Source organism: Streptococcus pseudopneumoniae IS7493 (assembly GCF_000221985.1).
Taxonomy (GTDB): domain Bacteria; phylum Bacillota; class Bacilli; order Lactobacillales; family Streptococcaceae; genus Streptococcus; species Streptococcus pseudopneumoniae.
The window spans coordinates 914,744-1,025,413 of the sequence record NC_015875.1; the positions used below are offsets into that span (position 1 = coordinate 914,744).

127 protein-coding genes, 1 tRNA gene, 12 pseudogenes, 1 riboswitch and 1 other annotated feature (2 of these 142 only partly in view) are annotated in these 110,670 nt (G+C 39.6%); of the genes and pseudogenes, 109 read left to right on the top strand and 31 right to left on the bottom strand.

The genetic code is table 11. The features are described from left to right. The 3 genes and pseudogenes from SPPN_RS11975 to SPPN_RS13880 all read right to left on the bottom strand — a co-directional run. Positions 1-111: pseudogene (locus SPPN_RS11975) on the bottom strand (IS630 family transposase) (its annotated part extends 787 nt beyond the left edge of the window); the annotation flags it as partial. A 388-nt stretch (positions 112-499) separates the two neighbouring features. Then, on the bottom strand, positions 500-655 hold the full coding sequence (locus SPPN_RS13875) for a hypothetical protein (RefSeq protein ID WP_000379812.1): 156 nt from the start codon (positions 653-655) through the stop codon (positions 500-502). 29 nt (positions 656-684) lie between these two features. Further along, a pseudogene (locus SPPN_RS13880) lies at positions 685-1,490 on the bottom strand (IS630 family transposase). Positions 1,491-1,553: 63 nt separating this feature from the next. On the opposite strand from SPPN_RS13880, the gene SPPN_RS12780 reads away from it, so the two are divergent. From SPPN_RS12780 to pdxT, 8 genes and pseudogenes are all read left to right on the top strand, one after another. Then, positions 1,554-1,802, top strand: a complete 249-nt coding sequence (locus SPPN_RS12780) for a hypothetical protein (protein WP_148255716.1) — start codon at positions 1,554-1,556, stop codon at positions 1,800-1,802. A gap of 23 nt (positions 1,803-1,825) precedes the next feature. Next, entirely contained in the window at positions 1,826-2,404 is a 579-nt protein-coding gene (gene pduL, locus SPPN_RS04745) for a phosphate propanoyltransferase (protein ID WP_000405172.1), read from the top strand. 19 nt (positions 2,405-2,423) lie between these two features. Further along, the gene (locus SPPN_RS13885) at positions 2,424-2,882 is read left to right on the top strand and encodes a hypothetical protein (RefSeq protein ID WP_212750464.1); all 459 of its coding nucleotides are present in this window, start codon (positions 2,424-2,426) and stop codon (positions 2,880-2,882) included. A gap of 461 nt (positions 2,883-3,343) precedes the next feature. Further along, a complete protein-coding gene (locus SPPN_RS04755; protein ID WP_230554368.1) occupies positions 3,344-3,673 on the top strand; it encodes an ATP-binding cassette domain-containing protein in 330 nt (109 codons plus the stop codon). A gap of 215 nt (positions 3,674-3,888) precedes the next feature. Beyond that, positions 3,889-4,054, top strand: a pseudogene (locus tag SPPN_RS13890) (IS630 family transposase); the annotation flags it as partial. A 195-nt stretch (positions 4,055-4,249) separates the two neighbouring features. Then, a pseudogene (locus SPPN_RS13895) lies at positions 4,250-4,934 on the top strand (transposase); the annotation flags it as partial. 208 nt (positions 4,935-5,142) lie between these two features. Further along, entirely contained in the window at positions 5,143-6,018 is an 876-nt protein-coding gene (gene pdxS, locus SPPN_RS04765) for a pyridoxal 5'-phosphate synthase lyase subunit PdxS (protein WP_000138526.1), read from the top strand. Further along, positions 6,019-6,600, top strand: a complete 582-nt coding sequence (gene pdxT / locus SPPN_RS04770; RefSeq protein ID WP_000689964.1) for a pyridoxal 5'-phosphate synthase glutaminase subunit PdxT — start codon at positions 6,019-6,021, stop codon at positions 6,598-6,600. It abuts the gene before it with no gap. 239 nt (positions 6,601-6,839) lie between these two features. Here the strand turns inward: pdxT and trhA are convergent, their stop codons facing one another. Together trhA and SPPN_RS04785 are read right to left on the bottom strand one after the other, a co-directional pair. Continuing rightward, positions 6,840-7,487, bottom strand: coding sequence for a PAQR family membrane homeostasis protein TrhA (gene trhA, locus SPPN_RS04780; RefSeq protein ID WP_001097999.1), 648 nt, complete (start codon positions 7,485-7,487; stop codon positions 6,840-6,842). After that, on the bottom strand, positions 7,484-7,930 hold the full coding sequence (locus SPPN_RS04785; protein ID WP_000858721.1) for a DUF1836 domain-containing protein: 447 nt from the start codon (positions 7,928-7,930) through the stop codon (positions 7,484-7,486). The genes trhA and SPPN_RS04785 overlap by 4 nt, the downstream gene beginning before the upstream one ends. A 134-nt stretch (positions 7,931-8,064) precedes the next feature. On the opposite strand from SPPN_RS04785, the gene SPPN_RS04790 reads away from it, so the two are divergent. The 7 genes from SPPN_RS04790 (at position 8,065) to trxB (ending at position 12,420) form a co-directional block, all read left to right on the top strand. After that, complete coding sequence (locus tag SPPN_RS04790) at positions 8,065-8,559, top strand: GNAT family N-acetyltransferase (protein ID WP_000405855.1); 495 nt, start codon at positions 8,065-8,067, stop codon at positions 8,557-8,559. Then, entirely contained in the window at positions 8,559-9,071 is a 513-nt protein-coding gene (locus SPPN_RS04795) for a methylated-DNA--[protein]-cysteine S-methyltransferase (RefSeq protein WP_001170342.1), read from the top strand. Before SPPN_RS04790 ends, SPPN_RS04795 begins: the two co-directional genes overlap by 1 nt. A gap of 12 nt (positions 9,072-9,083) precedes the next feature. Then, entirely contained in the window at positions 9,084-9,440 is a 357-nt protein-coding gene (locus SPPN_RS04800; protein ID WP_000889082.1) for an arsenate reductase family protein, read from the top strand. 157 nt (positions 9,441-9,597) lie between these two features. Next, positions 9,598-10,398 (top strand): amino acid ABC transporter permease, encoded by an 801-nt coding sequence (locus tag SPPN_RS04805; protein WP_001103446.1) that lies wholly within the window; start codon positions 9,598-9,600, stop codon positions 10,396-10,398. Then, positions 10,398-11,141, top strand: a complete 744-nt coding sequence (locus SPPN_RS04810) for an amino acid ABC transporter ATP-binding protein (protein ID WP_000590965.1) — start codon at positions 10,398-10,400, stop codon at positions 11,139-11,141. Before SPPN_RS04805 ends, SPPN_RS04810 begins: the two co-directional genes overlap by 1 nt. A 77-nt stretch (positions 11,142-11,218) precedes the next feature. After that, positions 11,219-11,443: a DUF4059 family protein gene (locus tag SPPN_RS04815; RefSeq protein ID WP_000926599.1), complete on the top strand. Its 225-nt coding sequence runs from the start codon at positions 11,219-11,221 to the stop codon at positions 11,441-11,443. Between the two features lie 65 nt (positions 11,444-11,508). Further along, complete coding sequence (gene trxB, locus SPPN_RS04820; RefSeq protein WP_000272313.1) at positions 11,509-12,420, top strand: thioredoxin-disulfide reductase; 912 nt, start codon at positions 11,509-11,511, stop codon at positions 12,418-12,420. A gap of 37 nt (positions 12,421-12,457) precedes the next feature. Here the strand turns inward: trxB and rlmB are convergent, their stop codons facing one another. Both rlmB and def read right to left on the bottom strand, forming a co-directional pair. After that, positions 12,458-13,186: a 23S rRNA (guanosine(2251)-2'-O)-methyltransferase RlmB gene (gene rlmB, locus SPPN_RS04825; RefSeq protein WP_000855753.1), complete on the bottom strand. Its 729-nt coding sequence runs from the start codon at positions 13,184-13,186 to the stop codon at positions 12,458-12,460. A gap of 44 nt (positions 13,187-13,230) precedes the next feature. Further along, positions 13,231-13,842: a peptide deformylase gene (def, locus tag SPPN_RS04830; protein ID WP_001272961.1), complete on the bottom strand. Its 612-nt coding sequence runs from the start codon at positions 13,840-13,842 to the stop codon at positions 13,231-13,233. A 181-nt stretch (positions 13,843-14,023) separates the two neighbouring features. Here def and SPPN_RS13900 point away from each other — a divergent pair, with 181 nt between their 5' ends. From SPPN_RS13900 to SPPN_RS13905, 15 genes and pseudogenes are all read left to right on the top strand, one after another. Then, positions 14,024-14,182 carry a hypothetical protein gene (locus SPPN_RS13900; RefSeq protein ID WP_044012115.1) on the top strand — a complete coding sequence of 53 codons (159 nt, stop codon included), beginning with the start codon at positions 14,024-14,026 and terminating at the stop codon, positions 14,180-14,182. Positions 14,183-14,285: 103 nt separating this feature from the next. Then, complete coding sequence (locus SPPN_RS11995) at positions 14,286-15,605, top strand: CapA family protein (RefSeq protein WP_000830202.1); 1,320 nt, start codon at positions 14,286-14,288, stop codon at positions 15,603-15,605. A 44-nt stretch (positions 15,606-15,649) separates the two neighbouring features. Continuing rightward, positions 15,650-16,347: pseudogene (locus SPPN_RS12000) on the top strand (IS5 family transposase); the annotation flags it as partial. A gap of 105 nt (positions 16,348-16,452) precedes the next feature. Next, a pseudogene (locus SPPN_RS12790) lies at positions 16,453-16,557 on the top strand (IS5/IS1182 family transposase); the annotation flags it as partial. A gap of 36 nt (positions 16,558-16,593) precedes the next feature. After that, complete coding sequence (rpmG, locus tag SPPN_RS04865) at positions 16,594-16,743, top strand: 50S ribosomal protein L33 (protein ID WP_001809104.1); 150 nt, start codon at positions 16,594-16,596, stop codon at positions 16,741-16,743. Positions 16,744-16,782: 39 nt separating this feature from the next. Continuing rightward, complete coding sequence (secG, locus tag SPPN_RS04870) at positions 16,783-17,016, top strand: preprotein translocase subunit SecG (protein WP_000282517.1); 234 nt, start codon at positions 16,783-16,785, stop codon at positions 17,014-17,016. A 261-nt stretch (positions 17,017-17,277) separates the two neighbouring features. After that, on the top strand, positions 17,278-19,632 hold the full coding sequence (gene rnr, locus SPPN_RS04875; protein ID WP_000654904.1) for a ribonuclease R: 2,355 nt from the start codon (positions 17,278-17,280) through the stop codon (positions 19,630-19,632). Further along, complete coding sequence (gene smpB, locus SPPN_RS04880) at positions 19,595-20,062, top strand: SsrA-binding protein SmpB (RefSeq protein ID WP_001051744.1); 468 nt, start codon at positions 19,595-19,597, stop codon at positions 20,060-20,062. Before rnr ends, smpB begins: the two co-directional genes overlap by 38 nt. Before the next feature lie 110 nt (positions 20,063-20,172). Beyond that, positions 20,173-20,898, top strand: coding sequence for an SAM-dependent methyltransferase TehB (gene tehB, locus SPPN_RS04885; RefSeq protein ID WP_044012118.1), 726 nt, complete (start codon positions 20,173-20,175; stop codon positions 20,896-20,898). 111 nt (positions 20,899-21,009) lie between these two features. Then, a complete protein-coding gene (locus SPPN_RS04890; RefSeq protein WP_000495917.1) occupies positions 21,010-21,963 on the top strand; it encodes a competence protein CoiA in 954 nt (317 codons plus the stop codon). Positions 21,964-21,981: 18 nt separating this feature from the next. Then, complete coding sequence (gene pepF / locus SPPN_RS04895) at positions 21,982-23,784, top strand: oligoendopeptidase F (protein ID WP_000244148.1); 1,803 nt, start codon at positions 21,982-21,984, stop codon at positions 23,782-23,784. 1 nt (position 23,785) lies between these two features. Next, positions 23,786-24,499: an O-methyltransferase gene (locus SPPN_RS04900; protein WP_007285038.1), complete on the top strand. Its 714-nt coding sequence runs from the start codon at positions 23,786-23,788 to the stop codon at positions 24,497-24,499. 66 nt (positions 24,500-24,565) lie between these two features. Further along, positions 24,566-25,504 carry a peptidylprolyl isomerase PrsA gene (prsA, locus tag SPPN_RS04905; RefSeq protein ID WP_000727951.1) on the top strand — a complete coding sequence of 313 codons (939 nt, stop codon included), beginning with the start codon at positions 24,566-24,568 and terminating at the stop codon, positions 25,502-25,504. A gap of 306 nt (positions 25,505-25,810) precedes the next feature. After that, positions 25,811-25,906: pseudogene (locus SPPN_RS12795) on the top strand (IS630 family transposase); the annotation flags it as partial. Positions 25,907-25,917: 11 nt separating this feature from the next. After that, positions 25,918-26,076, top strand: coding sequence for a hypothetical protein (locus SPPN_RS13905; RefSeq protein ID WP_237701464.1), 159 nt, complete (start codon positions 25,918-25,920; stop codon positions 26,074-26,076). A 279-nt stretch (positions 26,077-26,355) separates the two neighbouring features. On the opposite strand, the gene SPPN_RS04915 is transcribed toward SPPN_RS13905, so the two are convergent. From SPPN_RS04915 to SPPN_RS04930, 4 genes are all read right to left on the bottom strand, one after another. Then, entirely contained in the window at positions 26,356-26,976 is a 621-nt protein-coding gene (locus tag SPPN_RS04915) for a histidine phosphatase family protein (RefSeq protein WP_000780832.1), read from the bottom strand. Next, on the bottom strand, positions 26,976-27,458 hold the full coding sequence (locus tag SPPN_RS04920; protein WP_001085893.1) for an aminoacyl-tRNA deacylase: 483 nt from the start codon (positions 27,456-27,458) through the stop codon (positions 26,976-26,978). Before SPPN_RS04920 ends, SPPN_RS04915 begins: the two co-directional genes overlap by 1 nt. Further along, positions 27,458-28,300 carry a DUF368 domain-containing protein gene (locus SPPN_RS04925; protein ID WP_000954101.1) on the bottom strand — a complete coding sequence of 281 codons (843 nt, stop codon included), beginning with the start codon at positions 28,298-28,300 and terminating at the stop codon, positions 27,458-27,460. The genes SPPN_RS04920 and SPPN_RS04925 overlap by 1 nt, the downstream gene beginning before the upstream one ends. A 94-nt stretch (positions 28,301-28,394) precedes the next feature. Continuing rightward, on the bottom strand, positions 28,395-29,195 hold the full coding sequence (locus SPPN_RS04930) for a GH25 family lysozyme (RefSeq protein ID WP_001231217.1): 801 nt from the start codon (positions 29,193-29,195) through the stop codon (positions 28,395-28,397). A 143-nt stretch (positions 29,196-29,338) separates the two neighbouring features. Here SPPN_RS04930 and glmU point away from each other — a divergent pair, with 143 nt between their 5' ends. The 16 genes and pseudogenes from glmU to SPPN_RS05010 form a co-directional block, all read left to right on the top strand. Next, the gene (gene glmU, locus SPPN_RS04935; protein ID WP_000064416.1) at positions 29,339-30,718 is read left to right on the top strand and encodes a bifunctional UDP-N-acetylglucosamine diphosphorylase/glucosamine-1-phosphate N-acetyltransferase GlmU; all 1,380 of its coding nucleotides are present in this window, start codon (positions 29,339-29,341) and stop codon (positions 30,716-30,718) included. A gap of 9 nt (positions 30,719-30,727) precedes the next feature. Further along, complete coding sequence (locus SPPN_RS04940) at positions 30,728-31,273, top strand: NUDIX hydrolase (protein WP_000393810.1); 546 nt, start codon at positions 30,728-30,730, stop codon at positions 31,271-31,273. Positions 31,274-31,284: 11 nt separating this feature from the next. Then, positions 31,285-31,599: a cell wall synthase accessory phosphoprotein MacP gene (gene macP, locus SPPN_RS04945; protein WP_000517865.1), complete on the top strand. Its 315-nt coding sequence runs from the start codon at positions 31,285-31,287 to the stop codon at positions 31,597-31,599. A 16-nt stretch (positions 31,600-31,615) separates the two neighbouring features. Then, positions 31,616-32,308 carry a 5'-methylthioadenosine/adenosylhomocysteine nucleosidase gene (locus tag SPPN_RS04950; protein WP_000689769.1) on the top strand — a complete coding sequence of 231 codons (693 nt, stop codon included), beginning with the start codon at positions 31,616-31,618 and terminating at the stop codon, positions 32,306-32,308. 76 nt (positions 32,309-32,384) lie between these two features. After that, a complete protein-coding gene (gene rocS / locus SPPN_RS04955; protein ID WP_000021242.1) occupies positions 32,385-32,876 on the top strand; it encodes a chromosome segregation protein RocS in 492 nt (163 codons plus the stop codon). Positions 32,877-32,973: 97 nt separating this feature from the next. Continuing rightward, positions 32,974-33,564: a 3'-5' exonuclease gene (locus SPPN_RS04960; protein WP_000440254.1), complete on the top strand. Its 591-nt coding sequence runs from the start codon at positions 32,974-32,976 to the stop codon at positions 33,562-33,564. 8 nt (positions 33,565-33,572) lie between these two features. Further along, positions 33,573-35,336 (top strand): glycerophosphoryl diester phosphodiesterase membrane domain-containing protein, encoded by a 1,764-nt coding sequence (locus SPPN_RS04965; protein ID WP_000801721.1) that lies wholly within the window; start codon positions 33,573-33,575, stop codon positions 35,334-35,336. 433 nt (positions 35,337-35,769) lie between these two features. Further along, complete coding sequence (locus tag SPPN_RS04970; RefSeq protein ID WP_007284790.1) at positions 35,770-36,060, top strand: YSIRK-type signal peptide-containing protein; 291 nt, start codon at positions 35,770-35,772, stop codon at positions 36,058-36,060. A 1,714-nt stretch (positions 36,061-37,774) separates the two neighbouring features. Next, a pseudogene (locus tag SPPN_RS04975) lies at positions 37,775-37,978 on the top strand (hypothetical protein); the annotation flags it as partial. A gap of 27 nt (positions 37,979-38,005) precedes the next feature. Next, a complete protein-coding gene (locus SPPN_RS04980; RefSeq protein ID WP_025170644.1) occupies positions 38,006-38,422 on the top strand; it encodes an EGFR-like transmembrane domain-containing protein in 417 nt (138 codons plus the stop codon). 230 nt (positions 38,423-38,652) lie between these two features. Next, the gene (gene ccdA2, locus SPPN_RS04985; protein WP_014017248.1) at positions 38,653-39,360 is read left to right on the top strand and encodes a thiol-disulfide oxidoreductase-associated membrane protein CcdA2; all 708 of its coding nucleotides are present in this window, start codon (positions 38,653-38,655) and stop codon (positions 39,358-39,360) included. An 11-nt stretch (positions 39,361-39,371) separates the two neighbouring features. Further along, the gene (sdbB, locus tag SPPN_RS04990) at positions 39,372-39,929 is read left to right on the top strand and encodes a thiol-disulfide oxidoreductase-associated lipoprotein SdbB (protein WP_000757366.1); all 558 of its coding nucleotides are present in this window, start codon (positions 39,372-39,374) and stop codon (positions 39,927-39,929) included. Between the two features lie 124 nt (positions 39,930-40,053). Next, a complete protein-coding gene (locus SPPN_RS04995; protein WP_001020307.1) occupies positions 40,054-41,445 on the top strand; it encodes an APC family permease in 1,392 nt (463 codons plus the stop codon). 142 nt (positions 41,446-41,587) lie between these two features. Next, on the top strand, positions 41,588-42,505 hold the full coding sequence (adcAII, locus tag SPPN_RS05000) for a zinc-binding lipoprotein AdcAII (protein ID WP_000744536.1): 918 nt from the start codon (positions 41,588-41,590) through the stop codon (positions 42,503-42,505). Positions 42,506-42,512: 7 nt separating this feature from the next. Then, positions 42,513-45,602: a pneumococcal-type histidine triad protein gene (locus SPPN_RS05005; RefSeq protein ID WP_000700357.1), complete on the top strand. Its 3,090-nt coding sequence runs from the start codon at positions 42,513-42,515 to the stop codon at positions 45,600-45,602. A 319-nt stretch (positions 45,603-45,921) separates the two neighbouring features. After that, positions 45,922-47,337 (top strand): annotated as a pseudogene (locus SPPN_RS05010) (pneumococcal-type histidine triad protein); the annotation flags it as partial. 289 nt (positions 47,338-47,626) lie between these two features. Here SPPN_RS05010 and SPPN_RS14205 read toward each other — a convergent pair. Beyond that, positions 47,627-47,791 (bottom strand): annotated as a pseudogene (locus SPPN_RS14205) (IS110 family RNA-guided transposase); the annotation flags it as partial. Between SPPN_RS14205 and SPPN_RS05020 the strand changes: the two are divergent. Then, a pseudogene (locus tag SPPN_RS05020) lies at positions 47,789-48,441 on the top strand (pneumococcal-type histidine triad protein); the annotation flags it as partial. The pseudogenes SPPN_RS14205 and SPPN_RS05020 overlap by 3 nt on opposite strands. A 35-nt stretch (positions 48,442-48,476) precedes the next feature. Here the strand turns inward: SPPN_RS05020 and pepT are convergent. Further along, a complete protein-coding gene (gene pepT / locus SPPN_RS05025) occupies positions 48,477-49,700 on the bottom strand; it encodes a peptidase T (RefSeq protein ID WP_000222058.1) in 1,224 nt (407 codons plus the stop codon). Positions 49,701-49,853: 153 nt separating this feature from the next. Here pepT and hemH point away from each other — a divergent pair, with 153 nt between their 5' ends. Next, entirely contained in the window at positions 49,854-50,948 is a 1,095-nt protein-coding gene (gene hemH, locus SPPN_RS05030; protein WP_000709264.1) for a ferrochelatase, read from the top strand. A gap of 41 nt (positions 50,949-50,989) precedes the next feature. Here the strand turns inward: hemH and mscL are convergent, their stop codons facing one another. Both mscL and SPPN_RS05040 read right to left on the bottom strand, forming a co-directional pair. Continuing rightward, positions 50,990-51,367 (bottom strand): large conductance mechanosensitive channel protein MscL, encoded by a 378-nt coding sequence (gene mscL, locus SPPN_RS05035; protein WP_000916792.1) that lies wholly within the window; start codon positions 51,365-51,367, stop codon positions 50,990-50,992. 81 nt (positions 51,368-51,448) lie between these two features. Beyond that, positions 51,449-51,880, bottom strand: a complete 432-nt coding sequence (locus tag SPPN_RS05040) for a GtrA family protein (RefSeq protein WP_000742995.1) — start codon at positions 51,878-51,880, stop codon at positions 51,449-51,451. Between the two features lie 28 nt (positions 51,881-51,908). After that, positions 51,909-52,005: riboswitch (PreQ1 riboswitch) on the top strand. On the opposite strand from SPPN_RS05040, the gene SPPN_RS05045 reads away from it, so the two are divergent. From SPPN_RS05045 to dapA, 4 genes are all read left to right on the top strand, one after another. Then, entirely contained in the window at positions 52,003-52,512 is a 510-nt protein-coding gene (locus SPPN_RS05045; RefSeq protein ID WP_000737071.1) for a QueT transporter family protein, read from the top strand. It overlaps the preceding riboswitch by 3 nt. 99 nt (positions 52,513-52,611) lie before the next feature. Continuing rightward, positions 52,612-52,684, top strand: a tRNA-Thr gene (locus tag SPPN_RS05050). Positions 52,685-53,026: 342 nt separating this feature from the next. Then, positions 53,027-54,103 (top strand): aspartate-semialdehyde dehydrogenase, encoded by a 1,077-nt coding sequence (locus SPPN_RS05055; RefSeq protein WP_000542463.1) that lies wholly within the window; start codon positions 53,027-53,029, stop codon positions 54,101-54,103. 55 nt (positions 54,104-54,158) lie between these two features. Continuing rightward, positions 54,159-55,094: a 4-hydroxy-tetrahydrodipicolinate synthase gene (gene dapA, locus SPPN_RS05060; protein WP_000121607.1), complete on the top strand. Its 936-nt coding sequence runs from the start codon at positions 54,159-54,161 to the stop codon at positions 55,092-55,094. Positions 55,095-55,139: 45 nt separating this feature from the next. Here dapA and mnmE read toward each other — a convergent pair whose 3' ends face one another. Beyond that, entirely contained in the window at positions 55,140-56,513 is a 1,374-nt protein-coding gene (gene mnmE, locus SPPN_RS05065) for a tRNA uridine-5-carboxymethylaminomethyl(34) synthesis GTPase MnmE (protein WP_000632730.1), read from the bottom strand. Positions 56,514-56,650: 137 nt separating this feature from the next. Further along, the gene (locus tag SPPN_RS05070) at positions 56,651-56,833 is read right to left on the bottom strand and encodes a 4-oxalocrotonate tautomerase (protein WP_001117401.1); all 183 of its coding nucleotides are present in this window, start codon (positions 56,831-56,833) and stop codon (positions 56,651-56,653) included. Between the two features lie 122 nt (positions 56,834-56,955). On the opposite strand from SPPN_RS05070, the gene SPPN_RS05075 reads away from it, so the two are divergent. From SPPN_RS05075 to SPPN_RS13400, 26 genes and pseudogenes are all read left to right on the top strand, one after another. Beyond that, on the top strand, positions 56,956-57,546 hold the full coding sequence (locus SPPN_RS05075) for a thymidine kinase (protein WP_000068157.1): 591 nt from the start codon (positions 56,956-56,958) through the stop codon (positions 57,544-57,546). Beyond that, complete coding sequence (prfA, locus tag SPPN_RS05080; protein WP_001028818.1) at positions 57,543-58,622, top strand: peptide chain release factor 1; 1,080 nt, start codon at positions 57,543-57,545, stop codon at positions 58,620-58,622. The genes SPPN_RS05075 and prfA overlap by 4 nt, the downstream gene beginning before the upstream one ends. Continuing rightward, entirely contained in the window at positions 58,622-59,458 is an 837-nt protein-coding gene (gene prmC, locus SPPN_RS05085) for a peptide chain release factor N(5)-glutamine methyltransferase (RefSeq protein WP_000761859.1), read from the top strand. Before prfA ends, prmC begins: the two co-directional genes overlap by 1 nt. Further along, on the top strand, positions 59,442-60,044 hold the full coding sequence (locus SPPN_RS05090; RefSeq protein ID WP_000969306.1) for an L-threonylcarbamoyladenylate synthase: 603 nt from the start codon (positions 59,442-59,444) through the stop codon (positions 60,042-60,044). The genes prmC and SPPN_RS05090 overlap by 17 nt, the downstream gene beginning before the upstream one ends. A gap of 1 nt (position 60,045) precedes the next feature. Continuing rightward, the gene (locus SPPN_RS05095) at positions 60,046-60,477 is read left to right on the top strand and encodes a GNAT family N-acetyltransferase (protein ID WP_000942968.1); all 432 of its coding nucleotides are present in this window, start codon (positions 60,046-60,048) and stop codon (positions 60,475-60,477) included. Positions 60,478-60,537: 60 nt separating this feature from the next. Beyond that, a complete protein-coding gene (gene glyA / locus SPPN_RS05100) occupies positions 60,538-61,794 on the top strand; it encodes a serine hydroxymethyltransferase (protein ID WP_000575536.1) in 1,257 nt (418 codons plus the stop codon). A 7-nt stretch (positions 61,795-61,801) separates the two neighbouring features. After that, a complete protein-coding gene (locus SPPN_RS05105; RefSeq protein WP_014017251.1) occupies positions 61,802-62,776 on the top strand; it encodes a nucleoid-associated protein in 975 nt (324 codons plus the stop codon). Beyond that, the gene (gene pmp23, locus SPPN_RS05110; RefSeq protein ID WP_000476367.1) at positions 62,776-63,390 is read left to right on the top strand and encodes a cell wall hydrolase Pmp23; all 615 of its coding nucleotides are present in this window, start codon (positions 62,776-62,778) and stop codon (positions 63,388-63,390) included. The genes SPPN_RS05105 and pmp23 overlap by 1 nt, the downstream gene beginning before the upstream one ends. A gap of 73 nt (positions 63,391-63,463) precedes the next feature. Next, positions 63,464-64,438: a DUF1002 domain-containing protein gene (locus SPPN_RS05115; RefSeq protein WP_001227771.1), complete on the top strand. Its 975-nt coding sequence runs from the start codon at positions 63,464-63,466 to the stop codon at positions 64,436-64,438. Between the two features lie 73 nt (positions 64,439-64,511). Further along, complete coding sequence (gene rlmD, locus SPPN_RS05120; RefSeq protein ID WP_000914558.1) at positions 64,512-65,870, top strand: 23S rRNA (uracil(1939)-C(5))-methyltransferase RlmD; 1,359 nt, start codon at positions 64,512-64,514, stop codon at positions 65,868-65,870. Between the two features lie 266 nt (positions 65,871-66,136). Continuing rightward, positions 66,137-66,451 (top strand): annotated as a pseudogene (locus SPPN_RS12015) (helix-turn-helix domain-containing protein); the annotation flags it as partial. A 143-nt stretch (positions 66,452-66,594) separates the two neighbouring features. Continuing rightward, complete coding sequence (gene ftsW, locus SPPN_RS05130) at positions 66,595-67,818, top strand: cell division peptidoglycan polymerase FtsW (RefSeq protein WP_000703355.1); 1,224 nt, start codon at positions 66,595-66,597, stop codon at positions 67,816-67,818. 24 nt (positions 67,819-67,842) lie between these two features. Beyond that, positions 67,843-70,539, top strand: a complete 2,697-nt coding sequence (gene ppc / locus SPPN_RS05135; RefSeq protein WP_000058211.1) for a phosphoenolpyruvate carboxylase — start codon at positions 67,843-67,845, stop codon at positions 70,537-70,539. Between the two features lie 69 nt (positions 70,540-70,608). After that, positions 70,609-70,826 (top strand) — a binding site (T-box leader). Between the two features lie 76 nt (positions 70,827-70,902). Continuing rightward, positions 70,903-71,049, top strand: a complete 147-nt coding sequence (locus SPPN_RS13910) for a hypothetical protein (RefSeq protein ID WP_000695828.1) — start codon at positions 70,903-70,905, stop codon at positions 71,047-71,049. A 41-nt stretch (positions 71,050-71,090) separates the two neighbouring features. After that, positions 71,091-72,095 carry a tryptophan ABC transporter substrate-binding protein gene (gene trpX, locus SPPN_RS05145; protein ID WP_000792152.1) on the top strand — a complete coding sequence of 335 codons (1,005 nt, stop codon included), beginning with the start codon at positions 71,091-71,093 and terminating at the stop codon, positions 72,093-72,095. Between the two features lie 68 nt (positions 72,096-72,163). Beyond that, a complete protein-coding gene (locus SPPN_RS05150) occupies positions 72,164-73,030 on the top strand; it encodes an ABC transporter permease (protein WP_000637229.1) in 867 nt (288 codons plus the stop codon). Then, entirely contained in the window at positions 73,027-73,785 is a 759-nt protein-coding gene (locus tag SPPN_RS05155) for an ABC transporter ATP-binding protein (protein WP_000125403.1), read from the top strand. The genes SPPN_RS05150 and SPPN_RS05155 overlap by 4 nt, the downstream gene beginning before the upstream one ends. An 89-nt stretch (positions 73,786-73,874) precedes the next feature. Then, a complete protein-coding gene (gene dnaG / locus SPPN_RS05160; RefSeq protein ID WP_000227870.1) occupies positions 73,875-75,635 on the top strand; it encodes a DNA primase in 1,761 nt (586 codons plus the stop codon). A 2-nt stretch (positions 75,636-75,637) separates the two neighbouring features. After that, a complete protein-coding gene (gene rpoD, locus SPPN_RS05165; RefSeq protein WP_000201908.1) occupies positions 75,638-76,747 on the top strand; it encodes an RNA polymerase sigma factor RpoD in 1,110 nt (369 codons plus the stop codon). 13 nt (positions 76,748-76,760) lie between these two features. Beyond that, complete coding sequence (locus SPPN_RS05170; protein WP_000331921.1) at positions 76,761-77,090, top strand: metal-sulfur cluster assembly factor; 330 nt, start codon at positions 76,761-76,763, stop codon at positions 77,088-77,090. A 114-nt stretch (positions 77,091-77,204) separates the two neighbouring features. Beyond that, positions 77,205-78,248: an alpha-galactosylglucosyldiacylglycerol synthase gene (gene cpoA, locus SPPN_RS05175; protein WP_014017252.1), complete on the top strand. Its 1,044-nt coding sequence runs from the start codon at positions 77,205-77,207 to the stop codon at positions 78,246-78,248. A 15-nt stretch (positions 78,249-78,263) separates the two neighbouring features. Next, on the top strand, positions 78,264-79,589 hold the full coding sequence (locus SPPN_RS05180) for a glycosyltransferase family 4 protein (RefSeq protein WP_001219422.1): 1,326 nt from the start codon (positions 78,264-78,266) through the stop codon (positions 79,587-79,589). 14 nt (positions 79,590-79,603) lie between these two features. Next, entirely contained in the window at positions 79,604-79,795 is a 192-nt protein-coding gene (locus tag SPPN_RS05185; RefSeq protein ID WP_000744434.1) for a PspC domain-containing protein, read from the top strand. Positions 79,796-79,853: 58 nt separating this feature from the next. After that, positions 79,854-79,988: a DUF4044 domain-containing protein gene (locus SPPN_RS05190; RefSeq protein ID WP_000863852.1), complete on the top strand. Its 135-nt coding sequence runs from the start codon at positions 79,854-79,856 to the stop codon at positions 79,986-79,988. A 63-nt stretch (positions 79,989-80,051) separates the two neighbouring features. Next, on the top strand, positions 80,052-81,362 hold the full coding sequence (gene obgE / locus SPPN_RS05195) for a GTPase ObgE (RefSeq protein ID WP_000061642.1): 1,311 nt from the start codon (positions 80,052-80,054) through the stop codon (positions 81,360-81,362). 9 nt (positions 81,363-81,371) lie between these two features. After that, a complete protein-coding gene (locus SPPN_RS13400) occupies positions 81,372-81,530 on the top strand; it encodes a hypothetical protein (RefSeq protein WP_007284777.1) in 159 nt (52 codons plus the stop codon). 802 nt (positions 81,531-82,332) lie between these two features. Here SPPN_RS13400 and SPPN_RS13295 read toward each other — a convergent pair. Further along, a complete protein-coding gene (locus tag SPPN_RS13295) occupies positions 82,333-82,503 on the bottom strand; it encodes a hypothetical protein (protein WP_000849970.1) in 171 nt (56 codons plus the stop codon). Positions 82,504-82,637: 134 nt separating this feature from the next. Between SPPN_RS13295 and SPPN_RS05210 the strand changes: the two genes are divergently transcribed. From SPPN_RS05210 to radC, 6 genes are all read left to right on the top strand, one after another. Beyond that, positions 82,638-83,897, top strand: a complete 1,260-nt coding sequence (locus SPPN_RS05210; protein ID WP_001227095.1) for a UDP-N-acetylglucosamine 1-carboxyvinyltransferase — start codon at positions 82,638-82,640, stop codon at positions 83,895-83,897. Between the two features lie 15 nt (positions 83,898-83,912). After that, a complete protein-coding gene (locus SPPN_RS05215) occupies positions 83,913-84,464 on the top strand; it encodes a GNAT family N-acetyltransferase (protein ID WP_001028719.1) in 552 nt (183 codons plus the stop codon). Then, the gene (gene spxR / locus SPPN_RS05220; protein ID WP_000033818.1) at positions 84,457-85,734 is read left to right on the top strand and encodes a CBS-HotDog domain-containing transcription factor SpxR; all 1,278 of its coding nucleotides are present in this window, start codon (positions 84,457-84,459) and stop codon (positions 85,732-85,734) included. The genes SPPN_RS05215 and spxR overlap by 8 nt, the downstream gene beginning before the upstream one ends. A 15-nt stretch (positions 85,735-85,749) precedes the next feature. Further along, on the top strand, positions 85,750-86,610 hold the full coding sequence (locus tag SPPN_RS05225; RefSeq protein WP_000631540.1) for a methionyl aminopeptidase: 861 nt from the start codon (positions 85,750-85,752) through the stop codon (positions 86,608-86,610). Between the two features lie 517 nt (positions 86,611-87,127). Continuing rightward, entirely contained in the window at positions 87,128-89,419 is a 2,292-nt protein-coding gene (gene pcrA, locus SPPN_RS05235) for a DNA helicase PcrA (protein ID WP_000992846.1), read from the top strand. 42 nt (positions 89,420-89,461) lie between these two features. Next, a complete protein-coding gene (radC, locus tag SPPN_RS05240) occupies positions 89,462-90,142 on the top strand; it encodes a RadC family protein (protein WP_000286919.1) in 681 nt (226 codons plus the stop codon). On the opposite strand, the gene SPPN_RS05245 is transcribed toward radC, so the two are convergent. The 10 genes from SPPN_RS05245 to SPPN_RS05290 all read right to left on the bottom strand — a co-directional run bounded on the left by SPPN_RS05245 (position 90,139) and on the right by SPPN_RS05290 (position 98,082). Further along, positions 90,139-90,828, bottom strand: a complete 690-nt coding sequence (locus SPPN_RS05245; protein ID WP_000743342.1) for a gamma-glutamyl-gamma-aminobutyrate hydrolase family protein — start codon at positions 90,826-90,828, stop codon at positions 90,139-90,141. The genes radC and SPPN_RS05245 overlap by 4 nt on opposite strands. Before the next feature lie 17 nt (positions 90,829-90,845). Further along, the gene (locus SPPN_RS05250; RefSeq protein WP_000653401.1) at positions 90,846-91,487 is read right to left on the bottom strand and encodes a redox-sensing transcriptional repressor Rex; all 642 of its coding nucleotides are present in this window, start codon (positions 91,485-91,487) and stop codon (positions 90,846-90,848) included. 82 nt (positions 91,488-91,569) lie between these two features. Beyond that, on the bottom strand, positions 91,570-91,785 hold the full coding sequence (locus SPPN_RS05255; RefSeq protein ID WP_000462493.1) for a DUF4649 family protein: 216 nt from the start codon (positions 91,783-91,785) through the stop codon (positions 91,570-91,572). 7 nt (positions 91,786-91,792) lie between these two features. Further along, entirely contained in the window at positions 91,793-92,140 is a 348-nt protein-coding gene (locus SPPN_RS05260; RefSeq protein WP_000863540.1) for a DUF1831 domain-containing protein, read from the bottom strand. 4 nt (positions 92,141-92,144) lie between these two features. Beyond that, entirely contained in the window at positions 92,145-93,260 is a 1,116-nt protein-coding gene (locus SPPN_RS05265; RefSeq protein WP_000639687.1) for a cysteine desulfurase family protein, read from the bottom strand. 9 nt (positions 93,261-93,269) lie between these two features. Next, positions 93,270-94,229, bottom strand: coding sequence for a ribose-phosphate diphosphokinase (locus SPPN_RS05270; protein ID WP_001283809.1), 960 nt, complete (start codon positions 94,227-94,229; stop codon positions 93,270-93,272). Between the two features lie 112 nt (positions 94,230-94,341). After that, positions 94,342-94,911, bottom strand: coding sequence for a CYTH domain-containing protein (locus SPPN_RS05275; RefSeq protein ID WP_000681273.1), 570 nt, complete (start codon positions 94,909-94,911; stop codon positions 94,342-94,344). A 132-nt stretch (positions 94,912-95,043) separates the two neighbouring features. Further along, positions 95,044-96,189 (bottom strand): site-specific integrase, encoded by a 1,146-nt coding sequence (locus SPPN_RS05280; protein ID WP_000592966.1) that lies wholly within the window; start codon positions 96,187-96,189, stop codon positions 95,044-95,046. Positions 96,190-96,512: 323 nt separating this feature from the next. Further along, positions 96,513-97,277, bottom strand: a complete 765-nt coding sequence (locus SPPN_RS05285) for a hypothetical protein (protein WP_001031294.1) — start codon at positions 97,275-97,277, stop codon at positions 96,513-96,515. 1 nt (position 97,278) lies between these two features. Further along, positions 97,279-98,082, bottom strand: a complete 804-nt coding sequence (locus SPPN_RS05290) for an XRE family transcriptional regulator (protein ID WP_000427977.1) — start codon at positions 98,080-98,082, stop codon at positions 97,279-97,281. Positions 98,083-98,262: 180 nt separating this feature from the next. On the opposite strand from SPPN_RS05290, the gene SPPN_RS13180 reads away from it, so the two are divergent. The 5 genes from SPPN_RS13180 (at position 98,263) to SPPN_RS13405 (ending at position 99,504) form a co-directional block, all read left to right on the top strand. Continuing rightward, complete coding sequence (locus SPPN_RS13180) at positions 98,263-98,409, top strand: hypothetical protein (protein ID WP_014017253.1); 147 nt, start codon at positions 98,263-98,265, stop codon at positions 98,407-98,409. Positions 98,410-98,606: 197 nt separating this feature from the next. Continuing rightward, the gene (locus tag SPPN_RS05295; RefSeq protein WP_001125883.1) at positions 98,607-98,807 is read left to right on the top strand and encodes a helix-turn-helix transcriptional regulator; all 201 of its coding nucleotides are present in this window, start codon (positions 98,607-98,609) and stop codon (positions 98,805-98,807) included. Between the two features lie 150 nt (positions 98,808-98,957). Beyond that, positions 98,958-99,143, top strand: coding sequence for a helix-turn-helix domain-containing protein (locus SPPN_RS05300; protein ID WP_000274132.1), 186 nt, complete (start codon positions 98,958-98,960; stop codon positions 99,141-99,143). Positions 99,144-99,154: 11 nt separating this feature from the next. Beyond that, positions 99,155-99,352, top strand: a complete 198-nt coding sequence (locus tag SPPN_RS05305; RefSeq protein WP_001057655.1) for a hypothetical protein — start codon at positions 99,155-99,157, stop codon at positions 99,350-99,352. Between the two features lie 11 nt (positions 99,353-99,363). Continuing rightward, positions 99,364-99,504, top strand: a complete 141-nt coding sequence (locus SPPN_RS13405; protein WP_000993374.1) for a hypothetical protein — start codon at positions 99,364-99,366, stop codon at positions 99,502-99,504. Positions 99,505-99,529: 25 nt separating this feature from the next. Here the strand turns inward: SPPN_RS13405 and SPPN_RS05310 are convergent, their stop codons facing one another. Beyond that, positions 99,530-99,937 (bottom strand): hypothetical protein, encoded by a 408-nt coding sequence (locus SPPN_RS05310; RefSeq protein ID WP_001118395.1) that lies wholly within the window; start codon positions 99,935-99,937, stop codon positions 99,530-99,532. Between the two features lie 188 nt (positions 99,938-100,125). On the opposite strand from SPPN_RS05310, the gene SPPN_RS13410 reads away from it, so the two are divergent. Genes SPPN_RS13410 through SPPN_RS05320 form a run of 3 tightly spaced genes read left to right on the top strand, consistent with a single transcriptional unit; the run spans position 100,126 to position 101,335 of the window. After that, on the top strand, positions 100,126-100,278 hold the full coding sequence (locus tag SPPN_RS13410) for a hypothetical protein (RefSeq protein ID WP_001284486.1): 153 nt from the start codon (positions 100,126-100,128) through the stop codon (positions 100,276-100,278). Positions 100,279-100,317: 39 nt separating this feature from the next. After that, positions 100,318-100,578 carry a hypothetical protein gene (locus SPPN_RS05315; protein ID WP_000097024.1) on the top strand — a complete coding sequence of 87 codons (261 nt, stop codon included), beginning with the start codon at positions 100,318-100,320 and terminating at the stop codon, positions 100,576-100,578. A 46-nt stretch (positions 100,579-100,624) separates the two neighbouring features. Further along, positions 100,625-101,335 (top strand): ORF6C domain-containing protein, encoded by a 711-nt coding sequence (locus SPPN_RS05320; RefSeq protein ID WP_001002367.1) that lies wholly within the window; start codon positions 100,625-100,627, stop codon positions 101,333-101,335. Between the two features lie 131 nt (positions 101,336-101,466). On the opposite strand, the gene SPPN_RS05325 is transcribed toward SPPN_RS05320, so the two are convergent. Then, the gene (locus tag SPPN_RS05325; protein ID WP_000040990.1) at positions 101,467-101,691 is read right to left on the bottom strand and encodes a hypothetical protein; all 225 of its coding nucleotides are present in this window, start codon (positions 101,689-101,691) and stop codon (positions 101,467-101,469) included. Between the two features lie 115 nt (positions 101,692-101,806). On the opposite strand from SPPN_RS05325, the gene SPPN_RS13415 reads away from it, so the two are divergent. The 14 genes from SPPN_RS13415 to SPPN_RS05385 all read left to right on the top strand — a co-directional run bounded on the left by SPPN_RS13415 (position 101,807) and on the right by SPPN_RS05385 (position 107,724). Then, entirely contained in the window at positions 101,807-101,950 is a 144-nt protein-coding gene (locus tag SPPN_RS13415) for a hypothetical protein (protein WP_000389586.1), read from the top strand. 103 nt (positions 101,951-102,053) lie between these two features. Next, positions 102,054-102,344 (top strand): hypothetical protein, encoded by a 291-nt coding sequence (locus tag SPPN_RS05330; RefSeq protein ID WP_000398534.1) that lies wholly within the window; start codon positions 102,054-102,056, stop codon positions 102,342-102,344. 12 nt (positions 102,345-102,356) lie between these two features. Beyond that, positions 102,357-102,680, top strand: a complete 324-nt coding sequence (locus SPPN_RS05335; protein ID WP_000462821.1) for a hypothetical protein — start codon at positions 102,357-102,359, stop codon at positions 102,678-102,680. A 12-nt stretch (positions 102,681-102,692) separates the two neighbouring features. Then, complete coding sequence (locus tag SPPN_RS05340) at positions 102,693-102,989, top strand: hypothetical protein (protein ID WP_000391808.1); 297 nt, start codon at positions 102,693-102,695, stop codon at positions 102,987-102,989. After that, positions 102,982-103,797, top strand: a complete 816-nt coding sequence (locus SPPN_RS05345) for a phage replisome organizer N-terminal domain-containing protein (protein WP_001289774.1) — start codon at positions 102,982-102,984, stop codon at positions 103,795-103,797. Before SPPN_RS05340 ends, SPPN_RS05345 begins: the two co-directional genes overlap by 8 nt. Further along, positions 103,785-103,943, top strand: a complete 159-nt coding sequence (locus SPPN_RS13420; protein ID WP_000511763.1) for a hypothetical protein — start codon at positions 103,785-103,787, stop codon at positions 103,941-103,943. Before SPPN_RS05345 ends, SPPN_RS13420 begins: the two co-directional genes overlap by 13 nt. Next, positions 103,937-104,707: an ATP-binding protein gene (locus SPPN_RS05350; protein ID WP_000228207.1), complete on the top strand. Its 771-nt coding sequence runs from the start codon at positions 103,937-103,939 to the stop codon at positions 104,705-104,707. The genes SPPN_RS13420 and SPPN_RS05350 overlap by 7 nt, the downstream gene beginning before the upstream one ends. A 14-nt stretch (positions 104,708-104,721) precedes the next feature. Next, complete coding sequence (locus SPPN_RS05355; protein ID WP_000470300.1) at positions 104,722-104,916, top strand: hypothetical protein; 195 nt, start codon at positions 104,722-104,724, stop codon at positions 104,914-104,916. Further along, entirely contained in the window at positions 104,916-105,143 is a 228-nt protein-coding gene (locus tag SPPN_RS05360) for a hypothetical protein (protein ID WP_000891964.1), read from the top strand. Before SPPN_RS05355 ends, SPPN_RS05360 begins: the two co-directional genes overlap by 1 nt. Before the next feature lie 86 nt (positions 105,144-105,229). Then, positions 105,230-105,625 carry a single-stranded DNA-binding protein gene (ssb, locus tag SPPN_RS05365; protein WP_000609556.1) on the top strand — a complete coding sequence of 132 codons (396 nt, stop codon included), beginning with the start codon at positions 105,230-105,232 and terminating at the stop codon, positions 105,623-105,625. Positions 105,626-105,640: 15 nt separating this feature from the next. Beyond that, positions 105,641-105,967 (top strand): phage holin, encoded by a 327-nt coding sequence (locus SPPN_RS05370; protein ID WP_000395494.1) that lies wholly within the window; start codon positions 105,641-105,643, stop codon positions 105,965-105,967. A gap of 2 nt (positions 105,968-105,969) precedes the next feature. Then, positions 105,970-106,926, top strand: coding sequence for an N-acetylmuramoyl-L-alanine amidase family protein (locus tag SPPN_RS05375; protein WP_000350543.1), 957 nt, complete (start codon positions 105,970-105,972; stop codon positions 106,924-106,926). Between the two features lie 176 nt (positions 106,927-107,102). Continuing rightward, positions 107,103-107,309 carry a hypothetical protein gene (locus SPPN_RS05380; protein WP_000917045.1) on the top strand — a complete coding sequence of 69 codons (207 nt, stop codon included), beginning with the start codon at positions 107,103-107,105 and terminating at the stop codon, positions 107,307-107,309. Next, complete coding sequence (locus SPPN_RS05385) at positions 107,293-107,724, top strand: DUF2335 domain-containing protein (protein WP_000379281.1); 432 nt, start codon at positions 107,293-107,295, stop codon at positions 107,722-107,724. Before SPPN_RS05380 ends, SPPN_RS05385 begins: the two co-directional genes overlap by 17 nt. A gap of 186 nt (positions 107,725-107,910) precedes the next feature. On the opposite strand, the gene SPPN_RS05390 is transcribed toward SPPN_RS05385, so the two are convergent. After that, the gene (locus tag SPPN_RS05390) at positions 107,911-108,099 is read right to left on the bottom strand and encodes a hypothetical protein (RefSeq protein ID WP_000109850.1); all 189 of its coding nucleotides are present in this window, start codon (positions 108,097-108,099) and stop codon (positions 107,911-107,913) included. A gap of 698 nt (positions 108,100-108,797) precedes the next feature. Between SPPN_RS05390 and yjbM the strand changes: the two genes are divergently transcribed. The 3 genes in view from yjbM to SPPN_RS05405 are tightly spaced (each overlapping or abutting the next) and all read left to right on the top strand, a layout consistent with a single transcriptional unit that may run on beyond the window. Next, on the top strand, positions 108,798-109,469 hold the full coding sequence (gene yjbM / locus SPPN_RS05395; RefSeq protein ID WP_000171679.1) for a GTP diphosphokinase: 672 nt from the start codon (positions 108,798-108,800) through the stop codon (positions 109,467-109,469). After that, positions 109,453-110,271, top strand: a complete 819-nt coding sequence (locus SPPN_RS05400; RefSeq protein ID WP_000799049.1) for an NAD kinase — start codon at positions 109,453-109,455, stop codon at positions 110,269-110,271. Before yjbM ends, SPPN_RS05400 begins: the two co-directional genes overlap by 17 nt. Then, positions 110,268-110,670, top strand: partial view of an RluA family pseudouridine synthase gene (locus tag SPPN_RS05405; RefSeq protein WP_001209994.1) — the 5' end (the start) only. It continues 494 nt past the right edge of the window; the window shows 403 of its 897 coding nt (coding positions 1-403); it begins with the start codon at positions 110,268-110,270; the stop codon falls past the right edge of the window. The genes SPPN_RS05400 and SPPN_RS05405 overlap by 4 nt, the downstream gene beginning before the upstream one ends.

Sequence of the window (110,670 nt, forward strand, 5' to 3'; positions counted from 1 at the left end):
TTTACCCATCAGACGAAATAGAACGATTTGAAGGCGTTTATGATATTTAGCTGTACTAGAGTCTTTTAAAAGTGTTTTGATTGTTTGGATTTCTTCTTTAGTTGATTTCATATTACTATTATATAATACTTTTTGATTTTAGTTTAGTATTAACATAATCGGCTTTTTCCTCATACCATTGATTAATAGCTGTCATAAATCCGTCATAGTTCCAAGCCAAGTTTTCTGCTAGTGAGAAATTTCCTGAAGACCAGGGGCTCCAAATGTCCTTACTAGACAAGCGTGTGTGATTAATGGTGATCGAAGCTTCTGCTGCACGAATGAAGGTTGTTTTTTCTAGTGCAGTTGACCATTTGATAGGAACATAGCTAGTAACTAGACCTTCGTCTGTTGTTTCTTTTCGAATGGCATTGATACGGTCTAAGATAGCCTGTTTATATGGCGTTAAGAAAGTCCCTTCAATCCCAACTAGAGTAGTACCAGAAGAAGTACTAGTGACCTAAGAGTTTAAGATATTGTAGGATTGACCATTGATTGCTTGAGTGGAAACCAGCCTATCATTAGTGGCTACTGATTGTGATGTAACAATTCCTACCCCAAGAAGTGATAGAGCTGAAATCGTTGCAAGTGTGAACTTTTTAGCTTTGGTGTCCATTTCGTGTCCCCTTATTTTTTATTATATAGTTATTTAGTTTTAAAAAAGCGTTCCAAACATTCAAAAATAGTTGGGACTTCCCTTAATAAATCTGTTACTTTCTTTTTCAAGATAGCCCAAGCTTGCTCAATAGGATTCAAATCCGGTGAATATGGCGGTAGAGGTAAGAAAAAGTGTTTATCTTGGATGCAGAGTTCATCCAAAATGTTCTTGGGATCAAAACTAGCATTGTCCATGATAATAACATGAGGTGTTTTCAAAGCAGGTAGGAGTTGCATTTTGAACCACTCCACAAAGAAATCGCTTGTCATGCTGTTCGTGTAAATCATGGGAGCTATAAACTCTCCGTCTACTTGTCCTGCAACAATTGAAGTTCGCTCAAAACGACGTCCGCTAATCTTTTCATAGACTTTCTCCCCTCTAGGAGCCCCTGCATAAGGACGATAGAGATAGCGGTCGATTCCTGTTTCATCAATATATACGATTGGTAAATCGTTTAGGTTATCCAAAATATCAAGAAACTCAGCGACTTTCTCTGGGTCTTGTTCCTTAAAGCTCGTCATCTTTTTTTGAAGTGACCTTCATCTGCTTTAAAGCTGCCCATACTGAAGGGATAGCACAATCAAAATGTGCCGCAATTTCCCGTAAAAAAGCATCTGGATGAGCCTCTACAAAGGATTTCAATTCCTCTAAAGGAATCTTTCGGTTTTTGACGACTCGCTTTTTCCTCTCTAAGTGTCCTTGTTCACGTAAGTTCTTTTTCCATGTGAAGAGAGTTCTGACGCCGACATCAAAAACCTTGGCTGCCTCGACATGGCTGTGCCCCCTCTTTGATGTAATCTAATGCTCGCTGTTTAAAATCTGTACTACATGCATAGCTTTATTATAACATGCTTGTTTGAAACTAAGCGACTATAAAATATTAGCAATAAGCTTATTTAGAGATTTTAATATAGGAGGTGAAAAATATAGAGCAACAAACTTTTATATCTATACTTTTGTTGAGAACTTAGAAAGTATAGGAGATAAACCGTCACAATGGAACTCTGATTTGAATCATTTACTCAATGAAGAGGGTATGTATCTGAATAAAGAGGCTTTGATTCATTTTGAGTATAATGAATCAGAAAAAAATATTGTATTATAAATAGGAAAAGGAGATAAATTATCATGGAAATTAATCAAGTAATCATTAACATTTCTGCTAGACATGTTCATTTAAAGAGGGAACATTTAGATATTTTATTTGGTGAAGGATACCAACTAAACAAGTTAAAAGATTTGTATCAGCCTGGTGAATTTGCTGCTGAAGAACAGGTTACAATTCAGTCGGCATCTGGCGAGATTAATCGTGTCAGGGTATTAGGACCAATTCGTCCTTATACACAAGTTGAGGTTTCTAAAACAGATTCTAGATTATTAAAGATAACTCCACCAGTACGTACTTCGAGTGAGATTGAAAACTCTTCACCGATTACCATTATAGGACCTAATGGAAGAGTTAATTTAGATGAAGGGTGCATTATTGCTAATAGACATATTCACTTTGCCACAGAAGAAGCTGAGGAAATGGGTCTTAAAAATGGAGATATAGTTTCTGTTGAAGTAAAAAGCGAAAAAAGTGCTACTTTGCATGATGTTCATTGCAGAGTGAGTGATAAATATAGATTGGAAATGCATATTGATACTGATGATGCGAATGCACTTCTTTTATCAGGAGGTGAGATTGGCACGATTATAAAAGAGTAGAAATGGAGATTATCGAAAGTTGATTAAGGCATTAATAATTAGAAATTTTCAAATGTATACTAGATTTTTTCCAGTAGCTCTATTCCTGAATCGATTGTTAGATGCCATTTTTCAGCTTTTAGGGTATTGGTTAATTGCTCATTATCTTTTTAATAACAAATTAGTAGTTAGTCAAGTAGAAGTGATTGATTATTTTACTTTCGCTGCTGCTGGGATGCTTTACTACAATGTTGCTGTTGCTATTTTGATGAATGTAGGGCGTTCATTGATGGTTGAGGTTCGAGAGGGAACCTTGGAAAGTTTATTTATAACTCCATATAGTATTTTCAGCTATTATATAGGCGTGTTCATTGAACAGCTTGGAAGAACTTTTATGGAGTTTTGTTCACTTTTTATTATTTCTATTTTGCTCGGTGCAAAGTTCATGGCAACTCCAATATCCTATTGGCTGTTGAGAGTTATGTTGTTATTGTTTTAATATCATTTTCTATGAGTGTTTTTGTTGCTAACATAATGCTCTGGTTAAGAGATACATTTATAAGTCAGAATACGTTATTTATTTTGATATTTTTAGTATCTGGTGTTACATTTCCTAGGACAGTGCTTCTTGATTTTCTAAAATGTGTTGGTGATTTATTACCAATTACTTATGGCTTAGAGATAGTTAGACTAATATCTTCTGGAGATTTGGAATCGCTTCAACTATGTCTATTGATTTTTAAAGTTTTACTTCTCTCATTAGTTTTTATTGTGATTGGCTTGCTCAGTTATAAAAAGATGGAGAAGAAAGTGATCGAATATTTAACAATTTAGGAGAATTCCGATGTTAGAAGTAAAAAATGTATCTAAAAGTTATCTTACAAAAACGAAGATTAATTTACTAAAAAGAAAAAGTAAGCTATTAATAATGTTTCATTAAAAATTCCAAGAGGAAAAATAATTGGAGTTTTAGGAGAAAATGGGGCAGGCAAAACAACCTTAATAAAAATGATGACAACGCTTCTAAAACAAGATTCAGGAGAAATTACAATTAATGGAATTGATATTAATGATAATTTAAAGGATACTCGAAGTAAAATCAATGTTATAAGTGATGGAGAGAGAAATCTTTTTATATGGTCTAAAATTGATACTTCAATTTCATATGACCACTTATTGAGAAAATTAACATCTGAATATGATGTATCAGAGAAAAAAGCAGATAAAGACTTGAAAAGAATTATTAACCAATTTAGTGAACTTGAGTTTGTTTCAGTTAAGGGAGGTTAATGTTGCTTTTTCTGAAATATATTTAATGCTTATATCGAAAATACTTAGAAAAGTCTTGAAGTTTTGTGGCTCTTTATCAACTTGTAGTGGGGTGATGAAAAGAGTGGTTAATACTAGACATACTTCAAAAAGCATTGTACGATAGTAACATGAAATTAGCTAAACAAGAAATCACCTTTCTCTTTAAAGACCTTACTAAGCCTCTAACACAAAGTCTTCCAATCGTTCTGCTTTGTTTGATGGGAAAATCCTATCAAGAGATGATAGAGCGTCTAGACTGTAGTTTGGTGAAATTTAAAGAAGGATGAGGAGTTAGGTTCGGACTCTCTCCTTCAAGAAAGACGTGGTGGTTGTAACCACGTTTATATGACAGTCAAGGAATAGATAGTTTTCCGGTCATTTGAAAACTTCAGAGGAAGAGGAAGTTGTTACAGTAGATTTCCTGCAAAATCTAGATTGAATTGTAATAAAAATGAATTCATTGCTTATAACGTACCGGACTAGGATATACAGGCCGTTGTAGGACAAGTGTTCTAGAGATTGTTTCTCAGGAGGTTTAGTGATACTCCATTTCTTCAGTCCTATCAAAAGGAGATTAGTCGTTCCTACACAGGTGATGCTTTCTGTCAACTGTTGAAGCGACATAGCTGGCGCACTGTTGCCCTAGATCCTAAGAAAGCAGGCGCTCAAACCATTGCCGCGTCTAAACATCCCATCTCTATTCAAGAAGGTAAGAAAACGCTTTAAAGATAGTAGATGCTTTCGTAAGCTTGGGTTCATGCATCAAAGATGAGGCTGGTTTCGGATAGGCAGTAAACTAGGATCTTGTTAGCCACCTAAAGGAATAGGTCCTCCTGTCCATAGTCATTCCGTGCATGAATTCTCTTACTGTTAGAGAGCTGTTGATGCTTATAGAGGAGCATCCTTTTTCCTGCTTGCCGGAGGATGCCATACTGAATGGAGGAAAGCTTGTTTACAAGAACTGTCACAGGCCTATCCAACTGATTTTATTTTACTAGTCATGGATCATGCCCTAGGGCATCCATCAAGTAGCTTAACTATTCCAAATCATATTGGCTTTCCCTTTATTCCCCCATACAGGCCAGAGATGAATCCTATTGAACAGATGCAGAAAGAGCTTGGTGAAGGTGGCTTCCAGAATAAAGCATTTCAAACCTTGGAAGCTGGCATTGATACATTTCAAGAGATCATACAAGGATTAGAGAGGAGTGTTGTAAAGTCCATCGTTAAAAGAGAATGAACCAGAATGCTTTTTGAAAATAGATATGAGTATTAGTTGAACTGCCCTATGCCGAACGGCACCTACGGTGGTGTGAGAGGGACTAGTCTTAGCCCCTACTCGATTCAATCTGTACCCACACAATTCTTCTTTTTTTATCTTGTGATTCACTCTGTTCTATTTTAAAATGAAATGGTAGCTACCAATATAAATGATGAGGATAAAACAAATGACTGAAAATCGTTATGAATTAAATAAAAATTTGGCACAGATGCTCAAAGGTGGGGTTATCATGGACGTTCAAAATCCTGAACAGGCTCGTATTGCAGAGGCTGCTGGTGCGGCTGCTGTTATGGCTTTGGAGCGGATTCCAGCTGATATTCGTGCAGCTGGTGGTGTTTCCCGTATGAGTGATCCAAAGATGATTAAGGAAATCCAAGAAGCGGTTAGCATTCCAGTGATGGCTAAGGTTAGAATCGGGCATTTTGTTGAAGCTCAGATTTTAGAGGCTATTGAGATTGACTATATCGATGAGAGTGAAGTTTTATCTCCAGCTGACGATCGTTTCCATGTGGACAAGAAAGAATTTCAAGTACCTTTTGTCTGTGGAGCTAAGGACTTGGGGGAAGCCTTGCGTCGTATCGCTGAAGGTGCTTCCATGATTCGTACTAAAGGAGAACCGGGTACAGGAGATATTGTCCAAGCTGTTCGCCATATGCGTATGATGAATCAGGAAATTCGCCGTATTCAAAACCTACGCGAGGACGAACTTTATGTTGCTGCCAAGGAATTGCAAGTCCCTGTAGAATTGGTTCAATACGTCCATGAACATGGGAAATTGCCAGTTGTAAACTTCGCAGCTGGAGGCGTTGCAACGCCAGCAGATGCTGCACTTATGATGCAATTAGGGGCAGAGGGTGTATTTGTCGGTTCAGGTATTTTCAAGTCAGGAGATCCTGTTAAACGAGCGAGTGCCATTGTTAAGGCTGTGACTAACTTCCGTAATCCTCAAATCCTAGCTCAAATCTCTGAAGATTTAGGAGAAGCCATGGTTGGTATCAATGAAAATGAAATCCAAATTCTCATGGCAGAGAGAGGAAAATAGATGAAAATCGGAATATTGGCCTTGCAAGGTGCCTTTGCAGAACATGTAAAAGTGCTAGAAAAATTAGGAGTCGAGAGTGTTGAAATCAGAAATTTAGAGGATTTTCAGAAATCTCAGAGTGACTTGTCGGGTTTGATTTTGCCTGGTGGTGAGTCTACAACCATGGGCAAGCTCTTACGAGATCAACATATGATGACTCCTATAAGAGAAGCTATTTTATCTGGTTTACCAGTCTTTGGAACTTGTGCGGGCTTGATCCTGCTGGCTAAGGAAATCACTTCTCAGGACGAGAGTCATCTTGGAACAATGGATATGGTGGTCGAGCGCAATGCCTATGGACGCCAACTAGGAAGTTTCTATACGGAAGCAGAATGTAAGGGAGTTGGTCAGATTCCAATGACCTTTATCCGTGGTCCAATTATCAGCAGTGTTGGAGAAGATGTAGAAATTCTAGCAACAGTTGATAATCAAATCGTTGCAGCCCAAGAAAAAAATATGTTGGTAACTTCTTTTCATCCAGAATTGACTGATGATGTGCGCTTGCACCAGTACTTTATAAATATATGTGAAGAAAAAAGATAGTAAAAAAGCGCAAAAAATCACTTCCTGTGCTATACTATAATTGAAATTTTTTTAGTTTTTGCGTTAGAAATGTTTCCTCAGTCCTAGCGCCTTTTCTTTTTGATAAGTATGCTTGGTGGAGAGTAGTTTGTAAATGATTCTGAAGATCTTATGAGCACAAGCAATGACGGCTTTCATATTGCTTCCTCTTTAGGAAATTCGATTATAAAACTCTAAGCAGGCTCTGCCTGCTTAGAGTTTTACATGTAATAAACAATGGCGATGTATTGGAGTGCGGACGCAGCTAGGATAAAGAGATGCCAAATCATGTGGAAATAAGGTTTTTTCTTGGCGTAAAATCCAGCCCCAACTGTATAAGAGAGTCCGCCAGTTACCATGAGACTCCAGAAAATTGGTGTCGTTTGACTGATAATGGCAGGAATGATAGCCAGAACCAACCAGCCCATAATCAGGTAAAGAGCAAGGCTAAATTTTTCATTGACTTTTTTAGCAAGGATTTTATAGAGAATACCAAAGATGGTCGTTCCCCATTGGATAGCAATAATCAGATAGCCAAACCAGTTATTCATCAAGGTTAAGACGACTGGCGTATAAGAGCCTGCGATAGCCACATAAATCATAGAATGGTCAATAATTCTCAAGACGTATTTGTGGGTCGAACCATAGGCCATAGAGTGGTAAATGGTGGATGAGAGGAACATGAGAAAGAGACTGATAACGAAAATGGAAACGCCGATAGAGGATAAAAAGCCATGTGCTTCGTAACTATAGGTGGATGAAATAGGGAGTAAGATGAGCATGATGACTGCACCCACAGCATGGGTCACACTATTAGCAATCTCTTCTCCGAAACTGAGTTGTTTGCTGAGTTTAAGACTAGTGTTCATTGGATTACCTCCTCTTGAGTATGATGGATTAAGGCTAGGGTTTGATGATAGAGTTTAACGGTTTGGCAGCTGGTTTGGATGATAGGGTTAGCTGGGTCAATTCCTTGGTTCATGTAGTTCACAAAAGCATCGTAGAGTTGCTCTGAACTTGCTTGACTTTGTAGAGTATTCAGTGTCTGAGCGATTTCTTGAATCGAAAATACAGACTTGAGGGTTGTGATAGCAATCAGACGGGCAATCTGTTGACGTTGGTATTTTTTCTTGTCAGGTTTTGTCAGGTAACCATGTTTGACATAATTGTTAACCATAGATGCTGTCAGGCCTTTGTCTTTATCAGGAGAGATAGGGGCACAGACCTGATTGACATAGAGTAAAACCTGGTCCAGATAGAGGTCAATATTTGGAATTTCTGCCCATTTTGGGTAGGAAAAGGTAGTTTTCATTTTCAACTCCTTTTTATCTAGTTTTAATAACTAGATTATAAAATAACAAAAACAGAAAGTCAAGTTTTAACTGCTTGTAGAAAGACTTAAATTATGCTAGGATGGGAGAAACTAGTCAGAAATGAGGAGAAAAGATGGAGATTCGTTTAGCTTTTCCAAATGAAGTAGATGACATCATGCAAGTGATGGAGGATGCTAAAAAATGTTTAGCGGATGCTGGTAGTGACCAGTGGCAAAATGGTTATCCAAATGCTGATATTATTATTGAAGATATTATCTCAGGTCAAGCCTATGTAGCCTTGGAAGAGGGAGAACTACTAGCCTATGCTGCTGTGACCAAGAGTCCAGAGGCAGCCTATGAAGCCATTTATGAAGGCAACTGGCAAGTTGGGGAGTCAGAGTACCTAGTCTTTCACCGTATTGCTGTGGCAGCAGATGTGCAGGGACAGGGAGTTGCTCAAACCTTTTTAGAGGGCTTGATTGAAGGTTTTGATTATCTAGATTTTCGCTCAGATACGCATGCTGAAAACAAAGCTATGCAGCATATTTTTGAAAAACTCGGTTTTAAACAGGTTGGTAAGGTTCCAGTTGATGGCGAACGCTTGGCCTATCAAAAATTAAAGAAATAATGCAAAAGAAGTATGTAAAAATCCTCTACTCCTCACCAATTGGTATTCTATCACTTGTAGCTGATGACCATTATTTGTATGGAATTTGGGTTCAGGAGCAGAAGCATTTTGAGAGGGGACTAGGAGATGAAACGATAGAAGAAGTTGTTAGTCATCCTATTTTAGACCCAGTTATTGCTTGCTTAGATGATTACTTTAAAGGCGAGCCTCAGGATTTATCCAACTTGCTCTTGGCGCCAATTGGAACAAATTTTGAAAAGAGAGTTTGGTCCTATTTACAGGGAATTCCTTATGGTCAGACAGTGACCTATGGACAAATTGCTCAAGACCTGCAAGTGGCTTCTGCTCAAGCAATTGGTGGAGCAGTGGGACGCAATCCTTGGTCTATCCTAGTACCTTGTCATCGTGTGTTGGGAGCAGGCAAGCGTCTGACAGGCTATGCTGCAGGAGTGGAAAAGAAAGCTTGGCTCTTGGAGCATGAAGGAGTAGATTTTAAAGATAGAAACAAATAGAAGGAGAAGCACATGTTAGAATTTATCGAATACCCCAAATGTTCAACTTGTAAAAAAGCAAAACAAGAATTAAATAAATTAGGTGTGGACTATAAAGCCGTCCATATCGTGGAAGAAACACCTAGCCAAGAAGTCATTTTGAATTGGCTGGAAACCTCAGGGTTTGAATTGAAGCAATTTTTTAACACCAGTGGAATCAAATACCGTGAATTAGGGTTAAAAGATAAGGTAGGAAGTCTGTCAAACCAAGAAGCAGCTGAGTTGCTAGCAAGCGACGGCATGTTGTTAAAACGGCCAATTTTAGTAGAAAATGGAACTGTTAAACAAATCGGTTATCGAAAACCTTATGAAGAATTGGGATTGAAATAGTTTTTACTTATCTCTCTGATAGATAAAATATATAACCTCCCTGTTTTAAAGTATGATAAACTAGTAGGTAGACAAAGACTGTATCTGACCGTAGCAAATAATTTCATTGACGGCAGAAGTATGGTAGAATGAATCATTATCAGGAGAGGATGTTTTTATGAATGTTACAACGATTTTAGCATCAGATTGGTATCAAAACTTGATGCAATTGATTCCGGATGGCAAGCTTTTTAGCTTGCGTTCGGTCTTTGATGGAATTCCGAGAATTGTTCAACAACTTCCAACAACGATTATGTTGACAATTGGTGGTGCCTTTTTTGGCTTGGTTTTGGCGCTTCTTTTTGCCATTGTGAAGATCAATCGTGTCAAGATTTTATATCCCTTGCAGGCCTTCTTTGTTAGTTTCTTAAAAGGGACACCGATTTTAGTGCAGCTCATGTTGACCTACTACGGAATTCCTTTGGCTTTGAAAGCTCTCAATCAGCAATGGGGAACTGGTCTCAATATCAATGCGATTCCAGCCGCTGCTTTTGCGATTGTCGCCTTTGCCTTTAATGAGGCAGCTTATGCTAGTGAAACCATTCGTGCAGCCATTCTCTCAGTTAACCCTGGTGAGATTGAGGCGGCACGCAGTCTGGGTATGACCCGAGCGCAAGTTTATCGACGAGTGATTATTCCAAATGCAGCAGTTGTGGCAACTCCAACCTTGATTAACTCCCTCATCGGCTTGACCAAGGGAACTTCCCTAGCCTTTAGTGCGGGTGTTGTGGAAGTCTTTGCCCAAGCTCAGATTTTGGGTGGTGCCGATTATCGTTATTTTGAGCGCTTCATCTCCGTTGCTCTTGTTTATTGGGTAGTCAATATCGGAATTGAGAGCCTTGGTCGTTTCATCGAGAGAAAAATGGCTATTTCTGCACCAGATACAGTGCAAACAGATGTGAAAGGAGACCTTCGTTAATGATTAAGATTTCGAATTTAAGCAAATCCTTTTCAGGACAGACTGTCTTGGATCATCTGGACTTGGATATTCAAAAAGGGGAAGTTGTAGCCTTGATTGGTTCTTCAGGAGCTGGAAAATCAACCTTTCTTCGCAGTCTCAATTATCTTGAAACACCTGATAGTGGCTCGATTCAGATTGATGATTTCTCGGTTGATTTTTCTAAAATCACTCAAGAAGAAATCCTTGCCCTACGTCGCAAGTTATCTATGGTATTTCAGCAGTTTAATTTGTTTGAGCGCCGTACAGCACTTGATAATGTGAAAGAAGGCTTGGTTGTTGTCAAGAAATTATCTGACCAAGAAGCGACTAAGATTGCCAAGGAAGAGTTGGCTAAGGTTGGGCTTTCTGATCGTGAAAACCATTACCCTCGCCATTTATCAGGTGGACAAAAGCAACGGGTTGCCTTGGCGCGTGCGCTTGCTATGAAACCAGATGTCTTGCTCTTAGATGAACCAACTTCAGCCCTTGACCCAGAATTGGTCGGTGAAGTAGAGAAGTCTATTGCAGATGCTGCTAAGTCAGGTCAGACCATGATTTTGGTCAGTCATGACATGTCCTTTGTAGCCCAAGTGGCTGATAAGATTCTCTTCTTAGATAAGGGGAAAATCATCGAGTCTGGAACACCAGATGAGATTATCCACCATCCTAAAGAAGAGCGGACAAAAGAATTCTTCGCTAGTTACAAACGGACTTATATTTGATATAATAGATAAAGAAAAACTCAGTTAGCTGGACTAGCTGAGTTTACTCTTTAAAAAAGATAGAAATGAGAGAAATCATGCTACTGCAACTATTTTCTTTATATTTCGAGAGTTTGATCTTAACCACCATCCTCGTCCTGATTTTTTTAGGAATTTGGATTGGACTGAGAGCCATGTCGGGAGTTGATAAGACAGCCAAGGCTCGCCAAGCCCATCTCTATGATATGATTATGATTGGGGTCTTGGTTGTTCCAGTATTATCCTTTGCGGTTATGAGTTTAATTCTTGTTTTCAAGGCATAATCCTTGCGTGATTGACAAGAAAGAGTTAGAATAAAGATAGTTACAACAAGAAAGAAGGAAACTATATGTACGATACTATTATTATCGGTGCTGGACCTGCAGGGATGACTGCAGCCTTGTATGCTGCTCGAAGCAATTTGAAAGTAGCTTTGATTGAAGGTGGTCTGCCAGGTGGTCAGATGAATAATACATCTGATATCGAAAATTACCCAGGATATGCTAATATTAGTGGACCTGAATTGGCAGAAAAGATGTTTGAACCGCTTGAAAATCTCGGTGTTGAGCACATTTATGGATATGTTGAAAATGTCGAAGACCATGGTGATTTTAAGAAAGTGATGACTGATGACCAAACATATGAAACACGTACAGTTATCGTAGCAACTGGTTCTAAACACCGTCCTTTGGGAGTGCCTGGAGAAGAAGAACTGAACAGTCGTGGTGTTTCTTACTGTGCTGTGTGTGATGGTGCTTTCTTCCGTGACCAAGATTTATTGGTAGTTGGTGGTGGAGATTCAGCTGTTGAAGAAGCCCTCTTCTTGACTCGTTTTGCTAAGACTGTTACCATTGTTCACCGTCGTGACCAACTTCGTGCCCAAAAGGTTTTACAAGATCGCGCCTTTGCCAATGAGAAAATCAGCTTTATATGGGATTCTGTAGTAAGGAAAATCAAGGGTGAAAACCGAGTAGAATCAGTCGTATTTGAAAATGTGAAAACAGGTCAAGTGACAGAACAAGCCTTCGGTGGTGTCTTTATCTATGTTGGATTGGACCCTCTTAGCGATTTTGTTAAAGAATTGAATATCCAAGATCAGGCAGGATGGATTGTGACAGATAACCACATGAAAACTGCAGTCGACGGTATCTTTGCAGTTGGAGATGTTCGCTTGAAAGACCTTCGCCAAGTAACAACAGCAGTTGGAGATGGAGCTATCGCTGGTCAAGAAGCCTACAAGTTTATCACAGAACATAGTTAATCAGTAACCGTTTCCAATCAGATGACTGGAAACTTTTTTATAGTCTATTTCGGAAAACTTCGTACATGAGAATGGCTGCAGCAACACTGGCATTGAGGCTTTGAACATGTCCATTCATCGGAATGGTAATCATTTCATCGACCTGTTTTTTGATGTTGCTAGAGATGCCTTTTCCTTCATTTCCGATGATGAGGGCGATTTTCCCTTTTGTATTCCACTTGTGGCAAGGAGTACCGTTCATATCCGTTCCAAAGGTCCAGAAGCCTTCATCCTTGAGTTTATCTAAGGTTTGACTGAGGTTTGTCACTCGGGCAATTGGAACGTGTTCAATAGCACCTGTGGCTGTTTTGGCAACGACAGGAGTTACTCCGACAGCACGGTGCTTGGGAATGATGACACCTGAAACATTGGTCGCATCGGCTGTTCGCAAGATAGAACCCAGATTATGGGGATCAGTTAGACCATCTAGAATCAATAGAAGTGGATTTTCTTCTTGGCGTGTTTTTGCAAGGATGTAATCTAGCTCGCTATAGGCAAATTCAGACACTCGTAGAACAAAACCTTGATGAACAGCACCTTCAGTCATCTCAGAGAGAGATTTTTTTGATGTCCAAGAAATGGACACCTTCTTTTCTGTAGCTAGTTCCTTGACTTTCTCAACATTCTTACCTCGGAGATCTTCTTGGAGGTAGAGTTTGTTTCCTGTATTTGCAAGGAGGGCTTCGGTAACGGCGTGGACACCATAGACAATATCATTTGTTTTCATGCCTCTATTATAACACAAAACCCCGTCTTGCAACGGGATTTTCTTTATTCAAGAATCAGTAAACCATCTTTAACTGCAAATGGGTCTTTTTCATTGATGCGATCGTAAAACATGATACCGTTAATGTGGTCAATTTCATGCTGAACAACAATGGAGTTGTAGCCTTTGAGTTTGATACGGTGTTTTTCTCCATCTTTGTCAAAGTAGTCAACAGTAACGCGGGCATGGCGAACAACATAGCCAGGCACGTTACGGTCAACAGACAGGCAACCTTCTCCTTCGCCAAGAGCAGCATCTTGAACAGAGTGAGAGACGATTTTTGGATTGTACATAATGGCTTCCAAATCGTAGGCTTCCTGTGGAGTTTCGCCTTCTTCAACAATATTAGGTACCAAAACAGCGATAATGCGTTTTGAGATATCTAACTGGGGAGCAGCCAGTCCAACACCACCGCGGAGTCCCATTTTTTCAGCCATGACAGGATCTTGGGAATGTTTAAGGAATTGCATCATCTTTTCGCCTAGGATGATTTCCTGGTCAGATAGGGGGAAAGTGACTTCCTCAGCAACCGTGCGTAGAGTAGGATTCCCTTCACGGATAATATCGTTCATATCAATTAAGTGAGCAGCTTTTGTAATACGTTCTATTGCAGACATTTTCTCTCCTTATATTATGTTTAGTGCAGTTAGCTACTGCCAAAGCCCAAGTGGTATACTTGGAATAAGCCACTGTGGATTAGTTCATTTCCTCTACATGATATCACAAAATGACAAGAATTGAAAGCATTATGGCATTTAGGATTTATAGAAAATAGATAGGAAGTTCAATTCATACTCAATGAAAATCAAAGAGCAAACTAGGAAGCTAGCCGCAGGTTGCTCAAAAAACTGTTTTGAGGTTGCAGATAGAACTGACGAAGTCAGCTCAAAACACCGTTTTGAGGTTGTGGATAGAACTGACGAAGTCAGTTACATATATACGGTAAGGCGACGCTGACGTGGTTTGAAGAGATTTTCGAAGAGTATCAATTGTGAAAGAAATCCTTATCTGTGTTATAATAAAAAGAAAAGGCTTGCATAAGAAAGTAGGGAGAATGAAGATGAAAAGAAGACAAAATCGGAATCAGGGTGGTTTAGCTTTTCGTTTTATGAAGGGCTTGGTAAACTTTTTTAGGAGTTATCGCAGGTGGAGCAATAAAGGATTTGTGGCGGTACTCTTGCTAGCAGTTGCCTTATCAATGGGCTTGGTCTTGTTGTTTGAAAGTTTCCAAGGAATCCCTTTAACCAGTCAAAAACGAGATACTATTTCTCAAGAGGGGACTAAGCAAAAGTCTCAGGAGCAGGAAGAGGAAAAATCTGCTAGAATTATGGCCAACGGAGATTTGCTCTACCACGATGGACTTTTCTTTTCAGCTAAAAAAGAAGACGGTACCTATGACTTTCATGAGAATTTTGAGTATGTGACACCTTGGCTTAAGCAAGCAGATTTAGCTATTGGTGATTTTGAAGGAACCATCAATAAGGATCATTATTTAGCGGGTTATCCTCTCTTTAATGCTCCTGCTGAAGTTATGGATGCCATTAAGGATGCAGGTTATCATGTGCTGGATTTAGCTCATAATCATATTTTGGATTCGCAAATTGAGGGAGTTATTTCAACGGCCGATATTATTGAAAAAGCTGGAATCACTCCAATCGGAGTTTATACGCATGAACCACGTGATCAGGCTCCGTTGGTCATTAAGGAAGTGAATGGCATCAAGGTTGCTCTTTTGGCCTATTCCTATGGATTCAATGGAATTGAACGGTATATTTCTCAGGAAGACTATAATCGTTATCTTTCAGATTTAAACGAAGATAAGATGAAGGCTGAAATTGAACGGGCAGAGAAGGAAGCAGATATCACCATTATCATGCCTCAGATGGGTGTGGAGTATCGATTGGAACCAACTGAGGAACAAAAAGCTCTTTATCACAAGATGATTGATTGGGGGGCGGATATTATCTTTGGAGGGCATCCTCACGTTGTGGAACCATCTGAAACGGTTGAAAAAGATGGAGACAAGAAACTCATTATCTATTCAATGGGGAACTTCATTTCCAATCAACGGATTGAATCTATGGGAGATGAAGAAAATGCTAAGTGGACTGAACGTGGCGTTCTCATGGATGTAACCATTAAGAAGAAGGATGGAAAAACAACTATCGGAACAGCTAAAGCTCATCCTACTTGGGTCAATCGAACACCAAAGGGAACCTTTTCACCAGAAGGCTATCCTTTATATCATTATCAAACCTATATCTTGGAAGATTTTATCGAGGGTGGCAGTCATCGTGACCAGTTAGATGAAGCGACTAAGGAACGAATTGATACAGCCTATAAAGAAATGAACGAACATGTGGGATTGAAGTGGGATTAGCTTGAATAGACTTCCTGCGAAACAAAATATGGTAGAATAGTTCTATGAATTATGAAGCAAGTAAACAACTAACTGATGCACGATTTAAGCTCCTGGTTGGTGTTCAGCGCACGACTTTTGAAGAGATGTTAGCTGTATTGAAAACAGCTTATCAAGGTAAACACGCAAAAGGGGGACGAAAACCTAAACTAAGCCTAGAATACCTTCTTATGGCGACTTCAATATGTGCGAGAATACCGCACTTATGAACAAATTGCGGCTGATTTTGGTATTCAGGAAAGCAACTTAATCCGTCGGAGCCAATGGGTTGAAGTAACTCTTGTTCAAAGTGGTTTTACGATTTCAAGAACTCCTCTCAGTTCTGAGGACACGGTAATGATTGATGCGACGGAAGTAAAAATCAATCGCCCTAAAAAAACAATTAGCGAATGATTCTGGTAAAAAGAAATGCCACGCTATGAAGGCTCAGGCGATTGTCACAAGCCAAGGGAGAATTGTTTCTTTGGAGATCACTGTGAACTATTGTCATGATATGAAGTTGTTCAAAATGAGTCGCAGAAATATCGGACAAGCTGGTAAAATCTTGGCTGACAGTGCTTATCAAGGGCTCATGAAGCTATATCCTCAAGCGCAAACTCCGAGGAAATCCAGCAAACTCAAGCCGCTAACAGCTGAAGAGAAAGCCTGTAACCATGCGCTATCTAAGGAGAGAATCAAGGTTGAGAATATTTTTGACAGAGTATAGTAGATTGAAACTAGAATAGTACACCTCTACTTCTAAAACATTGTTAGAAATCGATTTGACTGTCTTGATCGATTTGTCCTGTTCTTATTTCATTTCACTATAAAAACGTTTAAAATGTTTTCAACAACCTATCGAAATCATCGTAAACGCTTCGGCTTACGAATGAATTTGATTGCTGGCATTATCAATCATGAACTAGGATTCTAGTTTTGCAGGAAGTCTAATAAAAGTAAAGGAAATCTAGTGCGAGTAAAAATTAATCTCAAATGCTCCTCTTGTGGCAGTATCAATTACCTAACCAGTAAAAATTCAAAAACCCATCCAGACAAGATTGAGGTTTTAAAGTATTGTCCCAAGGAAAGAAAAGTAACCCTACATCTTGAATCTAAGTAGATTTTATGGTAAAATAATAGGGATTGTAAGGAGTTTGATATGTATAACCTATTATTAACCATTTTATTAGTATTATCTGTTGTGATTGTGATTGCGATTTTCATGCAACCAACTAAAAACCAATCCAGCAATGTATTTGATGCCAGCTCAGGTGATTTGTTTGAACGCAGTAAAGCACGCGGTTTCGAAGCTGTGATGCAGCGTTTGACAGGGATTTTAGTCTTTTTCTGGCTAGCCATTGCCTTAGCATTGACGGTATTATCAAGTAGATAAGAAAATAATGGGCAGGACTAGGTCTTTGCCTCTTTTTGTTTTTATATTCTTCAAAAATCTCTTCAAACCACGTCAGCTTTCATCTGCAATCTCAAAACAGTATTTTGAGCTGACTTCGTCAGTTCTATTCACAACCTCAAAACGGTGTTTTGAGCAACCTGCGGCTAGCTTTTTAGTTTGCTCTTTGATTTTTATTGAGTATGAAAGGATGTTTGAGAAGGTTTTACAGTAAAAGAAAATTAAAAAATCTAGAAAGAAAATATGAAAGATAGAATAAAAGAATATTTACAAGATAAGGGAAAGGTGACTGTTAATGATTTGGCTCAGGCTTTGGGAAAAGATAGTTCCAAGGATTTTCGTGAGTTGATTAAAACCTTGTCCCTAATGGAAAGAAAGCATCAGATACGCTTTGAAGAAGATGGTAGTCTGACATTAGAAATTAAGAAAAAACATGAGATTACCCTCAAGGGGATTTTTCATGCCCATAAAAATGGCTTTGGCTTTGTTAGTCTGGAAGGCGAGGAGGACGACCTTTTTGTAGGAAAAAACGATGTCAACTATGCTATTGATGGTGATACCGTTGAGGTAGTGATTAAGAAAGTCGCTGACCGCAATAAGGGAACAGCAGCAGAAGCAAAAATTATTGATATCTTAGAACACAGTTTGACAACTGTTGTAGGTCAAATCGTTCTGGATCAGGAAAAACCTAAGTATGCAGGCTATATCCGTTCGAAAAATCAGAAAATCAGCCAACCCATCTATGTTAAGAAACCAGCCCTTAAACTGGAGGGAACAGAAGTTCTCAAGGTCTTTATCGATAAATACCCAAGCAAGAAACATGATTTCTTTGTCGCGAGTGTTCTCGATGTGGTGGGACACTCAACAGATGTCGGAATTGATGTTCTTGAGGTCTTGGAATCAATGGACATTGTATCCGAGTTTCCAGAAGCTGTTGTCAAGGAAGCAGAAAGTGTGCCTGATGCTCCGTCTAAAAAGGATACGGAAGGTCGTCTGGATCTAAGAGATGAGATTATCTTTACCATCGATGGTGCTGACGCCAAGGACTTGGACGATGCGGTGCATATCAAGGCCTTGAAAAATGGAAATCTGGAGCTTGGTGTTCACATCGCAGATGTTTCCTACTATGTGACCGAGGGGTCTGCCCTTGATAAGGAAGCTCTTAACCGCGCAACTTCTGTCTATGTGACTGACCGTGTGGTTCCAATGCTTCCAGAACGACTATCAAATGGCATCTGTTCTCTCAATCCCCAAGTTGACCGTCTGACCCAGTCTGCCATTATGGAGATTGATAAACATGGTCGTGTGGTCAACTATACCATTACACAAACAGTTATCAAGACCAGTTTTCGTATGACCTATAGCGATGTCAATGATATCCTAGCAAGCGACGAGGAAAAGAGACAAGAGTATCAGAAAATTGTTCCTAGTATCGAACTTATGGCCAAACTTCACGAAAGGCTAGAAAACATGCGTGTGAAACGTGGAGCCCTCAATTTAGATACCAATGAAGCCAAGATTTTAGTGGATAAACAAGGTAAGCCTGTTGATATCGTTCTTCGTCAGCGTGGTGTTGCCGAGCGGATGATTGAGTCTTTTATGTTGATGGCCAATGAAACAGTTGCCGAGCATTTCAGCAAGCTGGACCTACCTTTTATCTATCGAATTCACGAGGAGCCTAAGGCTGAAAAGGTTCAGAAGTTTATTGATTATGCTTCGAGTTTCGGTATTCGAATCTATGGGACTGCTAGTGAAATGAGTCAAGAGGCACTTCAAGATATTATGCGAGCAGTTGAGGGGGAACCTTATGCAGATGTATTGTCCATGATGCTTCTTCGCTCCATGCAGGAGGCTCGTTATTCGGAGTATAATCACGGGCATTATGGACTTGCGGCTGACTATTATACTCACTTTACTAGTCCGATTCGTCGTTATCCAGACCTTCTTGTTCACCGTATGATTCGTGATTACGGCCGTTCTAAGGAAATAGTAGAGCATTTTGAGCAAGTGATTCCAGAGATTGCGACCCAGTCTTCCAACCGTGAACGTCGTGCCATTGAGGCTGAGCGTGAAGTCGAAGCCATGAAAAAGGCTGAGTATATGGAAGAATACGTGGGCGAAGAGTACGATGCGGTTGTGTCCAGCATTGTCAAGTTTGGTCTCTTTGTTGAATTGCCAAACACAGTTGAAGGCTTGATTCACATCACAAATCTACCTGAATTTTATCATTTCAATGAGCGTGATTTGACTCTTCGTGGGGAGAAATCAGGAACAACTTTCCGTGTAGGTCAGCAAATCCGTATCCGAGTTGAAAGAGCCGACAAGATGACGGGTGAAATTGACTTCTCTTACATCCCAAGTGAGTTTGATGTGATTGAAAAAGGCTTAAAACAGTCTAATCGTAGTGACAGAGGGCGTGGTTCAAATCGTCGTTCAGATAAGAAGGAAGATAAGAGAACATCAGGACGCTCAAATGATAAGCGCAAGCATTCACAAAAAGACAAGAAGAAAAAAGGAAAGAAACATTTTTACAAGGAAGTAGCTAAGAAAGGAGCCAAGCATGGCAAAGGGCGAGGGAAAGGTCGTCGCACAAAATAAAAAGGCGCGCCACGACTATACAATCATAGATACGCTAGAGGCAGGGATGGTTCTGACTGGAACTGAAATCAAGAGTGTACGAGCTGCTCGAATCAATCTCAAGGATGGCTTTGCCCAAGTAAAAAATGGAGAGGTCTGGTTGAGCAATGTCCATATCGCTCCTTACGAAGAGGGCAATATCTGGAACCAAGAACCAGAACGTCGTCGTAAACTCCTGCTCCATAAAAAGCAAATCCAAAAGTTGGAACAAGAGACTAAAGGGACAGGAATGACCCTGGTTCCTCTTAAAGTCTATATCAAAGACGGTTATGCCAAGCTTCTTTTAGGTTTAGCTAAAGGGAAGCATGACTACGATAAGAGAGAGTCTATCAAACGTCGTGAGCAAAACCGCGACATCGCGCGCGTGATGAAAGCTGTTAATCAGCGATAAAAAGAGGAATTGAAAATGGAAAAATTAGTTGCCTATAAACGCATGCCTTTGTAGACTAAAGAAACCATGCCTGAAGCTGTTCAGCAAAAGCACAATACAAAAGTTGGGACTTGGGGAAAATTACTGTCTTGAAGGGAGCTCTCAAGTTTATTGAATTGACAGAAGAAGGGGAAGTTCTAGCTGAACACCTCTTTGAAGCAGGGGCAGATAATCCCATGGCACAACCACAAGTCTGGCACCGAGTGGAAGCTGCCACAGATGATGTGGAATGGTACTTGGAATTTTATTGTAAACCTGAGGATTATTTCCCTAAGAAATACAATACCAATCCTTTTCATTCAGAGGTTCTAGAGGCCATGCAGACAGTAAAACCAGGGAAAGCTTTGGATTTGGGTTGTGGTCAGGGGCGCAATTCTCTTTTTCTAGCCCAGCAAGGTTTTGATGTGACGGCTGTAGATCAAAATGACCTGACCCTTGAAATCTTGCAAAGTATTGTGGAGCAAGAAGATCTGGACATGACTGTTGGTCTTTACGATATCAATTCAGCTAGCATTGGGCAAGAATATGATTTTATCGTATCAACTGTTGTTCTCATGTTTCTACAAGCAGACTGCATTCCAGCTATTATTCAAAATATGCAGGAGCAAACCAGTGTTGGTGGCTATAATCTTATCGTTTGTGCTATGGACACGGAGGATTATCCTTGCTCAGTGAACTTCCCATTCACCTTTAAAGAAGGGGAATTGGCAGACTATTACAAGGATTGGGAATTGGTTAAGTACAATGAAAATCCAGGCCATTTGCACCGTCGCGATGAAAATGGCAATCGTATTTAACTACGCTTTGCGACCATGCTAGCCAAGAAAATCAAATAAAAATGAATGAAGATTAGGAATTTTCCTGATCTTTTTTCTTTTTTACGAATAATATAGAAAAGGAGGGAAATCATGTTTGTTGCGAGAGATGCTAGGGGAAAATTGGTAAATGTGTTAGAGGATAAGCTTGAGAAGCAAGCATACACCTGCCCAGCTTGTAGAGGTCAGCTTCGTTTGCGTCAAGGACCAAGTGTACGGACCCATTTTGCCCATAAATCCTTAAAAGACTGTGATTATTCCTCTGAAAATGAAAGTTCAGAACATCTGGCCAATAAGGAATCACTTTATCACTGGTTGAAAAAAGATTCAGAGGTTCAATTAGAATACCTGCTTCCAGAACTTAAACAGATTGCGGATGTGTTTGTAAATGGCAATCTAGCTTTAGAGGTTCAATGTAGTCCCTTGCCACAAAAAGTTCTTAAAGAGCGCAGTGAGGGTTATCGTAGCCAGGGTTACCAAGTACTGTGGCTACTGGGAGAAAAACTTTGGCTCAAGGAGCGTTTGACTCGTCTGCAACAAGGTTTTCTCTATTTTAGTCAAAACATGGGCTTTTATGTTTGGGAAGTAGACAAGGGAAAGCAGATTTTAAGGCTTAAATATCTCATACACCAGGATCTTCGAGGTAAACTCCATTATCAAATCAAGGAATTTCCCTGTGGTCAAGGTAGTCTACTGGAGATATTACGTTTTCCCTATAAGAAACAAAAAATATCTCATTTTACAGTTTCTGAGGATAAGGACATCTGTTGTTATATCCGGCAACAACTGTACTATCAAAATCCCATTTGGATGAAAGAACAAGCAGAAGCCTATCAAAAGGGAGAAAATGTCCTGACTTATGGGCTGAAAGAATGGTATCCACAAATTCGACCACTAGTAGGTGATTTTTGCCAAATTGAGAAGGATTTGACCAGCTATTATCAGTATTTTCAAATCTATTACCAAGAAAATCCTCAAAATGATTGGCAAAAGCTTTATCCACCAGCCTTTTATCAGCAATATTTCTTGAAAAATATGGTAGAATAGAAAGGATGGAGGAATCTAATGGTATTACAAAGAAACGAAATAAATGAAAAAGATACATGGGATCTATCAACGATCTACCCAACTGACCAGGCTTGGGAAGAAGCCTTAAAAGATTTAACAGAACAGCTGGAGACAGTAGCCCAGTATGAAGGCCATCTCTTGGATAGTGCGGATAGCCTACTCGAAATTACTGAATTTTCTCTTGAAATGGAACGCCAGATGGAGAAGCTTTACGTTTATGCTCATATGAAGAATGATCAGGATACACGTGAAGCTAAGTATCAAGAGTACTATGCCAAAGCAATGACACTCTATAGTCAGCTAGACCAAGCCTTTTCATTCTATGATCCTGAATTTATGGAAATTAGTGAAAAGCAGTATGCTGACTTTTTAGAGTCTCAACCAAAATTGCAGGTTTATCAACACTATTTTGACAAGCTTTTGCAAGGAAAGGATCATGTTCTTTCACAACGCGAAGAAGAATTATTAGCTGGAGCTGGAGAAATCTTTGGTTCAGCAAGCGAAACCTTCGCTATTTTGGACAATGCGGATATTGTGTTCCCTTATGTCCTCGACGATGATGGTAAGGAAGTTCAGCTATCTCATGGGACCTACACACGTTTGATGGAGTCTAAAAATCGTGAGATTCGCCGTGGGGCCTATCAAGCCCTTTATGCGACTTACGAACAATTCCAACACACCTATGCTAAAACCTTGCAAACCAATGTTAAGGTGCAAAACTATCGTGCTAAAGTTCGCAACTACAAGAGCGCTCGTCATGCAGCCCTAGCGGCTAATTTTGTTCCAGAAAATGTTTATGACAATTTGGTAGCAGCAGTTCGCAAGCATTTGCCACTCTTGCATCGTTACCTTGAACTTCGTTCAAAAATCTTGGGAATTTCAGATCTCAAGATGTACGATGTCTACACACCACTTTCATCTGTTGAATATAGTTTTACCTACCAAGAAGCCTTGAGAAAAGCAGAAGATGCCTTGGCAGTCTTGGGTGAGGATTACTTGAGCCGTGTTAAACGTGCCTTCAGCGAGCGTTGGATTGATGTTTACGAAAACCAAGGAAAGCGTTCAGGTGCCTATTCTGGTGGTTCTTACGATACCAATGCCTTTATGCTTCTTAACTGGCAGGACAATCTGGACAATCTCTTTACTCTTGTTCATGAAACAGGTCACAGTATGCATTCAAGCTATACTCGTGAAACGCAACCTTATGTTTACGGAGATTATTCGATCTTCTTGGCTGAGATTGCCTCAACGACCAATGAAAATATCTTGACGGAGAAATTATTGGAAGAAGTGGAAGACGATGCAACGCGCTTTGCTATTCTCAATAACTTCCTAGACGGTTTCCGTGGGACAGTTTTCCGCCAAACTCAATTTGCTGAGTTTGAACACGCGATTCACCAAGCGGATCAAAATGGTGAAGTCTTGACAAGCGATTTCTTAAATAAACTCTATGCTGACTTGAACCAAGAGTATTATGGTTTGAGTAAGGAAGACAATCCGGAAATCCAATACGAGTGGGCTCGGATTCCACACTTCTACTATAACTACTATGTATACCAATATTCAACAGGCTTTGCGGCGGCCTCAGCCTTGGCTGAAAAAATTGTCCATGGTAGTCAAGAAGACCGTGACCGCTATATCGACTACCTCAAGGCAGGTAAATCTGACTATCCACTTAATGTCATGAGAAAAGCTGGCGTTGATATGGAGAAGGAAGACTATCTCAACGATGCCTTTGCAGTCTTTGAACGTCGTTTGAATGAGTTTGAAGCCCTTGTTGAAAAATTGGGATTGGCGTAAGATGGTTGAATCGTATAGTAAAAATGCCAACCATAACATGCGTCGCCCTGTCGTCAAGGAAGAAATTGTAGACTTGATGCGTCAGCGTCAAAAGCAAGTCACAGGTTCCTTGAAAGAATTGGAAGACTTTGCCCGCAAGGAAAATATTCCCATTATTCCCCATGAAACGGTTGTTTATTTCAGGTTTCTCATGGAAACCATGCAACCTAAAAACATTCTGGAAATTGGGACGGCTATCGGTTTTTCAGCTCTCTTGATGGCAGAGCATGCGCCAAATGCTAAGATTACAACCATTGACCGTAATCCAGAAATGATTGGTTTTGCCAAGGAAAATTTTGCCCAGTTTGACAGTCGCAAGCAAATCACTCTCCTAGAGGGAGATGCGGTAGACGTCTTATCTACACTGACAGAGTCTTATGATTTCGTCTTTATGGATTCTGCCAAGTCTAAATACATCGTCTTTCTGCCAGAAATCCTCAAACATTTGGAAGTTGGAGGTGTGGTTGTCTTGGATGATATTTTTCAAGGTGGTGATGTTGCCAAGGACATTATGGAAGTTCGTCGTGGCCAGCGAACCATTTATCGAGGACTTCAAAGACTATTTGATGCAACCTTAGACAATCCAGGACTCACCGCAACATTAGTACCTCTGGGGGACGGCATTCTCATGCTTCGTAAAAATGTAGCAGATGTTCAATTGCCTGACAGCGAATGATTTTCAGAAAAATTTAAGAAAATATAGTAAAATAGATAGAGTAACACTTATCTCAAAGGAGTAGACATGAAGAAAAAACTATTGGCAGGTGCCATTACACTATTATCAGTAGCAACTTTAGCAGCTTGTTCGAAAGGTTCAGAAGGGGCAGACCTTATCAGCATGAAAGGGGATGTCATCACAGAACATCAATTTTATGAGCAAGTGAAAAGCAACCCTTCAGCCCAACAAGTCTTGTTAAATATGACCATCCAAAAAGTTTTTGAAAAACAATATGGCTCAGAGCTTGATGATAAAGAGGTTGATGATACTATTGCCGAAGAAGAAAAACAATATGGTGAAAACTACCAACGTGTCTTGTCACAAGCAGGTATGACTCTTGAAACACGTAAAGCTCAAATTCGTACAAGTAAATTAGTTGAGTTGGCAGTTAAGAAGGCAGCAGAAGCTGAATTGACAGATGATGCTTACAAGAAGGCCTTTGACGAATACACTCCAGATGTAACGGTTCAAATCATCCGTCTTGATAATGAAGATAAGGCCAAAGAAGTTCTCGAAAAAGCCAAGGCAGAAGGTGCTGATTTTGCTCAATTAGCCAAAGATAACTCAACTGATGAGAAAACTAAAGCAAATGGTGGAGAAATTACCTTTGATTCTGCTTCAACGGAAGTACCTGAGCAAGTCAAGAAAGCCGCTTTCGCTTTAGATGTAAATGGCATTTCTGATGTGATTACAGCAACTGGAACACAAGCCTACAGTAGCCAATATTACATTGTAAAACTCATTAAGAAAACAGAAAAATCATCTAATATCGATGACTACAAAGAAAAATTAAAAACTGTTATCTTGACTCAAAAACAAAATGATTCAACATTTGTTCAAAGCATTATCGGAAAAGAATTACAAGCAGCTAATATCAAGGTTAAGGACCAAGCCTTCCAAAATATCTTTACCCAATATATTGGTGGCGGAGATTCAAGCTCAAGCAGTTCATCAAAAGAATAGTCCAAATCAATGAGTCAGGGAAAAAACTCGACTTCAGGAAAAATGAAGTAAATCTTCCCACAATAAAACGCATAGTACAAGGTTTTCAATACCTGATATTATGCGTTTTTTGATTTTCAAGACTTTTTGACCAGCCTCATTTTTTAACTTGCTACTCAGTGAAAAGCAAAGATTAAACTAGAAAGCTAGCTGTAGGTTTCTCAAAGAACAGCTTTGAGGTTGCAGATAAGTCTTATGAGGTCACCAACATATATAATGTGAAGCTGACGTGGTTTGAATAGATTTTAGAAGAGTATGAGTCTGGAAGTTTTAATGGATAATGCAAGATTCCATAGAATGGGTAAGCTAGAGTTCTTATGTGAAGAGTTTGGGCATAAACTTTTACCTCTTCCTCCCTACTCATCTTATACTCAATGAAAATCAAAGAGCAAACTAGGAAACTAGCCGCAAGTTGCTCAAAGCACTGCTTTGAGGTTGTAGATAGAACTGACGAAGTCAGCTCAAAACACTGTTTTGAGGTTGCAGATAGAACTGACGAAGTCAGTAACATATATACGGCAAGGCGACGTTGACGCGGTTTGAAGAGATTTTCGAAGAGTATTAGTATAGAAAAGTGAATCTGAACTAGTACATCATTGCTTCTAAAACATTCTTATAAATTGATTTAAATTCTCAAAATCACATTATTCAGTTCTTATTTCATTTTGCTCTACAATCCTGTTGAGAAGACACGTGTTCATATCAAAAAGGTATTGGCAAGTTGCAATACCTTTTTACGAGGCTCTTTTGTCTTATTTTTGTTTCAACTGACTATATCTCCTATGGTTCTAGTTCAGAAGGCTAGGCTATAATTATGATTGATAAGAAGTATCATTCCAAGTATCGAGAGTAAATGTTTCAAAATCATGGGTTTCTAGAATGGTTAGGCTGGCATTTGCTAGACCGCCATCTTTACGAAGAAGTGGTTCTTTATATCCTAGAAGAGTACGAAGACTGGCAGTAAGATTGGCACCGTGACCGACAATTAGAATACGCTCAGCTGGACTATCTTTTAATGATTTGATAAATTGGATAGTTCGTTGTGTTGTGCTATAGAGGGATTCAGCTCCGAACATTTGAGTGTCAAATTGAGCAAGATTAGATCGGAAAGCTTTGATTTGTTGCGGGTAAATAGCTTCCAAGGTTGCAATTTTCAAACCTTCCAACTTCCCCAGCTGCCATTCACGAATATTAGGAACACTTTCTAAAGGACAGGGCGTCTTGAGTTGACTTTGGATAATTTCAGCAGATTTGACAGCTCGAGGTAAATCACTTGAATAAATCTGATCAAAAGGAATTTCCTTGAGATATTGGCCAAGTTGTTTTAGGGTTTCAATGGATTCAGGAAGAAGGGGAGAATCTCCACTAGCACCTTGAAAACGTCCTTCTTGGTTCCAGACGGTACGACCGTGGCGGACAAAGTAGAGTTTCATTACTTGCTGTCCTCCAAAATATCTACAAAGTCGGCTTTTACAAAGTTAGCCAAGTCTTGTGGCGCGACGATAATGCTGTGACCAACTTCGCCAGCAGAGACAATCATTTGATCCAAGTCTAGGGCGATTTTATCGATAAAAATGGGATAATTGTGTTTCTGACGAATTCCGACAGGATTATTGGCTCCATGAATGTAGCCAGTTGTTTTTTCCAAGTCCTTTTGTGGAATCATACTCACTTTTTTATTGCCAGAAATTTTGGCTAGTTTCTTCTCAGCCAAGTGTTGAGTGATAGGCACAATTCCGATAATCGGCCCTGTTTTATCTCCCAAAAGAGCCAAGGTTTTGAAAATCTGATCTCGTTCATAACCTTGAGGAAGCTCTCCTTCCAGGGCATTGATTTGAATCCCTTGATGTAGGATACCTGCTTTCGATAGGATTTGTTCTACCAATGTTTTTTTGATTTTAACTTTTTTTGCCATTATTTATACTTATCCTCCAATTGGCTCATCCAAATACCAAGCCAAATTCCCAACGCAAAGAAGAAGGCGATGATGACATACCCAACAAGAGAAATACCAGTGTATTGGATGCTTTCAGCGTTTCCTGCATTTGGAATCAAGATCAAAAGGGTGCTTGAAAGGACGATACCGATGATGAAATGATAGACGCGTGAGTGGTAGTTGTTTAAGGCATAATCCATCAATTTTGAAAAAACGATGAGAGTTGCACCTGCACCAATTCCAATCGGGAAGAAGGTTCCCAAGAGGTCAAAGGTTTTAAAACCAGTCAACATGGGAGCATAGAGACCCAAAATCAAAAGTAGATTTGATGGACTGAGGCCAGGAACTAAGACGCCAAGAGCCAGCAGTGCACCTGCTAGGACCAAATTAAGAAAGCTGGCACTTAAGGTTCCAACGACAAAATTTAAGGCATAGAGTCCTAATCCAGAAATGATAAAGGTTATCCAGAACCAAGCTAAATCAATCTTGTCTCGGTCAGATTCTCGAGTTGATTCTTTGAGAAGGCTAGGAACTGTACCAATGATGGCACCCGCAAAGCTCCATAAGACAAAGACCTGGTAATTTTCAAGCAGGTATTCAATCGGGTAAGAAAATAGGCCAATTCCCAGAAGCATACCGATGGCAACTGGAATAAAGTATAAAACATTTTCTTTAAAGTCTTTAAAAGGATGAGCCAGAAAGCCAATCATTCGTTCGTAAATGCCTAAGATTGCTGCTAGAACCCCTCCGGAAATTCCCGGTAGAATAAATCCAAGAGCAATCACAATCCCTTTAATAATACGTGCTAACCATGAGAGCATATAGTTCCTCCAACTATTTCTATTTCAAAAAATCCTTACTATATTGTATCACAATCAAACACAAAAAGAAAAAGCAAATGCTAAACAAATGCTTTTAAGGTTTTAAAAAGATTTTTCTAAAGGTTTCTTCTTTGTTTTTTAAGGGAGAGATGACGTTGATATCCAAATCGTGGTCAAAGCCGGCAATTTTTCCTTTAGATGTGTATTGGTGAATATCATAATCTAAGTCAGTTTTAGGACTGCTCTCCAAAAATCCTGAGTTAGAGCCGTAGGACGGAATCCAAACAGAGGTAAACTTGCCTGTATCAATACTATGTTCTTCCATGAAATAGACCCCAACGTAGATGCCGATGTTTTTAGCACCTAGTGATGCTAGTTTTGCTCGAAAGGCTTCAACACCCTCGTTCATATTGGACATGGTTTTGTCTTCTACGTCTAGCCAATAGTAACTAGGGCTGTAAGGAGAGGCAGCATTGTAGAAAACTTCAGCGGCTTTTTCCATTTCTTGGACACTTTTTCCAGCTACATAAGCGTAGACCCCAACGGGGACATTCCGCTTTTGAAGTTCAGTGATATGACTCTTATAGGCTTTGTCTATTCCATTGATAAAGGAAGCATCATTTTCTTTTGTCGTTTGAGCACCGCTGTGAACACGAACAATAGCGCCTGAAATATTTTGTGAGAGGGCATCGTAGTTGATTTCCTCAGGACGCTGCCAGCCAGAGAGGTCAATAATCGGTTTGTCTAAGTGTTTCAAAGCCTGTGCTTCAATCTGTGCTATATTGGATTTTGTTTTAAAGGATTGGTTGTCATTAAGTGGGCGATTGATGATTAAAACGAAAATTATGATCCCAAAAAAACCAAATAAAATAAGTGGATGAATTTGTTTTCTCATATCTTATAATTCTACCCTAAAAATCAAAAAAAATCAAAAAAATGGGTTAAGGAAAGGACTTTAGAGCATTTTTTCATTCAAGAGCGCGGAATGATTTGAAATATGGTATAATAAAAGGGAATTTCTAGAGAAAAGAGAAGATTATGTCAAATTTTGCCATTATTTTAGCAGCGGGTAAAGGGACTCGCATGAAATCTGATTTGCCAAAAGTGTTGCACAAGGTTGCGGGTATTTCTATGTTGGAACATGTTTTCCGTAGTGTGGGAGCTATCCAACCTGAAAAGACAGTAACAGTTGTCGGACACAAGGCAGAATTGGTTGAGCAGGTCTTGGCTGGACAGACAGAATTTGTGACTCAATCTGAACAGTTAGGGACTGGCCATGCAGTTATGATGACAGAGCCTATCTTAGAAGGTTTGTCAGGTCACACCTTGGTTATTGCAGGAGATACTCCTTTAATCACTGGTGAAAGCTTGAAAAACTTGATTGATTTCCACATCAATCATAAAAATGTGGCGACTATCTTGACCGCTGAAACAGATAATCCTTTCGGATATGGACGAATTGTTCGTAATGATAATGCAGAGGTTCTTCGCATTGTTGAGCAGAAGGATGCCACAGATTTTGAGAAACAAATCAAGGAAATCAACACTGGAACTTACGTCTTTGATAACGAGCGTTTGTTTGAGGCTTTGAAAAATATCAATACCAATAACGCTCAAGGAGAATACTATATTACAGATGTTATTGGCATTTTCCGTGAAGCTGGTGAAAAAGTTGGCGCTTATACTTTGAAAGATTTTGATGAAAGTCTTGGGGTAAATGACCGTGTGGCACTTGCGACAGCTGAGTCAGTTATGCGTCGTCGCATCAATCATAAACACATGGTCAATGGTGTTAGCTTTGTCAATCCAGAGGCAACTTATATTGATATTGATGTTGAGATTGCGCCTGAAGTTCAAATCGAAGCCAATGTTACCTTGAAGGGGCAAACGAAAATTGGTGCTGAGACTGTTTTGACAAACGGTACGTATGTAGTGGACAGCACTATAGGAGCAGGAGCTGTTATTACCAACTCTATGATTGAGGAAAGCAGTGTTGCAGACGGCGTGACTGTCGGACCTTATGCCCACATTCGTCCAGGTTCAAGTATCGCTAGCCAAGCACATATTGGAAATTTTGTTGAGGTGAAAGGGTCTTCTATCGGCGAGAATACCAAGGCTGGTCATTTGACTTATATCGGAAACTGTGAAGTGGGTAGTCATGTTAATTTTGGTGCAGGAACCATTACAGTCAATTATGACGGCAAAAACAAATACAAGACAGTCATTGGAAACAATGTCTTTGTTGGTTCAAATTCAACCATTATTGCCCCAGTTGAGTTGGGTGACAATTCTCTTGTTGGAGCTGGTTCAACTATTACTAAAGACGTGCCGGCGGATGCTATTGCTATTGGTCGTGGTCGTCAGATCAATAAAGACGAATATGCAACACGTCTTCCTCATCATCCTAAGAACCAGTAGGAACCTATCATGGAGTTTGAAGAAAAAACGCTTAGCCGAAAAGAAATCTATCAAGGACCAATATTTAAACTGGTCCAAGATCAGGTTGAATTACCAGAAGGCAAGGGAACTGCCCAACGGGATTTGATTTTCCACAATGGGGCTGTCTGTGTTTTAGCAGTAACGGATGAACAAAAACTTATCTTGGTCAAGCAGTACCGCAAAGCTATCGAGGCTGTCTCTTACGAAATTCCAGCCGGAAAATTGGAGGTAGGAGAAAACACAGCCCCTGTGGCAGCAGCTCTGCGTGAATTAGAGGAAGAAACAGCTTATACAGGGAAGTTAGAACTCTTGTACGATTTTTACTCAGCCATTGGCTTTTGTAATGAAAAGTTAAAACTATACATAGCCAGCGATTTGACAAGGGTAGAAAATCCGCGTCCCCAAGATGACGATGAGACCTTGGAAGTCCTTGAAGTGAACTTAGAAGAAGCCAAGGAATTGATCCAATCAGGTCATATCTGTGATGCCAAGACAATTATGGCTGTTCAATATTGGGAATTGCACAAAAAATAGAGGAGGTCAATATGGGTAAACCTTTATTAACGGATGAAATGATTGAAAGGGCTAATAGAGGCGAAAAAATTTCAGGTCCTCCTTTGCTAGATGATAATGAGGAGACAAAAATTTTACCAACCTCTTCTTCCCGTTTTGGTTATGCCAATCCTAAGGATCATGGTTTTAGCCAGGAAACCTTGAAGATTCAGGTCGAACCGTCTATTCATAAAAGCCGTCGCATTGAAAACACCAAGAGAAATGTCTTCAATTCTAAACTGAATAAAATCTTATTTGCAGTCATCTTTCTCTTGATTTTGCTTGTCTTAGCAATGAAACTGTTGTAATAGAAAAGGAATTGAAATGAAAATAGGAATTATTGCAGCTATGCCAGAAGAACTGGCTTATTTAGTCCAGCATTTAGACAATGCCCAAGAGCAAGTTGTTTTGGGGAATACCTATCATACAGGAAGCATTGCCTCGCATGAAGTCGTTCTTGTAGAAAGTGGAATTGGTAAGGTCATGTCTGCTATGAGTGTGGCGATTTTGGCTGATCATTTTCAAGTGGATGCTTTGATTAACACGGGATCTGCTGGAGCAGTAGCAGAGGGTATCGCTGTTGGGGATGTCGTGATTGCTGACAAATTAGCCTATCATGATGTGGATGTCACAGCTTTTGGCTATGCTTATGGACAAATGGCGCAACAACCGCTTTATTTCGAATCAGATAAAACCTTTGTTGCCAAAATCCAAGAGAGTTTATCTCAATTGGACCAGAACTGGTATCTTGGTTTGATTGCTACAGGAGATAGTTTTGTTGCAGGAAATGATAAGATAGAAGCGATTAAGTCTCATTTCCCAGAAGTTTTAGCAGTTGAGATGGAAGGAGCAGCTATTGCTCAGGCATCGCATGCTCTTAATCTTCCAGTCTTAGTCATCCGAGCTATGAGTGACAATGCCAACCATGAAGCAAACATCTCTTTTGATGAGTTTATTATCGAAGCTGGACGTCGCTCTGCCCAAGTCTTATTAGCCTTTTTGAAGGCCTTAAATTAAGCGAAAATTTGACAGTTTTTCTAGCTTATGATAAGATTTAAGTAAAGAAAAGCTAGAAAACGTTTCAGAGGATATTATGAGTATTGAAATGACCGTCAGTGAGATTGCAGAGGTCTTAGGATTATCTCGCCAAGCAATCAATAACCGTGTCAAAGAATTACCAGAAGAAGACACAGATAAAAATGACAAAGGGGTAACAGTCGTTACCAGAAGTGGCTTGATTAAGCTAGAAGAAATCTATAAAAAAACGATTTTTGAAGATGAGCCTGTCAGTGAAGATGTCAAGCAACGTGAACTGATGGAGATTCTGGTTGATGAGAAGAATGCAGAAATTCTTCGTCTTTATGAACAATTAAAAGCCAAGGATCGTCAGTTATCAGAAAAAGACGAGCAGATGCGTATCAAAGACCGTCAGATTGCTGAGAAAGACAAACAACTCGATCAGCAACAACAATTGACCCTTCAAGCCATGAAGGATCAAGAAAATCTTAAGCTAGAGCTGGACCAAGCAAAAGAAGAAGTCCAATCCACTAAGAAAGGCTTTTTTGCTCGTTTATTTGGAGGATAATCAAGGAGCTGTTTAGGTTACATGCTAACCTGATGGCTTCTTTTGTTTGTGAATAGTATAGTTGATTAGAATAGAGACAGTAGAGGAGAGGTAGAGAATGGAACGATTAGAAGATTACATTGCTTTTGATTTAGAATTTAATCAGCACGAAGGACAAACACACTTGATTCAAGTATCGGCAGTGCGTTTTAGAGATGGTCGGGAAATCGATGCTTATGATTCCTATGTTCATACCAGTGTCCCTCTAAAAAGCTTTATCAATGGTTTGACCGGGATTACAGCTGAGACCTTAAAAGATGCTCCTCCAGTTGAGAAAGTCTTAGAAGAATTCCAAGAGTTTGTGGGTTCTTTGCTGATGATAGGCTACAATGCTGCTAAAAGTGATTTACCTATTTTAGCAGAGCATGGTTTAGACTATAGCCAACAGTACAAGGTGGATTTGTATGATGAAGCTTTTGAACGTCGGAGTTCAGATTTACATGGTATTGCCAATCTCAAATTGCAAACTGTTGCCTCATTTCTTGGATTTCAAGGTCAGTCTCATAATAGTTTAGAGGATGCTCGGATGACGGCGCGTGTTTACGAATCCTTCTTAGAGTCGGATCAAGCTAGGGAATTGTTAGAGACAGAAAGTAGCTTATCAAACAATCCTTTTGGTGGCTTGGACTTGTCTCAATTATTTGACTAGGAGTGCCTATGAAACCTGAAAAACCTAAAAAATTGGGTCTTAAACAGATTTACCTCAATCTTGATAAAATCCTCTTTCTCTTTTTCTTGATTTTTATGATAGTGGAGTATTTGTGGGTACCATTCAATTCATGGTTGGCTAGCTTCTTATTAGATCAGACAGGTTATCTTTTTATTTCCTATAACAATGTCTTAGCCATCCTTACTCATTCTCCATTGATTAGTCTAGCTTTTTTAGCCTTGATTGTAATTAACCTTCTGGTTGCTTATTTTCAAATAGGACTCCTCTTTATTGGTGCTCGTCATCTCCTCTATAATGAAAAGCGAAGGCTAATTGAGTATATCCGCAAGGTTTTCCATGAAAGTTTTGGATTTATGAAAAAGCTAACTTGCGCTAAAGCCTTGTTTATCTTTTTCTATATAGCTATGCTTTTTCCTTTTATACGGAAAATGCTGAAGATTTATTATCTTAATAAAATCGTCATTCCAGAGTTTATCCAAGCTTATTTAGAAGATAAATATTGGATGTGGTGGCTGAGCATCCTACTTCTATCTCTTATCTTTCTCTATGTCTCTGTCAGATTGATGTTTGCCCTTCCGAAGATTGTATATGATCAGCTGACTGTTCGAGAAGCAGTGATGTTTAGCTTGGAGAAAACCAAGAAGAGAGTTACTTTTTATGCTTGGAATTTATTTTACATCTTGCTCAAAGCACATTTATTATTTTATCTTCCTTTGATTCCTTTATTATTGGCTCAAACTTTGGTAGATGATATCACTCAGAGAGAGTCTCTGATTCTTGGTATTTTGAATTTTGTCGTGATTAAAAATCTCTATTATATGGCTCTGACTTATTTTTTGGTTAAATTTGTTTCATTTTTGACAGGAAAGGAGCTGGATATGCTTCCTCGGAGAGAAAAAGATCACATCATGCGATGGGGAGTCATGACTTGTGCCAGTCTTTTCTTTGCCTTAGAAGGTTATATTTATCTGGAGGCTCCCATGGTTCATCTACCTCAGCTTATTTCTCACCGAGGGGTTTCCAATGCAAATGGGATTCAAAATACAGTAGAGTCCTTGGAAACTACAGCACAACTCAAACCAGACTTGGTGGAGACGGACGTGCAGGAAACAAAAGATGGGCAGTTTGTCATGATACATGATGCTAACTTGAAAAATCTAGCAGGTATCAATAAAAGTCCTCAAGACTTAAACTTGGAGGAGCTTAAAGGGATTGATATTTTTGAAAATGGCTACCAGACTAAAATTTCAAGCTTTGAAGATTATCTCAGTCGAGCCAACGAACTTGGTCAAAAATTACTAATTGAAATTAAAACCAGTAAAAAAGATAGTCCAGACATGATGGACCGCTTTTTAGCCCGTTATGCTGCAAAGCTCAAGATTTATGGACATCAAATCCAGTCTTTAGACTACCATGTTGTCGAAAAAGTAAGACAGTATGATGCCGAACTGCCAGTTTATTTCATCATGCCCTACAATTCTGTCTTTCCTAAAACAAGGGCGACAGGATATACTATGGAGTACTCAACCTTGGATGAATATTTTGTAAGCAAACTATGGACAACGGATCAGAAACTTTATGTTTGGACTGTCAATGATTCAGAAGCTATCAGCAAATCTCTTCACTTAGGAGTAGATGGAGTGATTACAGATGATTTGGAAAAAGTTCAGCGGGAAATAGAAGTAGCCCAAGAAGATCCAGAATATACGGATTTGCTCTTGAAAAAAGCTCTGGAATTCTTTGAATTTTAGTAATAAAAAAGAGGAACAACTATTCCTTCCGTGATAGGTAAGTATTTTTCGGAGAGCCTGTTTTTTTATTTGCTGAGTCTAGGATAGTTCTTGCTGGCGATAGATAGCAAGACGAACAGCTTCTTTTGAATGTCATATAAATTTAAAATTTCTGAAAATAACGAAAAATATACTAAATTTACAAATAAGGAGCCTCTAAATCCTTTAAAATAAGAAATATATATATATATATATATAATCATCGATTTTCTAAAACAAAGTGAGGTTGAAGGAAGGGAACTAAGTTGATATAATGAAGTATTAGTAGACAATGGGCCTTTTTGTCATTTGTTTAAGATGAAAAAAGGTCATGTTTTCCTGTTTTTATTGCGAGTTGATGCCTGCATGAACATGGCTAGAGGAGCAAAGACAGGGTAGAAAGAAAGGAAAAACTATGAAACAGTTTAAAATGAATGAGCGTCAACGCTTTTCTATACGCAAGTTTTCAATTGGAGCAGTCTCAGTCTTGCTAGGGTCTGTCTTTTTTATAGCTAATCCAGCGACAGAAGTCCAGGCGGCGGAAGTAAATACAGAAGTGGTCAGTCAGGATGGAAATGGCAACACTGGGAATCCATCTGTCTTACCGCCATCAGATACAAGCAATCAAAATCTTAACGTAGAACAAGAAGGAGCTAAACCAAACACTCAAGAGACAGAGAAAAAAAGAGCCAGGAACTTCATCTAAAGATAGTGAAGGAAAAGCTAAGTCAACAGTAGAGAATAAAGGTGATGAAAAAGTTGATGGTGTAGTTAAACCTGTATCTGGTGAATTATCTACTGTGTCCGAGGTAGAAAAAGATAAAAAAGAAGTACAACCAGAGTTGGAAGAAAAATCCTCAATTATCAAAGAAGAAGCTAATAGAGAAGATAAGATAGATCAATCTCAAGAAGAAGATGGGGATCAGTTATATGATAAATTGATAGATGCATCTAAAAGATTGAAAGAATCCAATCCTGAGTCGGCAGCAGCTTTTAAAAACTTAGCAGATACTATCAACGAAAAGTTAGGACTTTCAGACGACGGAAAGATTTCTGGAGAACTTGTCGAAAAAGCTCACAAGTTACTAGATGGTAATCAAGTGATGATGTCAAAAAATGATAGTGAGGAAAATTCTGAGGAAAGAGGAGTTCATGTAAGAAAAAGACGGAATATAGCAGGATTAACAATTGGGAGATGGAATGCAGTACGTAAACAAATAGAAGTTTCTAATATACTAGTAGTACCAGGTGGAGATAGAGTATTTGGTAATATTTTGAAAATTAGTGCTAAATCAAATCATGAGAAAATTACTAGCATATCTGTAACTGGTCATGAAAACATGGGGTTAAAGGTCGAATCTTCTGTCAATGGGAGTGAAGCATCTTTGACTTTCGACGGAATTACTCCGCGCAGGGGTCAGTATTTATTGAATGTAACAGTAACTACTTCAAGCGGTAGTCAGACGACACAATTTGGATACTATCTCCCTTTTCAGAAGCCGACTATTAATACACCAAATGATAGTACAGATGCAAGTGTCCCGAGCTTAGCAGGTAAAGCTAATGAAAAACCTAATATTGATGTGACAATTCCTTATGTTCCTAAATTACCTAATGGCGCAAAGATGAAAGTATATTTGGTAACCGGAGGTTCGGATATTTCTAATTATGGAGGGAGTACGGATGGATTAGCTTATCCGGAAGGTTATAATATACTTGCCTCTAAAGATATATCTCCTAATAATGATGGGGATGGTTCTGCACGCCAAATTACTATTACCCAGTCTGATTATAAGTCTGGAGTTAATAAGATAGGAACAGATAAATTTAGAGCACTCACTGTTATCGAAGTAAATAATAACGTAAACGATGGTAATCCACGAGAACGTGGTTCCTGGTTTAGTGATGAAAGAAGAGCGACAGCACCAGTAGCTAAAGAAGCAACACCTGAAAAACCAACAGTTGCCTCTAGCGAAGCGAATGCCAATGTAACGGTAACACCAAGTGCGAATGCAGACCATGTAGAAATTAGCATTGGAAGCGACAAAGTTGTAGCTACGAAATCAGGGTCAAGCTGGAGCCTAACACCAACAAAATCAGGTGTCAGCATTGATGGAGTAAGTGGTGTTGTTACAATTTCCCATAATGCGGCTAGTGCAGGAACTCAAGTAAGTGCGACAGCTAAACATGGTAATAGTGAAGTTAGTGCTTCTTCAACACCAGTCAGCTTGCCATCAAAACGATATTATCCAATTCCCGATTCGTATAACGTAACATCGCAACCATCTACTCCTACTCAGCCAGACCAAGGAGCTACTGAGACTCCAACAGCTCCATCTGAGCCAGCTCCACAACCGTCTCAACCAACTGCTTCGGGTCAACCTGCAAGTCCTGCTCCAGCTCCGACTCAAGCACCTAGAGCGGCAGCAAGTCCTTCAGTTAGCTCAACGAGCACGCAAGCTCCAGCTCAAGAGCAAGTTGACAAGTCTGAACTTCGTGCCTTGACTCAAGAGTTAGACCAACGCTTGAAAGCTTTGGCAACAGTATCTAATCCGAAAATCGATGCAGCCAAGGCGGTCCTCCTAGATGCTCAAAAAGCTCTGGAAGATAGTGCCTTGACAGAGCAAGGTCTACGTACTGCAGTAGAGTCTGTGAAGGCTGCCTTGGACTCTCTCAAAGATGTGAAAGCAAATGCTAGCGACAGCAAGCCTGCACAGGACAAGAAAGATGCCAAACAAGGAACGGAAGATAGTAAGGATTCAGATAAGATGACTGAAACAAACTCAGTTCCAGCAGGAGTGATTGTAGTCGGTCTACTCGCCCTTCTAGGTGTGATTGCCTTCTGGTTGGTTCGCCGTAAGAAAGAGTCAGAAATCCAGCAATTAAGCACGGAATTGACAAAAGTTCTTGGACAGCTAGATGCAGAAAAAGTAGATAAAAAAGTCCTTGCTAAAGCCCAAAACCTTCTCCAAGAAACCCTTGATTTCGTGAAAGAGGAAAATGGCTCAGCAGAGACAGAAGCTAAACTAGTAGAGGAGCTTAAAGTAATCCTTGCCAAACTCAAGTAAAACTTGATTTATGAAATGTCAGATCTAAAAGACATTTTCGTTCACAAAAGCAGCGACGAGTAACCCTTGTCGTTGCTTTTTGGCTATTTTGGGGGATAAGATCCGCCTTGACTAGCAAAAGAAAAGATTGGTCCAGTAGTGCCCGATACGATTTTGCGTAGCAGAAAGCATACAAATGAAATTGAATATAGTAAAATAGGATTAGAAATCTTAAGAAAGTTGGTTCTTTATTGGAAACGATAGTATTTTCAATTTCCGTTTTTTTAGCAGGGGTCTTGTCCTTCTTTTCTCCCTGTATTTTTCCTCTTCTGCCAGTCTATGCTGGGATTTTATTGGATGATCAGGAAAGCGCAAAAAGCTTTTCTTTATTTGGGAGAAAGGTTCTCTGGTCAGGCTTGATTCGAACACTTTGCTTTATCGCAGGTATTTCACTCATTTTCTTTATTCTAGGCTTTGGTGCTGGTTACTTTGGTCATATTCTCTATGCAAATTGGTTTCGATATGTTATGGGAACAATTATTATCATTTTGGGACTTCACCAGATGGAAATTTTTCATTTTAAGAAATTAGAGGTTCAAAAAAGCTTTACTTTTAAGAAATCAGAAGCCAATCGTTATTGGTCAGCCTTTTTACTCGGTATTACCTTTAGCTTTGGTTGGACGCCTTGTATTGGTCCAGTTTTAAGTTCTGTTTTAGCGCTTGCGGCTTCTGGAGGCAATGGAGCTTGGCAAGGTGCTATCTATACTCTTATTTACACTCTGGGGATGGCTCTTCCTTTCTTGGTCTTGGCTCTAGCTTCAGGTCTAGTCATGCCTTATTTTAGTAAAATCAAACGTCATATGATGCTAATGAAGAAAATTGGTGGTTTCCTCATTATTTTAATGGGAATTTTGTTACTATTAGGACAAGTAAATGTTCTAGCTGGAATTTTTGAATAAAGGAGAAAATGATGAAAAAAGTAATGTTTGCTGGCTTAAGTCTCTTGTCATTAGTTGTATTGATAGCCTGTGGTGAGGAAGAAACTAAAAAAACTCAAGCCCCACAACAGCCAAAACAAGAAACGCCTGTACAGCAAATTGCTGTTGGGAAAGATGCTCCAGACTTCACCTTGCAATCCATGGATGGTAAAGAAGTCAAGTTATCTGATTTTAAGGGTAAAAAGGTTTACTTGAAGTTTTGGGCTTCCTGGTGTGGTCCATGTAAGAAAAGTATGCCTGAGTTGATGGAATTAGCTGCAAAACCAGATCGCGATTTTGAAATTCTTACTGTCATTGCACCAGGAATTCAAGGTGAAAAAACTGTTAATCAATTCCCACAATGGTTCCAAGAACAAGGATATAAAGATATCCCAGTTCTTTATGATACTAAAGCAACAACCTTCCAAGCTTATCAAATTCGAAGCATTCCTACAGAATACCTAATTGATAGTCAAGGAAAGATTGGAAAGATTCAATTTGGTGCTATCAGTAATGCGGATGCAGAAGCAGCATTTAAAGAAATGAACTAGAATCGATAAAAATCTGATTACAAGATGTAGTCAGATTTTTTTTTTAGAAAAATATTTTATAAATAGTCACAAATCTCCTATATTTATGGTAAAATAGAATCATCATTTTATTTGGAGAAGAAATATGAATATATTTAGAACAAAGAATGTAAGTTTGGATAAAACGGAGATGCACAGGCATTTGAAGTTATGGGATTTGATTTTGCTGGGTATCGGAGCCATGGTAGGGACAGGCATCTTTACAATTACAGGTACTGCAGCTGCCACACTTGCTGGTCCAGCCCTAGTGATTTCAATCGTCATTTCTGCCTTGTGTGTGGGATTATCAGCCCTCTTTTTTGCAGAATTTGCTTCACGAGTACCTGCTACAGGTGGTGCCTACAGTTATCTCTATGCTATTTTAGGAGAATTCCCAGCCTGGTTGGCTGGTTGGTTAACCATGATGGAGTTCATGACAGCCATATCAGGCGTAGCTTCGGGTTGGGCAGCTTATTTTAAAGGCTTGCTCTCTCAATACGGGATAGCCCTTCCTCAGCCTTTAAATGGTACCTTTAATCCTCAAGCAGGGACATTTGTTGATTTATTGCCTATTCTTGTCTTGGTCTTGGTGACCTCGCTTGTTTTACTCAATGCTAAAGCAGCCTTACGCTTTAATTCTATTCTAGTTATTTTGAAATTCTCGGCTTTAGCTCTCTTTGTTTTAGTAGGAATTTGGCATATCAAACTTGATAATTGGAGTAATTTTGCTCCTTATGGTTTTGGACAAATCTATGGTGCTAGTACTGGTATTATGGCTGGTGCCTCCTTGATGTTCTTCGGTTTTTTGGGATTTGAATCCATCTCTATGGCTGTAGATGAGGTCAAGACTCCTCAAAAAAATATTCCTAGAGGGATTGTCTTATCGCTTTCTATCGTAACCATTCTCTATGCCTTGGTGACGCTTGTTTTGACTGGTGTGGTTCACTATAGTCATTTAAATGTCAATGATGCCGTTGCCTTTGCCCTTCGTAGCGTTGGGATCAGTTGGGCAGCCAACTATGTGTCATTAGTGGCTATCTTGACCTTGATTACAGTTTGTATCTCGATGACCTATGCCCTATCGCGTATGATTTACAGTTTAGCGCGCGATGGCTTAATGCCTGCCGCCTTTAAAGAACTAACGAAGACTAGCAAGGTACCAAAGAATGCTACTATTTTAACAGGTCTAGCTTCAGCAGTAGCAGCAGGAATCTTCCCGCTAGCTAGTATTGCAGCCTTCTTAAACATTTGTACCTTGGCCTACTTAATCATGCTGGCTTACGGCCTGATTCGCTTACGGAAAGAAAAAGGGATGCCAAAAGCTGGGGAATTTAAAACACCCTTGGTACCCCTGTTACCGATTTTATCAATCATCATTTGTTTATCCTTTATGTTACAGTATAATATGGAAACTTGGATTGCTTTCCTAGTTGCCTTGTTAGTAGGAAGTATTATTTACTTCACTTATGGCTATAAGCATTCTACCATAGAAGAATAAAGTAAAAGTCTGTTGAGTTGTTGAAACTCAGCAGATTTTTATATGTGAAAGAAATTTCAAATTTTTTCTAAAAATATCTTGACAGATTAAGTTTTTAGGAGTAGAATGTTTACTAGTTAATTAAACAGTTAAGGAGTTGTTCATGAAGAAACAAAATTTATTTTTAGTCTTGTTAAGTGTCTTTCTTTTATTGCTAGGAGCCTGTAGTCAAAAGGAAAGTCAGACAGGAAAGGGGATGAAAATTGTGACCAGTTTTTATCCTATCTATGCTATGGTTAAGGAAGTATCTGGTGACTTGAATGATGTTCGGATGATTCAGTCAAGTAGTGGGATTCACTCCTTTGAACCTTCGGCAAATGATATCGCAGCCATCTATGATGCAGATGTCTTTGTTTACCATTCACATACGCTCGAATCTTGGGCAGGAAGTTTAGATCCCAATCTAAAAAAATCCAAAGTGAAGGTTTTAGAGGCTTCAGAGGGAATGACTTTAGACCGCGTCCCAGGGCTAGAAGATGTAGAAGCAGGGGATGGAGTTGATGAAAAAACGCTCTATGACCCTCACACTTGGCTAGATCCTGAAAAAGCTGGCGAAGAAGCTCAGATTATCGCTGATAAGCTTTCGGAGGCGGATAGTGAGCATAAAGAAACTTACCAAAAAAATGCGCAAGCCTTTATCAAAAAAGCTCAAGAATTGACTAAGAAATTCCAGCCTAAATTTGAAAAAGCGACTCAGAAAACATTTGTAACACAACATACAGCCTTTTCTTATTTAGCTAAGCGATTTGGACTCAATCAACTTGGTATTGCAGGTATCTCTCCGGAACAAGAACCAAGTCCAAGACAACTAACAGAAATTCAGGAATTTGTTAAAACCTATAAGGTTAAAACGATTTTTACAGAAAGTAACGCTTCTTCAAAAGTAGCTGAAACTCTTGTCAAATCAACAGGTGTAGGTCTTAAAACTCTGAATCCTTTAGAGGCAGACCCACAAAATGACAAGACCTATTTAGAAAATCTTGAAGAAAATATAAGTGTTCTAGCAGAAGAATTAAAGTGAGGAAAAAATGAAAATCAATAAAAAATATCTAGCAGGTTCAGTGGCAGTTCTTGCCCTAAGTGTTTGTTCCTATGAACTTGGTCGTTACCAAGCTGGTCAGGCTAAGAAAGAGTCTAATCGAGTTGCTTATATAGATGGTAATCAGGCTGGTCAAAAGGCAGAGAACTTAACACCAGATGAAGTCAGTAAGAGAGAGGGAATCAATGCTGAACAAATTGTTATCAAGATTACGGATCAAGGTTATGTGACTTCTCATGGAGACCATTATCATTACTATAATGGCAAGGTTCCTTATGATGCCATCATCAGTGAAGAGCTCCTCATGAAAGATTCGAATTATCAGTTGAAGGATTCAGACATTGTCAATGAAATCAAGGGTGGTTATGTCATTAAGGTAAACGGTAAATACTATGTTTACCTTAAAGATGCGGCCCATGCGGATAATATTCGGACAAAAGAAGAGATTAAACGTCAGAAGCAGGAACATAGTAGTAATCACGGTGGCGGTTCAAACAATCAGGCGGTAGTTGCAGCCAGAGCCCAAGGACGTTATACAACGGATGATGGTTATATCTTTAATGCCTCTGATATCATTGAAGATACAGGCGATGCCTATATTGTTCCTCATGGCAATCACTTCCACTATATTCCTAAGAGTGATTTGTCTGCCAGTGAATTAGCTGCTGCCCAAGCCTTCTTATCTGGAAAAGGCGGTCAATTAAGTACGGTTGAATATCGTTCTAGCAGGGGAGAAACAAGATCTAGTGTGAGAACGAGTCCATCTGAAACTCCTCAAAATCTTACAACAACTCCTGAGAGTCAAAATGAGGATTTAGCTAGTCTCCTTCAAGAATTGTACGCTTTGGCACTTAGCCAACGTCATGTGGAGTCTGATGGATTAGTATTTGACCCAGCACAGATTACAAAACGTACTGCAAATGGTGTGGCAGTACCTCACGGAGATCATTTCCATTTCATTCCTTATTCGCAAATGTCTGCCTTGGAAGAAAAATTGGCTCGAAATCTACCAATTGGAGGTCAGCCAGTTCAAAAGCATTCTGATAATACGAAACCAAGCAGTCCTGCGAAACCAAGTTCAGCCATTAAAGCAAACTTTAATCTCAATACGCAGGCACCGAATAGAGCAACTGGAGGAGCCTATACAACGGATGATGGGTATGTCTTTAGTCCAACAGATGTGATTGAAGATACAGGTGACGCTTTTGTTGTACCGCATGGAAATCATTTTCACTATATTCCTAAGAGTGATTTGTCTGCAGGAGAATTGGCTGCAGCCCAAGCCTATTGGAATGGGAAGCAGGGGTCTCGTCCTTCTTCAAGTTCTAGTCATAATGCAAATCCAGCTCAACCAAGCTTGTCAGAGAACCACAATTTGACTGTCACTCCAACTTATCATCAAAATCAAGGGGAAGACATTCCAAGCCTTTTACGTGAATTGTATGCTAAACCCTTATCAGAACGCCATGTAGAATCGGATGGACTAGTATTTGACCCGGCACAAATAACAAATCGTACAGCTAATGGTGTTGCTGTACCGCACGGAGACCATTATCACTTTATCCCTTATTCACAAATGTCACCTTTGGAAGAAAAATTGGCTCGTATGATAGCTATTAAGGGACAAAATGGTGCAGTCTTGCCGGGAATGAATTATTTGAAACCAGCACCAAAACCGCAAGCTCAACCATCAACTGAGAAAAAACAAACTGATTTTACAGTAGAACAGGTTGTTAGAAAAGTTGGGGAAGGATATGTTGTGGAAATTGCTGGTGTCAGTCACTATGTTTTTGCTAAAGACTTGGCTAAGGATAAGATTGATGCTATTGAAAATCTCTTGTCTAAGAAAACTCAAGAGACACATGCTCTAGTTGCTAAAAAAGAAAATGTCGCTTCTCGTGACCAAGAATTTTATGATAAAGCCTACAATCTGTTAACCCAGGCTCATAAAGCCTTGTCTGAAAATAAAGGTCGCGTTTCTGATTTCCAAACTTTAGACAAATTAGCAGAGCGCTTGAATGATGAATCTTCTAATAAAGTAAAATTGGTAGATGATTTATTGGCATTCCTAGCACCAATTACCCATCCAGAGCGACTTGGCAAACCAAATGCTCAAATTGCCTATACAGACGATGAAATTAAATTAGCGAAATTAGCAGGTAAATATACAACAGAGGATGGCTATATCTTTGATGAGCATGATATTGAAAGTGATGAAGGAAATGCCTACGTCACTCCACACTTGAACCATAGCCACTGGATTAAAAAAGACAGCTTATCTGAAGCTGAAAGAGCAGCAGCTCAGGCTTATGCTAAAGAAAAAGGCTTACAAGCTCCAAATTCTACTGAAGCAACAGAAGCAAAACCAGAGGCAACAGGGACAGAAGCTATCTATAACCGCGTAAAAGCTGAGAAAAAGGTACCATTAGAAAAAATACCGAATCATTTACAGTATACTGTAGCTGTACAAAATGGTCACTTTATAATTCCTCACTTTGATCACTATCATAACCTTAAGTTTGCATGGTTTGATGAAGGACTTTACTCAGCTCCTGAAGGCTATACCTTAGAAGATTTATTTGCGACAGTGAAATACTACGTTGAACATCCTGACCAACGTCCTCATTCAGATAATGGTTGGGGTAATGCTAGCGACCATGTTCGTAAAAATAAGGCAGACCAAAACGGTAAACCTGATGAAGATAAGGAACATGATGAAGTAAGTGAGCCAACTCATTCTGAATCTGATGAAAAAGAGAATCACGCTGGTTTAAATCCTTCAGCAGATAATCTTTATAGACCAAGCACTGATGCGGAAGAGACAGAGGAAGAAGCTGAAGATACTACAGATGAGGATGAAGTTCCACAAGTAGAGCGTTCTGTTATTGACGTTAAGATAGCAGAGGCGGAGACCTTGCTAGAAAAAGTAACAGATTCTCGTACTCGCCAAAATGCTATGGAGACATTGTCTGGTCTAAACAGCAGTCTTCTTTTCGGAACGAAAGACAGTAACACTATTTCAGCAGAATTAGATAGGCTCTTGGCTTTGTTAAAAGAGAGTCAACCGACTCCTATATAGTAGTAAAAAGAATGAAGCATATTTTATGGAGAAGTAACCTTTCGTGTTGCTTCTCTTTTTTAGAAGAAAGTAACAGAAACTTGACAGAAGTATAATAAATTGAATCTAGAATAGTACACCTTGACTTCTAAAATATTGTTAGAAATTGATTTGACTGTCCTGATCAATTTGTCCTATTCTTATTTCATTTCTCTATAATTTTAAATAGTAAACTATTTACTGGTTAATTAAATGGTTAAATAAGCGGTTTAGAAAAATTGTTTAACCGAGAAAAAAGAAGTTAAGAAAAAGTTTCATCATTTATTGAAATGAGGGATTTATGAAATTCAGTAAAAAATATATAGCAGCTGGATCAGCTGTTATCGTATCCTTGAGTCTATGTGCCTATGGACAAAACCAGCATCGTTCGCAGGAAAATAAGGACAATAATCGTGTCTCTTATGTGGATGGCAGTCAGTCAAGTCAGAAAAGTGAAAACTTGACACCAGATCAGGTTAGCCAGAAAGAAGGAATTCAGGCTGAGCAAATTGTCATCAAAATTACAGATCAGGGCTATGTAACGTCACACGGTGACCACTATCATTACTATAATGGGAAAGTTCCTTATGATGCCCTCTTTAGTGAAGAACTCTTGATGAAGGATCCAAACTATCAACTTAAAGACGCTGATATTGTTAATGAGGTCAAGGGTGGCTATATCATCAAGGTCGATGGAAAATATTATGTCTACCTGAAAGATGCAGCTCATGCTGATAATGTTCGAACCAAAGATGAAATCAATCGTCAAAAACAAGAACATGTCAAAGATAATGAGAAGGTCAGCTCAGATGTCGCTGTAGCAAGGTCTCAGGGACGTTATACGACAGATGATGATTATGTCTTTAATCCAGCTGATATTATCGAAGATACGGGTGATGCTTATATCGTTCCTCACGGAGGTCACTATCACTACATTCCAAAAAGTGATTTGTCTGCTAGTGAATTAGCAGCAGCAAAAGCTCATTTAGCTGGCAAAAATACGCAACCAAGTCAGCTAAGCTATTCTTCAACAGCTAGTGATAATACTAATCAAGCTATAGAGAAAGAATCAACTAGCAAGCCAGAAAGCAAAGCTGAAAATCTCCAAAGTCTATTGAAAGAACTCTACGATTCACCTAGTGACCAACGTTACAGTGAATCAGACGGTCTGGTTTTTGACCCTGCTAAGATTATCAGTCGTACGCCAAATGGAGTTGCGATTCCGCATGGCGACCATTACCACTTTATTCCTTACAGCAAACTCTCTCCTTTAGAAGAAAAGATTGCTAGAATGGTGCCTATAGGCGGAACTGGTTCTACGGTCTCTACAAATGAAAAACCTCATGAAGCAGCGTCTAGTCTAGGAAGTCTTTCAAGTAGTCCATCTACTTTGAATCATGCCTCATTACTTACAAATAAGCCTATCTCTTCAACATCTGATGGTTATATCTTTAATCCTAAAGATATTGTCGAGGAAACAGCAACAGCTTATATTGTAAGACATGGTGATCATTTCCATTACATTCCAAAATCGACCGTAATTGGGCAACCGACTCTTCCAAACAATGGTCTAGTAGCACCTTCGCCGTCTCTTGCAGCCAATCCTAGTGTTTCACATGAGGAACATGAAGAAGGTGGACACGGCTTTGATGCCAATCGTATTATTGCTGAAGATGAATCAGGTTTTGTCATGAGTTACGGAGACCACAATCACTACATCAAGGTGCAAACTAAGGGATATGAAGTAGCCTTGAAAAACAAGATTCCAGCCCTGAAATCCAACTATCAGCCTGGGGCCTTTGATGAGAAAACAGTTTTAGCAAAAGTAGATCAACTTCTTGCTGAAAGTCGAAACGTCTATAAAGAGGATCCAATCAAACAAAGACAGATTGAGTTAGCCTTAGGACAGTTTACTGAAAGTTTGAAAAAAATAAAAGTTAGTTGATTGATTACTTCTCTAAATTTTGGGCACACTAAAAAGAGGTCTTGACACCTAAACTTTAAAATTAAAGCATATTGAATCCGTGCTGCTGTGCGAAGCGAATAGCGTCTTGGACGAACATTGTCTTATCTGGATTTCTTATTTCTGTAAGGCCTTGTAATCTTGGATTATAACTCTCCTGTTTTAGGAGTACATGGTAGATAGCAACCAATAATCTGCGACAGATAGCAAGGAAGAAGTAGAAAGTCTTTTGAACAAGGCAAATCAACTCTTGGAGCAAATCCAAGAAGAAGGAATCAGACAATCCTTGGCAGAAGAAGTAGAAAATCTCAAAGCTGCTACAAACAAGGCTGATGCAGACTTGGATGAAGTAAACAGCCAGGTAAAAGATGTATTGACTCGTATCGCTAGTGCCCTTCAACAAGAAAAGGAAAATGCAGAGCAAGATCCTCAGACACTTGTACTCTATCAAAAACTCTACGATATTCTCATATCGCTTCACTCTTATTTAGAAAGTAATAATGGATCTGATGCGGACTTTGATAAAGTGGATGCATTACTAGATCAACTTTCTGCTAAGAGTAAAGACAAAGCAGCTTTACTTGAATTGACAAAAGCTATGCTAGTTTTGAATCACCAAATCCAGTCAAAAGCTAGCGCAAGTGAAGAAACAAGTCCAGCAAGAAATGCTGAAGCAAATGGTGATAACACCAGTGCTGAGAACCAACCAAACGCAACTGCAGATCTAACATTGAAACTGCTAGCGACGAAAACAAACCAAGCAATACAAGAGATTCTAAACCTGCTGAATCAACTTCAGAAAATAAAACAACAGAATCTTCTACAACTACTGGAAATCAAGAAAAACCAGTAGAATAAAAAGAAAGGCGAAGTAGCTGAGCCACCTCGTCTTTTTAGCCTTTATAAGCTACGATGCCAATGATGGTATCAACTGCACGTTCCATAGTCTGAAGGCTAACGTATTCAAAACGTCCGTGCATATTTTCGCCACCTGCAAAGATATTCGGAGTTGGGATTCCCATAAAGGAAATCTTAGAGCCGTCTGTTCCACCCCGGATTGGTTCGATAATAGGCGTGATACCTAGATCTTCCATAACGGCTTTAGCAACGGTAATTGGAGTCATATCTTTTTCAATGACTTCTTTCATATTGTAGTACTGGTCTGTCAAGTTGAGAGTGACACGGTTGCTCCCAAGTTCTTCATTCATCTTATCAGCGATAGATTGCATGGATGCTTTACGCGCTTCAAAGGCATCTTTTTCAAAATCACGAATGATGTAGCTTGCACGCGCCTCCTCAACACTACCTGTCACATCCATTAGATGGTAAAAACCTTGGTAACCTTCAGTTAACTCAGGTCGGTCATTTTCTGGAAGTTGATTATGAAAATCAATTGCTAGCTGAAGGGCATTGACCATCTGCCCTTTGGCAGTACCAGGGTGGACATTACGGCCTTGGAAATGCAATTCAGCACCAGCGGCTGAGAAAGTCTCGTACTGAAGTTCACCTAGTGGACCACCATCAACAGTGTAGGCAAAATCCACATCAAAATCTTCTGCATCAAATTTATTGGCACCAACACCGATTTCTTCATCTGGACCAAAACCAACACGAATCTCACAGTGCTTAATTTCAGGATGAGCAGTTAGATATTCAATGGCTGTCATAATTTCAGCAATTCCTGACTTGTCATCAGCACCTAGCAAGGTTGTTCCATCTGTTGTGATGAGCGTTTGTCCTGGATATTTTTCAAGACTCTTGAAGTCGGCTGGATCCAGTTTGAAACCAGAATTCCCTAGTTCAATCACACCACCATCGTAGTTTTCAATTACCTGTGGATTGACTCCTTCAGCATTAAAATCAGCAGTATCCATGTGCGATATAAAACCAATCTTACGTGTTAAAGACGGATCGTTGGCTGGCAAGGTTCCAATAGCAAAACCATTCGGTAGATAGTAAACATTTTGCAGTCCAACACGTTTCATTTCAGGAATTAGGACATTTGTTGCGAAGTCAACCTGACTCTGTGTACTTGGAGTAGTAGTAGAGTGTTCATCAGAGCGCGTGTTGACCTTAACGTAGGTCAAGAAGCGGTCCAAGAGATTTGGATAAGTCATAAAAAACTCCTTTTGAATTCATTTTTTCCATTGTATCATAGAAAGAAGAGAAAAACAAAAGACAGAAGTTAGGGCAATCTGCTATGTTAGCGTTTACTTATCAGTGGATTCATGATAAAATAAACTTGATAAAAATATCACAAGGAAGCGATTATGAAAAAAGCAATTTTAATGATGACCTTTGGTTCACCAGAAGAGATTACCTTTGAAGGTGTGGCTGATTTTTTCACAAATATTCGTCGTGGAGTGAGACCTCAAGACCATGAAATTCAAACACTCTATGATAATTATGTACGAATTGGGGGCACACCTCTGCAAAGAATTACCCGTCAAGAGGTTGCCTTGGTAGAAGCTAGGCTAGGAAATGAATATAGTGTCTATTTTGCCAATAAGTTTTCCAGCCCTTTTATTCCAGATGTGATTGGTCAGATGGAAGCAGACGGCATTGAACAGTGTATTTGTTTGATTTTGGAGCCTCATTATTCTTTCTACTCTGTCATGGGCTATGAAAAATTTTTAGAAAGCAAACAAATTCAATTTTTGGTCATTAAGGACTGGTATCAGGAAGAAGAGCTCTTAAACTATTGGGCAGATGAAATTGCTAAGATTTTAAAAGAAGAAGTAAAGCAGGATAGCTTTAAAGTCATCTTTTCAGCCCACAGTGTGCCCATTTTTGCCTTGGATTTTGGTGACCCATATATTGACCAAATTTTCGAAAATAGCAAGTTAGTCGCTGAAAAACTAGGCTTGAGTTCTGAACAATATACCAATACTTGGCAGAGTGAGAGTGATATTGGGATTCCATGGATTAAGCCAGATGTTTTGGAGTATCTCAGAGAACAGACAGAACATCCAGACCATTATATTTTTGTTCCTATCAGCTTCATTAGCGAGCATATTGAGGTCTTGTTTGATAATGATGTGGAATGTTATGACTTGTGTCAAGAATTGGGTGTGAACTACCATCGTCCACCAATGCCAAATACGGATTCTCGTTTAATTGATGCCTTGGTCAATACAGTCAGAGCCAATGAACATCAAGAGTTTAAGGAATTTCTCCCGGAAGAAGAAACCTTTGATGAATTAGTTCCTTCAGACGAGACGAAAAACATTTTGGCTGAATCTCAAGATTTACAAATGCCAGAATTTGTGAAAAAACTGATTGAGAAAAAAGGGCGGGAGAATGTTAAGATGCCTTATCTTATCAAAAAAATGCTTGAAAAAGCAGGCAAGTTACCCAAAGAGTAAAGAAAAAAGGATTTAGCTTTGCGCTAGATCCTTTTAATCGATTATTTTTTCTCAAGAAGGGCTTTGATTTCTTGAAGGACTTCCAATTCGGTTGGTTTTTTTTCGTCAGTTTTTTCTTCCTTTATACCAGTGAGTTTCTGTGCTTTTTCAATGCCCTTGATAATAAAGAAGAGGGCGGTACCCACAAAGATAAAATTGATAATAGCACTTAAGAAGTTACCATAGCCGACTCCATGCCAAGAAAGTTGAGCGATACGTTCAACTTTAGCAGCTTTCAAAGCGGGATTTAAAATAAGAGGAGTGATAATGTCGTTTACAAGTGAAGTAACGATAGCACCAAAAGCAGAGGCAATGACAACACCGACAGCAAGGTCAATAACATTTCCTCGAAGCAAGAACGATTTTAGATTTTTTAACATACTGTTTTCCTTTCAATGTTTCGTGTTTCATTGTATCCTAAATCATTATAGAAGGCAATTAAAAGGCTCATAAATGGAGCATTATTTTCTAAAAATATAGATCTTGCTCAAGATATAATTGATGATAATAATGAGTATTTGTGCAATTATTGTTTCAATAGCATTTATCTTATCAATGTTTTCATTTACGAATTGACCTATGATGTGAGGAAATTGGGTTACAAAGAGAAAAGTTAAAAACAAGTCTAACAGAAAAGTAGAAAGGCGAGCAAGAGAAAATTTCACTAAACGGATAAGCCGATTCTTCCTTGCTTGCTTAAATACAATCGTATCATTTGTGATAAAGGCAAAGAGGATACCGATAATATTTGCTAGGGCAGTAGCAAGAAGTTCCTGATGACTTAGTTGATAAATGACCAATCGCGAGAGAATCGAAACTAGAGTTGTTGCAAGGCCAAAAAAGAGATAGGCTAAGATTTCATTGTTAAAAAATTTTTGAATAGGTTTTTTCATGCTTTAAGTATAGCATAAAGCAGGCTATTGTGCTATACTAGTAAGGTTGAATAAAGCAACCCTTGGTGCTTAGCTTCTTTCACCAAGCATATTACACGCGGGCAACCGCCAAAGGAGAAAAGATGAAAAAATTAACTATTCGTGATGTTGCAGATATTGCAATCGTCGCTGCTATCTACGTCGTTTTGACTGTCACACCGCCTCTAAATGCCATCAGCTATGGTGCTTATCAGTTTCGTATTTCAGAAATGATGAACTTTATGGCTTTTTACAATCCTAAGTACATCATCGGAGTTACCATCGGTTGTATGATTGCTAATTTCTTTAGCTTCGGACTGCTAGATGTCTTTGTTGGTGGTGGTTCAACCTTAGTATTCCTCAGTTTAGGTGTTTGGCTTTTTGCAAAATATAGCAAGGATTACCTCTTTAACGGATTGATTCGAAAAGATCATTTCTTCTTTTCAATCCTCTTTTCAATTTCCATGTTTACTATCGCTGCAGAGTTAAATATTGTAGCAGAATTACCATTCTTCCTTACTTGGTTTACAACAGGAATCGGTGAATTTGCTTCATTGATTATTGGAGCGATTATTATTGGTAAAATTGGTCGTCGAATTGATTTAAGTAAATAGAAGAAGATAAGCTAGGTAGTTCTTACCTGGCTTTTTCCTATGGAAAATTTCTAAGGAAACTTGACAAGTTTTTCTGAATATAGTATACTTCTTAAGTAAGCTGATTTAGCTCAGTTGGCAGAGCGCATCCATGGTAAGGATGAGGTCGCCGGTTCAATCCCGGCAATTAGCATGATATGTATAGGGAAACTCTTGAATACGAGAGTTTTTTGTTATACTCGATCGAAAAAATTTCTTATTGACAAAATCAAGTATCTCTAGTAATATAGAATATGCGATGAGTCGATAGGTAGTCTTCGGACTACTATTGAGCATAAGGAGGTCATAACGCAGGAGCGGACCTTGATGAGTTGTGTGAACCTGCTTATCACATGAAGATGCCTCTTAGTCCTTGGTCTAGCGACTGGGGATTTTTATTTTTCAAAAAATGATAAAAAAGCTTTGCAATTCATGGAAAAAGTAGTATAATACTTCTATTATAGAAATTTTTAGAAAATTCCGAAAGAGGTTATTTATGGGATATACAGTTGCTGTAGTCGGCGCGACAGGTGCTGTCGGTGCTCAGATGATAAAAATGTTGGAAGAATCAACACTTCCAATCGATAAAATTCGTTTACTTGCTTCTGCACGTTCAGCAGGCAAGACTTTGAAATTTAAAGACCAAGATATTACGATTGAAGAAACGACTGAGACAGCTTTTGAGGGAGTTGATATTGCTCTCTTTTCAGCAGGTGGTTCGACATCAGCTAAGTATGCACCATACGCAGTTAAAGCTGGAGCGGTAGTAGTAGATAATACATCTTACTTCCGTCAAAATCCAGACGTTCCTTTGGTTGTTCCAGAGGTCAATGCTCACGCACTTGATGCCCACAATGGGATCATTGCCTGCCCTAACTGTTCAACAATTCAAATGATGGTGGCTCTTGAGCCAGTTCGCCAAAAATGGGGCTTGGACCGTATCATTGTTTCAACCTACCAAGCAGTTTCAGGTGCTGGTATGGGAGCAATTCTTGAGACACAACGTGAACTTCGTGAAGTCTTGAATGATGGTGTAAACCCACGTGATTTGCATGCGGAAATCTTGCCTTCAGGTGGTGATAAGAAACATTATCCTATCGCTTTTAATGCTCTTCCACAAATCGATGTCTTCACTGACAATGATTACACTTACGAAGAGATGAAGATGACCAAGGAAACTAAGAAAATCATGGAAGATGATAGCATTGCAGTATCTGCAACATGTGTTCGTATTCCAGTCTTATCAGCTCACTCTGAGTCTGTTTATATCGAAACAAAAGAAGTGGCTCCAATCGAAGAAGTCAAAGCAGCTATCGCAGCCTTCCCGGGTGCTGTTCTTGAAGATGATGTAGCTCATCAAATTTATCCTCAAGCTATCAATGCAGTTGGTTCGCGTGATACCTTTGTTGGTCGTATCCGTAAAGACTTGGATGCTGAAAAAGGAATCCACATGTGGGTTGTTTCAGACAACCTGCTCAAAGGTGCTGCTTGGAACTCAGTTCAGATTGCTGAAACTCTCCACGAACGTGGATTGGTTCGTCCAACTGCCGAATTGAAATTTGAATTAAAATAGTCATATCGTTTAGGAGTTCAGATGAACTCCTTCTTTGAAATAGAGAGGTGTTTTCATGTCTTATCAAGATTTAAAAGAGTGTAAAATCATCACAGCATTTATTACTCCCTTCCACGAGGATGGTTCCATCAACTTTGATGCTATTCCAGCCTTGATTGAGCATTTATTGGCCCATCATACGGATGGAATTCTTCTCGCAGGGACCACTGCTGAGAGTCCAACCTTGACCCACGATGAGGAGTTGGAACTCTTTGCGGCTGTACAAAAGATTGTCAATGGACGCGTTCCTTTGATTGCGGGTGTAGGTACTAATGATACGCGTGACTCTATTGAGTTTGTCAAAGAAGTAGCGGAATTTGGCGGTTTTGCTGCTGGACTTGCTATTGTACCTTACTATAACAAACCTTCTCAAGAAGGGATGTATCAGCACTTTAAAGCCATTGCAGATGCTTCGGATCTACCAATTATCATCTATAACATTCCAGGTCGTGTGGTTGTCGAATTGACTCCAGAAACCATGCTTCGCTTGGCTGATCATCCAAATATTATCGGTGTCAAAGAATGTACTAGCTTGGCTAATATGGCTTACTTGATTGAGCACAAACCAGAAGAGTTCTTGGTCTATACTGGTGAGGATGGAGATGCTTTCCATGCCATGAATCTTGGTGCGGATGGGGTTATTTCTGTTGCCTCTCATACAAATGGAGATGAGATGCACGAGATGTTTACTGCTATTGCAGAAAGCGATATGAAGAAAGCTGCAGCTATTCAACGTAAATTCATTCCTAAGGTCAATGCCCTCTTCTCTTATCCAAGTCCTGCTCCTGTCAAGGCAGTTCTTAACTATATGGGATTTGCAGCTGGACCAACTCGTCTACCTCTTGTTCCAGCACCAGAAGAAGATGCCAAACGCATTATCAAGGTTGTTGTAGATGGCGACTACGAAGCGACTAAGGCAACTGTAACAGGTGTCTTAAGACCAGATTACTAATAAGACAATAAAATCCATGACCGCAATAACGAGCATGGATTTTTCTTATTTTCCTAAACAGAATTGGCTAAAGAGTTGGGTGATGAGTTCATCTGGAGCAGCATCTCCAGTGATTTCTCCGAGGATTTCCCAAGTACGAGTCAAGTCAACTTGAAGCAAGTCAACTGGCATCCCTAGTTCAAGACCTTGGTTAACAGCTTGTAGGCTTTCAACTGCTTTTTCAATCAGGGAAATGTGACGAGCATTTGACAGGTAGGTTGCGTCTTGCTCAACCAAACCAGCATTTTCAAAGAAGAGGTTGTTGATTCTCTCTTCAATCTTATCGATATTTTGATTTTTAAGGACTGAAATGCGAATGACATCTTCTGGAAGTTCAGAGGTTTCAATAACTTCTGGCAGGTCAGTTTTGTTAAGGAGAATAATTCGGTTGGTTTCTTGGCTGATTTCTAGGAGTTGGCGGTCTTGGGCGGTTAGTGGTTCACTAGCATTTAACACTAGTAGTACTAGGTCAGCTTCCTTGAGGGCTTTTTTCGAACGCTCGACACCGATTTGTTCAACGATATCATCCGTTTCACGAATACCAGCTGTGTCAATCAATTTTAGGGGAACACCGTTGATGTTGACGTATTCTTCAATGACATCACGTGTCGTACCAGCAATATCGGTTACGATTGCCTTATCTTCACGTAAGAGGTTGTTGAGAAGGCTTGATTTCCCAACGTTGGGGCGTCCGATGATGGCAGTGGAAATTCCTTCACGAAGGATTTTACCGCGACGGGCTGTTCTAAGGAGATTGGTTAGTAATTGTTCAAACTCCATTGTCTTTTCTCGGACCACAGCAGTAGTGGCTTCCTCAACATCGTCATACTCAGGATAATCAATATTAACCTCGACTTGGGCAAGTGTATTGAGGATTTCTTGACGGGTATTGTTAATCAGGTCAGAAAGGGAGCCGTCTAATTGTTTGACAGCAATGTTCATAGCCTTGTCTGTCTTGGCACGGATGATGTCCATTACTGCCTCAGCCTGTGTCAAGTCCACACGACCGTTTAGGAAGGCACGTTTAGTAAATTCACCAGGTTCAGCCAATCGAGCTCCTTCACGAATCGCTAGTTGGAGAATTTCATTGGTCACCGCAATTCCACCGTGGGTGTTAATCTCGATAATATCCTCACGAGTGAAGGTCTTTGGAGACTTCATAGCCCCAACCATGACCTCGTCCATGACTTTACCAGTCAGAGGATCAATAATGTGACCGTAGTTGAGAGTGTGGCTAGCAACCTGTCTCAAGTCTTTCCCTTTAAAAATCTTTTGCGCAATAGCAAAACTGTCTGTTCCGCTCAGGCGGACAATACCAATAGCCCCTTCACCTAGTGGAGTAGAGATAGCAGCGATGGTATCAAATTCACGTGTAATCATAATGTTTCCTTTAATAAATGGCTCTTTTCTTGGAAATTTTTCCAAGTCTCTTTTCAAATTGTAACAAATTTGAACTATTTCTTCAATGAATGCTACTTGGAGATTGAAAAAGCCTAAGCAATTCTGCTTAAGCTAGCTTATTTGGTGCGCATTTCCCCTTGTGGGAAATAAGTTCCTTCTGGCATGTCGTTGATGATGACATGGACAGCAGATTGAGGAGCTCCAGTGTTGCGAACAACAGCTTCCGTTACTTCCTTAGCAAGAGCTTTCTTTTGCTCGAGCGTGCGTCCTTCAAATAAATCAATGCGTACAAATGGCATAATGGCTTCCTCCACTAGTTTTGATTTCTTCTATTTTACCACATTTTGCCGTTTAAAGCTTAAGAAAATTATGATATACTAGAATGTAGCAAAAATTTAGAAATGGACGTGAAGCAAGAAACATGGCACAGTTGTATTATCGTTATGGGACCATGAACTCTGGTAAGACGATTGAGATTCTCAAGGTGGCCTATAACTACGAGGAGCAGGGAAAAAGTGTTGTGATTATGACCTCGGCTCTGGATACTCGTGACGGTGTTGGCTATGTGTCGAGTCGTATTGGCATGAAACGCTCTGCCATTGCAATTGAGGAGTCAACAGATATTTTTGGATTTATCCGAGATTTACCTGAGAAACCATACTGTGTTTTGGTCGATGAAGCCCAGTTTCTCAAACGTCATCATGTTTATGACCTAGCTCGTGTTGTAGACGAGTTAGACATACCCGTTATGGCATTTGGTTTGAAAAATGACTTTCGCAATGAATTGTTCGAAGGTTCCAAGTATCTCTTGCTTTTAGCAGACAAGATCGACGAAATCAAGACTATTTGCCAGTATTGCAAGAAAAAGGCAACCATGGTGTTGCGTACGCAAGATGGACTGCCCGTTTACGATGGTGAGCAGATTCAGATTGGTGGCAATGAAACCTATATCTCGGTTTGCCGTAAACATTATTTTGCGCCTGAAATCAATAAGGAGAATGAAGAAAAATGAACATCTATGATCAACTACAAGCTGTAGAAGACCGTTATGAAGAATTAGGAGAGTTGCTCAGTGACCCAGATGTGGTTTCGGACACCAAGCGTTTCATGGAACTTTCAAAAGAAGAAGCTTCCACTCGTGACACCGTAACAGCCTACCGTGAGTATAAACAAGTCCTTCAAAACATCGTTGACGCTGAAGAGATGATTAAGGAATCAAGCGGAGATGCGGACTTGGAAGAAATGGCCAAGCAAGAGCTCAAAGATGCCAAGGCTGAAAAAGAAGAATACGAAGAAAAACTGAAAATCTTGCTCCTTCCTAAAGATCCAAACGATGACAAGAATATTATCCTTGAAATCCGTGGCGCTGCTGGTGGAGACGAAGCAGCACTTTTCGCTGGAGACCTCCTAATCATGTACCAAAAGTATGCGGAAGCCCAAGGTTGGCGCTTTGAAGTCATGGAGGCTTCTATGAATGGTGTCGGTGGTTTCAAAGAAGTGGTTGCCATGGTTTCGGGTCAATCTGTTTACTCTAAACTCAAGTACGAATCTGGTGCTCATCGTGTGCAACGTGTTCCTGTGACAGAAAGCCAAGGCCGTGTTCATACCTCGACAGCAACAGTACTTGTCATGCCAGAAGTTGAAGAAGTTGAATACGACATTGATCCAAAAGACCTTCGTGTTGACATCTACCATGCCTCTGGTGCTGGTGGACAGAACGTCAATAAGGTTGCGACTGCCGTTCGTATCGTTCACTTGCCAACCAATATAAAGGTTGAGATGCAGGAAGAACGTACCCAGCAGAAGAACCGTGAGAAGGCCATGAAAATCATTCGAGCGCGTGTTGCTGACCACTTTGCTCAGATTGCTCAGGATGAACAAGATGCTGAGCGTAAGTCGACAATCGGTACTGGTGACCGTTCAGAACGGATTCGTACTTATAACTTCCCACAAAACCGTGTCACAGACCACCGTATCGGCTTGACTCTCCAAAAACTAGATACCATTTTGTCTGGTAAATTGGATGAGGTTGTGGATGCCTTGGTGCTCTATGACCAAACGCAAAAATTAGAAGAATTAAACAAATAATGAAATTAGCTCAATTATTTTCAGATTTTGAAGAAGAGTTGATAAGAAAAGGAGAGGAAGCAGAAAGCCTCTCTTTTGTCTATCGTAGCCTGAAAAATCTATCTTTTACAGACTTTGTTTTTGCCCTCCAGCAGGAAGTGACGGAAGAGGAAGAAGTATTTGTAAAAAGAATTTACCAACAGTTAGCAGCTCATAAACCGGCACAGTATATCATTGGACAGGCAGATTTTTATGGAATGCAGTTAACAGTTGATGAGCGGGTTTTGATTCCTCGTCCAGAGACAGAGGAATTGGTGGAGCTTATCCTAGCTGAAAATCCTGAGACGAATCTTTCAGTTCTGGATATTGGAACAGGTAGTGGAGCTATTGCTCTCGCCTTAGCAAAAAACAAACAAGATTGGTCAGTGACAGCAGCAGATATTTCCCAAGATGCTTTAGATGTAGCTAGCGAAAATGCTAAAAATCAAAATCTTCAAATATTTTTAAAAAAATCTGACTGTTTTACAGAAATTTCTGAAAAATATGATATAATTGTTTCCAATCCACCCTATATCTCTCGTGAAGATGAGTCAGAGGTCGGCTTGAATGTTTTGCATTCAGAGCCTCATCTAGCTCTCTTTGCAGACGAGGATGGCCTAGCTATTTACCGTAGAATTGCGGAAGATGCAAAAGACTATCTAAAAGATGGTGGTAAGATTTACCTTGAAATTGGATACAAGCAAGGTCAAAGTGTTCCTGAACTTTTTAGGAAACATCTTCCTGAACAGCGAGTTCGAACACTCAAGGACCAATTTGGTCAAGATAGGATGGTCGTGGTTGATGATGGACAGGATTAGACAAGAGTTGGAAAATGGTGGAGCTGTCGTTCTGCCTACAGAGACGGTTTACGGTCTTTTTGCCAAGGCTCTAGACGAAAAAGCGGTTAATCATGTATACCAACTTAAACGTCGTCCAAGAGACAAGGCGCTTAACCTCAATATCGCCTCTCTAGAGGACATCTTGCACTTTTCTATGAATCAGCCAACTTATCTACAAAAACTTGTAGAGACCTTTTTACCAGGTCCCTTGACCATTATCCTTGAAGCCAATGACCGAGTTCCCTATTGGGTCAATTCTGGCCTCGCGACTGTTGGATTTCGGATGCCCAGTCATCCGATTACCCTTGATTTGATTCGAGAGACAGGTCCCTTGATTGGGCCGTCTGCCAATATTTCAGGTCAGGCAAGTGGAGTAACCTTTGAACAAATTCTGAAGGATTTTGACCAAGAGGTTCTGGGTCTAGAAGACGATGCTTTTCTAACTGGACAGGATTCAACGATTTTGGATTTGTCTGGAGATAAGGTGAAAATCTTACGCCAAGGGGCCATTAAGCGAGAAGATATACTTGCTAGGTTGCCAGAGATTTCTTTTGAGGAGGCATGAAATGCTAAGAGATTTAAGAGAAACTGATGTGAAATCCATTTGTGAAATTAACCAAGAAGCCTTAGGCTATTCTTTTAGTCCAGAGGACACAGCTAGTCAACTAGCTAGATTATCTCAGGATTCACATCATTTCCTTCTTGGCTATGAGGATGCAGCTAGTCATGTCTTACTTGGATATGTCCACGCTGAGGTCTATGAATCACTTTATTCTAAAGCAGGATTTAATATCTTAGCCTTAGCAGTTTCACCTCAAGCGCAAGGTCAAGGTATTGGTAAAAGTTTACTACAAGGGTTGGAAGAAGAAGCAAAAAGACGTGGTTATGGGTTTATCCGCTTAAATTCTGCCGATCATCGTCTGGGAGCTCATGCATTTTATGAAAAAGTTGGTTATACTTGTGATAAAGTGCAGAAACGGTTTATTCGCATCTTTTAGTTTATTTTCTTATTGTAAAATCAAACTAATGGACTAGTCACACAATAAAGGAGAAGACCTATGATTTTTGACAAAGATGATTTTAAAGTATACGATGCTGATCTCTGGAATGCTATTGCCAAAGAAGAAGAACGCCAACAGAATAATATCGAGTTGATTGCTTCGGAAAACGTAGTTTCCAAGGCTGTTATGGCAGCTCAAGGGTCTATCTTGACAAACAAATATGCCGAGGGTTACCCAGGACACCGTTATTATGGTGGAACGGATGTAGTAGATGTGGTAGAATCTCTAGCCATTGAACGCGCAAAAGAAATTTTCGGTGCTAAATTCGCCAATGTCCAACCTCACTCAGGAAGCCAAGCCAATTGTGCGGCTTACATGGCCTTGATTGAGCCAGGTGATACCGTTATGGGGATGGATTTGGCAGCAGGTGGACACTTGACCCACGGAGCTCCTGTTAGTTTTTCTGGTCAAACCTACAACTTTGTTTCTTATAGTGTAGATCCTGAAACGGAACTCTTGGATTTTGATGCTATCTTGAAACAAGCCCAAGAAGTAAAACCAAAACTGATTGTAGCAGGTGCTTCAGCCTATTCTCAAATTATCGACTTTTCAAAATTCCGTGAAATTGCAGATGCTGTTGGGGCTAAGCTTATGGTTGATATGGCCCACATCGCTGGCTTGGTTGCAGCTGGTCTTCACCCAAGCCCAGTGCCATACGCTCATATCACTACAACAACGACCCACAAAACCCTTCGTGGTCCTCGTGGTGGTTTGATTTTGACCAATGATGAGGATTTAGCTAAGAAAATCAATTCAGCTATTTTCCCTGGTATTCAGGGTGGTCCTTTGGAGCATGTTGTGGCTGCTAAGGCAGTTTCCTTCAAAGAAGTTTTGGATCCAGCTTTCAAGGAATATGCTGCCAATGTTATCAAGAACAGCAAGGCTATGGCAGATGTCTTCTTGCAAGCCCCTGATTTCCGTATTATTTCTGGCGGAACTGAAAACCACCTCTTCCTTGTTGATGTGACTAAGGTTGTAGAAAACGGAAAAGTTGCTCAAAACTTGCTGGATGAAGTCAATATTACCCTAAATAAAAATTCAATCCCTTACGAAACCTTGTCGCCATTCAAGACAAGTGGGATTCGTATCGGAGCAGCAGCTATTACTGCACGTGGATTTGGTGAAGAAGAAAGTCGCAAAGTGGCTGAACTCATCATTAAAACCCTTAAGAATTCAGAAAATGAGGCTGTATTAGAAGAAGTGAGAAGTGCAGTCAAAGAATTGACAGATGCCTTCCCATTATACGAGGACTAAAACTTTTATGGACATTTATATTAAGAAAGCCATTATTCACCAGTTTAGCCCAGATGATACCGAGCTGTTTCTAGCGGATAAATTTCTCAATATCACTCCAAAAATCGAAGAATACCTACGTAAAAAAATTGAACGTGTGTATTCAGATGAAGCCAAGACTGGGATTTTCGAAGAAGAAAATCCCTTCTTCAATCACATTACAGACGATTTGTTGGAGACATCAGTAACACTGGCTAATCTCTGGAAAGAGGAGTTCAGTATTTCTGAAAATCTAAAAACTAATGACTTGATTTTTGTGCAATTTTCTAAAGAAGGTGTAGAACATTTCGCTTTCTTGCGAATTGCCCTGCGTGAGACCTTGACCCACCTCGGTGGAGAAGTTGATAATCCAATCAAGCTGACTCAGAATAACCTGCCTGGATTTGGAACGGGTGCTGACGAAGCCTTGGTGGTCAATCTTCAGAGTCGCAAGTATCATCTGATTGAAAAACGAATCAAGTACAACGGGGCTTTCTTGAACTATTTTTCAGAAAATCTTCTTGCCGTCGCCCCTAAGATTTCACCCAAGAAATCCATCAAGGAACTGGAAAAGACAGCCCAGAGAATTGCCGAATCTTTTAACACAGATGATTTTCAATTTCAATCCAAGGTCAAATCAGCTATTTTTAACAATCTGGAAGAAAGCAATGAATTATCGCCTGAGAAATTGGCTAACGACCTTTTTGATAACAACATGACAGCTCGTCTAAGCTTTATTGACCAAGTCAAAGAAGCAGTACCAGAACCAGTTCAGTTTGATGAAATTGATGCCAGTCGTCAGCTTAAAAAATTTGAAAACCAAAAACTTTCCTTGTCAAATGGAATTGAGCTCATCGTTCCCAATAACGTCTATCAAGACGCCGAGTCTGTTGAGTTTATCCAAAATGATAATGGAACCTACTCTATCTTAATCAAAAATATCGAGGATATTCAAAGTAAATAATGTTTAAACGAATTCGAAGAGTGCTTGTACTAGCAGTCTTCCTTTTTGCTGGATATAAAGCTTACCGCATTCACCAAGATGTTAAGCAAGTTATGACCTATCAACCCATGGTGCGAGAAATCTTGAGTGAAAAAGATACCCCAGCAAACGAAGAGCTTGTGCTCGCTATGATTTATACCGAAACAAAAGGAAAAGAAGGCGATGTTATGCAGTCTAGTGAGTCTGCAAGTGGTTCCACCAACACCATCAATGATAATGCTTCTAGCATTCGACAAGGTGTGCAAACTCTGACAGACAATCTCTATCTGGCCCAGAAGAAGGGGGTAGATGTCTGGACAGCTGTTCAAGCCTATAATTTTGGACCTGCCTATATCGATTTTATCGCACAAAATGGCAAGGAAAATACCTTGGCTCTGGCCAAACAGTACTCTCGTGATACTGTTGCTCCCTTGCTTGGCAATACCACTGGAAAGACTTATAGTTATATTCACCCCATTTCCATTTTTCACGGTGCCGAACTCTATGTAAATGGAGGAAACTATTATTATTCTAGACAGGTGCAACTCAACCTTTACATCATCAAATGTTTCACTCTCTTTTCAACATCTGGCTAGACCAGGTGTTTTTGTTATAAGCTTTCTTTAAGATAGATATATTACTCTAGAAAGGTAAAGGAGGGAATTCCCTATGAGAAAGAAACTCTTTCTGACTAGTGCTGCGGTCTTGTGGGCAGTAACAGCTATGAATAGTGTCCATGCAGCAACTGATGTTCAAAAAGTCATCGATGAAACCTATGTTCAACCTGAATATGTCCTAGGTTCTTCATTATCTGAAGACCAAAAAAATCAAACTTTAAAAAAACTAGGCTACAATGCCTCAACAGATACTAAAGAACTCAAGACTATGACGCCTGATGTCTATTCTAAAATCATGAATGTGGCCAATGACTCTAGTTTACAGTTGTATTCATCAGCCAAGATTCAAAAACTAGGTGACAAGTCGCCCCTTGAGGTCAAGATTGAAACACCAGAAAACATCACTAAAGTGACTCAGGATATGTATCGAAATGCAGCAGTAACCTTGGGTGTGGAACACGCCAAAATCACTGTAGCAGCACCTATTCCAGTTACAGGTGAGAGTGCCTTAGCCGGGATTTACTATTCGCTAGAAGCTAATGGAGCTAAGGTGCCACAAGCCAACAAAGATTTGGCTCAAGAAGAGTTGAAGGCTTTGTCTGATATCAATGCTGAAAATAAGGACAAAACTGGATATGATGCTAATAAATTAAACGTTGCACTAGCTGATATCAAGTCAGGACTAGCCAAAGCTAAAGAAAGTAAGGGAAATCTGACAGAAGAAGATGTCCGCAAGATTGTTGAAGATACCTTGAAAAATTACAAACTTGATCAGGTCATAACAGGAAACCAGATCAATATCATCATCAATTTTGCTTTAAATCTCTCAAAAAGTGATATCCTCAGCAATGCAGACTTCACTAAAACCCTAAATGACCTTAAACAAAGTATCGTATCACAAGCTGGTGACAGTTTTAAAAATATCAACCTTAACTTTGATGCTGATAAGGCGCTAGAGGACGGCGGGAACTTTTTAAGCTCCCTCTGGCAAGCCATTGCCAACTTCTTCAAGAGTTTTGGTTCTTAAGAAATTTCATGGTATAATAGATGGTAACCGTAACGTTGCCGTCTTTTTTGTCGGCTAATAGAAAGAGAAGAGAATGTTAAAGAAAAATGACATTGTAGAAGTTGAAATTGTTGACTTGACCCATGAAGGCGCAGGAGTTGCCAAGGTAGATGGTTTGGTCTTTTTTGTAGAGAATGCTTTACCGAGTGAAAAAATCCTCATGCGTGTCCTCAAGGTTAATAAAAAGATTGGTTTTGGAAAAGTAGAAGAATACCTTGTCCAGTCACCACACCGTAATCAAGATCTAGATTTGGCTTACCTGCGTTCAGGAATCGCGGATTTAGGTCATCTTGCCTATCCAGAACAGCTCAAGTTTAAAACCAAGCAAGTCAAAGACAGTCTATATAAGATTGCTGGAATTGATGATATAGAGGTTGCTGAAACTTTAGGTATGGAAAATCCAGTCAAGTACCGTAACAAAGCACAGGTCCCTGTTCGTCGAGTGAATGGTGTTTTGGAAACAGGATTTTTCCGTAAGAATTCCCACGACCTCATGCCTTTGGAAGATTTCTTTATACAAGATTCTGTGATTGATGAGGTAGTAGTAGGTCTACGTGACTTGCTACGTCGTTATGATTTGAAACCTTATGATGAAAAGGAACAATCTGGCTTGATTCGAAATCTTGTGGTGCGTCGTGGGCACTATTCAGGGCAAATCATGGTCATTTTGGTGACAACTCGTCCCAAAGTTTTTCGTGTTGACCAATTGATTGAACAAGTCATCAAGCAGTTTCCAGAGATTGTGTCTGTTATGCAAAATATCAATGACCAGAACACTAATGCTATTTTTGGTAAGGAATGGCGTACGCTTTATGGACAAGATTTTATCACTGACCAGATGTTGGGAAATGACTACCAAATCGCTGGCCCTGCCTTTTATCAAGTCAATACTGAAATGGCTGAAAAACTTTATCAAACAGCTATTGACTTTGCTGAATTAAAAGAAGATGATGTGGTCATTGATGCCTATTCTGGTATCGGGACGATTGGTATTTCTGTTGCGAAACACGTCAAGGAAGTCTATGGTGTTGAAGTAATTCCAGAAGCGGTTGAGAATAGTAAGAAGAATGCTCAACTGAACAATATTTCAAATGCCAACTATGTCTGTGACACAGCTGAAAATGCTATGAAAAATTGGCTCAAGGAAGGTATTCAACCAAGCCTTATCCTAGTGGACCCACCAAGAAAAGGACTCACAGAAAGCTTTATCAAGGCAAGTAGCCAAACAGGAGCAGACCGCATTGCCTATATCTCCTGTAATGTTGCTACTATGGCGCGTGATATCAAACTCTACCAAGAATTGGGATATGAATTGAAGAAAGTCCAGCCGGTAGATCTTTTTCCTCAGACGCACCATGTCGAATGTGTAAGCTTGTTGGAGAAACGTAGTTAATCCTTAAAAGGTTCCCCAAACCTTTTGAGTTCCGCAGACTTACCATGTTGAGGCAGTATCACTGCTTGTACAAGCTGAGGTATCAGCGAAGTAGAAGTAGATGCTCCATCTATGGGATAGGACTCGTAGAATGAAGAGGAAAACCGACGAAACGATAAGGTAAGTCCGAAACGCTCAGTGTGTAGCTTTGTTGCTAAAAGCGTAGAAACCTTTGAACGAAAGGAATAATAGACTTTCTGCGAAACAAAATATAATACAATAAAACTATGAATTCTGAAGCAAGTCAGCAATTAAGCGATAGCCGTTTCAAGAGCCTTGTAGGTGTTCAGCGCACGACTTTTGAAGAGATGTTAGCTGTGTTAAAAACAGCTTATCAACGTAAACGCGCAAAAGGTGGACGAAAACCCAAATTAAGCCTAGACGATCTCCTCATGGTAACTATTCAATACATGCGAGAATAGTGCACTTATGAACAAATTGCGGCTGATTTTGGCATTCACGAAAGCAACATAATTAGTCGGAGTCAATGGATTGAAGCAACTCTTATTCAAAATGGTTTTACGATTTCAAATTCTGCCTTAATTCTGTAAAAACAGTAAAATTCGAAGGATTGTAAGGTAAGAGTTTTTTTCTTTCTGAAAAAATGGTATAATAGCAATCAAAACTAGAAAATAAAACGGAATTTGGAACAGATTTGTCTGTATCCTAGTAGAGTGGTGATACTATGAAGATTAGTAAGAGGCACTTATTAAATTATTCCATCTTGATTCCTTACTTGCTTTTATCTATTTTGGGCTTGATTGTGGTCTATTCGACCACCAGCGCTATTTTAATTGAAGAAGGCAAGAGCGCCTTGCAATTGGTTCGAAACCAAGGAATCTTTTGGATTGTTAGTTTGATACTGATTGCCTTAATTTATAAATTGAGACTAGATTTTTTGAGAAATGAGCGACTAATCATTTTAGTTATATTGATAGAAATGCTTTTATTGTTCTTAGCTCGTTTTATTGGTATTTCCGTAAACGGGGCATACGGTTGGATTTCGGTTGCAGGAGTAACTATTCAGCCAGCTGAGTACTTAAAAATCATTATTATTTGGTATTTGGCTCACCGATTCTCCAAACAGCAAGAAGAAATAGCTATTTATGATTTTCAAGTTTTGACTCAAAATCAATGGCTTCCCCGTGCTTTTAATGATTGGCGATTCGTTCTCCTAGTTCTGATTGGAAGTTTGGGAATTTTCCCTGATTTAGGAAATGCGACTATTTTAGTCTTGGTTTCCTTGATTATGTATACAGTTAGTGGAATCGCTTATCGCTGGTTTTCAACCATTCTGGCCCTCGTATCTGCCGCTTCTGTCTTTTTCTTGACCACTATCAGCCTAATCGGTGTTGAGACCTTTTCAAAAATTCCAGTATTTGGCTATGTAGCCAAGCGCTTTAGTGCCTTTTTTAATCCTTTTGCCGATCGTGCGGATGCGGGTCACCAGTTAGCTAATTCTTATTTTGCCATGGTCAATGGCGGTTGGTTTGGTCTAGGTCTTGGGAATTCGATTGAAAAACGAGGTTATTTACCAGAAGCTCATACAGACTTTGTCTTTTCTATCGTGATTGAAGAATTTGGCTTTGTTGGTGCCAGTCTTATTTTAGCTCTCTTGTTTTTCATGATTTTGCGGATTATCTTGGTCGGTATCCGAGCGGAGAATCCTTTCAATGCCATGGTTGCACTCGGTGTCGGAGGGATGATGTTGGTTCAGGTATTTGTCAATATCGGAGGGATTTCGGGCTTGATTCCATCTACAGGAGTAACCTTCCCCTTCTTATCCCAGGGGGGGAATAGTCTTCTAGTCTTATCAGTGGCAGTGGCCTTTGTCTTAAATATTGATGCCAGTGAAAAACGCGCTAAGTTGTACCGAGAATTGGAAAATCAACCAATGAACCTTCTGTGAAGTAGAATAAAGAAAGGATAGTCTATGTCTCTTCAAAAATTAGAAAATTATAGTAATAAAAGTGTTGTGCAAGAAGAAGTATTGATTCTAACAGAATTGCTGGAAGATATTACTAAAAATATGCTTGCCCCAGAGACCTTTGAAAAAATCATGCAGTTGAAAGAATTATCAACGCAGGAAGATTATCAAGGTCTAAACCGTCTAGTGACTAGCTTATCAAATGATGAAATGGTCTATATTTCACGCTATTTTTCAATCTTACCTCTTTTGATTAATATTTCAGAGGATGTGGATTTAGCTTATGAAATCAATCATCAAAATAATATTGATCAGGACTATTTAGGTAAATTATCAACAACGATCAAAATGGTTGCTGAAAAAGAAAATGCCGCTGAAATTCTTGAACACTTGAATGTTGTCCCTGTTTTGACAGCCCATCCAACACAAGTGCAACGCAAAAGTATGTTGGATTTAACAAATCATATTCATAGTCTTTTGCGTAAATACCGTGATGTTAAGTTGGGGTTGATCAATAAAGAAAAATGGCACAATGATTTGCGTCGTTATATCGAAATTATCATGCAGACAGACATGATTCGTGAGAAAAAATTAAAAGTGACTAACGAAATCACGAATGCTATGGAATATTACAACAGCTCCTTTTTGAAAGCTGTACCTCATTTGACGACGGAGTATAAGCGCTTAGCGCAAGCGCATGGATTGAATTTAAAACAGGCTAAACCGATCACCATGGGAATGTGGATTGGTGGAGACCGTGATGGTAATCCCTTTGTTACAGCAGAGACCTTGAAACAGTCTGCACTTACTCAGTGTGAAGTCATCATGAACTATTATGATGAAAAGATTTACCAACTTTATCGTGAATTTTCTCTTTCAACTAGCATTGTCAACGTCAGCAAGCAAGTCAGAGAAATGGCTCGTCAATCCAAGGATAACTCGATTTACCGCGAAAAAGAGCTTTACCGTCGTGCCTTGTTTGATATTCAATCAAAAATCCAAGCAACAAAAACCTATCTGATTGAGGATAAGGAAGTTGGGACTCGCTATGAAACCGCCAATGATTTCTACAAGGATTTGATTGCCATTCGAGATTCTCTACTAGAAAATAAGGGCGAGTCCTTGATTTCAGGTGATTTTGTGGAATTATTGCAGGCAGTAGAGATATTTGGTTTTTACCTAGCATCAATTGATATGCGACAAGACTCTAGCGTCTATGAAGCCTGTGTGGCAGAACTCTTGAAATCAGCAGGAATTCATTCTCGCTATAGTGAGTTGAGTGAAGAAGAAAAGTGTGACCTTCTCTTGAAAGAATTAGAAGAAGATCCCCGAATTCTTTCTGCGACTCACGCAGAAAAATCAGAATTATTAGCAAAAGAACTAGCTATTTTTAAGACGGCTCGTGTTTTGAAAGATAAGTTGGGCGATGATGTCATCCGTCAGACCATCATTTCACATGCTACCAGCCTTTCTGATATGCTAGAATTAGCTATTCTATTAAAAGAAGTAGGATTGGTGGATACGGAAAGGGCGCGTGTTCAGATTGTTCCCCTTTTTGAAACAATTGAAGACTTGGATCATTCAGAGGAAACAATGAGAAAATATCTTTCTCTTAGCCTTGCCAAAAAATGGATTGCTTCACGCAATAACTACCAAGAAATCATGCTTGGTTACTCTGATAGTAATAAAGATGGCGGTTACTTATCATCATGTTGGACCCTTTACAAGGCTCAACAACAATTGACTGCTATTGGAGATGAATTTGGCGTTAAGGTTACCTTCTTCCATGGTCGTGGTGGGACTGTCGGTCGTGGTGGTGGGCCAACCTATGAGGCTATCACCTCTCAACCGCTCAAGTCTATCAAGGATCGTATCCGCTTGACGGAGCAAGGAGAAGTAATTGGCAATAAATACGGTAACAAAGATGCTGCCTACTATAACCTTGAAATGCTAGTATCGGCAGCTATTAACCGTATGATTACGCAGAAGAAGAGCGATACCAATACCTCAAATCGTTATGAAGCCATTATGGATCAAGTAGTGGACCGTAGTTACGATATCTACCGTGATTTGGTCTTTGGTAATGAGCATTTCTATGACTATTTCTTCGAGTCAAGTCCAATCAAGGCTATTTCAAGCTTTAATATTGGTTCTCGTCCAGCCGCTCGTAAGACGATTACTGAAATCGGTGGTTTGCGTGCCATCCCTTGGGTATTCTCATGGTCACAGAGTCGTGTTATGTTCCCTGGATGGTACGGAGTTGGTTCAAGTTTCAAGGAATTTATCGATAAAAATCCAGAGAATATTGCTATCTTACGAGATATGTACCAAAATTGGCCTTTCTTCCAATCGCTTCTTTCAAATGTTGATATGGTTTTGTCAAAATCAAATATGAATATTGCTTTTGAATATGCTAAACTTTGTGAAGATGAGCAAGTTAAGGTCATCTATGAGACTATTTTAAATGAATGGCAAGTTACTAAGAACGTTATCTTGGCTATTGAAGGACATGACGAACTCTTAGCTGACAATCCATATCTAAAAGCGAGTCTGGATTACCGTATGCCTTACTTTAATATTCTCAACTATATTCAGTTAGAGTTGATTAAACGCCAACGTCGTGGAGAATTGTCCAGTGATCAAGAACGATTGATTCATATCACCATCAACGGAATTGCGACAGGATTGCGTAATTCAGGCTAATCATTTTCAAAAGTGAAGATCAAAAAAATTCTAATAGACTATTGACAAGTAGTTTAAAAATGATATAATTTAACCATTCAGAAAAGTAATCGTACAAACTTTCAAGAGAGTCTGTGGTAGCTGAAAACAGATAAGTGGCGATGATGAAAATTGGGCTGAATGCTATTTAGAATTTGAAATCATAAAAATTCGGTGAGCACACCTTACAGTGCATCTCGTTATTGCGAGACAGAGCGATAGGGAAATTCCCTATAATTGAGGTGGTACCGCGCATCGACGTCCTCACACAAGTTTTTTGTGTGAGGACTTTTTTGATGGAGGTTAGTATGGAAAGAAAACGATGGCGTCGCTTGTTTATACTCAATGAAAATCAAAGTACAAACTAGGAAGCTAGCCGCAGGTTGCTCAAAGCACTGCTTTGAGGTTGTGGATAGAACTGACGAAGTCAGTAACCATAGCTACGGCAAGGTGAAGCTGACGTGGTTTGAAGAGATTTTCGAAGAGTATTAGATAAGTGAAGTATTTTAAAGGAATTAAAAAGGAGAAATAAAATGAAAAATAAACGTTTAATTGGAATTATCGCTGCATTAGCAGTCTTAGTAGCAGGAAGCTTGATTTATTCTTCAATGAATAAATCAGAAGCTCAGAATAATAAGGATGAGAAGAAAATAGCCAAGATTGGTGTGCTTCAATTTGTGAGCCATCCATCCCTTGACTTGATTTATAAAGGGATTCAAGCTGGACTTGCAGAAGAAGGTTATAAAGATGACCAGTTGAAAATCGACTTTATGAACTCAGAAGGTGACCAAAGTAAGGTTGCGACAATGAGTAAACAATTGGTTGCAAATGGGAATGATCTTGTGGTTGGTATCGCAACACCAGCTGCTCAAGGTTTGGCTAGTGCCACAAAAGACCTACCGGTTATCATGGCTGCTATTACAGACCCAATTGGTGCTAACTTGGTTAAAGATTTGAAAAGACCAGGTGGCAACGTTACAGGGGTATCTGACCACAATCCAGCTCAACAACAAGTTGAACTCATCAAGACTCTGACACCGAATGTGAAAACAATCGGAGCTCTTTACTCAAGTAGCGAAGACAATTCAAAAACACAGGTCGAAGAATTTAAGGCTTATGCTGAAAAAGCAGGTCTGACAGTGGAAACATTTGCAGTTCCTTCAACAAATGAAATTGCCTCAACTGTCACTGTTATGACTAGCAAGGTAGATGCTATTTGGGTTCCAATTGATAACACCATTGCATCAGGATTTCCAACGGTTGTCTCTAGCAATCAAAGTTCTAAGAAACCAATTTATCCAAGTGCGGCAGCTATGGTAGAAGTAGGTGGTTTGGCATCCGTTGTAGTTGACCAACATGACCTTGGTGTGGCAACTGGAAAAATGATTGCGCAAGTTCTGAAAGGTGCAAAACCAGCTGATACCCCAGTCAATGTCTTTTCAACTGGTAAGTCAGTGATCAATAAAAAAATAGCTCAAGAACTAGGTATTACGATTCCTGAGTCTGTTCTCAAAGAAGCAGGACAAGTCATCGAATAAATAAGGTAGGGAGGAGGAGACTCTTCCCATTTTTTAAAAAGATGAATATAGAAAGGATTAAATAAAATATGATTGTTTCCATTATTTCTCAAGGATTTGTCTGGGCTATTCTAGGTCTGGGAATCTTTATGACATTTAGGATTTTGAACTTTCCAGATATGACAACAGAAGGTTCCTTCCCTCTTGGGGGAGCTGTTGCTGTCACTCTGATAACCAAAGGCGTGAACCCTTTTTTAGCGACACTGCTTGCTGTAGGAGCAGGTTGTTTGGCTGGTATGGCAGCAGGACTTCTTTATACAAAAGGGAAGATCCCAACTTTGCTCTCAGGGATTTTGGTGATGACTTCCTGTCACTCTATCATGCTCTTGATTATGGGACGTGCCAATTTAGGCTTACTTGGAACCAAGCAAATCCAGGATGTTTTGCCTTTTGATTCAGATTTGAACCAACTCTTGACAGGTCTTATCTTTGTCAGTTTTGTTATTGCTCTCATGCTCTTTTTCTTGGATACCAAACTCGGACAAGCCTATATTGCTACAGGTGACAATCCTGATATGGCTAGAAGTTTCGGGATTCATACTGGACGCATGGAGCTCATGGGCTTGGTCTTATCAAATGGTGTGATTGCCCTTGCAGGAGCTCTCATTGCCCAGCAAGAAGGGTATGCTGATGTATCTCGAGGGATCGGGGTTATCGTTGTGGGGCTTGCAAGTTTGATTATTGGAGAAGTTATTTTCAAGAGTTTGAGTTTGGCAGAACGTCTGGTTACCATCGTTGTAGGTTCTATCGCTTATCAATTCTTAGTGTGGGCGGTTATTGCGCTTGGCTTTAATACAAGTTACCTTCGTTTGTACAGCGCCGTGATTTTAGCAGTCTGCCTCATGATTCCAACATTTAAGCAAACCATCTTGAAAGGAGCCAAGTTAAGCAAATGACAGCAATTGTAGAATTAAAAAATGCAACCAAAATCGTTAAAAATGGCTTTGATGAAGAGAAGATTATTTTAAATGATGTTTCCTTAGAAATTTTTGAACAGGATTTCATCACGATTTTAGGTGGAAATGGTGCTGGGAAATCAACTCTCTTTAACACTATTGCAGGAACCTTATCACTAACCAGTGGAACTATCCGTATTTTGGGTGAAGATGTTAGCAAGTTTTCACCAGAAAAGCGGGCTAAGTATCTATCTCGAGTCTTCCAAGATCCAAAGATGGGGACAGCTCCTCGTATGACAGTGGCAGAGAATCTCTTGATTGCCAAGTTTCGTGGTGAAAAGCGTGGATTGTTACCACGACGCTTGACTATTTATAAGGATGAATTTCAGGCGACCATTGAAAAAGTAGGAAATGGTCTTGAGAAACACTTGAATACACCGATTGAGTTCTTATCAGGTGGGCAAAGACAGGCTTTGAGTCTCTTGATGGCAACCTTGAAGCGTCCTGAATTACTCTTGTTAGACGAGCATACTGCAGCCCTTGATCCAAAGACTAGTGTTGCTTTGATGGAATTGACAGATGAATTTGTTAAGAATGACCAGCTGACAGCGCTTATGATTACTCATCATATGGAAGATGCTCTTAAGTATGGCAATCGATTAATTGTCATGAAAGAAGGACGAATTATCCAAGATTTGAACCAAGAAGAAAAAGCAAAAATGAAAATCTCTGATTATTATCAACTCTTTGAATAAAGTAGGGAAAACGAGTGAAATGGTTTACTTTTTTTCTGAAATAAAGTATACTATATAAAGTAAACTATGATAACATGGAGGTATTGTGTATGGTTGACAAACAAGTCATTGAAGAAATCAAAAACAATGCCAACATTGTGGAAGTCATAGGAGATGTGATTTCTTTACAAAAGGCAGGACGGAACTATCTAGGGCTCTGTCCTTTTCATGGTGAAAAAACACCTTCTTTCAACGTTGTAGAGGACAAGCAGTTTTACCACTGTTTTGGTTGTGGTCGCTCAGGTGATGTCTTTAAGTTCATCGAGGAGTACCAAGGGGTTCCCTTTATGGAGGCTGTGCAGATTTTAGGTCAGCGTGTTGGGATTGAGGTGGAAAAACCGCTTTATAGTGAACAGAAACCAGCCTCGCCTCACCAAGCTCTTTATGATATGCATGAAGATGCGGCTAAATTTTATCATGCTATTCTCATGACAACGACTATGGGGGAGGAGGCCAGAAACTATCTTTATCAGCGTGGTTTGACAGATGAAGTGCTCAAGCATTTTCGGATTGGTTTAGCACCTCCAGAACGAAACTATCTCTATCAACGTTTGTCTGGTCAGTATCGTGATGAGGATTTCCTAGATTCAGGACTGTTTTACCTCTCAGATGCAAATCAATTTGTAGACACCTTTCACAATCGGATTATGTTTCCCCTGACAAATGACCAGGGAAAGGTCATTGCCTTTTCAGGTCGTATCTGGCAGAAAACGGATTCACAAACTTCTAAGTATAAAAATAGCCGTTCGACTGCAATTTTTAACAAAAGTTACGAATTATATCATATGGATAGGGCAAAAAAATCTTCTGGTAAAGCCAGTGAGATTTACCTCATGGAAGGGTTCATGGATGTCATCGCAGCCTATCGGGCTGGAATCGAAAACGCTGTTGCGTCCATGGGAACAGCCTTGAGTCGTGAGCATGTTGAGCATCTGAAAAGGTTAACCAAGAAGTTGGTTCTTGTTTACGATGGCGATAAGGCTGGGCAAGCCGCGACTTTGAAAGCGCTGGACGAAATTGGTGATATACCTGTTCAAATCGTCAGCATGCCTGATAACTTGGATCCAGATGAGTATCTACAAAAAAATGGACCAGAAGACTTGGCCTATCTATTAACAAAAACTCGTATTAGTCCGATTGAGTTTTACATTCACCAGTACAAGCCTGAAAACAGTGAAAATCTGCAGGCCCAGATTGAGTTTATTGAAAAAATAGCTCCCTTGATTGTTCAAGAAAAGTCTATCACTGCTCAAAACAGCTATATTCATATTTTAGCTGACAGTCTGGCGTCCTTTGATTATGCCCAGATTGAGCAGATTGTTAATGAGAGCCGTCAGGTACAAAGGCAGAATCGCATGGAAGGAATTTCTAGACCGACGCCAATCACCATGCCTGTCACCAAGCAGTTATCGGCTATTATGAGGGCAGAAGCCCATCTACTTTATCGAATGATGGAATCTCCTCTTGTTTTGAACGATTACCGTTTGCGAGAAGACTTTGCATTTGACACACCTGAATTTCAGGTTTTATATGACTTGCTTGGCCAGTATGGGAATCTTCCTCCAGAAGTTTTAGCAGAACAGACAGAGGAAGTTGAAAGAGCTTGGTACCAAGTCTTAGCTCAGGATTTACCTGCCGAGATGTCACCGCAGGAGCTTAGTGAAGTAGAAATGACTCGAAACAAGGCTCTCTTGAATCAGGACAATATGAGAATCAAAAAGAAGGTGCAGGAAGCTAGCCATGTAGGAGATACGGACACAGCCCTAGAAGAATTGGAACGTTTAATTTCCCAAAAGAGAAGAATGGAGTAATAATGGCAACAAAACAAAAAGAAGTAACAACATTTGACGTACAAGTAGCAGAATTTATCCGTAATCATAAACAAAAAGGGACAGCAACAGACGATGAAATCAATGCTAGTCTAGTTGTTCCTTTTACCTTGGATGCTGATGGGGTTGAAGACCTTTTGCAACGAATTCAGGATGCAGGGATTTCTATCACAGATAACGAAGGAAATCCAAGTGCGCGTGTTCTTAGTGCAGAAGAAGAGCCAGAACTCAGCGACGAGGACTTGATTGGTTCAACTTCGGCTAAGGTTAACGACCCTGTCCGTATGTACTTGAAAGAAATTGGTGTCGTTCCTCTCTTGACCAATGAAGAGGAAAAAGAATTGGCACTAGCTGTTGAAGCTGGTGATATCGAAGCCAAACAACGTCTTGCGGAAGCCAACCTTCGTTTGGTTGTTTCCATTGCCAAGCGTTATGTCGGCCGTGGTATGCAGTTCCTTGACTTGATTCAAGAAGGGAACATGGGCTTGATGAAGGCAGTTGACAAGTTTGACTATTCTAAAGGATTCAAATTCTCAACTTACGCAACTTGGTGGATTCGTCAGGCCATCACTCGTGCTATTGCGGATCAAGCTCGTACCATCCGTATCCCAGTCCACATGGTTGAAACTATTAATAAATTGGTTCGTGAACAACGTAATCTCCTTCAAGAATTGGGACAAGATCCAACGCCAGAACAAATCGCTGAACGTATGGATATGACTCCTGACAAGGTACGTGAAATCTTGAAGATTGCCCAAGAGCCAGTATCGCTTGAAACACCAATCGGTGAAGAGGATGATAGCCACCTTGGGGACTTTATTGAAGACGAAGTGATTGAAAATCCAGTGGACTACACAACTCGTATCGTTTTGCGTGAGCAATTGGATGAGGTCTTGGATACTCTTACAGACCGTGAAGAAAACGTCTTGCGTCTACGCTTCGGACTAGATGATGGGAAAATGCGCACCCTTGAAGATGTGGGTAAAGTCTTTAACGTAACCCGTGAGCGTATCCGTCAGATTGAAGCAAAGGCTTTGAGAAAACTACGCCAACCAAGTCGCAGCAAACCGCTTCGTGATTTTATTGAAGACTAGGAGTGAGGAAAATATGGCTTATACAGAAGAGCAAATTGATAACATCAAAACACGAATTTTAACAGCCTTGGAAGAAGTCATCGACCCTGAGTTGGGAATCGATATTGTCAATCTTGGTTTGATCTACGAGATTCGTTTTGACGGTGACACAGGGCAAACAGAGATTGATATGACGTTGACAACTATGGGTTGTCCCCTAGCAGACCTTTTGACAGACCAGATTTATGATGCCATGACAGAGGTTCCAGAAGTAACGGATACTGAGGTTAAATTGGTTTGGTATCCAGCCTGGACAGTTGAAAAAATGAGTCGCTATGCCCGCATTGCCCTAGGCATTAAGTAAACATATAATAGCATGTGAGAGATTATTGGAAAAGCGAGGAAATTTCCCTTCTTTTCCTCTAGTCTCTCCTTTCTTTTGCTGATTTTATTCAAAGAAAATGATATAATGGTAGTTATGGAAAAAAAGAAATTACGCATCAATATGTTGAGTTCAAGTGAGAAAGTAGCAGGACAAGGAGTTTCAGGTGCCTACCGTGAATTAGTTCGTCTTCTTCACCGTGATGCCAAGGACCAATTGCTTGTTACAGAAAATCTTCCAATAGAGACAGATGTGACTCACTTTCATACAATTGATTTCCCCTATTATTTATCAACCTTCCAAAAGAAACGCTCAGGAAGGAAAATTGGCTATGTGCATTTCTTACCTGATACACTTGAGGGGAGTTTGAAAATTCCATTTTTCTTAAAGGGAATTGTTAAACGCTATGTATTTTCTTTTTACAATCGGATGGAGCACTTGGTTGTGGTCAATCCGATGTTTATTGAGGATTTGGTGGCAGCGGGTATTCCACGTGAAAAAGTGACTTATATTCCTAACTTTGTAAACAAGGAAAAATGGCATCCTCTACCACAAGAAGAGGTAGTGAGACTGCGAACAGAGCTAGGTCTTAGTGAAAATCAGTTTATCGTAGTAGGTGCTGGTCAAGTTCAAAAACGTAAAGGGATTGATGACTTTATCCGTCTGGCTGAGGAATTGCCTCAGATTACCTTTATATGGGCCGGTGGTTTCTCTTTTGGTGGTATGACAGATGGTTATGAACGCTATAAGAAAATGATGGACAATCCACCTGAAAATTTGATGTTTCCAGGTATCGTGTCACCAGAGCGGATGCGCGAATTGTATGCCCTAGCGAATCTTTTCTTGTTGCCCAGTTACAATGAACTTTTCCCCATGACTATTTTAGAGGCTGCCAGTTGCGAAGCTCCTATTATGTTGCGTGATTTAGATCTCTATAAGGTGATTTTGGAGGGAAATTATCGGGCGACAGCAGATAGAGAAGAGATGAAAGAGGCTATTTTAGAATATCAAGCAAATCCTGTTGCCTTAAAAGATCTCAAAGAAAAAGCTAAGAATATTTCTAGAGAGTATTCAGAAGAGCATCTGTTACAAATCTGGTTGGACTTTTATGAAAAACAAGCCGCTTTAGGGAGAAAGTAAAAAGTGAGGTAATCTATGCGAATTGGTTTATTTACAGATACCTATTTTCCTCAGGTTTCAGGTGTTGCGACCAGTATTCGAACCTTGAAAACAGAACTTGAAAAGCAGGGACATGCTGTTTTTATCTTTACGACAACAGATAAGGATGTCAATCGTTATGAAGATTGGCAAATTATCCGCATTCCAAGTGTTCCCTTCTTTGCTTTTAAGGATCGCCGCTTTGCCTACCGAGGTTTTAGCAAGGCGCTTGAAATTGCTAAACAATATCAACTGGATATTATCCACACTCAGACAGAATTTTCTCTTGGCTTGTTGGGGATTTGGATTGCGCGTGAATTGAAGATTCCAGTCATCCATACCTATCACACCCAATACGAAGACTATGTACATTATATTGCTAAGGGTATGTTGATTCGTCCTAGTATGGTCAAGTATCTGGTTAGAGGTTTTCTGCATGATGTGGATGGAGTCATTTGCCCGAGTGAGATTGTCCGAGACTTGCTATCTGACTATAAAGTCAAGGTTGAAAAACGTGTTATTCCTACAGGGATTGAATTAGCCAAGTTTGAGCGTCCAGAAATCAAGCAAGAAAATTTGAAAGAACTGCGTAGTAAACTAGAGATTCAAGATGATGAAAAGATGTTGCTGAGTCTTTCCAGAATTTCCTATGAAAAAAATATTCAAGCAGTATTAGCAGCCTTTGCAGAAGTTCTGAAAGAGGAAGACAAGGTTAAACTGGTGGTAGCTGGGGATGGTCCTTATCTGGATGACCTCAAAGAGCAAGCCCAGAAACTAGAGATTCAAGACTCTGTTGTCTTTACAGGGATGATTGCTCCTAGTGAGACAGCTCTTTACTATAAGGCGGCGGATTTCTTCATCTCGGCATCGACAAGTGAAACCCAAGGCTTGACCTACTTGGAAAGCTTAGCTAGTGGAACGCCTGTCATTGCTCATGGAAATCCTTATCTGGATAATCTGATCAGTGATAAAATGTTTGGAACCTTGTACTATGGGGAACATGATTTGGCCGGAGCTATTTTGGAAGCCCTGATTGCAACTCCAGATATGGATGAGCATACCTTATCAGAGAAATTGTACGAGATTTCAGCTGAGAACTTTGGAAAACGAGTGCATGAGTTTTATCTGGATGCCATTATTTCAAATAACTTCCAGAAAGATTTAGCAAAAGATGATACGGTCAGCCAGCGTATCTTTAAGACAGTTTTGTATTTACCGCAACAGGTGGTTGCTGTGCCCGTAAAAGGCTCTAGACGAATGCTGAGGGCTTCAAAAACACAGTTAATCAGCATCAGAGATTATTGGAAAGACCATGAAGAATAGAAAGAGGAATAGCTATGAAAAAACAATTGATGAGAAGTGGTAGTGATCAAAAAATTGCTGGAGTATGTGCTGGGGTCGCAAATTATTTTGATATTGATCCGACTATTGTTCGTGTAATATGGGGTGTTCTTGCATTTTGTTATGGGGCAGGAATTGTAGCTTATATCATTTTATGGATTATTGCGCCAGTAGCAAGTGACTATTGAAAACTAGCTCAATTCATGCTAAGATAATAGAAAATAGAATGTAACGAAGGAGATAAAAATGGCATTTGGAGATAATGGAAAACGTAAAAAAACGATGTTTGAGAAATTAACCTTGCTTATCGTACTTATCATGTTAGTAGCAAGTATTTTGGGTATTTTTGCAACTGCAATTGGTGCCCTCAGTAATCTATAAAATAGATTCAAGAAAATTTTGTGACTGGGATTTCCCAGCCCTTTTTTAAAGTGAGAAGAAAAAATGAGTATGTTTTTAGATACAGCCAAGATCAAGGTCAAGGCTGGTAATGGTGGTGATGGCATGGTTGCCTTTCGCCGTGAAAAATATGTCCCTAATGGGGGTCCTTGGGGTGGTGACGGTGGTCGTGGAGGCAATGTCGTCTTCGTTGTAGATGAAGGTCTACGTACCCTCATGGATTTCCGCTACAATCGCCATTTCAAGGCTGATTCTGGTGAGAAAGGAATGACCAAAGGGATGCATGGTCGTGGTGCTGAGGACCTTAGAGTTCGAGTACCACAAGGTACGACTGTTCGTGATGCAGAGACTGGCAAGGTCTTGACAGATTTGATTGAACATGGTCAAGAATTTATCGTTGCCCACGGTGGTCGTGGTGGTCGTGGAAATATTCGTTTCGCAACACCAAAAAATCCTGCACCGGAAATCTCTGAAAATGGAGAACCAGGTCAGGAACGTGAGTTACAATTGGAACTAAAAATCTTGGCAGATGTCGGTTTAGTAGGTTTTCCATCTGTTGGGAAATCAACACTGCTCAGTGTTATTACCTCAGCTAAACCTAAAATTGGTGCCTACCACTTTACGACCATTGTGCCAAATCTAGGTATGGTTCGCACCCAATCAGGTGAATCCTTTGCAGTAGCCGATTTGCCAGGTTTGATTGAAGGGGCTAGTCAAGGTGTTGGTTTGGGAACCCAGTTCCTCCGTCATATTGAGCGTACACGTGTCATCCTTCACATCATTGATATGTCAGCTAGCGAAGGTCGTGATCCTTATGAGGATTATCTGGCCATTAACAAGGAGTTGGAGTCATATAATCTTCGTCTCATGGAGCGTCCACAGATTATTGTAGCTAATAAGATGGATATGCCTGAGAGTCAGGAAAATCTTGAAGAATTCAAGAAGAAATTAGCTGAAAATTACGATGAATTTGAAGAGCTACCAGCTATTTTCCCAATATCTGGTTTGACCAAGCAAGGTTTGGCTACACTTTTGGATGCTACAGCTGAATTGTTAGACAAGACACCAGAATTCTTGCTTTACGACGAGTCCGATATGGAAGAAGAAGCTTACTATGGATTTGACGAGGAAGAGAAAGCCTTTGAAATTAGCCGTGATGACGATGCGACATGGGTACTTTCCGGTGAAAAACTGATGAAACTCTTTAATATGACCAACTTTGATCGTGACGAATCAGTCATGAAATTTGCCCGTCAATTACGTGGTATGGGGGTTGATGAAGCCCTTCGTGCGCGTGGTGCTAAGGATGGGGATTTGGTCCGCATTGGTAAATTTGAATTTGAATTTGTAGACTAGGAGACTAGTATGGGAGATAAACCGATATCTTTCCGAGATGCGGATGGCAATTTTGTTTCCGCCGCAGATGTTTGGAATGAAAAGAAATTGGAAGAACTATTTAATCGTCTCAATCCAAATCGTGCTCTGAGATTGGCACGAACTAAAAAAGACAATCCATCTCAGTAAAGAAGCTAAAAAATCCCGTGCCTCATCAGACACGGGATTTTGTGGTACAACGGGCATGTATAGCAAACTGAATCTGGAATAGCACAGGATATCTTCTAAAATATTGTTATCAATTGATTTGAATTTTAAAATTAAATTGTTTGATTCTTATTTCACTTTGTTATAGTATATCTGATGTCAAAGTTCTCGGCGAGTCAAATAGCGATTCCCAAGCCTGACTATCGTGAGGTAGCGGGTTAAAACGGTCTGGGGATAGACCGTTTTAAGTCTGTCGCTGGAAATAAGAATCGTCAGAGGAAGGGATAGCGAAATCGTGGCTCTACGAACAGGAACGTGATAGTAAGGTGTATATAGTGGATAAGGGGGCTCAGAACTCTAAATTCCAAAAAGGTAGTACATAAAGCACGAGAGTAATTGAATTCGTACTAAGATTTCCTATTTTCACTGTAACCTTTTAACGTCCTCATATCTTGTATAAACGAGGATAGATGTACGACTTATCCCGTGAGGTCTATCACTATAAAGAGAAAACGACAGATAGAAGTGATCCTGAGTCACGGTTATCTTTAAAATAGATTGTCTGATAGGATGCTAGCCTGAAAACGTCTTGTTCATGAAATATAGGACGGTATGTATAAAACGCTTCTGTGAACTGAGAGAAGGGGGAGAAGTTCTTTCTAAAGTTTAGTTGAACAGCCGTATTCCGATACTTAGATAAGGGAGCTAGTCTTAGCTCCTACTCGATTTCAGGGGACAAAAAAGGGGTAATAGCGCTTCGAGAAAGATTATACTCAAAATCTCTTCAAACCACGTCAGCGTCGCCTTGCCGTATATATATGTTACTGACTTCGTCAGTTCTATCTGCAACCTCAAAACAGTGTTTTGAGCTGCCTTCGTCAGTCTTATCTACAACCTCAAAACAGTGTTTTGAGCAGCCTGCGGCTAGCTTCCTAATCTGCTCTTTGGTTTTCATTGAGTATCAGTGACTAACTCATCAACTCTGATTTATCCAATAAAATTGAAAAGGATGGAAAAAAGGTTGCATTTATGATATAATTTATTTTAAAGACCTTATTAGAAATCTTGAGAGAGTATTGAAAACTTAGAATGAGAAAAATTGTTATCAATGGTGGATTACCACTACAAGGTGAAATCACTATTAGTGGTGCTAAAAATAGTGTTGTGGCCTTAATTCCGGCTATTATCTTGGCTGATGATGTGGTGACTTTGGATTGCGTTCCAGATATTTCGGATGTAGCCAGTCTTGTCGAAATTATGGAATTGATGGGAGCTACTGTTAAGCGTTATGACGATGTCTTGGAGATTGATCCAAGAGGTGTTCAAAATATTCCAATGCCTTATGGGAAAATCAATAGTCTTCGTGCATCTTATTATTTTTATGGAAGTCTTTTAGGTCGCTTTGGTGAAGCCACAGTTGGCTTGCCTGGAGGATGTGACCTTGGTCCTCGTCCGATTGACCTACACCTTAAGGCTTTTGAAGCTATGGGTGCCACTGTTAGCTACGAGGGAGATAACATGAAGTTATCTGCTAAAGATACAGGACTTCATGGTACAAGTATTTACATGGATACGATTAGTGTAGGAGCAACGATTAATACGATGATTGCTGCGGTTAAAGCAAATGGTCGTACTATTATTGAAAATGCAGCCCGTGAACCTGAAATTATTGATGTAGCTACCCTCTTGAATAATATGGGTGCCCATATCCGTGGGGCAGGAACCAATATCATCATTATTGATGGTGTCGAAAGATTACATGGGACCCGTCATCAGGTGATTCCAGACCGCATTGAAGCTGGAACATATATTTCCTTAGCTGCTGCAGTTGGTAAAGGAATTCGTATCAATAATGTTCTTTACGAACACCTAGAAGGATTTATTGCTAAGTTGGAAGAAATGGGAGTGAGAATGACTGTATCTGAAGACAGCATTTTTGTCGAGGAACAGTCTAATTTGAAAGCAATCAATATTAAGACGGCTCCTTACCCAAGCTTTGCAACTGATTTGCAACAACCGATTACCCCACTTTTACTAAGAGCGAATGGTCGTGGTACAATTGTCGATACGATTTACGAAAAACGTGTAAATCATGTTTTTGAACTAGTAAAGATGGATGCGAACATTTCGACAACAAATGGTCATATTTTGTACACGGGTGGACGTAGTTTACGTGGAGCCAGTGTTAAAGCAACTGACCTGAGAGCAGGTGCAGCTTTAGTTATTGCTGGTTTGATGGCCGAGGGACAAACTGAAATTATCAATGTCGAGTTTATCTTACGTGGTTATTCTGATATTATCGAAAAATTACGTAATCTAGGAGCGGATATTAGACTTGTTGAGTATTAAACCGTAGAGGTGTTTATGAATATTTGGACCAAATTAGCAATGTTTTCTTTTTTTGAAACGGATCGCTTGTATTTGCGTCCTTTCTTTTTTAGTGATAATCAGGACTTCCACGAGGTAGCTTCAAATCCAGAAAATCTTCAATTTATTTTCCCAACGCAGGCAAGTCTGGAAGAAAGTCAGTATGCACTTGCCAATTACTTTATGAAGTCCCCTTTGGGAGTGTGGGCAATTTGTGACCAGAAAAATCAACAAATGATTGGTTCTATTAAATTTGAGAAGTTAGATGAAATCAAAAAAGAAGCTGAGCTTGGCTATTTTTTGAGAAAAGATGCTTGGTCGCAAGGATTTATGACAGAGGTTGTTAGAAAAATTTGTCAGCTTTCTTTTGAAGAATTTGATTTAAAACAATTATCTATTATTACCCATCTCGAAAATGAAGCAAGTCAACGGGTTGCCCTTAAGTCTGGATTTCGATTGATTCGTCAGTTTAAAGGAAGTGATCGTTACACAAGAAAAATGCGGGATTATCTTGAATTTCGGTATGTAAAAGGAGAGTTCAATGAGTAAGCATCAGGAAATTCTAAGCTATTTGGAGGAATTACCAGTAGGTAAAAGAGTCAGTGTTCGTAGTATTTCCAATCATCTAGGAGTTAGTGATGGAACAGCCTATCGGGCTATTAAAGAAGCTGAAAACCGTGGAATTGTGGAGACCCGTCCTAGAAGTGGAACAATTCGTGTTAAATCCCAGAAAGTTGCTATAGAGAGATTAGCGTTTGCTGAAATTGCAGAGGTGACTTCTTCTGAGGTTCTGGCTGGGAAAGAAGGTTTAGAGAGAGAATTTAGTAAGTTCTCTATCGGTGCCATGACTGAACAAAACATCCTATCCTACCTTCATGATGGGGGACTCTTGATTGTCGGAGACCGGACCCGTATCCAATTACTAGCGCTGGAAAATGAAAATGCCGTTTTGGTTACAGGTGGTTTTCATGTTCATGATGATGTGCTTAAACTGGCAAATCAAAAAGGGATTCCTGTTCTAAGAAGCAAGCATGACACTTTCACTGTTGCGACTATGATTAATAAAGCCTTGTCAAATGTCCAAATCAAGACTGATATTTTGACAGTTGAGAAGCTTTATCGTCCAAGTCATGAGTATGGTTTTCTGAGAGAGACAGACACCGTTAAAGATTATTTGTACTTGGTACGCAAGAATCGTAGCAGTCGTTTTCCTGTTATCAATCAACATCAGGTTGTTGTTGGCATTGTAACCATGAGAGATGCTGGTGATAAGTCACCAAGTACCACAATTGACAAGGTCATGTCTCGTAGTTTATTTTTAGTTGGATTATCGACAAATATTGCCAATGTGAGTCAACGGATGATTGCTGAAGACTTTGAAATGGTACCGGTTGTTCGGAATAATCAAACCTTGCTTGGAGTTGTGACACGACGAGATGTCATGGAGAAGATGAGTCGTTCCCAAGTTTCTGCTCTACCAACTTTTTCTGAGCAGATTGGTCAAAAACTCGCTTATCACCATGATGAAGTCGTCATTACAGTGGAACCCTTTATGCTTGAGAAAAACGGTGTTTTGGCTAATGGTGTATTAGCGGAGATACTGACTCACATGACCCAAGATTTAGTTGTGAATAGTGGTCGCAATCTCATTATCGAGCAGATGCTCATCTACTTTTTGCAGGCTGTTCAGATAGATGATACACTGCGCATTCAAGCACGCATTATCCACCATACTAGACGGTCAGCTATTATTGATTACGATATTTATCATGGTCATCAGATTGTTTCAAAAGCAAATGTAACCGTTAAAATTAATTAGAAACTAGGAGAAAAAATGATAACATTAAAATCAGCTCGTGAAATCGAAGCTATGGATAAGGCCGGTGATTTTTTAGCAAGTATCCATATTGGCTTGCGTGATTTGATTAAGCCTGGCGTAGATATGTGGGAAGTTGAAGAATACGTTCGCCGTCGTTGTAAGGAAGAAAATTTCCTTCCGCTTCAGATTGGAGTTGACGGTGCCATGATGGACTATCCTTATGCTACCTGTTGCTCTCTTAATGATGAAGTAGCTCATGCTTTCCCTCGTCACTATATCTTGAAAGATGGTGATTTGCTCAAGGTTGACATGGTTTTGGGAGGTCCAATTGCTAAGTCTGATTTGAATGTCTCAAAATTAAACTTCAACAATGTTGAGCAAATGAAGAAATACACTCAGAGCTATTCTGGTGGTTTAGCAGACTCTTGTTGGGCTTATGCTGTAGGTACACCGTCCGAAGAAGTGAAAAACTTGATGGATGTAACTAAAGAAGCAATGTATAAGGGGATTGAGCAAGCTGTTATTGGGAACCGTATTGGTGATATTGGTGCAGCCATTCAAGAATACGCTGAAAGTCGTGGTTACGGTGTAGTGCGTGATTTGGTTGGTCATGGTGTTGGCCCAACCATGCACGAAGAACCAATGGTTCCTAACTATGGTATTGCTGGTCGTGGACTTCGTCTCCGTGAAGGAATGGTCTTGACTATTGAACCAATGATTAATACAGGTGACTGGGAAATCGATACAGATATGAAAACCGGTTGGGCGCATAAGACCATTGACGGTGGATTGTCATGTCAGTATGAACACCAATTTGTCATTACGAAAGATGGACCTGTTATCTTGACTAGCCAAGGTGAAGAAGGAACTTATTAATAAAAATTGAAAAGACTACTGGAAGTTTATTTTGATAAAAAATCCAGTAGATCTTTTCATAATAAAACGCATTGTATCAAGTGTTAGGGGCTGATATCATGCGTTTTTCTGACTTTAAGATTTTTTCCAACTCTGTTTGTAACCACATCATAACAGAGGGTCTAGGATTCAGGGCTCTCCTCCTATATACTATTAGTAAAGCAAAACTAGGGGAGAATATTTTAGTGTCGCAATCTATCGTTCCTGTAGAGGTTTTACGATATCGTTGTTTTGGTTTTAAAAAGAGAAATGGAATTCTGTTTAACGTTCGTATTGCCAATCTTAAATTTACCTTTTTTTATATTGATGTATTGAGCTAGTTCATGAAAAAATTAAGTGAAAAAGTCGAGTGTTTTAGAAACCTACAGTGTAGTATTCTAGTTTCAATCCGCTATATTTTGCTACTCCCCGTAAAGTTTCTATTTTCCCTGATTTCTGATATAATAGAAATATTGACTTCAAGAGTAAGGAAGAGAAGATGAACGCATTATTAAATGGAATGAATGACCGTCAGGCTGAGGCGGTGCAAACGACAGAAGGTCCCTTGTTGATTATGGCGGGGGCTGGCTCTGGAAAGACCCGAGTTTTGACCCACCGTATCGCTTATTTAATCGATGAAAAGCTGGTCAATCCTTGGAATATCTTGGCTATTACCTTCACTAACAAGGCTGCGCGTGAGATGAAAGAGCGTGCTTATAGCCTCAATCCAGCCACTCAGGACTGTCTGATTGCGACCTTCCACTCCATGTGTGTGCGTATTCTGCGTCGTGATGCAGACCATATTGGCTACAACCGCAATTTTACTATTGTAGATCCTGGTGAACAGCGAACTCTTATGAAACGCATTCTTAAGCAGTTAAACTTGGATCCGAAAAAATGGAATGAACGGAGCATCTTAGGAACTATTTCCAATGCTAAGAATGATCTGATTGATGATGTTGCCTATGCTGCCCAAGCTGGAGATATGTACACGCAAATTGTGGCCCAGTGTTATACAGCCTATCAGAAAGAACTGCGTCAGTCGGAGTCGGTTGACTTTGATGATTTGATTATGCTGACCCTGCGTCTCTTTGATCAAAATCCTGATGTCTTGACCTACTACCAGCAGAAATTTCAGTACATCCATGTTGATGAGTACCAAGATACCAACCATGCCCAGTATCAATTGGTCAAACTCTTGGCTTCCCGTTTTAAAAATATCTGTGTGGTTGGAGATGCGGACCAGTCTATCTACGGTTGGCGTGGTGCGGATATGCAGAATATCTTGGATTTCGAGAAAGATTATCCCCAAGCCAAGGTGGTTTTGTTGGAGGAGAATTACCGTTCCACTAAAACAATTCTCCAAGCGGCTAATGAGGTTATCAAAAATAATAAAAATCGCCGTCCCAAGAATCTCTGGACTCAAAATGCTGATGGGGAGCAAATCGTTTACTATCGTGCCGATGATGAGCTAGATGAGGCTGTATTTGTAGCCAGAACCATCGATGAACTTAGTCGCAGTCAAAACTTCCTTCACAAGGATTTTGCAGTTCTCTATCGGACTAATGCCCAGTCTCGTACTATTGAGGAAGCCCTGCTCAAGTCAAACATTCCTTATACCATGGTTGGTGGAACCAAGTTCTACAGCCGTAAGGAAATCCGCGATATTATCGCTTATCTTAATCTTATTGCTAATTTGAGTGACAATATCAGTTTTGAGCGTATTATCAACGAACCAAAACGTGGAATTGGGCCAGGTACTGTTGAGAAAATTCGTGACTTTGCAAATATGCAAAACATGTCTATGCTAGATGCTTCAGCCAATATCATGTTGTCTGGTATCAAGGGTAAAGTAGCCCAGTCTATCTGGGATTTTGCAAATATGATGTTAGATTTGCGAGAGCAACTGGACCACTTAAGCATTACTGAGTTGGTTGAGTCCGTCCTAGAAAAAACAGGTTATGTCGATATTCTTAACGCCCAAGCGACCTTAGAAAGCAAGGCTCGTGTAGAAAACATCGAGGAGTTCCTCTCTGTGACGAAAAACTTTGATGACACCTCTGATGGGCCAGAAGAAGAAACTGGTCTGGATAAACTGAGTCGTTTTTTAAATGACTTGGCCTTGATTGCGGACACAGATTCAGGTAGTCAGGAGACATCAGAAGTGACCTTGATGACCCTGCATGCTGCCAAAGGTCTCGAGTTTCCAGTTGTCTTTTTGATTGGGATGGAAGAAAATGTCTTTCCACTTAGTCGTGCAGCTGAGGATCAAGATGAATTGGAAGAAGAGCGTCGTCTAGCCTATGTAGGAATTACGCGTGCAGAGAAAATTCTCTATCTGACCAATGCCAACTCACGCCTGCTTTTTGGTCGTACCAACTACAACCGTCCCACTCGTTTTATTAACGAAATCAGTTCAGACTTACTTGAGTATCAAGGTCTGGCTCGTCCAGCAAATACAAGCTTTAAAGCATCATATAGTAGTGGTGGCCTTGCCTTCGGTCAAGGTATGAGTTTGGCGCAGGCCTTCCAAGACCGTAAACGCAGTGCGACCCCAAAAACTATCCAGTCAAGTGGCCTTCCGTTTAGTCAATTTACAGCTGGGGCAAAATCAGAGTCTAGTGAGTCAAATTGGTCCATTGGAGATATTGCTCTCCACAAGAAATGGGGAGAGGGAACTGTTCTGGAAGTTTCAGGTAGCGGTGCTAGGCAGGAATTAAAAATCAATTTCCCAGAAGTAGGTTTGAAAAAACTTTTAGCTAGTGTAGCCCCAATTGAGAAAAAAATCTAATTTTTCATCCTTCTCACGAATAATAAAGTGAGGAGGATTTTTATGTATAGTATTTCATTCCAAGAAGATTCACTATTACCAAGAGAAAGACTGGCCAAGGAAGGAGTAGAAGCGCTCAGTAATCAAGAGTTACTAGCTATTTTACTCAGGACAGGAACACGTCAAGCTAGTGTTTTTGAAATTGCCCAGAAAGTCTTGAACAATCTTTCAAACCTAACGGATTTGAAAAAAATGACCCTGCAGGAATTGCAGAGTCTGTCTGGTATTGGACGTGTTAAGGCCATAGAATTGCAAGCTATGATTGAACTGGGGCATCGTATTCACAAACACGAGACTCTTGAGATGGAAAGTATTCTCAGTAGTCAAAAGTTGGCCAAGAAGATGCAACAGGAATTAGGGGACAAAAAACAAGAGCACCTGGTGGCGCTCTATCTCAATACTCAAAATCAAATCATCCATCAACAGACCATTTTTATCGGTTCTGCAACTCGTAGTATCGCTGAACCGCGAGAGATTCTTCACTATGCCATCAAGCATATGGCGACCTCTCTCATCTTGGTTCACAATCATCCTTCAGGAGCGGTATCGCCTAGCCGAAATGATGATCATGTCACTAAACTTGTCAAAGAAGCCTGCGACCTGATGGGTATTGTTCTCTTGGACCATTTGATTGTCTCTCATTCTAATTACTTTAGTTATCGTGAAAAGACGGATTTAATCTAAAGTTCATTAACAACATAGTCAAAGAGGTTTTTATCTTTGGGACGATTTTCAAATAGAAATTCTGGGTGCCATTGGACACCGAGAAAGGCAACATCATCCGTACTCATGACAGCCTCAATGATACCATCTTTAGGATCATGAGCCGCAATCTTTAAATTTGGTGCTAAATCCTTGATGCTCTGATGGTGGAAGGAGTTGATATGGGAGATTTCTCCATAGATTTCTCGAAGAACAGTATCAGGTTCTGTTACCAAGCGTTGAGTTGTGTACTCGGCAGAACAATCCTGCCAATGGTCTTCTATATCTTGGTACAAAGTTCCACCCATGGCAACGTTAAAGAGTTGGGTACCACGGCAGACAGAGAAAATGGGCTTTTTCTGTTTAATAGCTTCCTTGATGAGGGCCAGTTCGAAGATATCTCTTTGAAGGTGGTAGTCATCGCTATCAATGGTTTTCGGTTCGCCATAGAATTTTGGATTAACATTTTGTCCACCTGTCAAGATGAGCTTGTCAATCAAACTGATATAGTGGCTAGCCATTTCTTGATCACCAATCGGTAGGATGATGGGAATCCCTCCAGCGTCTTTAACGCCTTCCACAAAGCCTTTTGCTGCGTAGCTCATCATGATGTCATCATCTGGATGAGTTTTTTCGTTTCCTGTAATCCCTATAACTGGTTTTTTCATAAAATGATTTTCGCTTTCTAATCCTCTTTTCGCATGAAGTAGAGGAGGGTTTGGAGTTCACTTGTCAAATCGACATACTGAACGACCACGTCTTTTGGTAAATGCAGATGGACTGGTGAAAAACTGAGAATACCTTTCACACCAGCATCCACCAAGAGATTAGCAACCTCTTGTGACTTAACACTGGGAACGGTCAGGATTGCAGTCTTGACATCGGCATCCTTGATTTTATCCTTGATTTGAGAAATTCCATAAATGGGAATCTCGTCAGGAGTTTGGGTACCGACTTCAGGATGGTCATCTAGGTCAAAGGCCATGATAATTTTCATCTTGTTACGTTCGTGGAAGCGGTAGTGGAGAAGGGCATGGCCCATATTTCCAATACCAACCAGCATGACATTGGTGATGGAGTTATCATTGAGCAAATCGGCAAAAAATGTCATGAGTTTTTTGACATCATAGCCAAAACCACGACGACCAAGTTCACCAAAATAGGAAAAATCACGACGTACGGTCGCTGAATCAATACCGATAGCCTCTGCAATTTGTTTAGAGTTGGCACGTTCAATCTTTTCTGCATGAAATCTCTTAAAAATTCGATAGTAGAGAGAGAGTCTTTTCGCTGTAGCTTTTGGAATAGCAAACTGTTTATCTTTCACAAAATCACAACCTTTCTATTCTTCTATTTTATAGAAACATTGTGAAAAAATCAACAAAAACAAGAAAAAACTAAGAAAAATCTTAGTTTTGATGTAAAAAATCTGTATGTGATAGAAAACGGTAGAGGTCTCCGACCAGACCCTGATAAATTTTCTGGCTATTAAAAGTCAGAGAAGTTACATAAAGTGTATCTGGCAGGGTCACACATCCTGACAAAGCCAGCATGAGAGCTTCATAATCCTCATACTTGAGTGTACGCTCTACATGATAGCTGTCCTTATAGGTCAATTCAAACATATGGTACCTATCTTTCAGATTTTGTAAAGACACCACGTTCTACTAAACTATCCATGAGGAAGTAGAATTTTTCCTGATGAATGTGGTGGTCTTCTGATTTGAAAATATCAACTAGACGAAGGCCAAACTTGTCAGTGATATTGATTTTAGCCCCTGTAAGTTCCTTGTTAATGATGATTTTGAGTTGGAATCCTTCACCACTGTTTGGCACTTTTTCAAGTAGACGGGTTAGTTCGTAGTTACCAACCTTTGTTTCAAAAAAGGTGTTGTCCTTGAGGGTAAATTTTTTAACAGAAGGGCTAAGAGTGTAGTCGTAACGACAATTTTTTAACTGAATGGTTTTTTCAAATGCCATATGGCTAACCTCCGATAATTTCTTTTAAGGTTTTTGCGAGGGTTTGTAGGTCTTCAACAGTATTTTCTGGTGACAAACTGATGCGAACGGATTCCTTCAGACGTTCTGAATTTGCCCCGTACATGGCTTCAAGAACATGACTGGATTGGACAATGCCAGCAGTGCAAGCTGAGCCAGTAGAGATAGAAATTCCAGCTAAATCTAGACGAAGGAGTAAGAGGTCATTTTTCTGGCCAGGAAATCCAATATTGAGAACATAAGGAAGATGATGTTCTCCTCTATTCAGGTAATACTGAACTCCCTCTAGCTCTGCCAGAAAGGCAGTTTCTAGATTTTGTACATGTTGAAAATGTTCTTCTTGCTTTTCTAAATTTTCTTTTAGGGCTGCAACCATGCCTACGATGGCAGCTAAATTTTCAGTTCCTGCACGTTTTTTCTGTTCTTGGTCTCCGCCATGTAGATAGGAATCAAAGTCCATGCTAGATGCGTAGAGAAAGCCGATTCCCTTAGGACCATGGAATTTATGGGCAGAAACAGTGAGAAAATCAATGCCCAAATCTTCTGGGTGAATTGGGATTTTACCAATAGCCTGAACTGCATCGACATGATAGGCAGCAGGGTGTTGCTTGAGTATTTGGCCAATTTCAGCAATGGGCAGTAGGTTTCCAGTTTCATTATTGGCAAACATGGTAGAAACCAAAATCGTATCGTCACGTAAGGCCTTTTGAATTTGCTGGGCGGTGATTTCTTGATTTTCTGGCTGGATAATGGTTGCTTCAAACCCAAAGTGCTGAACCAAGTAATCAATGGTTTCAAGGACGGCATGGTGCTCAATGGCAGTTGTGATGATATGTTTTCCTTGTTCTTGATGACGAAGGCAGTAGCCAATGATGACAGTATTGTTGCCTTCTGTCCCACCAGAAGTGAAAAAGATATGTTGAGGTTTTGTTCCCAGTAATTGAGCTAGTTCCTGACGGGCTTCACGCAAAAGTTTGCCAGCTTGACGACCATGACCATGAATACTAGAAGGGTTTCCGTAGGTTTCTTGCATCACCTTGGTCATAGCTGAAATAGTAACTGCTGACATAGGAGTCGTCGCAGCATTGTCCAAATAAATCAAAGAATCACCTTATTTCTTTTTGTTGTAAGCAAAGAGTGGGCTGACTGGTTTTCTTTCGTGGATACGGACGATGGCATCACCAATTAACTCACTAGCAGTGATGTAGCATACGTTTTTAGGAGTTTTTTCTTTTGTTGCTACTGAATCAGTCACAAGAATTTCTTTAATCTTAGTATTGTCAAGAAGTTCAGCAGCTCCTTCGACGAAGAGACCGTGGCTAGAAACAGCATAAATTTCTGTAGCCCCTTCACGTTCAACGATTTTAGCAGCTTCAGAGAAGGTACGTCCTGTATTCAGAATATCGTCAATTAAAATAGCTTTTTTACCTTCGACATCACCGATAATATATCCTTCGTTGCGAGTTGCATCGTCTTGAGGGTAGTCGATAATGGCGATAGGAGCATCAAGATACTCAGCCAAGCTACGAGCACGTTTGACACCTGAATTTTTAGGGCTAACAACAACAACATCTGAGCCAAGTAAGCCCTTATCGCAATAATGTTTTGCAAATAGGGGAACAGTGAAAAGATTATCCACTGGAATATCAAAGAAACCTTGAACCTGAACGGCATGCAAATCAAGAGTCAGGATACGATCAACCCCAGCCTTAACCAGCATATTGGCAACTAGTTTTGCTGTAAGTGGCTCACGAGGACAAGCAATGCGGTCTTGACGTGCATAGCCAAAATATGGAAGGACAACGTTGATACTGTGGGCACTTGCGCGCACACAAGCGTCAACCATGATCAACAATTCCATTAGGTGGTTGTTGACAGGGAAACTTGTTGATTGGATGATGTAAACATCATAACCACGGACACTTTCTTCGATATTCACTTGGATTTCTCCGTCTGAAAATTGACGTGACGATAGTTTTCCAAGTGGGACACCAACAGCTTCAGCAATTTTCTGTGCAATCTCTTGGTTAGAGTTGAGTGCGAAAAGTTTCATGTTTTTTCTATCTGACATTATAGACCGTCCTCTGTAAACTTTTTAAATCCTAGTGATATTTATCTTACATATATGAACTAGAACCTGTGTATTTTTATCTTTTCTATTTTACCAAAAAATGGAGATTATTTCAGCTATTTTTCATGCTTTTGACAAATCGAACCAATTTTGAAGGAGCTTTTTGATAGGAAATCTGATTTTCCTCTAAAAATTGCTGGAAATCCTGTTTGCCTTGCTCATGATTTTCCACTTCAAGCTCTAATTCATAATCTGTCATATCAAAGTACTGACTTTCATCCAGTGCCATGAGGCCAATAGCTGTTTGCATTTCATAGCGAAGCGTTGTTAGACAACCAAGAACCTGCCATTCACTAGTTTGGATACCATGTTTCGCCAATTCATCCAATACTATCCCTTGAGGAAATTCTTTCTTGCTCAGATAGTTTTCAGCATCTTTTAGTTGCAATTTTTGGTTGTATTCCATGTTTCCAACACTCTGCGGGACTTTGAGTGTCAATTCTGCCCAGTCTTCAAAAGTTCGAATGCGCATAGCAACTTTCTTTTCTCGCAGCTCAAAATCAGGTGTGTCGATGTAGTAATTTTTTTGAAGAACAGGAGTGACACCTGTGAACTGGTCTTTTAGACGATCATACTCATCTTTTTTCAATAGTGTTTTCAATTCAATTTCTAAATGTTTCATTTTTCTTACCTTTTCTTTATCGTTGAAAGCGGATTATGGTATAAACTGCTCACAGCTTCCTAGTCCCTTGAAATCAGTGGGTTTCTAGCATGTCAACCAAAAGTGAATACGAGATTGAATACGACTCTACTTTTAGCTGGAGCGAATGAAATCCATGAGCTGATCAACGACTTCAAAACGTTGATTATCATTGATGTGGGTATACATATCAAGGGTTGTTTGAACATTGTTGTGACCTAATCTGTCCGAAATAATTTTGGCTGTAATACCAGCTTCAAAGAGGAGAGAAGCGTGTGTGTGCCTGAAACCGTGAGGAGTGATTTTTTTGACATCTTTATGTTCACAAAAGAATCTTCTAAGTCTCTCTTTAACAGCTGAAGGAGAAATCCATCCTCCGAAACTATTCGTAAATATATAATTCGATTCACGTTTGTAAGGCACACCAGCCTGGAAATATTCTTTTATTTGCTGTCGTTTCCAGAGTTTCAAAACATTCAGAGTTTCATCATCTAAGGTGATAACCCTCTTACTCCTTTTGGTTTTAGGATCCTGAACAGTTTGTTTTTTACCAATCACGACAGCCGTGCGAGAAATGCTTAACAACTTATTTTCAAAGTCAACATCTGACCACATGAGGCCAATTGATTCTCCAGTTCTCAATCCAGAAAAAGCGAGCAAGTGAAAAAAGGTGTAGTCTACTGGCTTACAATTTACTTTGTAAACTTTAAGAAACTCCGTTAGTTCCTGTTTTGTATAGTGGTTCTCTTTGCCCTTTAAGGGTCTATTTTTAGGCTTGATAATCTTGTCCAAGGGATTTAACTTAATGATGTCAAGAGAAACGGCATACTTGAAAATACGGCTGATTACAGAGTAGTAATTGGCATATAGGATATAGCGATTACTTAACTGGATAGCAACCTTTTGACAATAAGCTACACTGATCTGCTGAATTTTCATATCTGTAAAATATGAGTCAATTATAATACGAAGTTTTTTCTTAACGTTCTGATAGGTTGTTGGTTTTACAGTACTTTTATAGCTATCAAGCCATAACTCAGCGACTTCAGCGAAAGTAGGGTTCTGAAAATCTTCATTGTTTGAAAAAACATTTTCTTCAACGTCTAAGAGAAGGTCACGTTCGGCAGCCTTTGCCTCCTTTATGGTTTTAAAACCACGTCGTGTTGTGCGTTTTTCTTTTCCAGTAGCAGGGTCTATGCCCAGGTATGTTTGAAAGAGATATCTAGTCTCTCCTTTTTTTGTGATGTATTTTTTTATCATAAAAAGTCCTTTCTTTTCGATTGCTTGCCCGCATAGTTGAAAAGGTGTAGAACTTATGATAAACTATAGTTGTATTTTTTTATCATCCTTTCCATTGCTTGCTAGATGGAAAGTTAAATCCTCACACTCAAAGTTTGGCGATGGCGAGTGTGGGGATTTTTTGAGTTGTTTCCAGAATGGAAAGAGATGCTAGATAAAAAGAAAAGTAGCCGTATCAAATACGGCTACCATCACGATATGGATCTAAAATCCAAATGTAAACTTTATGGAGCTAAACTCCTAATAGCTGTATTGTAATATAATTATTAAAAAATGTCAAGAGATTAGAAAAGGTATAATTCTTTTAACTTTTCGTTAATTTTGTCCAATGTGTTATCAGATACCTTCATTTTTCCGATTGGATCTAATCTATTTTTCTTTAAAATTCTATCTTTGCTGATTGTTTGAAGGTTATTACACTTGGCATAAGAACGCTTAATGTATTTTTTGTAATATTGAGTTAATTCAATAACGTCAGTTATTTCTGATTGTGTCCGTTTAAGGTTGTCACCGTCTATTATCTTAGGTTGAATTATTTCGTTTGAAAATTGTTCTGTATAAGCTTGGTAGACATCCAATAAGGCAGCTTCAGTAATTGCATTATTGGAATCTAAATATTTTAGGTAGGCAAATAATTCTTTGTGTAATTTTTCAATATATTCATCAAGCAAAATAGAAGGATATTCCGCAATGACTTCGTCTATGAGTACAGTATCTATTTGATTTTTAGATGTTAGAGGAATTACTGTAAGTGTTTTTTTATAGGGACTATCTACTTTGTCTAAGACAATAGCCCAATGATTATTTGATAATTCTCCGCCTATATTTACACCAAACTCTACGAATATCAGAGAGCCACGACTGAATTTCCAATATTTTCTTTTTTGAGTCTTAGCTTCAAATAAGAATTGTTCAGATTGTCTTTTAACTGCTGGCGCAAGAAATCGGTATTTAGAAGATGTATGTTTTGCTTTACCAAGTTTATAGAGTTTTTCAACTTCTATGTAGTTTTGTTTGGTTTGTTCAAAATATGGATTTTCTTTGTTCATTTTATTCCCCTCTATACACCCCGACTACTGCATAGATCTTGATGTGTGTGTCTTCGGCTGGTGGGAAGTCTAGGGTGATGTCTTCGTACTTGTCATTGAGTGATACGAGGCGTAAGCGTCCGTTTTCGGTATAGATCTTTTTGAAGTAAGAACGGTCTCCGTATGCGATAACTGCTAGGTCTCCGTTGTAGGTGGTCAGTCCTTTGTCTACTAAATAGAGAATGTCTCCGTCTTGGTAGTCAGGCTGCATGGAGTCTCCGCTGACCTTGGTAGCAATATCGTGACGTGGTGGTTGCTCGTCAACCTCTATAGTCTCTCTGTCTGTATCGTCGTACCCAAATCCATAGTTAAATCCAGAAGCTGCTGCCGTCTCAGATACAACCTCAACTTGATACAAGCTGATAACTTCCGACACTTCGTTTATCTTCGTTTCTTCTTCGTTTTGTTCTGTGTACATCTCGCCGTTTGCTTTTTGTCTCTCCAGAAGCTCCTCAGAAGTCCGTAGCACGATTTTTTTATTATCTGGGGTTAATTGTACCACCTTGTCCGTTATCTGCTGTGTGAGCAAATCTGGGGACGCTGTGGTATTTATATCTTTACCGTGTAGAATATAATCTGTTGTTGTGTTGAAAAGTTTTGCTAATTTCACTAATTTAGCACCAGTTGGCAAATTTTTTCCATTTTCCCATTTCGAGACCGTTGTATCTGATTTATACCCTAAGTAATCAGCTACTTCTGTTTGTTCTAAATTATTTGCTAAACGTAATTCTCTAATTCTATAAGATATTTCTTGTATGTTTTCCATTTGTTTTACCTCTTTTTCTCAACTATATTCTATAATATATTTGAGAAATTATCAAGTACAGTATAGAAAAAATCAAAAAAAATGAAAAAATCTCAAGTAAACTATTGACACTTGAGAAAAAATCAAGTATAATTAAATCATGGTTGAGGTAATCAACTAAATAAAACAAGGAGGAAAGACATGCTAAGTCGTAAGATGAAACGGACAAAGAAATCCAGGCGACATAAAAAGCCTTGGAGCAATGAGTCCAAGGCAATCATCATCTCAGCATTGATACCAGCAATAGTTGAGATTATCAAATATCTCTTAGCTCTAGTTAAAGACTAAGGGAGAGGGGGAGGGGCGTAAGCCCCAAAACCCTATTTGATAATACGATTATAGCATGTCTTTTAGAAAAATGAAAGCAGAAGATAAAAAAATAGGACGCTGGAAATATAGGCTTGGTTGGTTGGTTGTTGCACTTATCTGGGCATTATTTATCTGGCATTGGTTCTTTTAGTGACTGCTAGAAAGGAGGTACTAAGTTGCCTAAACCAACAATAACAATAGCAGAAATTCGTGCAAAGAATGGGAAATTATCTCAAGAGGCATTTGGCGCAAGTATAGGCGTCAGCGCACAAACAGTTGAATCATGGGAAAAAGATATTTATAAAATTAAGCCAAAACATCTTTTAAAAATTTATGAGAAATATGGCGTAAGCTCCAAAGATTTACTAGGAGCTTAATTTTAAAAAAACAACTTGAGAAATTCTCATGTACATCTAACAAAAGTCAAAAAGGTCAAACTTTTTCAAAATCGATAGAATAATTCTATCAAAACTGTTGACAAGTACCAACAGTTTTGAAAAGACCTATTAGTAGAAAGGAAGAAGTCGATGTATGGAGCGAAAATGAGGGAGCTGAGAACGGCTCAAAAGCTGGGCTTGCGTGAGCTTGCCAAGCGAACCTTGATAGACTACACGACCTTGTCACGGATCGAGAACGACCTGAAGGCGGTGACGCTGTCGCAGGCGGTGGTCATTGCCAAGGCGCTAGGGTGTAGGGTAGAAGATATGTTGTAGGAGGAAATACTATGAACAACGCAGCGCAAAAAGTAACACGGATTGACAGAGATGCCTGGGAGATCGCTACGGAGCTGGCGAACGAATACGGCGTATCTATTTGTCACATCATCAGCGAGAGCGTCCGCTACTGTGCAGAGAATGCTGAATTTAAGGAGATGGACGTTGTCGTTAAACGATTGGTAGTCGGCAGTAAGGTGCTGGAGTAGGAGGGGAAGAGATGAATGCAAATGTAAATGTATTTTATGAATTAACTTGTAAAGACTTGAACGAAGCGATTGACGCAAAAAATAAAATCATCGCCAATACACTTGTCGATGAAACTGTTGAGATAAAAATTGAATTCTTACGTGATGTTTGAACTGTAAAATCGCTCGGAGATGGTTCTATCGTAGATCGCGTAATAGAGCCATGGTCGATTGTCTGATAGCTGTAGCTGGAGAATCGCTTTTATTGCTCTCGTTTACAGTGTAGAACATTGCAGATGCCAATGTAGCATCAAGTACAAACTTGTCTATATATTTGTGTTTCTTGCTATCGGAGTAAGTAATTGTCAGTGTAATTCGACCTTTATAATCTGGGTCTATTGATGATGTAAATTTTTGTCCTGGGGCAATCATATTTCCGATAAGTGAGTTGAAGCGGTGTACAGAATTCAATGGATCCAATTCGCCATCTATCTGAATATTATCTATATATGCTGGAGTTTGGCCAAAGTTTTTAAAAACAAAGGTACGTTGTTGATTTTTAACTGCATAGACATCTACATAAACATTAATATAAGGCTTTGCCATATCCTCTGTAGCTTTCTTTGTTTGCCAGAGTGAAATGGTATTAAAAACAAAACCGATAACTGCAATTATTACTGTGATATAGAGTGTCCAAATCTGGACATTATCATTGGTGATTTGTGGCGTTAGATCACTTCCTTTCTGCTTTTATTATAGCAAAAAGGAGAGAAAAATAGAAAGGAGAGGAAGATATGGCAAATAAGGGATTTAAAAATAGTTACATCGATAGAAAAAAATTAAGTAGTAGTCTTAAAACACTGATGACTCAACAAGCTATTGAAAGAGCAGAGCTTGCTGAGTCTCAGCGTAAGGAACTTGAAGAATTTCTCAAGGATCTGCTTTAATTATAGCAAAATGGGGAGAACAATAGGAAGGAAAGAGATATGAGCAGCCTATCAAAAAATTTACTACCAATTCAAAATTTAGAAATTAAGATAGATAGCGACTCTAGTATTCCACGAGTTATTTTGAACGGGGTTGATTTTCAAACAGAAGATATTTGTCTTCAAGGTATCAAGATAATTTGGGAAACAAAGAAAGATGAAGTGCCAGAGACACTTATTCAGGTTGATTATATAAATAACCGTGAAGCGCCTCATATAGTATCTGTCAAACAGTCGTTTAAAAATACTTTACTTAAATAGCTCTGGCGAGTTTTATTTCATTATATCAAATTTAGAAAGGAATATTATGAACGAAATTTTTAATTTTCACGGGCAGAAAGTCCGTACTTTGACAATTGATGACGAGCCGTGGTTCGTTGGGAAAGATGTTGCAGACATCCTAGGATATAGCAAGGCTAGAAATGCGATTGCTCTTCACGTTGATGAAGAGGACGCCCTAAAACAGGGCATCCCTACTAGTGGTGGAACACAGGATATGTTGATCATCAACGAATCTGGTCTCTACTCTCTTATCTTATCCAGCAAGTTGCCTCAAGCTAAGGAGTTCAAGCGCTGGGTGACATCAGAGGTCTTGCCAGCTATTCGTAAGCAGGGCGGATTTATTCGCGAGGATTTGGACGAGGATGCTTTTATCGCTCTCTTCACTGGCCAGAAGAAATTGCGTGAGCAACAGACGACCATGCTGGAGGATATTGACTACCTCAAGAGTGAGCAACCGATTCATCCAAGCTATGCTCAGTCGCTCCTGAAGAAGCGTAAGGCTAGGGTTGTGGCTTGCCTGGGTGGCATTGATAGCCCAGCTTATGCGGATAAGATTTTTGCTCAGTCGGTATTTAGACAAGCTGAGATTGACTTTAAAGACCACTTCAACATTAGTCGCTATGACTTGCTACCCAAGAAGCATGCGGATGCCGCTCTAGCTTACTGGATGACGTGGGAGCCAAGCACCAATACCAAGATGAAAATCATGGAACTGAACGCATTTAGTCAAGCGTAGGGAGGGAAAGAAAATGAGACCAAGACGATATCCGTATAGTGGGAAAAGAAAAAAGCAATCTGATAGACAGATTGCTAAGTTAAAAAGAGATATTGATGTAAATCGTACAAATATATCATCTTTAAAATTCGTTATAGAAACTTTAAGTAACCATCAGAATTATCGATAACTTGATAACCTTGAGCAGTTGCTTCTTCGATAATTTCAGCTTTAGACATTTCAAAATCAGATAACTGAATTACTGCGCTAGGTTTATCAGTAGTCGACTCTGAAAAATAAGATAATAGAATATTATCGAGATTTTCCCAGGTTAGTTTCTTAACAACGTGGTTTGGCTTATGGCTAAGCTTACTCATTTTTTGAACCTCCTTTCCATTGAAATTTTGACTAAAACGGTGAGAGGTCCTAGTCAAGAGTATTATAGCAATTTAGGAGGATTACATCAGTCTTGAGGCTGATATAGGAGGTTGAATGGAAGATAAAATTATCGAACTTGCTGATTACTTCATCAGTGAATCTACAACGTACAGAGAAGCTAAAATAGCGTGTGAGAAGCTATTTAGACAAGTCAGCCATGAGATAGAACTCAGAGCGCTGGAAAGTAAAACAGTTTGACAACAACGCAAAAAAGCACCTGACGAAGTCAGGCGCATACTAAAACAATTTAAACCATTATATCACAAAAATGCTTGCCCGCATAGTTGAGAGGATGTAGAAAATGGAAGGTATAACGTTACAATTACGATTAGACGGCGAAAGTGCTGAATTGTTCACAAATCAATTATTGGCTTTTGCTGAAAAGCAGGTCAAGGAGCAATTAGAGAATGATCGCATGCCAATCAATCAACAGGCTTTGATGAAGAAGTTCGGCTTTACTCATGGCTATATTAAAAAGTTAGAACGTAAAGGATTAAGATTTCGTAAGCAAGGGAAAGATATTATGTATGATATCAATGATGTTTATGAAATTTTGGAATTAGAAAAAGAAGTACGAAAATTAAGAGCATAAGGAGATTAAAAAATGTTTGAACCACCGATTTTAGACCAGCTTATGGGTGTTGGAGCTTTGCTGATTGGATTTGCAGGGCTTTGCCGTCATATCAAATTGCAAGAGGAGCGTAAGGAAAAAGAAAGACGAGAAGAGCAAGAATTTGCGTCTATGATTACCCAAGGCTATAACCAAGCTTATGAACGTGGTAGAGAGGATAAATGGCAAGAAATTCGCAAGAATATTCGTAGAGAGTTCAAGGGTTTCACCTACGACAACGAACCGCCTGTAGGATTGCGCCCTGAGCCGTTAGCTTTGCCAGAACCTAAACAGTCTGCAATCAGACTTTTGTCATGATGAGGTCAGGAAATGGAAGAATTGATTGAATCGCTGGATAACCTGATTATGATTGTTAAAGAACTGGAAGGAAGGGAATCAACTTCAAGACATTTTATTACGACATGGGAAAACGATTATAAAAATCTATTACTAGTCAAAGAATACCTAACAGACTATAAAAAACTAGCTAAGGACTATCGTGATGTGGAGCTTAAAAATAAGCTGCTAAAGATTGAAAAAATGGAGCTGGAAGGCAGGTACATCTATGAGGATATGCGAATGAAGTATCGCGCTAACCGTAGGAAGTGGGGTGCTAGGTATGTCTGAAATTAAGTGGATAAAAATCACAACCGATATTTTTGACGATGAAAAGATTTGCCTGATTGATGCCTTGCCTGATCCTGATGCCATCTTAGTGATATGGTTCAAGATTTTGACACTTGCTGGAAAACATAACAGTAATGGTTTGTTGATGATGACTGATAAGGTTCACTATACAGATGAAATGTTAGCTACTATTTTTCGTAGACCATTGAATACAGTAAGAATGGCTATTGGAGTTTTTGAACAGTTTGGGATGATTGAGATTATCGATGGTATTATTAGCTTGCCAAATTGGGAAAAACATCAAAACGTTGACGGAATGGAGAAAATAAAGGAACAGACACGCAACCGTGTAGCCAAATACCGTAAAAAACAGAAAAATCTTGCTCTTGGTAACGTTACAGGTAACGTTACAGTAACGGACGGTAACGCACTAGAAGAAGATAAAGATAAGAATAAGAATAGATTAGATAAAGATAAGAATAAGAAAAGAATAACTACTACTACTAGTAGTGGTGGTCAAGAAAATATCTTAGAACTTTTTCAATCTGAATTTCGTAGGCTCTTATCTGGATTTGAAATTGAAGAAATCAACCATCTCCTAAATGAGAATGATGTGGATTTGGTGAAAGAAGCACTGAAGACTGCTATTAACTCAGGAAAGCCTAACATCAAATATATTGGTGGGATTTTAAGAAATTGGCAGATGAACAATGTTACCACTGTTGAACAGGTTCGTCAATCAGAGAAAAAGAATAAGGATAAGAATAAGAAAGAAGAACAGGAGGCCAAGGACGAATGGGGATACTAGAACTAATTGAACAATTCGAGATTGACTATTATCCGTTAAGCTACGAGAAGAAAACTCTTTTAGCAGACCAACCAATTCATCAAGTGGTTGCATGCTTGTCTGAAATGGCTAGCTGGCATGAATGTGGAGGTCGTCTGTCATGGTAGACAATGTGTTTGAGGAGATTGCCTTATCTTATCACAGGAATACAGAACAACAAGATGAGTTTTGCGAAAAGCATAACATTCCTTTGATAAAGATATTGCGGACTGAGAGTGTTGTATGCCGCATGTGTGAATCTGAGCGGATCCATGAGGAGAATCAAGCAAGAGTGAATGAACTGGCCGACGCTGAGAATGAGCGAGAGAGGAAATACTATCTTGAGAAGTTTTCTCTTTATGATGAAGTTTTGAAAAATGCGACTTTGGACAATTTTGAAACACCAACCGAAAAAGAAGCGGAAAAGCTAGCTTTTGCAAAGAGGATTTGTCGTGAGTGGTCTGAGGGTGCTAGGAACAACATCGTGCTACAAGGAGAAGCTGGAACTGGTAAGAGCCATTTGGCCTTTGCGATGGTTAAGGCTCTATCTGAGTACACGAAAGAGATTGCGATTTTTATCAATGTGACGGACTTGTTGATGAAGATTAAAGCTGATTTTAGTCAGGAAGAGTTTCTGGTCAATAAAATTGCCAGTGCTAAGTTCTTGGTTTTGGATGATTTGGGCATGGAAAAGGATAGTGAGTGGTCGTTTACTATCCTCTACAATATCCTGAATAAGCGTTCAAATACAATCATTACCACCAATTTGACTTCTGCTGATATTCAGAAAAGATATGGCAGACCCTTTATGTCCAGACTGATGAAGGGGGTGGATAAAGACCATTTGATGGTTTTCAACGACTTGACAAACAAGCGGAAGCACTATTTTTAGAACGGAGGTGGCTGATGTTTATTTTAAAGCATGGGACACGAGAGGATAAGCCGTTTCTGATGTCCGCTGTTATCGGTGTGACTGGCTTGGATATTTCGTGTTCTGAGGAGAAGAAAGCCATGCGGTTTGTTTCTAGGGCGGCAGCCTTACAGGTTGGAAAGGCTTTGAGGGGTTCCTTTGGGAACTTTTACCCTGTCGAGGTGGAGTGATGTTAGAGCTTTACTTCGTCTACAACGGGCACTGCAAGTTTTACCTTGGGAGGTTTGACAATGTCGATGATCTCATTGAGCAGATGGAAGACCATCAGTGGGCTTTCTCGGCTATCACTCATCCAAGGTTTCAGAAGCACATTGGTCAGCGGACGACACGGTTTGACTATGGTGCGAAGGATTGTTACTATTTAGCAACTTTTTCAGGAGGAGAAGAAAATGATTGAATTTATTAAAGAATTTGGAATAACTTTTCTGTGCTTTTTTATCGGTTACTCAGTTGTGGAATGTGCGACAGGAAAGGAAAAGAAAGATGATTAATAATGTTACGTTAGTGGGGCGCTTGACGAAAGACCCTGAATTAAAACATACACCGTCGAATGTGGCGGTTGCTACCTTTACTCTGGCGGTCAATCGGAATTTCAAGGGAGCCAACGGCGAGCGAGAGGCAGACTTTATCAACTGTATGATGTGGCGCAAGCAGGCGGAGCTATTCGCAGAATGGTGCAAGAAGGGTAATCTGGTCGGTGTGACGGGTCGCATCCAGACAAGGAACTACGAGAATCAGGAGGGGCGCAGGGTCTATCTGACTGAGGTGGTCGCAGATGGTTTTGAGCGACTTGAAAAGCGTGATGATACTGCTAACCGTTCGAATATTGAGGAACAAATGCCAGGATACGCCCTTGAGGAAGATGATTTTCCGTTTTAGTGGGAGGTAAGAAATATGGAATTTAATGAATTTATTATCGCTTTTGCGACAGGCTTTTTAGCAGTAGCAGTAGGCAGTATCGTGAAAATGGTGAAAGACTATCTTTTGCGAAAAGGCGGAGAGAAAGCGGTAATCATCGCTGAAATCCTAGCCAAGAACGCAGTTCATGCCGTTGAGCAGGTGGCTCAAGAGACAGGTTATAAAGGTGATGAAAAATTGGCACAGGCTCGCACTAAAATCCGGGCAGAGCTGACCAAATATAAGATCAGCATGACCGATAAGGACTTGGATACCTTTGTGGAGTCCGCAGTGAAGCAGATGAACGACGCTTGGAGGGAGTAGAGATGGATATCGATACAAGCAGACTACGTACAGGCTTGCCACAAGTAGGCTATGCGCCATATCGACAAGTGCACGCTCACTCTACGGGGAACCGTAATTCTACCGCTCAAAATGAGGCAGACTACCACTACAGAAAGAACCCTGAGCTTGGTTTCTTCTCTCATGTGGTTGGTAACGGTCGTGTCCTGCAGGTCGGTCCTGTAAACAATGGTGCCTGGGACGTTGGGGGCGATTGGAATGCGGAAAGCTATGCGGCAGTTGAATTGATTGAAAGCCATTCAACTAAAGAAGAGTTCATGACAGACTACCGTCTCTATATCGAACTCTTACGCAATCTAGCAGATGAAGCAGGTTTGCCGAAAACGCTTGATACAAGCAGTTTGGAAGGTATCAAAACACATGAATACTGTACCAATAACCAACCAGACAACCATTCAGACCACGTTGACCCGTATCCTTATCTTGCCAAATGGGGCATTAGCCGCGAACAGTTCAAGCAGGATATTGAAAGTGGATTGACAATTGAAGTAGGTTGGAAGAAGAACGATACAGGCTATTGGTATGTACACTCAGACGGCTCTTATCCAAAAGACAAGTTTGAGAAGGTCAACGGCACTTGGTATTACTTCGACGGCTCAGGCTACATGCTTGCGAACCGCTGGAAGAAGCACACAGACGGCAACTGGTACTGGTTTGATAACTCAGGCGAACTGGCGACAGGCTGGAAGAAAATCGCTGAGAAGTGGTATTATTTTGACACAGAGGGCGCTATGAAGACAGGATGGGTCAAGTACAAAGATACTTGGTATTACCTTGACGGTAAAGAAGGTGCTATGGTATCAAACGCCTTTATCCAGTCTGCGGACGGAACAGGCTGGTACTACCTCAAACCAGACGGAACAATGGCAGACAAGCCAGAGTTCACAGTAGAGCCAGACGGCTTGATTACGACTAAATAATTTAAAAAAATAAAAGGAAAGGAAAACTTTTCTAAAATGTTTATCTACCCCACAGGACTCGTCCTTGTGGGGATTTTTTTGTTAAAAAGAGTAAGAAACATTGACTTTTTTAAAGAAAGATGTCATAATCAAGTTAATTCAAAAAAATATTATGGAGCGAGTAGGAGGAATTTGGGATGTTAAAAAATACAAAACAACCTCAATACTTTAAGTCTTTTTTACTTGGTATGACAGCAATTGTATTGCCTGTTTTTAGCTTTAACCAGAACATTTCGAAAGTAAAAGCTGATACAGTCCCAGACTGGAAGAAAGTCAAAAGTGATTACAAGAAATCAACGATGGGCATTCAGAAAGAGGTAATGAAATTTGGATACCGAGAATAAAGATTTGATTGAAGTCAATAATATTGTTGATGAAGTCGAGCGCTTACCACATGAACAGCGTCAAGTAGTTTTACAGAAGTTGGAAATCTATCAAGGTGACCTACCTCATCCAGATATTCTCAAAGGATATAAAGAGCTATATCCGGATGCTGCTCAAAAGATTATTGATAATGGTATTGCAGAAAGCCAACATCGTAGAGAGATGGAAGATAAATACTTATCAGGGAATATTGCTTCTCATAAATTGGGACAGTTATTTGGCTTTTTAATCGCCCTCGTTGTTATTATTGGTGGAATTTACTTAATAGCAACAGATAAACAAATTGCAGGTAGTGTCTTAACTGGAACTACTGCATTAGGGCTAATTGGTTTGTTTACAGGGAATAATCAAAATAAAAACAAAGACAAAGAATAATTTTTCACCGCAGGCTCAGGCTTGCGGTTTTTTTATTTTTCAAAAACACACATTTTGAACGATTAGAAAGCAAAATCACAATCCTATTGTTCAAAAAAGCGTTTACATGAAGAATATGGAGAGGAAATCGTGGTGTATTATTGTCAAAAACGGTGTTTTGTTAAAAATAAAAAACAGTGACCGAAATCACTGCTTTTTAAGTTCCTGGGCGTATGTTATCATGCTGATAGCGTGTTTTAGACGCATATTCATAATATCCGATACACCATTTTTATACTTGTCCACGGCCTGAATAGACATGCCACAGTTTTTGCTAATAGCATAGGCTGTGGCGTTGTCTAAAAGCCAGCGGATAGCTTCAATATCTACTGACATATATTACCTCGTAAAATACCAAACTGCAAATAGGAGTAGAAGAAGTCCAATAATAAATTCAACTTTTTCACGCTTGGTGGTTTTTCTAACTTTAAGATTTACTTTCATTGTTTTTCCTGTTATAATTTAAGTACACCCCCGAAGGGGTGGATAGTGATTTTTCACTATCCAAATTCGATGTGCCATTCAAAGCTGATTATAAATAAGTTTATTTTGACTACTAGCTTATTTGTTTTTGCTTTGAGTGGTTTCTTTTTGAACTTAAACATTTCATGTTCCTTTCTACTAGTTTCCTTGTCTAAGGTTTCCTCCTTAACCTTATGTATCCATTATACAACTTTGGTTGCATAATGTCAATAGTTTTGATGGAGTTTTTTTATTTTATTTTTAAAAGACTGTGAGTAATCACGGTTTTCTATTTATAAACTATTAGAATTAAATTGCAACCTTCTCAACTATACGGGCAAAGATGATTGTAAAAATGAATACGAAGATGAATACGATTTAAAAAAACGATGGAAATTAGTGTAAATGATTTTAACGAAAAATAAGTAAAAACTCAACTATTTACAAGTGATGATAACTATTTGTAAACGTTTTTCACTTATGGTATAATAAGCATTGTATTTATTGTATATGAATCTGGAGAAAAAATCAAAGATATTTTTGAAGGATAATATGAGAATAAGGGAGAATATATGACCTTAGAATGGGAAGAATTTCTAGATCCTTACATTCAAGCTGTTGGTGAGTTAAAGATTAAACTTCGTGGCATTCGTAAGCAATATCGTAAGCAAAATAAGCATTCTCCGATTGAATTTGTGACCGGTCGAGTCAAGCCAATTGAGAGTATAAAAGAAAAAATGGCCCGTCGTGGTATTACTTATGCGACCTTGGAGCACGATTTGCAGGATATTGCTGGTTTGCGTGTGATGGTCCAGTTTGTAGATGACGTTAAGGAAGTAGTGGAGATTTTGCACAAGCGTCAGGACATGCGAATCATACAGGAGCGAGATTACATTACTCATCGAAAAGCATCAGGCTATCGTTCCTATCATTTGGTAGTAGAATATATGGTTGATACCATCAATGGAGCCAAGACTATTTTGGCAGAAATTCAAATACGTACCTTGGCCATGAATTTCTGGGCAACGATAGAACATTCTCTCAACTACAAGTACCAAGGGGATTTCCCAGAGGAGATTAAGAAGCGACTGGAAATTACAGCTAGAATCGCCCATCAGTTGGATGAAGAAATGGGTGAAATTCGTGATGATATCCAAGAAGCCCAGGCACTTTTTGATCCTTTGAGTAGAAAATTAAATGACGGTGTAGGAAATAGTGACGATACAGATGAAGAATACAGGTAAACGAATTGATCTGATAGCCAATAGAAAACCGCAGAGTCAAAGGGTTTTGTATGAATTGCGAGATCGTTTGAAGAGAAATCAGTTTATACTCAATGATAGCAGTCCGGACATTGTCATTTCCATTGGTGGAGATGGCATGCTCTTGTCGGCCTTTCATAAGTACGAAGACCAACTTGATAAGGTACGCTTTATCGGTCTTCATACAGGACATCTGGGCTTTTATACCGATTATCGTGATTTTGAGTTGGATAAGTTAATGACCAATTTGCAGCTAGATACCGGAGCAAGGGTTTCTTACCCTGTTCTAAATGTGAAGGTTTTTCTTGGAAATGGAGAGGTCAAGATTTTTCGTGCCCTCAACGAAGCCAGCATTCGCAGGTCTGATCGAACCATGGTGGCAGATATTGTCATCAATGGTGTTCCCTTTGAACGTTTTCGTGGAGACGGGCTAACAGTTTCGACACCGACTGGTAGTACTGCCTATAACAAGTCTCTTGGTGGTGCTGTTTTACATCCTACCATTGAAGCTTTGCAATTAACGGAAATTGCCAGCCTTAATAATCGTGTCTATCGAACGCTGGGCTCTTCCATTATTGTGCCTAAGAAGGATAAGATTGAACTCATTCCAACAAGAAATGATTACCACACCATTTCGGTTGACAATAGTGTCTATTCTTTTCGTAGTATCGAGCGAATCGAGTATCAAATTGATCATCATAAGATTCACTTTGTCGCGACTCCTAGCCATACCAGTTTCTGGAACCGCGTTAAGGATGCCTTTATCGGCGAGGTGGACGAATGAGGTTTGAATTTATCGCAGATGAACATGTCAAGGTTAAGACCTTCTTAAAAAAGCACGAGGTTTCTAAGGGATTGCTGGCCAAGATTAAATTTCGTGGTGGAGCTATTCTGGTCAATGACCAACCACAAAATGCAACCTATCTATTGGATCTTGGAGACCGCGTTACCATTGACATTCCCGCTGAGGAAGGCTTTGAAACTCTAGAAGCAATCGAGCGCCCACTGGATATTCTCTATGAGGATGACCATTTTCTAGTCTTAAATAAACCCTATGGAGTGGCTTCTATTCCTAGTGTCAATCACTCTAATACCATTGCCAATTTTATTAAGGGTTACTATGTCAAGCAAAATTATGAAAATCAGCAGGTTCACATTGTGACCAGACTTGATAGGGACACTT

Excerpts from the sequence above, each read along its gene's own strand:
- SPPN_RS13875 (WP_000379812.1), bottom strand. The coding sequence starts at position 655 with ATGGACACCAAAGCTAAAAAGTTCACACTTGCAACGATTTCAGCTCTA.
- pduL (WP_000405172.1), top strand. The coding sequence starts at position 1,826 with ATGGAAATTAATCAAGTAATCATTAACATTTCTGCTAGACATGTTCAT.
- pdxS (WP_000138526.1), top strand. The coding sequence starts at position 5,143 with ATGACTGAAAATCGTTATGAATTAAATAAAAATTTGGCACAGATGCTC.
- pdxT (WP_000689964.1), top strand. The coding sequence starts at position 6,019 with ATGAAAATCGGAATATTGGCCTTGCAAGGTGCCTTTGCAGAACATGTA.
- trhA (WP_001097999.1), bottom strand. The coding sequence starts at position 7,487 with ATGAACACTAGTCTTAAACTCAGCAAACAACTCAGTTTCGGAGAAGAG.
- SPPN_RS04785 (WP_000858721.1), bottom strand. The coding sequence starts at position 7,930 with ATGAAAACTACCTTTTCCTACCCAAAATGGGCAGAAATTCCAAATATT.
- SPPN_RS04790 (WP_000405855.1), top strand. The coding sequence starts at position 8,065 with ATGGAGATTCGTTTAGCTTTTCCAAATGAAGTAGATGACATCATGCAA.
- SPPN_RS04795 (WP_001170342.1), top strand. The coding sequence starts at position 8,559 with ATGCAAAAGAAGTATGTAAAAATCCTCTACTCCTCACCAATTGGTATT.
- SPPN_RS04800 (WP_000889082.1), top strand. The coding sequence starts at position 9,084 with ATGTTAGAATTTATCGAATACCCCAAATGTTCAACTTGTAAAAAAGCA.
- SPPN_RS04805 (WP_001103446.1), top strand. The coding sequence starts at position 9,598 with ATGAATGTTACAACGATTTTAGCATCAGATTGGTATCAAAACTTGATG.
- SPPN_RS04810 (WP_000590965.1), top strand. The coding sequence starts at position 10,398 with ATGATTAAGATTTCGAATTTAAGCAAATCCTTTTCAGGACAGACTGTC.
- SPPN_RS04815 (WP_000926599.1), top strand. The coding sequence starts at position 11,219 with ATGCTACTGCAACTATTTTCTTTATATTTCGAGAGTTTGATCTTAACC.
- trxB (WP_000272313.1), top strand. The coding sequence starts at position 11,509 with ATGTACGATACTATTATTATCGGTGCTGGACCTGCAGGGATGACTGCA.
- rlmB (WP_000855753.1), bottom strand. The coding sequence starts at position 13,186 with ATGAAAACAAATGATATTGTCTATGGTGTCCACGCCGTTACCGAAGCC.
- def (WP_001272961.1), bottom strand. The coding sequence starts at position 13,842 with ATGTCTGCAATAGAACGTATTACAAAAGCTGCTCACTTAATTGATATG.
- SPPN_RS13900 (WP_044012115.1), top strand. The coding sequence starts at position 14,024 with ATGAAAATCAAAGAGCAAACTAGGAAGCTAGCCGCAGGTTGCTCAAAA.
- SPPN_RS11995 (WP_000830202.1), top strand. The coding sequence starts at position 14,286 with ATGAAAAGAAGACAAAATCGGAATCAGGGTGGTTTAGCTTTTCGTTTT.
- secG (WP_000282517.1), top strand. The coding sequence starts at position 16,783 with ATGTATAACCTATTATTAACCATTTTATTAGTATTATCTGTTGTGATT.
- rnr (WP_000654904.1), top strand. The coding sequence starts at position 17,278 with ATGAAAGATAGAATAAAAGAATATTTACAAGATAAGGGAAAGGTGACT.
- smpB (WP_001051744.1), top strand. The coding sequence starts at position 19,595 with ATGGCAAAGGGCGAGGGAAAGGTCGTCGCACAAAATAAAAAGGCGCGC.
- SPPN_RS04890 (WP_000495917.1), top strand. The coding sequence starts at position 21,010 with ATGTTTGTTGCGAGAGATGCTAGGGGAAAATTGGTAAATGTGTTAGAG.
- pepF (WP_000244148.1), top strand. The coding sequence starts at position 21,982 with ATGGTATTACAAAGAAACGAAATAAATGAAAAAGATACATGGGATCTA.
- SPPN_RS04900 (WP_007285038.1), top strand. The coding sequence starts at position 23,786 with ATGGTTGAATCGTATAGTAAAAATGCCAACCATAACATGCGTCGCCCT.
- prsA (WP_000727951.1), top strand. The coding sequence starts at position 24,566 with ATGAAGAAAAAACTATTGGCAGGTGCCATTACACTATTATCAGTAGCA.
- SPPN_RS13905 (WP_237701464.1), top strand. The coding sequence starts at position 25,918 with ATGAAAATCAAAGAGCAAACTAGGAAACTAGCCGCAAGTTGCTCAAAG.
- SPPN_RS04915 (WP_000780832.1), bottom strand. The coding sequence starts at position 26,976 with ATGAAACTCTACTTTGTCCGCCACGGTCGTACCGTCTGGAACCAAGAA.
- SPPN_RS04920 (WP_001085893.1), bottom strand. The coding sequence starts at position 27,458 with ATGGCAAAAAAAGTTAAAATCAAAAAAACATTGGTAGAACAAATCCTA.
- SPPN_RS04925 (WP_000954101.1), bottom strand. The coding sequence starts at position 28,300 with ATGCTCTCATGGTTAGCACGTATTATTAAAGGGATTGTGATTGCTCTT.
- SPPN_RS04930 (WP_001231217.1), bottom strand. The coding sequence starts at position 29,195 with ATGAGAAAACAAATTCATCCACTTATTTTATTTGGTTTTTTTGGGATC.
- glmU (WP_000064416.1), top strand. The coding sequence starts at position 29,339 with ATGTCAAATTTTGCCATTATTTTAGCAGCGGGTAAAGGGACTCGCATG.
- SPPN_RS04940 (WP_000393810.1), top strand. The coding sequence starts at position 30,728 with ATGGAGTTTGAAGAAAAAACGCTTAGCCGAAAAGAAATCTATCAAGGA.
- macP (WP_000517865.1), top strand. The coding sequence starts at position 31,285 with ATGGGTAAACCTTTATTAACGGATGAAATGATTGAAAGGGCTAATAGA.
- SPPN_RS04950 (WP_000689769.1), top strand. The coding sequence starts at position 31,616 with ATGAAAATAGGAATTATTGCAGCTATGCCAGAAGAACTGGCTTATTTA.
- rocS (WP_000021242.1), top strand. The coding sequence starts at position 32,385 with ATGAGTATTGAAATGACCGTCAGTGAGATTGCAGAGGTCTTAGGATTA.
- SPPN_RS04960 (WP_000440254.1), top strand. The coding sequence starts at position 32,974 with ATGGAACGATTAGAAGATTACATTGCTTTTGATTTAGAATTTAATCAG.
- SPPN_RS04965 (WP_000801721.1), top strand. The coding sequence starts at position 33,573 with ATGAAACCTGAAAAACCTAAAAAATTGGGTCTTAAACAGATTTACCTC.
- SPPN_RS04970 (WP_007284790.1), top strand. The coding sequence starts at position 35,770 with ATGAAACAGTTTAAAATGAATGAGCGTCAACGCTTTTCTATACGCAAG.
- sdbB (WP_000757366.1), top strand. The coding sequence starts at position 39,372 with ATGAAAAAAGTAATGTTTGCTGGCTTAAGTCTCTTGTCATTAGTTGTA.
- SPPN_RS04995 (WP_001020307.1), top strand. The coding sequence starts at position 40,054 with ATGAATATATTTAGAACAAAGAATGTAAGTTTGGATAAAACGGAGATG.
- adcAII (WP_000744536.1), top strand. The coding sequence starts at position 41,588 with ATGAAGAAACAAAATTTATTTTTAGTCTTGTTAAGTGTCTTTCTTTTA.
- SPPN_RS05005 (WP_000700357.1), top strand. The coding sequence starts at position 42,513 with ATGAAAATCAATAAAAAATATCTAGCAGGTTCAGTGGCAGTTCTTGCC.
- pepT (WP_000222058.1), bottom strand. The coding sequence starts at position 49,700 with ATGACTTATCCAAATCTCTTGGACCGCTTCTTGACCTACGTTAAGGTC.
- hemH (WP_000709264.1), top strand. The coding sequence starts at position 49,854 with ATGAAAAAAGCAATTTTAATGATGACCTTTGGTTCACCAGAAGAGATT.
- mscL (WP_000916792.1), bottom strand. The coding sequence starts at position 51,367 with ATGTTAAAAAATCTAAAATCGTTCTTGCTTCGAGGAAATGTTATTGAC.
- SPPN_RS05040 (WP_000742995.1), bottom strand. The coding sequence starts at position 51,880 with ATGAAAAAACCTATTCAAAAATTTTTTAACAATGAAATCTTAGCCTAT.
- SPPN_RS05045 (WP_000737071.1), top strand. The coding sequence starts at position 52,003 with ATGAAAAAATTAACTATTCGTGATGTTGCAGATATTGCAATCGTCGCT.
- SPPN_RS05055 (WP_000542463.1), top strand. The coding sequence starts at position 53,027 with ATGGGATATACAGTTGCTGTAGTCGGCGCGACAGGTGCTGTCGGTGCT.
- dapA (WP_000121607.1), top strand. The coding sequence starts at position 54,159 with ATGTCTTATCAAGATTTAAAAGAGTGTAAAATCATCACAGCATTTATT.
- mnmE (WP_000632730.1), bottom strand. The coding sequence starts at position 56,513 with ATGATTACACGTGAATTTGATACCATCGCTGCTATCTCTACTCCACTA.
- SPPN_RS05070 (WP_001117401.1), bottom strand. The coding sequence starts at position 56,833 with ATGCCATTTGTACGCATTGATTTATTTGAAGGACGCACGCTCGAGCAA.
- SPPN_RS05075 (WP_000068157.1), top strand. The coding sequence starts at position 56,956 with ATGGCACAGTTGTATTATCGTTATGGGACCATGAACTCTGGTAAGACG.
- prfA (WP_001028818.1), top strand. The coding sequence starts at position 57,543 with ATGAACATCTATGATCAACTACAAGCTGTAGAAGACCGTTATGAAGAA.
- prmC (WP_000761859.1), top strand. The coding sequence starts at position 58,622 with ATGAAATTAGCTCAATTATTTTCAGATTTTGAAGAAGAGTTGATAAGA.
- SPPN_RS05090 (WP_000969306.1), top strand. The coding sequence starts at position 59,442 with ATGATGGACAGGATTAGACAAGAGTTGGAAAATGGTGGAGCTGTCGTT.
- SPPN_RS05095 (WP_000942968.1), top strand. The coding sequence starts at position 60,046 with ATGCTAAGAGATTTAAGAGAAACTGATGTGAAATCCATTTGTGAAATT.
- glyA (WP_000575536.1), top strand. The coding sequence starts at position 60,538 with ATGATTTTTGACAAAGATGATTTTAAAGTATACGATGCTGATCTCTGG.
- SPPN_RS05105 (WP_014017251.1), top strand. The coding sequence starts at position 61,802 with ATGGACATTTATATTAAGAAAGCCATTATTCACCAGTTTAGCCCAGAT.
- pmp23 (WP_000476367.1), top strand. The coding sequence starts at position 62,776 with ATGTTTAAACGAATTCGAAGAGTGCTTGTACTAGCAGTCTTCCTTTTT.
- SPPN_RS05115 (WP_001227771.1), top strand. The coding sequence starts at position 63,464 with ATGAGAAAGAAACTCTTTCTGACTAGTGCTGCGGTCTTGTGGGCAGTA.
- rlmD (WP_000914558.1), top strand. The coding sequence starts at position 64,512 with ATGTTAAAGAAAAATGACATTGTAGAAGTTGAAATTGTTGACTTGACC.
- ftsW (WP_000703355.1), top strand. The coding sequence starts at position 66,595 with ATGAAGATTAGTAAGAGGCACTTATTAAATTATTCCATCTTGATTCCT.
- ppc (WP_000058211.1), top strand. The coding sequence starts at position 67,843 with ATGTCTCTTCAAAAATTAGAAAATTATAGTAATAAAAGTGTTGTGCAA.
- SPPN_RS13910 (WP_000695828.1), top strand. The coding sequence starts at position 70,903 with ATGAAAATCAAAGTACAAACTAGGAAGCTAGCCGCAGGTTGCTCAAAG.
- trpX (WP_000792152.1), top strand. The coding sequence starts at position 71,091 with ATGAAAAATAAACGTTTAATTGGAATTATCGCTGCATTAGCAGTCTTA.
- SPPN_RS05150 (WP_000637229.1), top strand. The coding sequence starts at position 72,164 with ATGATTGTTTCCATTATTTCTCAAGGATTTGTCTGGGCTATTCTAGGT.
- SPPN_RS05155 (WP_000125403.1), top strand. The coding sequence starts at position 73,027 with ATGACAGCAATTGTAGAATTAAAAAATGCAACCAAAATCGTTAAAAAT.
- dnaG (WP_000227870.1), top strand. The coding sequence starts at position 73,875 with ATGGTTGACAAACAAGTCATTGAAGAAATCAAAAACAATGCCAACATT.
- rpoD (WP_000201908.1), top strand. The coding sequence starts at position 75,638 with ATGGCAACAAAACAAAAAGAAGTAACAACATTTGACGTACAAGTAGCA.
- SPPN_RS05170 (WP_000331921.1), top strand. The coding sequence starts at position 76,761 with ATGGCTTATACAGAAGAGCAAATTGATAACATCAAAACACGAATTTTA.
- cpoA (WP_014017252.1), top strand. The coding sequence starts at position 77,205 with ATGGAAAAAAAGAAATTACGCATCAATATGTTGAGTTCAAGTGAGAAA.
- SPPN_RS05180 (WP_001219422.1), top strand. The coding sequence starts at position 78,264 with ATGCGAATTGGTTTATTTACAGATACCTATTTTCCTCAGGTTTCAGGT.
- SPPN_RS05185 (WP_000744434.1), top strand. The coding sequence starts at position 79,604 with ATGAAAAAACAATTGATGAGAAGTGGTAGTGATCAAAAAATTGCTGGA.
- SPPN_RS05190 (WP_000863852.1), top strand. The coding sequence starts at position 79,854 with ATGGCATTTGGAGATAATGGAAAACGTAAAAAAACGATGTTTGAGAAA.
- obgE (WP_000061642.1), top strand. The coding sequence starts at position 80,052 with ATGAGTATGTTTTTAGATACAGCCAAGATCAAGGTCAAGGCTGGTAAT.
- SPPN_RS13400 (WP_007284777.1), top strand. The coding sequence starts at position 81,372 with ATGGGAGATAAACCGATATCTTTCCGAGATGCGGATGGCAATTTTGTT.
- SPPN_RS13295 (WP_000849970.1), bottom strand. The coding sequence starts at position 82,503 with ATGAAAACCAAAGAGCAGATTAGGAAGCTAGCCGCAGGCTGCTCAAAA.
- SPPN_RS05210 (WP_001227095.1), top strand. The coding sequence starts at position 82,638 with ATGAGAAAAATTGTTATCAATGGTGGATTACCACTACAAGGTGAAATC.
- SPPN_RS05215 (WP_001028719.1), top strand. The coding sequence starts at position 83,913 with ATGAATATTTGGACCAAATTAGCAATGTTTTCTTTTTTTGAAACGGAT.
- spxR (WP_000033818.1), top strand. The coding sequence starts at position 84,457 with ATGAGTAAGCATCAGGAAATTCTAAGCTATTTGGAGGAATTACCAGTA.
- SPPN_RS05225 (WP_000631540.1), top strand. The coding sequence starts at position 85,750 with ATGATAACATTAAAATCAGCTCGTGAAATCGAAGCTATGGATAAGGCC.
- pcrA (WP_000992846.1), top strand. The coding sequence starts at position 87,128 with ATGAACGCATTATTAAATGGAATGAATGACCGTCAGGCTGAGGCGGTG.
- radC (WP_000286919.1), top strand. The coding sequence starts at position 89,462 with ATGTATAGTATTTCATTCCAAGAAGATTCACTATTACCAAGAGAAAGA.
- SPPN_RS05245 (WP_000743342.1), bottom strand. The coding sequence starts at position 90,828 with ATGAAAAAACCAGTTATAGGGATTACAGGAAACGAAAAAACTCATCCA.
- SPPN_RS05255 (WP_000462493.1), bottom strand. The coding sequence starts at position 91,785 with ATGTTTGAATTGACCTATAAGGACAGCTATCATGTAGAGCGTACACTC.
- SPPN_RS05260 (WP_000863540.1), bottom strand. The coding sequence starts at position 92,140 with ATGGCATTTGAAAAAACCATTCAGTTAAAAAATTGTCGTTACGACTAC.
- SPPN_RS05270 (WP_001283809.1), bottom strand. The coding sequence starts at position 94,229 with ATGTCAGATAGAAAAAACATGAAACTTTTCGCACTCAACTCTAACCAA.
- SPPN_RS05275 (WP_000681273.1), bottom strand. The coding sequence starts at position 94,911 with ATGAAACATTTAGAAATTGAATTGAAAACACTATTGAAAAAAGATGAG.
- SPPN_RS05280 (WP_000592966.1), bottom strand. The coding sequence starts at position 96,189 with ATGATAAAAAAATACATCACAAAAAAAGGAGAGACTAGATATCTCTTT.
- SPPN_RS05285 (WP_001031294.1), bottom strand. The coding sequence starts at position 97,277 with ATGAACAAAGAAAATCCATATTTTGAACAAACCAAACAAAACTACATA.
- SPPN_RS05290 (WP_000427977.1), bottom strand. The coding sequence starts at position 98,082 with ATGGAAAACATACAAGAAATATCTTATAGAATTAGAGAATTACGTTTA.
- SPPN_RS13180 (WP_014017253.1), top strand. The coding sequence starts at position 98,263 with ATGCTAAGTCGTAAGATGAAACGGACAAAGAAATCCAGGCGACATAAA.
- SPPN_RS05300 (WP_000274132.1), top strand. The coding sequence starts at position 98,958 with ATGTATGGAGCGAAAATGAGGGAGCTGAGAACGGCTCAAAAGCTGGGC.
- SPPN_RS05305 (WP_001057655.1), top strand. The coding sequence starts at position 99,155 with ATGAACAACGCAGCGCAAAAAGTAACACGGATTGACAGAGATGCCTGG.
- SPPN_RS13405 (WP_000993374.1), top strand. The coding sequence starts at position 99,364 with ATGAATGCAAATGTAAATGTATTTTATGAATTAACTTGTAAAGACTTG.
- SPPN_RS05310 (WP_001118395.1), bottom strand. The coding sequence starts at position 99,937 with ATGGCAAAGCCTTATATTAATGTTTATGTAGATGTCTATGCAGTTAAA.
- SPPN_RS13410 (WP_001284486.1), top strand. The coding sequence starts at position 100,126 with ATGGCAAATAAGGGATTTAAAAATAGTTACATCGATAGAAAAAAATTA.
- SPPN_RS05315 (WP_000097024.1), top strand. The coding sequence starts at position 100,318 with ATGAGCAGCCTATCAAAAAATTTACTACCAATTCAAAATTTAGAAATT.
- SPPN_RS05320 (WP_001002367.1), top strand. The coding sequence starts at position 100,625 with ATGAACGAAATTTTTAATTTTCACGGGCAGAAAGTCCGTACTTTGACA.
- SPPN_RS05325 (WP_000040990.1), bottom strand. The coding sequence starts at position 101,691 with ATGAGTAAGCTTAGCCATAAGCCAAACCACGTTGTTAAGAAACTAACC.
- SPPN_RS13415 (WP_000389586.1), top strand. The coding sequence starts at position 101,807 with ATGGAAGATAAAATTATCGAACTTGCTGATTACTTCATCAGTGAATCT.
- SPPN_RS05330 (WP_000398534.1), top strand. The coding sequence starts at position 102,054 with ATGGAAGGTATAACGTTACAATTACGATTAGACGGCGAAAGTGCTGAA.
- SPPN_RS05335 (WP_000462821.1), top strand. The coding sequence starts at position 102,357 with ATGTTTGAACCACCGATTTTAGACCAGCTTATGGGTGTTGGAGCTTTG.
- SPPN_RS05340 (WP_000391808.1), top strand. The coding sequence starts at position 102,693 with ATGGAAGAATTGATTGAATCGCTGGATAACCTGATTATGATTGTTAAA.
- SPPN_RS05345 (WP_001289774.1), top strand. The coding sequence starts at position 102,982 with ATGTCTGAAATTAAGTGGATAAAAATCACAACCGATATTTTTGACGAT.
- SPPN_RS13420 (WP_000511763.1), top strand. The coding sequence starts at position 103,785 with ATGGGGATACTAGAACTAATTGAACAATTCGAGATTGACTATTATCCG.
- SPPN_RS05350 (WP_000228207.1), top strand. The coding sequence starts at position 103,937 with ATGGTAGACAATGTGTTTGAGGAGATTGCCTTATCTTATCACAGGAAT.
- SPPN_RS05355 (WP_000470300.1), top strand. The coding sequence starts at position 104,722 with ATGTTTATTTTAAAGCATGGGACACGAGAGGATAAGCCGTTTCTGATG.
- SPPN_RS05360 (WP_000891964.1), top strand. The coding sequence starts at position 104,916 with ATGTTAGAGCTTTACTTCGTCTACAACGGGCACTGCAAGTTTTACCTT.
- ssb (WP_000609556.1), top strand. The coding sequence starts at position 105,230 with ATGATTAATAATGTTACGTTAGTGGGGCGCTTGACGAAAGACCCTGAA.
- SPPN_RS05370 (WP_000395494.1), top strand. The coding sequence starts at position 105,641 with ATGGAATTTAATGAATTTATTATCGCTTTTGCGACAGGCTTTTTAGCA.
- SPPN_RS05375 (WP_000350543.1), top strand. The coding sequence starts at position 105,970 with ATGGATATCGATACAAGCAGACTACGTACAGGCTTGCCACAAGTAGGC.
- SPPN_RS05380 (WP_000917045.1), top strand. The coding sequence starts at position 107,103 with ATGTTAAAAAATACAAAACAACCTCAATACTTTAAGTCTTTTTTACTT.
- SPPN_RS05390 (WP_000109850.1), bottom strand. The coding sequence starts at position 108,099 with ATGTCAGTAGATATTGAAGCTATCCGCTGGCTTTTAGACAACGCCACA.
- yjbM (WP_000171679.1), top strand. The coding sequence starts at position 108,798 with ATGACCTTAGAATGGGAAGAATTTCTAGATCCTTACATTCAAGCTGTT.
- SPPN_RS05400 (WP_000799049.1), top strand. The coding sequence starts at position 109,453 with ATGAAGAATACAGGTAAACGAATTGATCTGATAGCCAATAGAAAACCG.